This window comes from Pseudomonas salomonii (assembly GCF_900107155.1).
Classification (GTDB): domain Bacteria; phylum Pseudomonadota; class Gammaproteobacteria; order Pseudomonadales; family Pseudomonadaceae; genus Aquipseudomonas; species Aquipseudomonas salomonii.
The window spans coordinates 168,132-283,474 of sequence record NZ_FNOX01000010.1; the positions used below are offsets into that span (position 1 = coordinate 168,132).

91 protein-coding genes, 2 tRNA genes and 2 pseudogenes (2 of these 95 cut by a window edge) are annotated in these 115,343 nt (G+C 60.7%); 48 read left to right on the forward strand and 47 right to left on the reverse strand.

The genetic code is table 11. From position 1 onward, the window contains the following. The 4 genes from BLV67_RS22695 to edd all read right to left on the reverse strand — a co-directional run. A protein-coding gene (locus BLV67_RS22695; RefSeq protein ID WP_201024761.1) for an ATP-binding protein crosses the window boundary here: on the reverse strand, positions 1-290 show its beginning. Its footprint begins 1,138 nt before the window's first position; the window shows 290 of its 1,428 coding nt (coding positions 1-290); the start codon lies at positions 288-290; its stop codon lies off the left edge, out of view. Positions 291-321: 31 nt separating this feature from the next. Then, positions 322-1,056: a response regulator gene (locus BLV67_RS22700; RefSeq protein WP_017139770.1), complete on the reverse strand. Its 735-nt coding sequence runs from the start codon at positions 1,054-1,056 to the stop codon at positions 322-324. A gap of 153 nt (positions 1,057-1,209) precedes the next feature. Then, on the reverse strand, positions 1,210-2,166 hold the full coding sequence (locus tag BLV67_RS22705) for a glucokinase (RefSeq protein WP_065930417.1): 957 nt from the start codon (positions 2,164-2,166) through the stop codon (positions 1,210-1,212). Further along, complete coding sequence (gene edd / locus BLV67_RS22710; RefSeq protein ID WP_069788164.1) at positions 2,163-3,989, reverse strand: phosphogluconate dehydratase; 1,827 nt, start codon at positions 3,987-3,989, stop codon at positions 2,163-2,165. The genes BLV67_RS22705 and edd overlap by 4 nt, the downstream gene beginning before the upstream one ends. Positions 3,990-4,210: 221 nt before the next feature. On the opposite strand from edd, the gene gap reads away from it, so the two are divergent. The 8 genes and pseudogenes from gap to BLV67_RS33750 all read left to right on the forward strand — a co-directional run bounded on the left by gap (position 4,211) and on the right by BLV67_RS33750 (position 13,186). Further along, the gene (gene gap, locus BLV67_RS22715; RefSeq protein WP_065930415.1) at positions 4,211-5,212 is read left to right on the forward strand and encodes a type I glyceraldehyde-3-phosphate dehydrogenase; all 1,002 of its coding nucleotides are present in this window, start codon (positions 4,211-4,213) and stop codon (positions 5,210-5,212) included. Between the two features lie 160 nt (positions 5,213-5,372). After that, complete coding sequence (locus tag BLV67_RS22720) at positions 5,373-5,891, forward strand: RNA polymerase sigma factor (protein ID WP_065930414.1); 519 nt, start codon at positions 5,373-5,375, stop codon at positions 5,889-5,891. Positions 5,892-5,965: 74 nt separating this feature from the next. After that, positions 5,966-6,934, forward strand: coding sequence for a FecR family protein (locus BLV67_RS22725; RefSeq protein ID WP_065930413.1), 969 nt, complete (start codon positions 5,966-5,968; stop codon positions 6,932-6,934). A 116-nt stretch (positions 6,935-7,050) separates the two neighbouring features. Beyond that, a complete protein-coding gene (locus tag BLV67_RS22730) occupies positions 7,051-9,606 on the forward strand; it encodes a TonB-dependent receptor (protein WP_069788165.1) in 2,556 nt (851 codons plus the stop codon). A gap of 135 nt (positions 9,607-9,741) precedes the next feature. Further along, positions 9,742-10,350, forward strand: a complete 609-nt coding sequence (locus BLV67_RS22735) for a biliverdin-producing heme oxygenase (protein WP_069788166.1) — start codon at positions 9,742-9,744, stop codon at positions 10,348-10,350. Between the two features lie 156 nt (positions 10,351-10,506). Continuing rightward, on the forward strand, positions 10,507-10,908 hold the full coding sequence (locus BLV67_RS22740) for a YbaN family protein (RefSeq protein ID WP_017139762.1): 402 nt from the start codon (positions 10,507-10,509) through the stop codon (positions 10,906-10,908). Positions 10,909-11,188: 280 nt separating this feature from the next. After that, positions 11,189-12,328 (forward strand): annotated as a pseudogene (locus BLV67_RS33745) (methyl-accepting chemotaxis protein); the annotation flags it as partial. A gap of 102 nt (positions 12,329-12,430) precedes the next feature. Next, positions 12,431-13,186 carry a methyl-accepting chemotaxis protein gene (locus BLV67_RS33750; protein ID WP_371919053.1) on the forward strand — a complete coding sequence of 252 codons (756 nt, stop codon included), beginning with the start codon at positions 12,431-12,433 and terminating at the stop codon, positions 13,184-13,186. A 119-nt stretch (positions 13,187-13,305) separates the two neighbouring features. Here the strand turns inward: BLV67_RS33750 and BLV67_RS22750 are convergent, their stop codons facing one another. After that, complete coding sequence (locus BLV67_RS22750; protein WP_065930409.1) at positions 13,306-13,869, reverse strand: NAD(P)H nitroreductase; 564 nt, start codon at positions 13,867-13,869, stop codon at positions 13,306-13,308. A gap of 139 nt (positions 13,870-14,008) precedes the next feature. Here BLV67_RS22750 and BLV67_RS22755 point away from each other — a divergent pair, with 139 nt between their 5' ends. Genes BLV67_RS22755 through BLV67_RS22765 form a run of 3 tightly spaced genes read left to right on the forward strand, consistent with a single transcriptional unit; the run spans position 14,009 to position 17,635 of the window. Beyond that, complete coding sequence (locus tag BLV67_RS22755; protein ID WP_069788168.1) at positions 14,009-15,436, forward strand: di-heme oxidoreductase family protein; 1,428 nt, start codon at positions 14,009-14,011, stop codon at positions 15,434-15,436. A gap of 31 nt (positions 15,437-15,467) precedes the next feature. Next, positions 15,468-16,532: an imelysin family protein gene (locus BLV67_RS22760; protein WP_068931446.1), complete on the forward strand. Its 1,065-nt coding sequence runs from the start codon at positions 15,468-15,470 to the stop codon at positions 16,530-16,532. A gap of 2 nt (positions 16,533-16,534) precedes the next feature. Then, a complete protein-coding gene (locus BLV67_RS22765) occupies positions 16,535-17,635 on the forward strand; it encodes a DUF1513 domain-containing protein (protein ID WP_069788169.1) in 1,101 nt (366 codons plus the stop codon). A 53-nt stretch (positions 17,636-17,688) separates the two neighbouring features. On the opposite strand, the gene BLV67_RS22770 is transcribed toward BLV67_RS22765, so the two are convergent. From BLV67_RS22770 to colR, 5 genes are all read right to left on the reverse strand, one after another. Next, a complete protein-coding gene (locus BLV67_RS22770; protein WP_065930405.1) occupies positions 17,689-17,916 on the reverse strand; it encodes a hypothetical protein in 228 nt (75 codons plus the stop codon). Beyond that, positions 17,913-18,632, reverse strand: coding sequence for a lipopolysaccharide kinase InaA family protein (locus BLV67_RS22775; RefSeq protein ID WP_058422710.1), 720 nt, complete (start codon positions 18,630-18,632; stop codon positions 17,913-17,915). The genes BLV67_RS22770 and BLV67_RS22775 overlap by 4 nt, the downstream gene beginning before the upstream one ends. Before the next feature lie 4 nt (positions 18,633-18,636). Then, a complete protein-coding gene (locus BLV67_RS22780; protein ID WP_056858673.1) occupies positions 18,637-19,317 on the reverse strand; it encodes a class I SAM-dependent methyltransferase in 681 nt (226 codons plus the stop codon). Between the two features lie 188 nt (positions 19,318-19,505). After that, complete coding sequence (locus BLV67_RS22785; RefSeq protein ID WP_065930404.1) at positions 19,506-20,786, reverse strand: sensor histidine kinase; 1,281 nt, start codon at positions 20,784-20,786, stop codon at positions 19,506-19,508. Next, positions 20,776-21,459, reverse strand: a complete 684-nt coding sequence (gene colR, locus BLV67_RS22790; protein ID WP_003175870.1) for a two-component system response regulator ColR — start codon at positions 21,457-21,459, stop codon at positions 20,776-20,778. Before colR ends, BLV67_RS22785 begins: the two co-directional genes overlap by 11 nt. A 200-nt stretch (positions 21,460-21,659) precedes the next feature. On the opposite strand from colR, the gene BLV67_RS22795 reads away from it, so the two are divergent. The 4 genes from BLV67_RS22795 to BLV67_RS32665 all read left to right on the forward strand — a co-directional run bounded on the left by BLV67_RS22795 (position 21,660) and on the right by BLV67_RS32665 (position 26,130). Further along, entirely contained in the window at positions 21,660-23,609 is a 1,950-nt protein-coding gene (locus BLV67_RS22795; RefSeq protein WP_069788170.1) for an LTA synthase family protein, read from the forward strand. Positions 23,610-23,686: 77 nt separating this feature from the next. Further along, on the forward strand, positions 23,687-24,382 hold the full coding sequence (locus tag BLV67_RS22800; protein ID WP_056858676.1) for a response regulator: 696 nt from the start codon (positions 23,687-23,689) through the stop codon (positions 24,380-24,382). Beyond that, positions 24,375-25,670 (forward strand): sensor histidine kinase, encoded by a 1,296-nt coding sequence (locus BLV67_RS22805; RefSeq protein ID WP_069788171.1) that lies wholly within the window; start codon positions 24,375-24,377, stop codon positions 25,668-25,670. The genes BLV67_RS22800 and BLV67_RS22805 overlap by 8 nt, the downstream gene beginning before the upstream one ends. Positions 25,671-25,752: 82 nt before the next feature. Then, positions 25,753-26,130 carry a hypothetical protein gene (locus tag BLV67_RS32665; RefSeq protein WP_139114081.1) on the forward strand — a complete coding sequence of 126 codons (378 nt, stop codon included), beginning with the start codon at positions 25,753-25,755 and terminating at the stop codon, positions 26,128-26,130. Positions 26,131-26,237: 107 nt separating this feature from the next. Here the strand turns inward: BLV67_RS32665 and groL are convergent, their stop codons facing one another. The 5 genes from groL to BLV67_RS22830 form a co-directional block, all read right to left on the reverse strand. Further along, on the reverse strand, positions 26,238-27,884 hold the full coding sequence (gene groL, locus BLV67_RS22810) for a chaperonin GroEL (protein WP_056858678.1): 1,647 nt from the start codon (positions 27,882-27,884) through the stop codon (positions 26,238-26,240). A 49-nt stretch (positions 27,885-27,933) separates the two neighbouring features. Beyond that, positions 27,934-28,230, reverse strand: a complete 297-nt coding sequence (locus BLV67_RS22815; RefSeq protein ID WP_017139748.1) for a co-chaperone GroES — start codon at positions 28,228-28,230, stop codon at positions 27,934-27,936. A 247-nt stretch (positions 28,231-28,477) separates the two neighbouring features. Further along, complete coding sequence (locus tag BLV67_RS22820; protein WP_016975517.1) at positions 28,478-28,954, reverse strand: FxsA family protein; 477 nt, start codon at positions 28,952-28,954, stop codon at positions 28,478-28,480. A gap of 66 nt (positions 28,955-29,020) precedes the next feature. Continuing rightward, complete coding sequence (locus BLV67_RS22825) at positions 29,021-29,752, reverse strand: HugZ family pyridoxamine 5'-phosphate oxidase (protein WP_065930401.1); 732 nt, start codon at positions 29,750-29,752, stop codon at positions 29,021-29,023. A 125-nt stretch (positions 29,753-29,877) separates the two neighbouring features. Next, a complete protein-coding gene (locus BLV67_RS22830) occupies positions 29,878-30,885 on the reverse strand; it encodes a DUF481 domain-containing protein (RefSeq protein ID WP_058422706.1) in 1,008 nt (335 codons plus the stop codon). Positions 30,886-31,033: 148 nt separating this feature from the next. Between BLV67_RS22830 and BLV67_RS22835 the strand changes: the two genes are divergently transcribed. From BLV67_RS22835 to BLV67_RS22850, 4 genes are all read left to right on the forward strand, one after another. Next, a complete protein-coding gene (locus BLV67_RS22835) occupies positions 31,034-31,396 on the forward strand; it encodes an MGMT family protein (RefSeq protein WP_065930400.1) in 363 nt (120 codons plus the stop codon). A gap of 43 nt (positions 31,397-31,439) precedes the next feature. Continuing rightward, complete coding sequence (locus tag BLV67_RS22840) at positions 31,440-32,972, forward strand: AmpG family muropeptide MFS transporter (protein ID WP_017139744.1); 1,533 nt, start codon at positions 31,440-31,442, stop codon at positions 32,970-32,972. Between the two features lie 197 nt (positions 32,973-33,169). Then, positions 33,170-34,885: a proline--tRNA ligase gene (locus tag BLV67_RS22845; RefSeq protein ID WP_065930399.1), complete on the forward strand. Its 1,716-nt coding sequence runs from the start codon at positions 33,170-33,172 to the stop codon at positions 34,883-34,885. Between the two features lie 20 nt (positions 34,886-34,905). Continuing rightward, entirely contained in the window at positions 34,906-35,859 is a 954-nt protein-coding gene (locus tag BLV67_RS22850) for a hypothetical protein (RefSeq protein ID WP_065930398.1), read from the forward strand. A gap of 127 nt (positions 35,860-35,986) precedes the next feature. Here the strand turns inward: BLV67_RS22850 and dinB are convergent, their stop codons facing one another. Continuing rightward, the gene (gene dinB, locus BLV67_RS22855; RefSeq protein ID WP_065930397.1) at positions 35,987-37,045 is read right to left on the reverse strand and encodes a DNA polymerase IV; all 1,059 of its coding nucleotides are present in this window, start codon (positions 37,043-37,045) and stop codon (positions 35,987-35,989) included. A gap of 280 nt (positions 37,046-37,325) precedes the next feature. On the opposite strand from dinB, the gene BLV67_RS22860 reads away from it, so the two are divergent. From BLV67_RS22860 to BLV67_RS22875, 4 genes are all read left to right on the forward strand, one after another. Beyond that, positions 37,326-37,402, forward strand: a tRNA-Met gene (locus BLV67_RS22860). A 207-nt stretch (positions 37,403-37,609) separates the two neighbouring features. After that, positions 37,610-37,686 (forward strand) — tRNA-Met (locus tag BLV67_RS22865). Positions 37,687-37,965: 279 nt separating this feature from the next. Next, the gene (gene mprF / locus BLV67_RS22870; RefSeq protein ID WP_069788172.1) at positions 37,966-40,608 is read left to right on the forward strand and encodes a bifunctional lysylphosphatidylglycerol flippase/synthetase MprF; all 2,643 of its coding nucleotides are present in this window, start codon (positions 37,966-37,968) and stop codon (positions 40,606-40,608) included. Beyond that, positions 40,608-41,894, forward strand: a complete 1,287-nt coding sequence (locus tag BLV67_RS22875) for a virulence factor family protein (RefSeq protein ID WP_065930395.1) — start codon at positions 40,608-40,610, stop codon at positions 41,892-41,894. Before mprF ends, BLV67_RS22875 begins: the two co-directional genes overlap by 1 nt. 68 nt (positions 41,895-41,962) lie before the next feature. On the opposite strand, the gene recJ is transcribed toward BLV67_RS22875, so the two are convergent. Together recJ and BLV67_RS22885 are read right to left on the reverse strand one after the other, a co-directional pair. Beyond that, complete coding sequence (gene recJ / locus BLV67_RS22880; protein ID WP_065930394.1) at positions 41,963-43,672, reverse strand: single-stranded-DNA-specific exonuclease RecJ; 1,710 nt, start codon at positions 43,670-43,672, stop codon at positions 41,963-41,965. A gap of 79 nt (positions 43,673-43,751) precedes the next feature. Continuing rightward, on the reverse strand, positions 43,752-44,294 hold the full coding sequence (locus BLV67_RS22885; protein WP_003193952.1) for a YaeQ family protein: 543 nt from the start codon (positions 44,292-44,294) through the stop codon (positions 43,752-43,754). 148 nt (positions 44,295-44,442) lie between these two features. On the opposite strand from BLV67_RS22885, the gene BLV67_RS22890 reads away from it, so the two are divergent. Further along, positions 44,443-45,642: a CaiB/BaiF CoA transferase family protein gene (locus tag BLV67_RS22890; protein WP_069788173.1), complete on the forward strand. Its 1,200-nt coding sequence runs from the start codon at positions 44,443-44,445 to the stop codon at positions 45,640-45,642. After that, positions 45,642-46,514, forward strand: a complete 873-nt coding sequence (locus BLV67_RS22895; protein WP_069788174.1) for a TIGR02285 family protein — start codon at positions 45,642-45,644, stop codon at positions 46,512-46,514. Before BLV67_RS22890 ends, BLV67_RS22895 begins: the two co-directional genes overlap by 1 nt. 182 nt (positions 46,515-46,696) lie before the next feature. Here the strand turns inward: BLV67_RS22895 and BLV67_RS22900 are convergent, their stop codons facing one another. Continuing rightward, complete coding sequence (locus tag BLV67_RS22900; RefSeq protein ID WP_065930486.1) at positions 46,697-46,981, reverse strand: DUF3509 domain-containing protein; 285 nt, start codon at positions 46,979-46,981, stop codon at positions 46,697-46,699. Positions 46,982-47,169: 188 nt separating this feature from the next. Here BLV67_RS22900 and BLV67_RS22905 point away from each other — a divergent pair, with 188 nt between their 5' ends. Next, on the forward strand, positions 47,170-47,367 hold the full coding sequence (locus BLV67_RS22905) for a hypothetical protein (protein ID WP_069788175.1): 198 nt from the start codon (positions 47,170-47,172) through the stop codon (positions 47,365-47,367). Here the strand turns inward: BLV67_RS22905 and thrC are convergent. From thrC to ffh, 10 genes are all read right to left on the reverse strand, one after another. Beyond that, positions 47,333-48,742, reverse strand: coding sequence for a threonine synthase (gene thrC / locus BLV67_RS22910; protein ID WP_056858690.1), 1,410 nt, complete (start codon positions 48,740-48,742; stop codon positions 47,333-47,335). The two genes, BLV67_RS22905 and thrC, sit on opposite strands and share 35 nt — an antisense overlap. Before the next feature lie 66 nt (positions 48,743-48,808). Beyond that, the gene (locus BLV67_RS22915) at positions 48,809-50,113 is read right to left on the reverse strand and encodes a homoserine dehydrogenase (protein WP_056858691.1); all 1,305 of its coding nucleotides are present in this window, start codon (positions 50,111-50,113) and stop codon (positions 48,809-48,811) included. Between the two features lie 130 nt (positions 50,114-50,243). Then, entirely contained in the window at positions 50,244-50,975 is a 732-nt protein-coding gene (locus BLV67_RS22920) for a thioredoxin fold domain-containing protein (RefSeq protein WP_058422696.1), read from the reverse strand. 151 nt (positions 50,976-51,126) lie between these two features. After that, complete coding sequence (gene xerD, locus BLV67_RS22925) at positions 51,127-52,023, reverse strand: site-specific tyrosine recombinase XerD (RefSeq protein WP_069788176.1); 897 nt, start codon at positions 52,021-52,023, stop codon at positions 51,127-51,129. 139 nt (positions 52,024-52,162) lie between these two features. Beyond that, complete coding sequence (locus BLV67_RS22930; protein WP_069788177.1) at positions 52,163-52,576, reverse strand: acyl-CoA thioesterase; 414 nt, start codon at positions 52,574-52,576, stop codon at positions 52,163-52,165. Positions 52,577-52,658: 82 nt separating this feature from the next. Continuing rightward, the gene (rplS, locus tag BLV67_RS22935) at positions 52,659-53,009 is read right to left on the reverse strand and encodes a 50S ribosomal protein L19 (protein ID WP_003175895.1); all 351 of its coding nucleotides are present in this window, start codon (positions 53,007-53,009) and stop codon (positions 52,659-52,661) included. Between the two features lie 45 nt (positions 53,010-53,054). Continuing rightward, a complete protein-coding gene (gene trmD / locus BLV67_RS22940) occupies positions 53,055-53,828 on the reverse strand; it encodes a tRNA (guanosine(37)-N1)-methyltransferase TrmD (RefSeq protein ID WP_170875847.1) in 774 nt (257 codons plus the stop codon). Continuing rightward, complete coding sequence (gene rimM / locus BLV67_RS22945; RefSeq protein ID WP_056858695.1) at positions 53,810-54,346, reverse strand: ribosome maturation factor RimM; 537 nt, start codon at positions 54,344-54,346, stop codon at positions 53,810-53,812. The genes trmD and rimM overlap by 19 nt, the downstream gene beginning before the upstream one ends. 5 nt (positions 54,347-54,351) lie before the next feature. Continuing rightward, complete coding sequence (gene rpsP, locus BLV67_RS22950; protein WP_003175899.1) at positions 54,352-54,603, reverse strand: 30S ribosomal protein S16; 252 nt, start codon at positions 54,601-54,603, stop codon at positions 54,352-54,354. Positions 54,604-54,853: 250 nt separating this feature from the next. Further along, entirely contained in the window at positions 54,854-56,230 is a 1,377-nt protein-coding gene (gene ffh, locus BLV67_RS22955) for a signal recognition particle protein (protein ID WP_003193965.1), read from the reverse strand. Positions 56,231-56,463: 233 nt separating this feature from the next. On the opposite strand from ffh, the gene BLV67_RS22960 reads away from it, so the two are divergent. From BLV67_RS22960 to BLV67_RS22970, 3 genes are all read left to right on the forward strand, one after another. After that, positions 56,464-57,276, forward strand: a complete 813-nt coding sequence (locus BLV67_RS22960; protein ID WP_065930391.1) for a cytochrome C assembly family protein — start codon at positions 56,464-56,466, stop codon at positions 57,274-57,276. Positions 57,277-57,288: 12 nt separating this feature from the next. Further along, complete coding sequence (locus BLV67_RS22965) at positions 57,289-58,527, forward strand: transporter associated domain-containing protein (protein WP_056858697.1); 1,239 nt, start codon at positions 57,289-57,291, stop codon at positions 58,525-58,527. Between the two features lie 356 nt (positions 58,528-58,883). Continuing rightward, on the forward strand, positions 58,884-60,194 hold the full coding sequence (locus BLV67_RS22970) for an MFS transporter (RefSeq protein WP_065930390.1): 1,311 nt from the start codon (positions 58,884-58,886) through the stop codon (positions 60,192-60,194). A 120-nt stretch (positions 60,195-60,314) separates the two neighbouring features. Here the strand turns inward: BLV67_RS22970 and purT are convergent, their stop codons facing one another. The 5 genes from purT to BLV67_RS22995 all read right to left on the reverse strand — a co-directional run bounded on the left by purT (position 60,315) and on the right by BLV67_RS22995 (position 63,586). After that, positions 60,315-61,496, reverse strand: coding sequence for a formate-dependent phosphoribosylglycinamide formyltransferase (gene purT, locus BLV67_RS22975; protein WP_069788178.1), 1,182 nt, complete (start codon positions 61,494-61,496; stop codon positions 60,315-60,317). A 69-nt stretch (positions 61,497-61,565) separates the two neighbouring features. Beyond that, the gene (locus BLV67_RS22980) at positions 61,566-62,033 is read right to left on the reverse strand and encodes a VUT family protein (protein ID WP_065930388.1); all 468 of its coding nucleotides are present in this window, start codon (positions 62,031-62,033) and stop codon (positions 61,566-61,568) included. 178 nt (positions 62,034-62,211) lie between these two features. Beyond that, positions 62,212-62,427, reverse strand: coding sequence for a DUF1289 domain-containing protein (locus BLV67_RS22985; protein WP_058422692.1), 216 nt, complete (start codon positions 62,425-62,427; stop codon positions 62,212-62,214). After that, the gene (locus BLV67_RS22990) at positions 62,424-62,948 is read right to left on the reverse strand and encodes a gamma carbonic anhydrase family protein (protein ID WP_065930387.1); all 525 of its coding nucleotides are present in this window, start codon (positions 62,946-62,948) and stop codon (positions 62,424-62,426) included. Before BLV67_RS22990 ends, BLV67_RS22985 begins: the two co-directional genes overlap by 4 nt. Positions 62,949-62,983: 35 nt before the next feature. Further along, entirely contained in the window at positions 62,984-63,586 is a 603-nt protein-coding gene (locus BLV67_RS22995) for a CoA pyrophosphatase (protein ID WP_056858702.1), read from the reverse strand. Between the two features lie 146 nt (positions 63,587-63,732). On the opposite strand from BLV67_RS22995, the gene BLV67_RS23000 reads away from it, so the two are divergent. The 8 genes and pseudogenes from BLV67_RS23000 to BLV67_RS23035 all read left to right on the forward strand — a co-directional run bounded on the left by BLV67_RS23000 (position 63,733) and on the right by BLV67_RS23035 (position 73,036). Continuing rightward, complete coding sequence (locus tag BLV67_RS23000; RefSeq protein WP_065930386.1) at positions 63,733-64,281, forward strand: NUDIX hydrolase; 549 nt, start codon at positions 63,733-63,735, stop codon at positions 64,279-64,281. Between the two features lie 36 nt (positions 64,282-64,317). Beyond that, positions 64,318-64,821: a L,D-transpeptidase family protein gene (locus tag BLV67_RS23005; protein WP_069788179.1), complete on the forward strand. Its 504-nt coding sequence runs from the start codon at positions 64,318-64,320 to the stop codon at positions 64,819-64,821. A 271-nt stretch (positions 64,822-65,092) separates the two neighbouring features. Continuing rightward, positions 65,093-65,851, forward strand: coding sequence for a GntR family transcriptional regulator (locus BLV67_RS23010; RefSeq protein ID WP_069788180.1), 759 nt, complete (start codon positions 65,093-65,095; stop codon positions 65,849-65,851). A 10-nt stretch (positions 65,852-65,861) separates the two neighbouring features. Then, positions 65,862-66,968: an N-acetylglucosamine-6-phosphate deacetylase gene (gene nagA / locus BLV67_RS23015; RefSeq protein ID WP_069788181.1), complete on the forward strand. Its 1,107-nt coding sequence runs from the start codon at positions 65,862-65,864 to the stop codon at positions 66,966-66,968. Continuing rightward, entirely contained in the window at positions 66,961-67,971 is a 1,011-nt protein-coding gene (locus BLV67_RS23020; protein WP_069788182.1) for an SIS domain-containing protein, read from the forward strand. Before nagA ends, BLV67_RS23020 begins: the two co-directional genes overlap by 8 nt. Before the next feature lie 29 nt (positions 67,972-68,000). Further along, positions 68,001-70,510, forward strand: a pseudogene (gene ptsP, locus BLV67_RS23025) (phosphoenolpyruvate--protein phosphotransferase). Positions 70,511-70,536: 26 nt separating this feature from the next. Continuing rightward, entirely contained in the window at positions 70,537-72,234 is a 1,698-nt protein-coding gene (gene nagE, locus BLV67_RS23030; RefSeq protein ID WP_069788183.1) for an N-acetylglucosamine-specific PTS transporter subunit IIBC, read from the forward strand. 334 nt (positions 72,235-72,568) lie between these two features. Further along, positions 72,569-73,036: an EF-hand domain-containing protein gene (locus BLV67_RS23035; protein ID WP_068931500.1), complete on the forward strand. Its 468-nt coding sequence runs from the start codon at positions 72,569-72,571 to the stop codon at positions 73,034-73,036. Between the two features lie 119 nt (positions 73,037-73,155). On the opposite strand, the gene BLV67_RS23040 is transcribed toward BLV67_RS23035, so the two are convergent. From BLV67_RS23040 to purL, 3 genes are all read right to left on the reverse strand, one after another. Then, on the reverse strand, positions 73,156-73,419 hold the full coding sequence (locus BLV67_RS23040; RefSeq protein WP_068931499.1) for a DUF6124 family protein: 264 nt from the start codon (positions 73,417-73,419) through the stop codon (positions 73,156-73,158). Positions 73,420-73,894: 475 nt separating this feature from the next. Beyond that, positions 73,895-74,206, reverse strand: a complete 312-nt coding sequence (locus BLV67_RS23045; RefSeq protein WP_069788184.1) for a YqfO family protein — start codon at positions 74,204-74,206, stop codon at positions 73,895-73,897. Positions 74,207-74,210: 4 nt separating this feature from the next. Next, complete coding sequence (purL, locus tag BLV67_RS23050) at positions 74,211-78,107, reverse strand: phosphoribosylformylglycinamidine synthase (RefSeq protein WP_069788185.1); 3,897 nt, start codon at positions 78,105-78,107, stop codon at positions 74,211-74,213. Positions 78,108-78,394: 287 nt separating this feature from the next. Between purL and mltF the strand changes: the two genes are divergently transcribed. Then, positions 78,395-79,855 (forward strand): membrane-bound lytic murein transglycosylase MltF, encoded by a 1,461-nt coding sequence (gene mltF / locus BLV67_RS23055; protein ID WP_058422684.1) that lies wholly within the window; start codon positions 78,395-78,397, stop codon positions 79,853-79,855. 138 nt (positions 79,856-79,993) lie between these two features. On the opposite strand, the gene BLV67_RS23060 is transcribed toward mltF, so the two are convergent. The 5 genes from BLV67_RS23060 to treP all read right to left on the reverse strand — a co-directional run bounded on the left by BLV67_RS23060 (position 79,994) and on the right by treP (position 87,512). After that, positions 79,994-80,272 (reverse strand): PTS sugar transporter subunit IIB, encoded by a 279-nt coding sequence (locus tag BLV67_RS23060; RefSeq protein WP_065930377.1) that lies wholly within the window; start codon positions 80,270-80,272, stop codon positions 79,994-79,996. A gap of 2 nt (positions 80,273-80,274) precedes the next feature. Further along, positions 80,275-82,806 carry a phosphoenolpyruvate--protein phosphotransferase gene (gene ptsP / locus BLV67_RS23065; RefSeq protein WP_069788186.1) on the reverse strand — a complete coding sequence of 844 codons (2,532 nt, stop codon included), beginning with the start codon at positions 82,804-82,806 and terminating at the stop codon, positions 80,275-80,277. 200 nt (positions 82,807-83,006) lie between these two features. Further along, entirely contained in the window at positions 83,007-84,227 is a 1,221-nt protein-coding gene (locus BLV67_RS23070; protein ID WP_065930375.1) for a maltoporin, read from the reverse strand. 74 nt (positions 84,228-84,301) lie between these two features. Further along, entirely contained in the window at positions 84,302-85,948 is a 1,647-nt protein-coding gene (gene treC / locus BLV67_RS23075) for an alpha,alpha-phosphotrehalase (protein ID WP_065930374.1), read from the reverse strand. Positions 85,949-86,069: 121 nt separating this feature from the next. After that, a complete protein-coding gene (gene treP, locus BLV67_RS23080) occupies positions 86,070-87,512 on the reverse strand; it encodes a PTS system trehalose-specific EIIBC component (protein WP_065930373.1) in 1,443 nt (480 codons plus the stop codon). A gap of 251 nt (positions 87,513-87,763) precedes the next feature. On the opposite strand from treP, the gene treR reads away from it, so the two are divergent. Together treR and BLV67_RS23090 are read left to right on the forward strand one after the other, a co-directional pair. Next, a complete protein-coding gene (gene treR / locus BLV67_RS23085; RefSeq protein ID WP_069788187.1) occupies positions 87,764-88,468 on the forward strand; it encodes a trehalose operon repressor in 705 nt (234 codons plus the stop codon). Positions 88,469-88,546: 78 nt separating this feature from the next. After that, positions 88,547-91,999: a membrane-targeted effector domain-containing toxin gene (locus BLV67_RS23090; protein WP_083269431.1), complete on the forward strand. Its 3,453-nt coding sequence runs from the start codon at positions 88,547-88,549 to the stop codon at positions 91,997-91,999. Positions 92,000-92,461: 462 nt separating this feature from the next. Here the strand turns inward: BLV67_RS23090 and BLV67_RS33020 are convergent, their stop codons facing one another. Continuing rightward, a complete protein-coding gene (locus BLV67_RS33020) occupies positions 92,462-92,605 on the reverse strand; it encodes a hypothetical protein (protein ID WP_158235218.1) in 144 nt (47 codons plus the stop codon). A 588-nt stretch (positions 92,606-93,193) separates the two neighbouring features. Here BLV67_RS33020 and BLV67_RS23100 point away from each other — a divergent pair. The 4 genes from BLV67_RS23100 to BLV67_RS23115 are packed head-to-tail and all read left to right on the forward strand — an operon-like array spanning position 93,194 to position 105,472. Further along, positions 93,194-94,897 carry a ShlB/FhaC/HecB family hemolysin secretion/activation protein gene (locus tag BLV67_RS23100; protein WP_141722760.1) on the forward strand — a complete coding sequence of 568 codons (1,704 nt, stop codon included), beginning with the start codon at positions 93,194-93,196 and terminating at the stop codon, positions 94,895-94,897. Positions 94,898-94,908: 11 nt separating this feature from the next. Then, positions 94,909-95,427, forward strand: a complete 519-nt coding sequence (locus BLV67_RS23105; protein ID WP_017139694.1) for a toxin-activating lysine-acyltransferase — start codon at positions 94,909-94,911, stop codon at positions 95,425-95,427. Positions 95,428-95,471: 44 nt separating this feature from the next. Then, positions 95,472-104,570 (forward strand): hemagglutinin repeat-containing protein, encoded by a 9,099-nt coding sequence (locus BLV67_RS23110; protein ID WP_074854530.1) that lies wholly within the window; start codon positions 95,472-95,474, stop codon positions 104,568-104,570. Further along, the gene (locus BLV67_RS23115; protein ID WP_065930367.1) at positions 104,567-105,472 is read left to right on the forward strand and encodes a PoNe immunity protein domain-containing protein; all 906 of its coding nucleotides are present in this window, start codon (positions 104,567-104,569) and stop codon (positions 105,470-105,472) included. The genes BLV67_RS23110 and BLV67_RS23115 overlap by 4 nt, the downstream gene beginning before the upstream one ends. Positions 105,473-105,692: 220 nt before the next feature. On the opposite strand, the gene guaA is transcribed toward BLV67_RS23115, so the two are convergent. From guaA to BLV67_RS23135, 4 genes are all read right to left on the reverse strand, one after another. Beyond that, on the reverse strand, positions 105,693-107,270 hold the full coding sequence (gene guaA, locus BLV67_RS23120; protein WP_017134673.1) for a glutamine-hydrolyzing GMP synthase: 1,578 nt from the start codon (positions 107,268-107,270) through the stop codon (positions 105,693-105,695). Between the two features lie 81 nt (positions 107,271-107,351). Continuing rightward, entirely contained in the window at positions 107,352-108,821 is a 1,470-nt protein-coding gene (gene guaB, locus BLV67_RS23125; RefSeq protein WP_016977684.1) for an IMP dehydrogenase, read from the reverse strand. Positions 108,822-109,080: 259 nt separating this feature from the next. Beyond that, on the reverse strand, positions 109,081-109,629 hold the full coding sequence (locus BLV67_RS23130) for a hypothetical protein (protein ID WP_015885727.1): 549 nt from the start codon (positions 109,627-109,629) through the stop codon (positions 109,081-109,083). A 143-nt stretch (positions 109,630-109,772) separates the two neighbouring features. Then, positions 109,773-110,540, reverse strand: coding sequence for a sulfite exporter TauE/SafE family protein (locus BLV67_RS23135; RefSeq protein ID WP_069787157.1), 768 nt, complete (start codon positions 110,538-110,540; stop codon positions 109,773-109,775). A gap of 99 nt (positions 110,541-110,639) precedes the next feature. Here BLV67_RS23135 and BLV67_RS23140 point away from each other — a divergent pair, with 99 nt between their 5' ends. The 4 genes from BLV67_RS23140 to leuA all read left to right on the forward strand — a co-directional run. After that, on the forward strand, positions 110,640-111,530 hold the full coding sequence (locus BLV67_RS23140; protein WP_065930363.1) for a LysR family transcriptional regulator: 891 nt from the start codon (positions 110,640-110,642) through the stop codon (positions 111,528-111,530). Positions 111,531-111,560: 30 nt separating this feature from the next. Continuing rightward, the gene (xseA, locus tag BLV67_RS23145; RefSeq protein ID WP_058422672.1) at positions 111,561-112,940 is read left to right on the forward strand and encodes an exodeoxyribonuclease VII large subunit; all 1,380 of its coding nucleotides are present in this window, start codon (positions 111,561-111,563) and stop codon (positions 112,938-112,940) included. A 3-nt stretch (positions 112,941-112,943) separates the two neighbouring features. Then, on the forward strand, positions 112,944-113,765 hold the full coding sequence (locus BLV67_RS23150; RefSeq protein ID WP_065930361.1) for a peptidoglycan DD-metalloendopeptidase family protein: 822 nt from the start codon (positions 112,944-112,946) through the stop codon (positions 113,763-113,765). 427 nt (positions 113,766-114,192) lie between these two features. After that, positions 114,193-115,343 carry the 5' portion of a 2-isopropylmalate synthase gene (leuA, locus tag BLV67_RS23160; RefSeq protein ID WP_065930360.1) on the forward strand. The gene runs 529 nt beyond the window's last position, so the window shows 1,151 of its 1,680 coding nt (coding positions 1-1,151); its start codon is at positions 114,193-114,195; its stop codon lies beyond the right edge, outside the window.

Here is a 115,343-nt window from a genome sequence, read left to right on the forward strand (position 1 = left end):
TGCGGCAGAATCTGCATGTCCAGTGGGCGGTCGTTGAGGGTCACCACAAAACGCGTGCCACCCATGCTGCGCAGCTGGTCGAGCACCAACGGGCGATAGGCCACCGGCAGCGAGCGAAAGTAACTCACACTGGCCGTCATCGAATGCGCCAGGCTGCGCGCGCTGGTCACCAGGCCTTCGAGCTGGGTGGCGCGCAATTGCGACACCCAGATCACGCTGGACAGCGCCTGGGCGAACAGCACCACGAGCAAGGTCAGCAGTAACATGCGCCCCAGCAGCGAACGCGGCACCGGAAAGCGCCGGCGGCGCTCGGTCAGTGGCTCAGTGGGCATTGCCGGCAACCACGCTGGCTGCCAGTTGATAACCGCTGCCACGCACCGTGCGGATCAGCCTTGGAGGTTTTTCGGTATCGCGCAGGCGTTGGCGCAGGCGGCTGACGGCCATGTCGACGATACGGTCCAACGGCATCAGGTCGCGGCCACGGGTGGCATTGCCGATGGTGTCGCGGTCGAGAATCTGTTGCGGGTGATCGAGAAACAGTTTGAGCAAGGCAAAGTCGGCGCCGGAGAGGATCACCTCTTCGCCGTCCACGTGAAACAGGCGATGGCTGATCATGTCCAGGCGCCATTCATCGAACACCAGCACATCGCCGCCGCCCGTGCGTTCCTGGCCAAACTGGGCGCGGCGCAACAGGGCTTTGATCCGCGCCTGCAGCTCGCGGGGGCTGAAAGGTTTGCCGATGTAATCGTCGGCGCCCAGCTCCAGGCCGATCACGCGGTCAGCTTCGTCGGAACTGGCGGTCAGCATGATGATCGGCACCTGCGCCTGGCGCGGGTGCTGGCGAATCCAGCGGCAAAGGCTGAAACCGTCTTCGTCCGGCAACATTACATCGAGGATGACCAGGTCGCACGGCGCCTCGTTCATCGCCTGGCGAAACCCCGCGCCATCCGGCACGCCACGCACCTGGAAGCCGGCGCGACTGAGGTAGGTCTGCAGCAATTCGCGGATTTCCTGATCGTCGTCGACCAGGAGAATCGATTTACTGATTACGCTCACGGGGTCCTCCTTGTTGTTATGGCCAAGCTTAAATCATTTGTTGCCCTTGAGGCCGCTTTCGCGAGCAAGCCCGCTCCCACATTTGACCGGGTTCCAACTTTGGAATGCAGTCGAATGTGGGAGCGGGCTTGCTCGCGAAGGGGCCTTCAGTCCCTACGCAAAAGCCTGCTCAAGTGCCACACCGGCCCCGGTCAACCCGGAATACGGCGCCGTCACCAACCACACCGGAATACCTTTGAAGTAGTCGCTCATGCAGCCCTTGTCGCTGAAGCTCTTGGCAAAACCGCTGTTGATAAAGAAGTCGGCAAACCTCGGAATCACCCCGCCCACGATGTACACACCACCACGCCCACCGGTGGTGAGCACGTTGTTACCGGCCACACGGCCCAGCCAGATGCTGAACTGGTTCAACACTTCCATGGCCACCGGGTCGCCGGCCAGGCCCGCTGCCGTGATGGCTTCCGGCGTGTCCAGCACCGGCGTGTGCCCGTCGACCGCACAAATGGCGCGGTACACACGAGGCAGGCCGCCACCGCTCAGCGCGGTCTCGGCGCTCACATGCCCAATCTCGCTGTGAATGTGCTGCCACAACTGGGTTTCACGCGGGCTGCTCAGCGGCAGGTCGACATGGCCGCCCTCCCCCGGCAATGCCGCGTAACGGCCTTCGCCCAAGTCCAGCAAGGTGCCCACACCCAGGCCCGTGCCTGGGCCGATCACCACGGCTGGGCGCAAGGGCTCCGGCGTTCCGTGGCAGACCACGCGAAACTCATCGGGTTTGAGCCGCGTCATGCCCAGGGCCATGGCCGTGAAGTCATTGACCAGCAGCAATTCATCAACCTGCAAGGTTTTGCAAAACGCAGTTTTGCTCAGCCGCCAGTGGTTGTTGGTGAATTTAAATTCATCGCCACTCACCGGCCCGGCGACCGACAGGCACACCGCGCCGATGTCCCCGATTTCCAGGCCTTCTTCCTTGAGGTACACCTTGATGGCTTCCTCAGGGCTATGGTGATCCGCCGTGGCATGCACGCGGATCGAATGCAGTTCCTGATCCCGCCACAACGCAAAACGGGCGTTGGTACCACCAATGTCACCGACCAGCGCAAGCTTCACTTAAGCGTCTCCAAGGCAGAGGTAAAGGCGCTGGCGCCCTGCTCTGCGGAGCTTGCGGCCAAGCGCATAAATGCAAACAGCTCGCGACCAGCCCCCACGTTGTTGCCCAACAGGCCCGTGGCAGGCGTGCGCGCTGCAAGTTCTTCGGCGTCCACCTTAAGCTCCAAGGTGCCTTTTACGCCATCGACGCGAATGATATCGCCATCCTTGACCCGCGCCAGCGGCCCGCCGCTCTGGGCTTCGGGGTTGACGTGAATCGCGGCGGGGATCTTACCCGAGGCGCCGGACATACGCCCGTCTGTTACCAACGCGACTTTGAAGCCACGGTCCTGCAACACGCCGAGGAACGGCGTCATCTTGTGCAATTCCGGCATACCGTTGGAGCGCGGCCCCTGGAAGCGCATCACCGCAACGAAGTCTTTTTCCAGTTGGCCGGCCTTGAACGCATCGGCCAAATCCTGCTGATCCTGGAACACCACCGCCGGTGCTTCAACGATCTGATGCTCCGGCGCCACCGCCGAAACCTTCATCACGCCACGGCCAAGGTTGCCTTCCATCACGCGCAAGCCGCCTTCGGGCGAGAACGCACGGGCTACGGGGCGCAGGATGGTTTCGTCGAGGCTTTCGATCGGGCCGTCGCGCCAGATCAGTTCGCCGTCGACCAGGAACGGTTCCTGGGTGTAACGGCTCAGGCCCTTGCCGGCTACGGTGTTGACGTCTTCATGGAGCAAGCCGGCTTCAAGCAGTTCGCGGATCAGGAACGACATGCCGCCCGCTGCCTGGAAGTGGTTGATGTCGGCCTTGCCGTTCGGATACACGTGGGACAGGGTCGGCACCACCTCGGACAGGTCGGCCATGTCCTGCCAGGTGAGGATGATGCCCGCCGACATGGCGATGGCCGGCATGTGCAGGGTGTGGTTGGTGGAACCACCGGTCGCATTGAGGGCGACGATGGAATTGACGATGGATTTTTCGTCGACGATCTCGCCAATCGGCGTGAAGTCACCGCTGGCCTTGGTCAGGCGCGTGACCTGGTGCGCGGCTTCGCGGGTCAGCGCATCACGCAGCGGCGTGTACGGGTTGACGAACGAAGCGCCCGGCAGGTGCAGGCCCATCACTTCCATCAGCAACTGGTTGGTGTTGGCGGTGCCGTAGAAGGTGCAGGTGCCGGGGCTGTGGTAGGACTTCATCTCCGATTCCAGCAGCTCTTCGCGGCTGGCCTTGCCTTCGGCGTAACGCTGGCGCACGTCGGCTTTCTGCTTGTTGGAGATGCCCGACGGCATAGGGCCGCCCGGTACGAAGATCATCGGCAGATGGCCGTAGCGCAGCGCGCCCATCATCAGGCCAGGGACGATCTTGTCGCAGATGCCCAGCATCAGCGCGGCATCGAACATGTTGTGGGACAGCGCTACCGCCGTCGACATGGCAATCACTTCGCGGCTCAGCAGGCTCAGCTCCATGCCGGGCTCGCCTTGGGTCACGCCGTCGCACATGGCGGGCGTGCCACCGGCGAACTGGCCGACCGAGCCGACTTCGCGCAGGGCTTTCTTGATCTGTTCAGGGAAATGTTCGTACGGCTGGTGCGCCGAGAGCATGTCGTTATATGACGAAACAATTGCCACGTTGGCGGCATTCATCATGCGCAGGCTATTTTTATCTTCAGTGCCGCAACCGGCCACGCCGTGGGCAAAGTTGGCGCATTGCAGCTTGCCGCGCATCGGGCCGTCGCTGGCCGCGCCGCGAATGAGCGCAAGGTAAGCCTCGCGGGTTGCACGACTGCGGGCGATAAGCCGTTCGGTGACCTCAATAACGCGGGGATGCATGTGTAGAACTCCAGGCTAACGGATGTGGCGACCTGAGTGTCTATGCTGATCAAACGCCCGCAGCGCATGGGATGGCAGGGTGTCGTTTGAATCATCGGACCAGTTGATTCAGGTCACTCGTTGTAGATTGAACAAAATATTGCCACTAAAAAGGCTTGTTTTCTATTTTTATGCGAATAATCTTGTAATTCTTACAACAAATCGACGACAGGCACTTTCCAATGACTCTTCGTATCGCAATCAATGGTTTTGGCCGTATCGGCCGTAATGTCCTGCGCGCACTGTATACCCAAGGCTACCGCCAGGATTTGCAGATCGTCGCCATCAATGATCTGGGCGACAGCTCGATCAACGCCCACCTGCTCAAATACGACACCGTACACGGCACTTTCGAAGCAGAGGTCGCCCACGATCAGGAAAGCCTGACCGTCAATGGTGACCGGATTGCCGTCAGTGCCATTCGCAACCCGGCCGACCTGCCGTGGGCTGCACACAAGATCGACGTGGTGTTCGAATGCACCGGTCTGTTCACCGACCGTGACAAGGCTGCCGCCCATATTACCGCCGGCGCGCGCAAGGTGATCATCTCGGCCCCGGCCAAAGGCGCGGACGCCACCGTGGTTTACGGGGTAAACCATGACATTTTGCGTCAGTCGCACCAGATCATCTCCAACGCGTCGTGCACCACCAACTGCCTGGCGCCTGTGGCTCAGGTGCTGCATCGCGAGCTGGGCATCGAAAGCGGCCTGATGACCACCATTCACGCCTACACCAACGACCAGAACCTCACCGACGTGTACCACACCGACCCGTACCGCGCGCGTTCGGCCACCCAGAACATGATCCCGAGCAAGACCGGCGCCGCCGAAGCAGTCGGCCTGGTACTGCCGGAACTGGCGGGCAAGCTGACCGGCATGGCCGTGCGGGTGCCGGTGATCAACGTGTCGTTGGTGGACCTCACCGTGACGCTGAAGAAAGAAGCCACGGCCGAGCAAGTCAATGCACTGCTGAAAGAAGCCAGCCAGCACTCGAAAATCCTCGGCTATAACACCCTGCCGCTGGTTTCGAGCGACTTTAACCATAACCCGCTGTCGTCGATTTTCGATGCCAACCACACCAAGGTCAGCGGCAAGTTGCTCAAAGTGCTGGCGTGGTATGACAACGAGTGGGGCTTCTCCAATCGTATGCTGGATAACTGCCTGGCGCTCTGCAACGCCGAGTAAACCGACCAGGTTGTTGATCGTTCCCACGCTCTGCGTGGGAATGCCGCCTCGGACGCTCCGCGTCCCGCTGCTAAGTGGCGACGCAGCCTCTCAAAGTGCCACTTGCCATTTGAGTTGATGATAAGCATTATCATTAACTGCAAACCGGTCTGGTATCACTGTGAGCCAATCTCGCTTCAACCAAGTCTTTCTCACCCAGCGGGTGATTCTGCTTCGCACCTTGCAGCGGATGGTGAATAACCACAGCACCGCCGAGGACCTGTTGCAGGAAACTTACCTGCGCGTTACGCGGGCGCTCAGCGAGCGGCCGATCGATCACCTCGAACCCTTCGTCTATCAAACCGCGCGCAACCTGGCGCTGGACCATCTACGCTCGCGCCGCATCCAGGCCCGCACACTGCAAGAAGATGTGCCGCTGGACGTGCTGCAGAGTGTCGCCGCGCCGATGAGCACGCCCGAAGACGCCACCCAGGCCGAGCAATTGCTCGAACACCTGAGCGTCAGCCTGGGCCAGTTGAGCGCGCGCCAGCAGCAGATCTTCATCCTCAGCCGCCTGCACGGTTGCAGCTACCAGGAGATTGCCGATCAGTTGCAAGTGTCCTTGAGCACGGTGCAGAAGGAACTGAAATTGATCATGGCCATCTGTGTAGGAGTGGCCGAACGGCTGGATCAGCCTTAAGCTTCACCCGACAGAAGTGTCGAACCAGGCTGTAGGAAAAATGAATAGAACGTGGCGAAGACCCGAGGAACACCGTGACGGACCCGAATAAACTGCGCCCCCATGAGCTGGCTCATGAGGTGTTGCAAGACGCGGCCATGGACCAAGCTCTCGACTGGCTGATCGCCTTGCAATGCCCGCAACCGGGGCAGCAAGCCGAGTTCGATGCCTGGCTGGCCAGCGACCCGGCGCACCTGCTCGCCTTCAGCAAGGCCCAGGCCGCCTGGGGCGGCGCGCCGGTTCACAGCGCCGCCGTGGCCCTGGCAGTGCCGCGCAAACCCAGCGCGTGGCGGCGTATCAAGCCGCATTGGAAACCCCTGGCCACCGCCGCTGTGCTGCTGATCGGTCTGTTCAGCTTCAGCAGCCTGCCCGTGCGCTTGCAAGCCGACCACCTCACCGTCGTCGGTGAACGCCAGCGCCTGCAATTGGATGACGGCTCCAAAGTGTTACTGAACACCAACTCGGCGTTTTCCAGCAGCATCAAGGACCACCAGCGCGTCGCCCGACTGTTCCAGGGCGAAGCTTTTTTTGAGGTGGCGCCCAGCCGTGGCCTGCCGCTGGAGATTGACGCCGGCCCCGTGCGCGCCAGCGTGCGCGACACCGACTTCGCCGTGCGCTACCTCAATGGCGAAGCCCAGGTGCAGGTGCAGCGCGGCGACGTGGACTTGAGCAATACCTTTGACGATGCCCGCGTGCGCCTGAGCGCCGGTGAGAGTATCCGCATCGGCCCCAAAGGCTTCGGCCAACCGGCCAAACTGGATGCCGGTAAAGACTTGGCGTGGGTCCAGGGCCGCCTGGTATTCGAAAACTGCCCGATGAGCGAAGTGCTCGCCGAGTTGCGTCGCTATTACCCCGGCTGGATCGTCAACACCAACGACAAGCTCGCAAGCGTGGCCGTCACCGGCAATTACCGCCTCGATCAACCGCTGGATGTGGTGCGCTCCCTGGCGCACATCACCTCGGCCAAGCTCTCGGAATACCCGGCGCTGGTCATCTTGAACTAAATGAGAATTATTTTTACTCGATAATCACCGGTGGTTCGTCTCGTTATAGCCAATGCAACTGATTCCTATTTGATTCAGCTCGCAACTATAAGATTCGTATCCCCGGAGCGCTCTCGATGTCCTCTCGTTTCAACCGCCGGTCCTCTTCGCCCGTCCTGTCGCTGCTAACCGCCGCCATCCTGCTGGCCAGTGCACCGGTGATGGCCGCCGAACCTGCCGCGCGCAGCCACGGCAATTACAGTTTCAGCATCGAACAGCAGCCCTTGGTATCGGCGTTGAATGCCTTTACCAGCGTGACCGGCTGGCAAGTCGGCTTGCCGGCAGAGCTCGGCCAGGGTGTGTCGTCCCCCGGCGTACGCGGCGCACTCTCGCCGGAAAAGGCCCTGGACCGGCTGTTGCTGGGCACCAACCTGAGCTACCGCAAACTGGGCAATAACAACATCGTGCTGGAAAAGCGCCCGGCCGGCAGCACGCTCAACCTGCAACAGGTGACCATCAGCGCCACCCGCAGTGAGCAGGACGTCAACAGCGTGCCAAGCACTGTCACCGTGCATGCGCGTGAGGAGCTGGACCGCCAGAACGTGAATACCATCCGTGAGCTGGTGCGTTACGAGCCCAACGTGTCGGTCGGCGGCGCAGGCACCCGCGCCAGCAACGCCGGCTACAACATCCGTGGCATCGACGGCGACCGCATCCTCACCCAGGTAGACGGTGTGGAAGTGCCGGACAACTTCTTCAACGGCCCGTACGCCAAGACCCGTCGCAACTACGTCGACCCGGAAATCGTCAAGCGCGTGGAGATCCTGCGCGGCCCGGCGTCAGCCCTGTACGGCAGCAGCACCATCGGCGGCGCAGTGAGCTACTTCACCCTGGACCCGGACGACATCATCAAGCCCGGCCAGGACGTCGGCGCCCGCCTCAAAACCGGCTACAGCTCCGCCGACGACAGCTGGCTGACCTCCGGCACCGTTGCCGGCCGCGTGCAGGACTTCGACGGCTTGCTGCACCTGAGCCAGCGCAATGGCCATGAAATGGAGTCCTACGACGGCAACAACGCCACCGGCCTGGCCCGCACCGGCGCCAACCCGGAAGATGCGCGCACCACCAATATCCTGGCGAAAATGGGCTGGAATTATGGCGAGGACAACCGTCTTGGCCTGACCTACGAGAAATTCAAGGATGATCGCGACGTCAACTTGAAGAACGCAGTGGGCGGACCGTTCATCGGCGGTCGCGGAATGAACCTGTACCGCGCCCGCTCGGGTAACGACACCATCACCCGCGAGCGCTTCGGCCTGGAAAACACCTTCGGCCTCAACTCGCCGATGGCTGACCGTATCAAGACCAGCCTCAATTACCAGATCGCCAAGACCGACCAGAGCACCGCCGAAATCTACCAGCCGGGCCGTCGCGTCATGCGCACCCGTGACACCCTGTACGAAGAAAAACAGTGGGTTTTCGACGTTCAGTTGGACAAGGCGTTCAGCCTCGGTGAAACCGATCACCAGGTCACCTACGGCACCACCCTCAAGCAGCAGAAAGTCAGCGGTTCGCGCGAGGGCTCGGCCTACTGCCTCGCCGTCGGCTCAGGCTGCACGGCCATCGGCGCGCCCAGCCCGTCTGCCGGCGACAGCGTGAAAAAGTCCAGCGACTTCCCGGACCCGACCATTAACACCTACTCGCTGTTCGCCCAGGACCAGATCACCTGGGACAAATGGACCTTCCTGCCCGCCGTGCGTTACGACTACACCCGGCTCAAGCCCAAGCTGACCCAGGAATTCCTCAACACCGTCAACCCGACCGGCGCCTACCCGGTCAGCGACAAAGAAAAAACCTGGCACCGCGTCACGCCAAAATTCGGCCTGACCTATGCGCTGACCGATCAGTACACCTGGTTCGGCCAATATGCCGAGGGCTTCCGCACCCCGTCGGCCAAGGCGCTTTATGGCCGCTTTGAAAACCTCAACCTGGGCTACACCGTCGAGCCGAATCCGAACCTCAAGCCGGAAACCAGCAAGGGCATCGAAACCGGAATTCGCGGCCAGTTCGACGAGGGCTCCTTCGACATCGCGGTGTTCTACAACAAGTACCGCGACTTTATCGACGAAGACGCCTCGGTCGCCGGCGGCGACATCCAAACCTTCGAAGCCAACAACATCAAGCACGCCACTATCAAGGGCGTTGAAGCCAAAGGCCGCCTGAACCTGGACGCGTTCGGCGCACCACAAGGCCTCTACACCCAGGGTTCGGTGGGCTACACCTACGGCCGTAACGACGACAACGGCGAGCCGCTCAACAGCGTCAACCCGCTTAAAGGCGTGTTCGGCCTGGGCTACGAGCAGGAGCAATACGGCGCGCTGGTCAGTTGGACGCTGGTGAAGAAACAGAACCGTGTCGACAGCACCACCTTCCACGCGCCGGATGGCAGCACCAGCGCGCCGTTCAAGACCCCGGGTTTTGGCATGGTCGACCTGACCGGCTTCTACAAAGTCACCAACGACGTGACCATCAACGGCGGTATCTACAACCTCACCGACAAGAAGTACTGGAACTGGGATGACGTGCGCAGCTACGACGGCGTCGGCGAAGCCGGCGTGACCGCGCCCGCCAACCTCGACCGCCTGACCCAGCCGGGTCGCAACTTCGCGATCAACCTGATCTGGGACATCTGACCGCCGCTCTCACCTCGCCGCCCTATATCAGCGGCGAGGTGAGGTTTTTTTACTGTGCCGCGTCTTCTTGTTCGTCTAGTTGATAACAGCTCTCTTTAGAGCCCCCAGGCGCTCCCCTTCTCAAGGATTTTTTCGATGACCGCTTCTCCTACCGCAGAACGCCCAAGCCTGCGCTCCCAGCGCCTGAACCAGATCACCCACGCGCCACACACCAGGCTCGACGCCCTGGTCAAAGCCCACGCGCCGTTTGAAACCCCAGCCAACTTCGCCCGTTTTGTGGTGGCGCAGTACCTGTTCCAGTCGGAACTGGTGGCGCTGTACAACGACCCCGAGTTGATCAAGATCGTCCCGGACCTGGCTGAGCGCTGCCGCGCCGAGGCCGCCAAACTCGACCTGGCCGACCTGGAAACCGAAGTACCGGCACCGGTTGCCGGCGCGGTAAAAAACCCGAGCAAAGCCGAAGCCATGGGCTGGCTGTTCGTGTCCGAAGGCTCCAAGCTGGGCGCTGCATTCCTGATCAAGCGCGCCGTGGGCCTGGGCCTGAGCGAAACCTTCGGTGCCCGTCACCTGGGCGAGCCGGCCGGTGGCCGCGCTGAAGGCTGGAAGCGCTTCACCCGCACCCTCGACGGCCTGGAGTTCAGCGCCGAAGAAGAAGCCGCGGCAGAAAAAGGTGCCATCGACGCGTTTGTGCGCTTCACCGTGCTGCTGGAACAGGCGTACGCTAGCGCCCCTGAACTGGCGTAACACTTGAATTGAAATGCAATCAAATGTGGGAGCGGGCTTGCTCGCGAAAGCGGTCGTTCAGCTAATAAATTTATTGACTGACACACCGTATTCGCGAGCAAGCCCGCTCCCACATTTGAAACTTATTTCGAATTGATTTTTGTGATCACCCGACCCATGACCGGCAAAACCCAATCCACCTCAAAAATCGCCCAGTTGCTCTTCGGCCTGCTGGCCTACGTCAGCCTGGGCATTGGGTTGGTGGCTATTGTCATACCGGGTTTGCCCACCACTGAATTCATCCTGCTGGCCGCCTGGGCCGCGACTAAAAGCTCGCCGCGCCTCAGCGCCTGGCTGGAAAACCACCGGCTGTTCGGACCGATTCTGTTCAACTGGCGCAATGGCAAGATCATCGCGCGCCGGGCCAAAGTCAGCGCCACCGTGAGCATGCTGCTGTGCGCCGTGCTGATGCTGGTGATGCTCGATCACGGCTGGCCGATCTACCTGGCGATTGCCGGGATGAGCCTGGGCAACCTGTGGATCTGGTCGCGCCCCGAACGGCTTGCAGCCCCCGTATAACGCGGCGTGTAGTCTTTTTCCGACCGCTCATCGCCTTTCCCTCATGAAACATCCATTTACGCCGATGTTCCGGACATAGCGCCGAATGGACTTGGCTCGCCCTGCTTGCATTTCAACGAGTCCAATCGCGAGTGAACCTATGTTCGACACCCTCTCCATCCGCTTGAAAATCGTGCTGCTGTCGGGCCTTTGTCTGCTGGGGGTGATAGCGCTGATCATCAGTATCAACCTGTACGAGACCGATCAGAATGACCATTTGATCAGCGATTCAAGCTCGCGAATGCTCACCCAAAACGTTCAACACCTGCTGCAAGCCAAGGCCGCCGAACAGGCGGTGCAGTTACAGAAAACCTTTGGCGAAAACCTCGTGGTGGTCACCGCGCTGGCCGATCACGTCAAAGACCTGCGCGCCCTCGCCAACAAACGAGCGCTGGAACCCGGCGCCTTGCGAGAAGAGCTCAACCAGAGTGTCAAAACCGCCTTTGAGCGCAACAGCAAGGTACTGGGCATCTGGCTGTCATTCGAACCCAATGGCCTGGATGGCAAAGACAGCGACTTCGTCAACGACAAAACCCGCGTTTCCAATGAAAAAGGCCGTTTCGCCAGCTACTGGAGCCGCGCTGGCGGCGAAGGACTGAACACGGTGATGGTCGAGGCTGACCTGACCAAAACCTCCCTCAACCTCAGCGGCACGCCCTACAACATTTGGTACACCTGCCCACGGGACACACGCACGGTGTGCCTGCTCGACCCGTATTCCGATGAAGTGGCCGGCAAGCAGGTGCTGATGACCACTATTTCGCTGCCGCTGATCGTCGACGGCAAAGTCATCGGCGTGGTCGGTATCGATCTGGCGCTCAATACGCTGCAGGCGATGACGGACGCGGCGCAAAAAGAACTGTTCGACGGCGCGGCGCACCTGGAGATTCTGTCCAGCACCGGTTTGATTGCGGCGTACAGCGGCCAGCCGGACAAAGTCGGCAAGAATCTGATCGACACCCTCGGCAGTGAAGGCAAGGAAATCGTGCAACTGATGGCCAACGATACCCGCACGATCCGTGAGCAAGATGACACGATCCGCGCCGTGTACCCGGTCAAGCCGATTGCCGACGCCAAGGCCTGGGGCGTTGTGATCAAACTGCCCAAGAACGTGATGCTGGCCGACACCTTGAAACTGCAAGACGTGCTCGACAAAGCCCAGGCCTCGGGCACGCTCAAAGCCTTGCTGGTCGGCGCCGCTGCTGCCTTGCTCGGCCTGCTGCTGATCTGGCTGACCGCCACCGGCGTGACCCGGCCGATCAACACCGTTGCGGCGATGCTTAAAAACATCGCCAGCGGCGAAGGCGACCTCACCCAGCGCCTGACCTACGCCAAGAAGGACGAACTGGGCGAGTTGGCAAACTGGTTCAACCGCTTCCTCGACAAGCTGCAACCGACCATTGCGCAAATCAAACAGAGCATTACAGAAGCACGTGGCACGGCGGACCAGTCCTCAGCCATTGCCCGCCAGACCAGCGAAGGCATGCAGGTGCAGTTCCGCGAAATAGACCAGGTGGCCACTGCCTCCAATGAAATGAGCGCCACCGCCCATGATGTGGCCAACAGCGCCTCCAACGCTGCCAGCGCCGCCCGTGGCGCAGACCAGTCGGCGCGTGACGGCATGTCGATCATTGAACAGAGCACCCGCGACATCACCACGTTGGCCGAAGAGGTCAGCAAGGCCGTGACCGAAGTGGAAGCGCTGGCGGTCAACAGCGAACAGATCGGCTCGGTGCTCGAAGTGATCCGCAGCATTGCCGAGCAAACCAACCTGCTGGCCCTGAACGCCGCCATCGAAGCGGCACGCGCCGGAGAAAGCGGGCGCGGGTTTGCGGTGGTGGCCGACGAGGTGCGCAACCTGGCCAAACGGACTCAGGACTCGGTGGAGGAAATTCGCCTGGTGATCGAGCGCATCCAGAGCGGCACCCGTGGTGTGGTGGCGACCATGCATTCCAGCCAGCAGCAGGCCCAGAGCAATGCCGGGCAGATCCATCAAGCCGTGCAGGCACTGGGCAAGATCAGTGACGCGGTCACGGTGATCAGCGACATGAACCTGCAGATCGCCAGCGCCGCCGAACAACAGAGCGCCGTGGCCGAAGAGGTCAACCGCAACGTCTCGGCGATCCGCACCGTGACCGAAACCCTCACCGGCCAGGCCACCGAGTCGGCGGCGATCAGCAGCCAACTGAATGCGTTGGCGACCCAGCAAATGAAGTTGATGGATCAGTTCAAGGTATAAACCCGATCCTCAAAACAATGAAGATCCCTGTGGGAGCTGGCTTGCCCGCGATGGCGGTGGGTCAGTCAGTACATCCATGACTGACAGGCCGTTATCGCGGGCAAGCCAGCCTCCCACAATCAGACGCCAGTCCAGGCCTGAACGAACGCCGCTACATCTTCCTTGGCCGCCGTGCGCGGAGGATTCTGCGGCGTACCGAGATAGAGGAAGCCAATCACTTCCTCATCCGCCGTCAGCCCCAAGCCTTTAGCCACATGGGCCGAGTAGGACAACTCACCGGTGCGCCACACCGCCCCGATCCCCTGCGCATACGCCGCCAGCAAAATACCGTGGGCCGCACAGGCAGCCGCCAGCAGTTGCTCGGATTTAGGTACTTTAAAGTGCTCTTGCAACCGCGCTATCACCACCACCACCAACGGCGCACGCAGCGGCCCATTCTGAGCCTTGTCGATAGCGGCTTGCGGTGCGTCGGCGTCCTGCAGGCGTGCAGCTTCGGCCAGCAGCGTGCCCATCTGCTCACGGGCGGCGCCTTCTACGGTGAGGAAGCGCCATGGGCGCAGTTGGCCGTGGTCGGGCGCGCGCATGGCGGCGGCGAACAGCACGTCGCGCTGCGCCTGGGTCGGCGCCGGTTCCAGCAGACGCGGCACGGAAACACGGTTGAGCAAAGCGTCGAGAGCCTGCATTGGCCACCTCCAGAAAAAATGTGCGGTCATTCTAGCGGGAATGAATCGGATTCCACCAAACGATAATTGCTCTTATTCAATCCGCCCTGCCCTGTTAGACTTTGCGGCCTTATTTTTCGCCTTAGCCGCAGGAAACCCGATGGTCCGTTCGCCTCTTCGTCTGTGTGCAGCATTGCTGGCCTTGAGCCTGACTGCCTGCGATGACGCGCCCAGATTCACCAAGGCAGAACCGGGGGAATCACGGGCGGGCGGCGCGACGACGGTGAACAAGCGCGATCAGAACGCGTTTTCCCTGCCTTCGGCCAACCTGGCACCCACCCGTCGCCTGGATTTCAGCGTCGGCAACAGCTTCTTTCGCAGCCCCTGGGTGATTGCGCCGTCCACCACCACCGCGCGTGATGGCCTGGGCCCGCTGTTCAACACCAATGCTTGCCAAAACTGCCATATCAAGGACGGCCGTGGCCATCCGCCGCTGCCCGACGCGCCGAATGCGGTGTCGATGCTGGTGCGCCTGTCGATTCCGGCTGCGCCTGTGGATGCCAGGCTCATCGAGCAGATAGGTGTGGTGCCTGAGCCGGTTTACGGTGGCCAATTGCAGGACATGGCCGTGCCGGGCGTAGCGCCTGAAGGCAAAGTGCGGGTCGACTACACGCCCGTCAACGTGACTTTCAAGGACGGCAGCGTGGTCGAGTTACGCAAGCCAAACCTGCAAATCACCCAGCTGGGCTACGGCCCGATGCACCCCGAAACACTTTTCTCGGCGCGGATTGCACCACCGATGATCGGCCTGGGCCTGCTCGAAGCCATCAGCGATGCCGACATTCTGCGCAACACCGACGCGAAAACCGCCGACAAGGAAGCCCTCGTCGGTCGCGCCAATTGGGTCTGGGATGACGCGCAGCACCAAACCGTACTCGGGCGTTTTGGCTGGAAAGCCGGGCAACCCAACCTCAATCAACAAAATGTTCACGCGTTTTCTGGTGATATGGGCCTCACCACGTCCCTGAGACCCTTTGATGACTGCACCGAAGCCCAAGTCGCCTGCAAACAGGCGCCCAATGGCAATGGCCCCGAGGGCGAGCCGGAAGTCAGCGATAACATCCTGCGCCTGGTGCTGTTCTACACCCGCAACCTTGCCGTGCCGGCACGCCGTGGCGTCAACACGCCGCAGGTGCTCGCCGGTAAAAACCTGTTCTACCAGGCCGGTTGCCAGGGTTGCCATAAGCCGACGTTCACCACGGCGGCCACGGCCGCCGAACCTGAATTGGCCAACCAGGTGATTCGCCCATACAGCGACCTGCTGTTGCACGACATGGGCGAAGGCCTGGCCGACCACCGCAGCGAGTTCAAGGCCGGCGGCCGCGACTGGCGCACGCCGCCGTTGTGGGGCATTGGCCTGACGCAGGCCGTAAGTGGTCACACCCAGTTTTTGCATGATGGCCGCGCCCGTAACCTGCTCGAAGCCGTGCTCTGGCATGGCGGTGAAGCACAAGCGGCGCAGCAGCATGTGTTGTCCTTTAATGCCGAGCAGCGTGCTGCGTTGCTGGCGTTCCTGAATTCCTTATAAGCATTGCCACACTGACAGAAGGGAGCTCGACATGTTCCGTCCCAAGTTGCTGTTCACCAGCCTTGCCGCCCTCGCCCTCGGCGCCTGCTCGCCCCAGGACCCGCAAGCGGTGACCTCGGCGGCCATCGCCAAGCAAGTGATCCTGCCCACCTACAGCCGCTGGGTTGAAGCTGACCGCCAGCTGGCAGTCAGCGCCCTCGCCTACTGCCAGGGCAAGGAAAGCCTGGAGACGGCCCGCGCCGACTTCCTGCACGCGCAAAAAGCCTGGGCTGAGTTGCAACCGCTGCTGATCGGCCCGCTGGCCGAGGGCAACCGTTCGTGGCAAGTGCAGTTCTGGCCGGACAAGAAAAACCTGGTGGGTCGCCAGGTCGAACAGCTGGTCAGCGCCCAGCCGCAGATCGACGGTGCCGCCCTGGCCAAGTCCAGCGTAGTGGTGCAAGGCCTGTCGGCTTACGAATACATCCTCTACGACGCCAAGACCGACGTCGCCGACGAAGCCCAGAAAGCCCGTTACTGCCCACTGCTGGTGGCCATTGGTGAGCGTCAGAAAACCCTGGCCGAAGAGATCCTGGCCAGCTGGAACAGCACCGACGGCATGCTCGCGCAGATGACCAAGTTCCCGAACCAGCGCTACGCCGATTCCCACGAAGCCATCGCTGATCTGCTGCGTGTGCAGGTCACCGCACTGGATACCTTGAAGAAAAAACTCGGCACACCGATGGGCCGCCAGACCAAGGGCATCCCGCAACCGTTCCAGGCCGATGCCTGGCGCAGCCAGTCGTCCCTGCAAAGCCTGCAAGCCAGCCTCGCGGCGGCCCAGACCGTGTGGGTGGGTGTCGACAACAAAGGCCTGCGCGGCCTGTTGGGGTCCGAGCAGAAGCCGCTGGCCGACAAGATCGACGCCGCTTACGCCGCCTCGCTCAAGCTGTTCGCCAGCAACCAGCGCACGCTCAACGAATTGTTGGCCGATGATGCCGGGCGCCAGCAACTTAACGACATTTACGACAGCCTCAACGTGGTCCACCGCCTGCACGAAGGTGATCTGGCCAAGGCGTTGGGCATCCAACTGGGCTTTAACGCCAACGACGGTGACTGATGATGCTCAGGCGACAGGCTTTGGCGGTTGGCAGTGTGCTGCTCAGCGCACTGACGTTGGGTGGCTGGACGCTGTTCAAACAAAAGAAGCAGGCACCGCTGCTGCTGTCGGCCCGCGATGACGCGGACGGCAAGCACTACGCCGTGGGTTTTCGCCTGGACGGCACGCAAGTGTTTGCCACCCAGGTCGGCCAGCGCTGCCATGACATCATCAACCACCCGACACTGCCGATTGCACTGTTCGTCGCCCGTCGCCCAGGCACCGAGAGTTACCTGATCGACCTGCGTACTGGCACGCTGCTGCAAACCATCACGTCCAATGCCAATCGCCACTTCTATGGCCACGCAGTCATCCATAAGAGCGGCGACTGGCTGTACGCCACCGAGAACGACACCTCCGACCCCGGCCGTGGCCTGCTCGGAGTGTACAAATTCGAGGGCGAGCGCCTGGTGCACAGCGGCGAAATCTCCACCCATGGCATCGGCCCGCACCAGGTGTCATGGATGCCCGACGGCGAAACCCTGGTGGTGGCCAACGGCGGCATTCGCACCGAAGCCGAAAGCCGTGTGGAGATGAACCTCAACGCCATGGAACCGAGCCTGGTGTTGATGCACCGCGACGGCAGCCTGATCAGCAAGGAAACCCTGGGCCAACAGATGAACAGCGTGCGGCATATGGGGATTGCCAGCGATGGCACGATCCTCACCGGGCAGCAGTTCATGGGGCCGTCCCAGGAGCGCTCCGAGTTGCTCGCGATCAAGCACCCGGGGCAGCCATTCGTGGCGTTCCCGGTAGCCGATGAGCAACTGCAAGCCATGGGGCATTACACCGCCAGCGTCGCCGTGCACAGCGAACTGCGTCTGGTCGCACTGACGGCGCCGCGGGGTAACCGGTTTTTTATCTGGGACATGGACAGCGGTGCGCTGCGTCTGGACGGGCCGTTGCCCGACTGCGCGGGCGTAGGCGCGGTGGCGGATGGCTTTGTCGTCACCTCAGGCCAGGGCCGTTGCCGCTTCTACGATTGCCGCCAGCCGCAGTTGGTGGCCAAGCCGCTGCAATTGCCGGCCGGGCTTTGGGATAACCATCTGCACCTGATCATTTGAGATAAAAAAAGGGCCTCGCGTCGCAAGGCCCTTTGTCGGGGGGTAAAATCTTTTCAACTCTGCGGCCTCATCCCTTGGGACATGCCGAACATGAACAACAGCAACTCATGATCCGGTTTGGCCGCCACACTGGCCTTGGCAACACGTGGCAGCAGGCATTGCCCGCTACCCTGCGCCGCACTGAGCACTTGTGTGCGAGGTTGTTCCCACGCAGCCAGCGCCAGGGCTGCAATGCCCAACGCGCCGACCAGGAACACACCTCGTGCTATTTCTAGCTTCATCTACTTAAACCCTTGATAGCGCTGCCAAACGCCGTCTCGTAAAAGTAGCTGAGTTTTTCCCAGTCGGTACTGTTCCACGACGAATGGCGGCGCAATTGCAGCATGTCATGGGAGGCGGCCCGATAAGCGGTCAGGCGCTGACGGCACTTCTCGAAATCCAGCAGCGCCACTTCCACCTTGGCCGAGTCGCCTTCGCCGGTCACGCGTACAAAAATGTGCTTGATATACAGGCAACCATGTTGCCAGCGCCCCTTGTGCATGCGTGCCAGGGTGCCCGCCAATTCCTTGAGCATGCGCTCGTGAACCAACTCGCCGTACTGCTCACGGCCACCGGCGGCGTACCAGTTTTCGATCTCGTCGAAACCGTCGAGGGACGCCGTCACCAACAAGGCTTTCCATTGGTGCTCGGGGTCACGGCGCGCGCCGCAGAACACCAGTTCCGGAACGCGTACATCCAGCGAACGCAGACCTTTGAGGGCGTCACGTTCGCGCAACACGGTCGGGCGTCCGAACGGGTGAAGCCAACTGCGGTAAATATGCCCGGTCTGGCGTTTGCTGTAGAGCAAGCGGCCATTCGGGCTCACGACTCGCTGCACACCGCTTTCACCACCGCGTCGGCGGTTGGGTTCCTCGACCCATTCGCCCTGCTGGCGCCAGAAAAAATCAAATCGTTCTTCGGGAGCTACGTGACTGCCTGATACGCACTCAACTGCCATCCTGTTACCTCTTACGCAATACATAGACTCGCCACATGGCGTAGAGCGGCATGAAGTCCAGGGATTCCTGGACCCGGAAACCGGCTTGCTCAAATTCTGCCTCGACAGTAGCAGCCGGTAACACAAACCGGTTTTGGTAACCTTCCTGCTCACCTTTCTTGCGACGCCTGGCTTCGGCGCGCTTGCGTTTCCAAGCCTTGAAATTGCCATCCACCCACAACGAAATAATCACGCTGTCGCGGGTAACCCGCTGAAATTCTTTCAGTATTGCCAGCCTGTGCGCCGGATCACCAATGTGGTGCATCAAACGCATGCAAAAAATACTGTCGACCGCGTTATCGGGCAAATCGATATCAAAGGCAGACGTGTGCAAAGGCCGTACCCGCTTCACCACCTCCGCCGGCTGGGCAACGGTGGCGACCTTCAACATCGACTCCGAATTGTCAGCGCCGATAATCACACGGTTGGGCTTCTCCGCCAACAATGGCCAGAACCGCCCGGCACCGCAAGGCAGGTCCAGCACCAGGCCCGGCTCGCCGGCCATGGCCAGCGCACCGCGCGCCAATTGCTCGTCGCGTTTGTGGGACAGCCGGCGAGCCAGATTGTCCTGATGCTTGAGCAAATAATTCTGCGCGTGCTGATCGTCGTACTTTTCGGAAAAATCGAGCTTGATCGGGGTAGACATCAACGGATCTCCAGTAGCTGATGCCTACAACCTTAAGCAGCAAACTGTGATCAACAGGTCAACCCGTTGTGAAAAACTTGTCCTGTCCAATCCCATACATTTCAAGACTTTACAGACACAAGCAATAGCATGGGGCCATCTTCGCCGATTTAGCGGGTTCTCTGGCAGGATAGCGGCCAGGTCTACTTTCAGGGTTTGACCTGGCTCAACTCCACATGAAAACGGCAGCCATTGGGCTCCATGGTGCTCAGGCTGACGCTCCAGCCCTGGCTCTCGCAAATGCGCTGCACCAGCGACAAACCCAGGCCAAGGCCTTCGCCACGCTTCTCGCTGCCGCGCACAAAGGGCTCGAACATCGCTTCACGCTTGTCTTCGGGAATGCCGACCCCGGTGTCCTCCACCACAAAGCCGCTGGGTTCGAGTGTCAGGCGGATAAAGCCCTGCTCGGTGTAGTGCAACGCATTGCGCAGCAAGTTGCCCATCACCGCATGCAAGAAGGTGGTGTTGTAGCGAGTGTCCAACGGGTTTCCCGGGCTGAAGATCAACTCAAGGCCTTTTTGCTCGATGGGCCCGCGCCAGATGCCGAGCAGATCTTCGGCCACCTGGGTCAGGTTGACTTGGGCCGACATGCCGGAATCATCGTGCTGGGCACGCGCCAGCATCAGGAAGGTCTGCACCAGCTCGCGCATCTCTTCACACGCACGGGCGATTCGCAGCACCTGGTTGCGACCACGCTGGTCAATGGCCGGGTTTTCCAGCAGCAGTTCGCAGGAGCTGGCCAATACCATCAAGGGCGTGCGCAGTTCGTGGCTGACGTCGCTGGTAAACAATTGCTCACGGGACAAGGCCGCACGCAGGCGGCCCAGGGTGGCGTCGAACGCCACGGCCAGCTCGCCGACTTCATCGGCGGCGTAGTCCGGCGCCAGCGGCGGCGCCAAGCCCAGCAATTGGTCACGATGGCGCACCTGGCGGGCCAGACGCACCACCGGCGCCATCACCTTGCGGGCCAGCACCCAACCGAGGAACACCGCCAGCGCCAGGCTGAGCACAAAGCCCACCAGCACCACGGCAAACAGCACGCGCTCACGTTCTTCGAAATCGCTTTGGTCTTGCAGCAACACATACCGTCGGCCATCCACCACTTCAACCATGGCGTGGTACGACAGCGCTTCGCGGAATACTTCGTGAAACCCCGGTTCCAGGTGCCGCAGGTCTTTGGGCAGCTCGAAATCTCCAGGCCCGCCGCTGAAGTAAAACAGCTGGTCGGGCTCGGGCCGGTGGCTCCAGTCCTCAACGCTGTCCATCAACAACAGGCGCTGCAGGTCGCCGCCCAGGCCGGCCGAAATCAGTTTTTCTTCCACCAGGTGCACAGTCGCAACGATGCCCATGGCGAAGGCCCCCGCCACCAGCGCACTCATCAGCGCAAAAGCGATGATGATCCGCTGGGCAAGGCTTTGCTTAAACTCCATCACGGCCCTCGGCCAGGCGATAACCCACACCGTGCACCGTTTGCAGCAACGGCTTGGCGAAGGGTTTATCGATTACCTGGCGCAATTGGTGAACGTGGCTGCGCAGGCTGTCGCTGTCCGGGCAGTCGTCGCCCCACAGGGCCTCTTCGAGGATTTCGCGGCGCAGTACGTGCGGGCTTTTTTGCATCAGCACCGCGAGCAGCTTCAAGCCCACCGGGTTGAGCTTGAGCAAGCGCCCTTCGCGGGTGACTTCCAGGGTATCCAGGTCGTAGCTCAAATCACCGACTTGCAGGGCACGGCGCCCGCCACCCTGGGCACGGCGCAGCACGGCTTCGATGCGCGCGGCCAGCTCGGACAAGGCAAAGGGTTTGAGCAGGTAGTCATCGGCGCCGGACTTGAAGCCCTGCAGCCGGTCATCCAATTGGTCGCGGGCGGTGAGCATGATCACCGGCGTGTCGCGGCGGGCGTCTTCGCGCAGGCGTTTGCACAGCGTGTAGCCATCGATACCGGGCAGCATGATGTCGAGCACGATCAGGTCGTAATGCTCGGTGGCGGCCAGGTGCAGGCCCGACAAACCGTCCTGCGCACAGTCCACGGTGTAGCCCTTTAGCCCCAGGTAATCGGCCAGGTTGGCCAGAATATCGCGGTTGTCTTCAACCAATAAAATTCGCATGGGCAGTGTCTCCGTACGCGGTAACGGCCTTGTTGGCTCGCGCAGCTTAAGGCCAAGTGTGGCTCAGGGATAGACCTTGGAGCCATGCCGATAAAGGTTTTCAACCAATTACATATTCCAACAAGTTTTTCACTATAGCTTCACACACTAACTACAGTGCCAGGTTGAACATCTCGCCCATCGATATAAGGAATATGGACATGGGGTTTCTCAAAAACGCGCCTATGCGTTTTCTGCTGCTCGTCACCACAACCTGGCTGGTGATTTTCCTGTTGACCCGCAGCGTGCTGCTGATCACTCATCTGGATGAAGTCGGCGGCAATTTGCTGCCGGTGTTTGGCGTGGGTTTGCTCTATGACCTGAGCTTCCTGGTGTATGCCGCCTTGCCGCTGGGCCTGTACCTGCTGCTGTGCCCGCCCGCGCTGTGGCGCCGTCGCGGCCATCGCTGGTTCCTGCAAGCGGTGCTCACCGTTAGCGTCTTCGCCATGCTGTTCACTGCGGTCGCTGAATGGTTGTTCTGGGATGAATTCGGTGTGCGCTTCAACTTCATCGCCGTCGACTACCTGGTGTATTCCAAGGAGGTGTTGAACAACCTGCTGGAGTCCTACCCGATCGGCAAACTGCTCAGTTTGTTAGCGATGCTGGCGATAGTATTGAGCCTGGCCCTGCGCAAGCCGTTCAATACGACGATGAACGCCCCGCTCCCGCCAATGCGCGGCCGCTTGCTGAATGCCCTGTGCCTGTTGGTAGCCGCCGGTTTGAGTGTGCAATTGATCAGCCAGAACAGCCCGCGTGCCCAAGGCGGCAATGCCTATATGAACGAATTGGCGAGCAACGGCCCCTACCAATTTTTTGCCGCCTTTCGCAATAACGAACTCGATTACACGCAGTTCTACAAAAGCCTGCCAACCGAGGTTGTCGCCAAACAACTGCGCGCAGAACTCAGTGAACCCAATGCGCGCTTTATCGGCACAGACCCGCTGGATATCCGCCGCACTATCGACAACCCAGGCACATTGCGTAAACCCAACATCGTGCTGGTGACCATCGAAAGCTTCAGCGCCAAATACATGGGCAGCAATGGCGATGAGAACAACCTGACGCCCAACCTTGATGCGCTGCGTAAACAAAGCCTGTACTTCAATAACTTCTATGCCACCGGCACCCGCACTGACCGTGGGCTGGAAGCGATCACATTGGCGATTCCACCCACGCCCGGCCGCTCGATCGTCAAGCGCATCGGCCGTGAAAGCGGTTTCGCAAGCCTTGGCCAGCAACTCGGTGCCGTCGGTTACGACAGCGTGTTCGTCTACGGCGGGCGCGGTTACTTCGACAATATGAACGCGTTTTTCAGCGGCAACGGTTATCGGGTCGTCGACCAGAGCAGTGTGCCTGAAGCGGAAATTTCGTTTAAGAACGCCTGGGGCATGGCTGATGAAGACCTCTACCGGCAAACCCTGAAACTTGCCGACGCCGACTACGCCAAGCAGCAGCCCTTCCTGCTGCAACTGATGACCACGTCCAACCACCGCCCCTACACCTACCCGGACGGGCGCATTGATATCAAGTCCGGTAAAGGCCGTGACGGCGCCGTCAAATACACCGACCACGCTATTGGCGAGTTCCTCGCAGCGGCACGCCAGAAGCCCTGGTTCGATAACACGATTTTCGTGTTCGTCGCCGACCACACCGCCGGCAGTGCAGGCAAGGAAGACTTGCCGATCACCAACTACCAGATCCCGCTGTTCATCTATGCACCCAAGCTGATCGAAGCGCGGGAAACCGCACAACTGTCCAGCCAGATCGACCTTGCGCCGACCTTGCTGGGCCTGATCAACCTGAGCTACGAGTCGACCTTCTTTGGCCGCAACCTGTTGCAGGACAACCCGTTGCCACCGCGCGTGGTGGTCGGCAACTACCAGTATCTGGGGCTGTTTGACGGCAAGGACCTGGCCATTTTAAGCCCACGCCAGGGCCTGCGTCGCCACGATCAAGCCCTGGGTGAAAGCCAGGAGTTACGCGTGGGCAGTGATGATCCGTTGATACAACGCGCCATCACCTACTACCAAGCGGCCAGCTATGGCTACACACAACAATTGCTGAGCTGGAAGGCGCCGAAGGAAGTGCCCCCTGCGATCAGCGTACGCTGACAGCTGCGCTCTGGCCCTTGCCTACCACAGGGCAAGGGCGTGACACTTGCGCCATCCTCCGGCGATGGCGCCCTTGCATGTCCGACTCCCTGTTGCTGATCGAAGATGACCGCCCATTGGCCGCGCTGACGGCCGAGTTCTTGCGCGCCGAAGGTTTTACCGTCGCCGTGGAGCACCGTGGAGATCGCGCCGCACAGCGCATTCTTGAGGAAAAACCGGCGCTGTTGATCCTCGATGTCATGTTGCCGGGCATCGACGGGTTTACCCTGTGCCGCCAGATTCGCGACAGCTACCCCGGGCTGATCCTGATGATGACCGCGCTGGATGAAAACGCCGAGCAATTGACCGGTTTCCACGTGGGCGCCGACGATTACGTGGTCAAGCCGGTCGACCCGCTGCTGTTGCTGGCCAGGGTGCGTTCATTACTGCGCCGTCACCGCCAGGCGCCCAACGCGTCTTATCAGTGGGGCGCGTTTCGATTGGACCTCAACAGTCATTTCGCCTGGCTCGACGGCACGCCGTTGCAGTTCTCGGTGGCCGAGTTCGAATTGCTGGCGATTTTCGCCCGCCACAGTGGCGTGTTGCTGACCCGCGAGAAACTTCTGCAAAGCTTGCGCGGCCTGGAATACGACGGGCTTAACCGCTCGATTGATATGCGTGTGTCGCGCCTGCGCAAAAAGCTGATGAGCCTGGCCTGCCCGGTGACCATCCAGACCATCACGGCCCAAGGCTACCTGTTTGTCGAAATCCCCCAGGCGGCCCAGCATGTTTAAACTGCGCCCCTGGATGGTGGCCGTGGCGGGCGCGGGCTGGACGAGCCTGACCCTTTATCTGCTGTGGCTGTGCACCAACGCCTCGGTGTTTGTCGGCGAAGACAGCTTTTTGCGCTTGATGGCCGGTCCGGGCTACCTGGTGGCCGAACAGCTTAAAGGCGTGCCTGCCGAGAAGCGTGAAGCGCGCATGGACATCCTGCGCGCGCACTTCCAGTACCCGGTAGAGCTGATTCCGTATGACGACGTCGAATTGCCGCCCGAAGCCATGGTCATGCTCGAACACCAGCAGCCGGCGCTGAACAGCGACGAAGACATCAGTTACTTCCCGCTGGACGACGATACCGTGATCCGATTCGGCCCTATGTGGGGAAGCGCCGAGGTCAAGGACCTGCTGAAATTCCCGATTTTCTGGATCACCGCCTGTGTCGCAGGCTTGCCGGTGTTGCTGCTGCTGGCCTTCGGTTTGCGCGCGTACCGGCGGCATAACAAGGACCTGGCCACGCTCAACAACTGCCTGGGCACCCTGGCACGCACCCCAAACGTCATGCTGCCGGCTCTGGGCAAAGAATGGACGCCGTTGCTGCTGACCTTGCAACAGCATGCGCGGGACATCAGCGCCATGAGCGAACGCCACCGCGAAGTTTCTCAGGCTGTTTCCCACGAACTGCGCACGCCGCTGGCGCGTATGCGTTTCGCCCTTACGTTGCTGAGCAAAAGTGAAGACCCGCCGATCCGCGCGCGCCTGCAAGAGCGCTTGCAAACCGATGTCGAAGAACTCGAAGCCCTGGTTCGCGCCAGCCTCGCCTTTGCGCGGATGGCCGGCGCGCCCACTGATTTGCAGCATGAGCCCATCAACCTGCGTGACTGGCTGCACCAGGAGTTCGCGTTGCTGGACGGGCACCATCGCCAATTGAGCCTGGAAACCGAGCCTGCACAGCTTGAACTGATCGGCGACCGCGCCCTGCTGCACCTGATCGTGCGCAACCTCTTGAGCAACGCCATCACCTATGCCCGTGATCGAGTGTGCGTGAGCGCCACTTATCAGGGTGAGCAGCACTTGGTGCTGCATGTCGACGATGACGGCCCCGGCATATTGGCGGAGAACCGTGAAAAGATTTTCGAGCCCTTCGTGCGGCTGGCCATGGGCGGCGACGAGCCCAGTGGCTTCGGCCTCGGCCTGGCGCTGGCCAAGCGCGCAACCCAGTGGCATCACGGTGAGTTGTCGGTAACCCGCAGCCCGCTGGGCGGCGCACGCATGAGCCTGGTACTGCCGTTGCGCCCTCTTTAGAGCGCTGTTACAGCCTGTGACAGCCAAGCCATCCCATCGCCCGTAACCTCGCCAACTGAATCCCCGGTTGGAGAGCCCTTTCATGCATCCCCGTAAGAAGCATTTGCCCACCTTGATGCTGTCGCTGTGCATCGTTGCCGGCGCATTCGTGCCCGGTAATGCGTCAGCCTCGCGCCTGGCGGTTACGGACAAGCCATCACCACGGATGGAAGACAAACACGCTGGCGATCACACCGCCAATACGGCACGTCGGCCAACGGCGCAGGATGCGCTCCTTACCCCACCACCCCGGAGGTGGCCCCGAGCCGCCGGCGTTGAGAAACTCGCGCACCTGCCTGGCCCTGGCTCACTCAACCAAGCTGCTGCACCGCAACCCGTGGCACTTGTGCCGGCTGCCCAAGTAACCCTGGCGCGGGGCATGACCTTCAGGAAGCTGTTGCGGCGCCGTACATTGGGTTGAGACAGATATAGCCCGCTCCCACATTGGTTCTCCTACATTTTTGAATACAAAAAAGCCCCGCCTGCATCACTGCAGGCGGGGCTTTTTAATAGCCGGGTAAGGCTGGGTTACATCATGCCGCCCATGCCACCCATGCCGCCCATGTCAGGCATACCGCCACCGCCTGCGCCTTCAGCCTTTGGCTTGTCGGCGATTGCAGCTTCGGTAGTCAGGATCAGGCTACCGATGGAGGCTGCTGCTTGCAGCGCGGAACGAGTCACCTTGGTAGGGTCCAGGATGCCCATTTCGATCATGTCGCCGTATTCGCCAGTCGCAGCGTTGTAACCGTAGTTACCTTTGCCGTTCTTGACTTCGTTGACCACAACGCTTGGCTCGTCGCCGGAGTTGGCAGCGATCTGACGCAGCGGTGCTTCAACGGCACGACGCAGAACAGCGATACCGACGTTCTGGTCAGCGTTGTCGCCGGTCAGGTCAGCCAGGGCTTCCAGAGCACGGATCAGTGCAACGCCACCGCCAGGTACCACGCCTTCTTCAACGGCTGCACGGGTTGCGTGCAGGGCGTCTTCAACGCGGGCTTTCTTCTCTTTCATTTCAACTTCGGAACCGGCGCCAACCTTGATCACTGCAACGCCGCCAGACAGCTTGGCCAGACGCTCTTGCAGTTTTTCACGGTCGTAGTCGGACGAGGTTTCGGCAACCTGGGCACGGATCTGAGTGATGCGAGCCTGGATGTCCTGCTCAACGCCAGCACCGTCAACGATGATGGTGTTTTCTTTGGAGATGGTCACGCGCTTGGCGCTACCCAGGTTTTCCAGGGTGGCGCTTTCCAGGCTCAGGCCGATCTCTTCGGAGATAACGGTACCGCCGGTCAGAACAGCGATGTCCTGCAGCATGGCCTTGCGACGGTCGCCGAAGCCTGGGGCCTTGACGGCGGCGACTTTAACGATGCCACGCATGTTGTTCACAACCAGAGTCGCCAGGGCTTCGCCTTCAACGTCTTCGGAAACGATCAGCAGTGGGCGGCCGGCTTTGGCAACGGCTTCCAGCACTGGCAGCATTTCGCGGATGTTCGAGATCTTTTTGTCGACCAGCAGGATCAGCGGGCTGTCCAGCTCGGCAACCATGGTCTCAGGCTTGTTGACGAAGTACGGGGACAGGTAGCCACGGTCGAACTGCATGCCTTCTACAACCGACAGTTCGTTTTCCAGGCCAGTGCCTTCTTCAACGGTGATCACGCCTTCTTTACCGACTTTTTCCATGGCTTCGGCAATGATGTCGCCGATGGAGTTGTCGGAGTTGGCGGAGATGGTGCCTACCTGAGCGATAGCCTTGGTGTCGGCGCATGGCTTGGAGAGCTTTTTCAGCTCAGCAACGATGGCGATGGTCGCCTTGTCGATGCCGCGCTTGAGGTCCATCGGGTTCATGCCGGCAGCGACGGCCTTGTAGCCTTCGTTGACGATGGCTTGAGCCAGTACGGTAGCGGTGGTGGTGCCGTCGCCTGCGTCATCGTTGGCACGGGAGGCAACGTCTTTGACCAGCTGCGCGCCCATGTTTTCGAAACGGTCTTCCAGTTCGATTTCTTTGGCTACGGAAACGCCGTCCTTGGTGATGGTCGGAGCGCCGAAGCTCTTCTCGATAACCACGTTACGGCCTTTAGGGCCCAGGGTCGCTTTTACCGCGTCAGCCAGGATGTTGATGCCGGTGAGCATTTTTTTGCGGGCGGAATCGCCGAATTTAACTTCTTTAGCAGCCATGATCGATATTCCTTAAATACTTTGTAGTAACGGGAAAATGAGCGGGGAATCAGTCTTCCAGAACGGCGAGAATTTCGTTCTCAGCCATGACCAGCAGGTCTTCGCCGTCGACTTTCACAGTGTTGCTGCCGGAGTAAGGGCCGAAAACAACCTTGTCACCCACTTTTACGGCCAGCTCACGTACTTGACCGTTTTCCAGCGTCTTGCCCGGGCCTGCAGCGAGAATCACACCGTGGTTGGCTTTTTCAGCAGCCGAACCTGGCAGAACAATACCGCCAGCGGTTTTCTTTTCTTCTTCGCTGCGACGGATTACGACGCGGTCGTGCAGAGGACGAAGCTTGCTCATTGTCGATCTCTCCTAATTGTGTTTTTCATCGGCCGGTATCGATACCGGCAAGTTGTATTCCGGCGGTGCCGGTCGCGCCTCGCCAAGCAAGACGCGGAAGTCTGTCTGATGTCGCCACCAGAAACCTTGCGGTGACCGTTACATAAGGGCGCATAAGCTTATTACAAGAGGCCGCGACGGAAATTTTTTATGAATGCCGGGCGGCAAAAGCAACACGGCACCCAAAGGCGCCGTGCAGGTCATGCGGTTATTTGCTGTCGCGGTGTTCGAACTCGCCTTCGATCACATCCCCTTCACGCCCCAACGGCTGGCGCGGAGCCGGGCCGCCACGGGGTTGCAGGTCGTCGGCAAACGCACGCTGGCGGATCGCCGCTTCTTCGGCACGCTGGCGCATCTTGCCGGCCAACAGCTTGCGGGTGAACGGCAGCAGCATGACCAGGCCGACCACATCGCTGATAAAACCCGGCAGGATCAACAGACCACCGGCCAAGGCCATCATCAGGCCTTCAAGCATGGTCTGTGCAGGCAGTTCGCCGCGGTTCAGGCTTTCACGGGCACGCAGCGCCGTGGCCAGGCCGGCGACGCGCAGCACCAGCACGCCGAGCATCGAGCCGAGAATGATCAACAGCAACGCCGGGAAAAACCCGATGGCACTGCTGACTTGAACGAATACGAACAGCTCCAACACCGGGAACAGCAGAAAGAGCAATAAAAAAGGGCGCATCAAATGGTTCCTCAACGCAAGAATGCCTTGCCAGTCCACCTTAGATGACGTCGCCGTTTCGTGAATTCAAGCGCTGACGGCTTCTTTTTTCGGCCAGACGTCGGCGTGAGCCAATGAAACCAAGGCTTCGCGCACTTGTGTCGGCGTGTTGCAAGGCTCGGCAAACGGCAGCCAATACAAGGACTGGCCGATACGCAGGTGCATGCCCTCGCTGTCGATACCGGCCAATTGCGCAGGTTCAGTGGTCGGCAGGCCGGTCAGCTCCACATAGTGGGCGATGGCCTTGGTGTGGTCGCTGTTCATGTGCTCGATCATGCTGCGCTCGGCTTGGCCCGCAAACGGGTTGGCCAGGGTGAGCTGGTCAACCCAGTGAATCGCACCAAAGCCGCCGATGTAACGGTGACGCACCGGCTTGAGCACCCAGAAGTCGAAATCGTGGGCCTTGTGGTAGTTGGCCGAATCCGGGAAGTAGCGGTAATAGCGCTCGGCGGCGGCTTCAATCGCCGCCTCATCCTCAAGCTTTTCGGCTTCGGCCAGGTAGGTCAGGCGCCCTACCGCTTGCACGTCATCCGCCTCGCGCTCACCCACCAGCAGCGAGCACTTGGGGTCTTTTTGCAGGTTGTGGGTGTGCTGGGCGATGCGGCTGATCAGGATGATCGGCTGGCCCTGCGCGTCGAGGCAGTACGGCACCACTGAGCCGAAGGGAAAACCCGGCATGGCTTTGGACAATGTGGAGAGCGCTCCACGGTATTCCTTGAGCAACAGCTCTCGGGCGTTCTTGGCAACCTGCGTGCTCACGGTATGACTCCTCGGGTGTTCAGCCGCCCACAGCCTATGGCGTCTATGGGAATGAATCTCAACACAAGGTAATCAATATCGGCGCGGGTTGCCAGAGTGCCCGTTGCTGGTTTTACCGGGCTGTTTTACCAGGCGACGCCGAAGCCTGCGGTGTAACGGGTCTTGTCCAGGCTGCTTTGCGATTCGCCATTAATGAGGTCACGCTCGGCCTTGAGGTTGAGCGACGCCCACTCGGTGACTTTGTAGCGCAGGCCCATTTCCGCATCCAGGGAGTAATCGGACGGCCCGGCCAGCGGTTTGCCCACTTCACCGTTGGTGAAGAACTCCACGGTCTTGCCCACCAGGTAGCGGTTGTAGCTCCACTTCATGGCCAGGGAATAGAAGTTGCTCTTGCGATCGTCCGAATACTGGTAATCGGTGCGGTTGACCAGCGAGCCGAGGGAGAACGCGCCCAGCTCATCGTCCCAGAACTGGTAGCCAGGGCCGGTACCGACGGTGCGCTGGCGGGACAGGTCTTCAACCTTGTCACGCTTGTAGGTCAAGCGGCCCTGCCAGTACCAATGCTCGGTGATGAAGCGGTCCAGGTCATATTCCAGCGACCAGTTGTCGGTGGTGGTCACGTCATCCTGGAACTCGCGGTTGTATTCGCCCTGGGCGGTATGCCGCCACTGGCCGTGACGGGCGGTGGTCTTGAAGTCGATGTCGTAGTCGTTGGTGTCCTTGTCGGCGCGTTTGTAGTCCAGTGCCAGGTCGACATTGCCCTTCCACACCAGGTCTTCGATCACAGGCTTTGGCTTGATGATCTGCTGGATGCTGGCCAAGTCCACGGTTTTCGGCGCTTCGCCATTGGTCAGGGTGACCTTGCCATCCTCCGCCGCTTTCAGGGATTTGGCTTTTTCACCGGTGTAAGCGTCCTGCTTGACCAGCAGTTCCTGGTCGCTTTCCAGGGTCTTGACCTGTTTCCAGTCCACCGGGATGGCCCCTGCGTAATTGGTCTGAATCAGCAATTTGCCACCGTCGAAGACTTTGATCTTGCCGGTCAGGCGGTCACCGTTCTTCAACCATATGGTGTCGGCGAGCAGGGGCGTGGAGGCGCTGAGAACAGCAAGGCAGAGCAGGGTTCTGGACAACATAAGCGAATTCGAGGCTCGAAAATGGCGAAAAAGGGGCGTTATCGTGTTAGATAGCTTGGACTGACTCAAGGATTTATATTGAGTTCAATTCTCAACGGAATGATTACAGACGTTTCTTACAAAAACACCTCTTTATAAAGACGCGGCGATGCCCACACCCCACACACCCGAAGACGCCCCCCAAAGCCCCGCAGACATGCGCCGCACGGCCTTGTACCTGACCCTGGCGCAAGTGCCCGAAGGTTGCGTGGTGAGTTACGGCGAATTGGCGCACCTGGCCGGACTGGGCCGGGCCGCCCGCTGGGTCGGGCGTACATTGAGCCAGCTTCCCGAGGGCACCCGCCTGCCCTGGCATCGGGTATTGGGTGCCGGTGGTCGGATAAGTCTGCCGGTGGGCAGTGCTTCAGGCGACGAACAACGTGCGCGTTTGCGCAGCGAAGGCGTCAGTATCCTGAATAATCGCGTTGATATTCAGCGTCATGGCTGGCGCCCGGTAGAGCACAGCGGTTAGAGTGCGCGCTTTGTTTCCGCAAATCTGAGGCAGACTCCAGCCCATGCCCCGTAAAACCTGGCGCGCCGCGCTCGCCGCCTATGCCAGCCCTTCGACGTTAGTCCTGTTGTTGCTCGGCTTCGCCGCCGGCTTGCCTTACATGTTGGTGTTTTCGACGCTTTCCGTGTGGTTGCGCGAGGCCGGTGTGGCCCGCGAGACCATCGGCTATGCGAGCCTGATCGGCCTGGCCTACGCATTTAAATGGGTCTGGTCGCCGCTGCTCGATCAATGGCGCCTGCCGCTGCTCGGCAAACTGGGACGACGTCGCTCCTGGCTGGTACTTGCCCAGACGCTGGTGATCCTCGGGTTGATCGGCATGGGCTTCTGCGACCCGCAAAAGCACTTGTCCTGGCTGATCGCCATTGCCGTCATCGTAGCCTTCGCCTCGGCCACCCAGGACATCGCGGTAGACGCCTATCGCCTGGAAATCGCCGACGACAGCCGCCAGGCCGCACTGGCTGCCAGCTATATGTCCGGCTACCGCATCGCCGCCCTGCTGGCCACCGCCGGCGCGCTGTTCTTTGCCGAAGGCTTCGGTTCCACCGGCTTCAACTATAAGCACTCGGCCTGGACCGGCACTTACGTGCTGTTCGGCGTGCTGATGATCCCGGCGCTGCTGACCACCTTCTTCATGCGTGAACCCGACGTACCACTGCGCACCCAACTGCAGGCCGGGCGCTACAGCTTTGCACATCAGCTTGTTTCCGTATTTGTGCTGATCGTGCTGCTGGTGTCGGTCCCGGCGATGTTCACCCAGCTGTACAACACCGATTTCGCCAGCGTGCTGTTCCACGGCGTGAGCCTGTGGGAGCTGCTGATGGAAGACCGCGCGTTCCTGCGCGCCATCCTGTACATCATCCTCACCACCCTGTGCCTCTCGGCCATGGGCCGCCGAGGTTTGGCGCCGGTGCTGACGCCGGTCAACGACTTTATCCTGCGTTATCGCTGGCAGGCGCTGCTGCTGCTCGGGCTGATTGCGACCTATCGCATGTCCGACACGGTGATGGGCGTGATGGCCAACGTGTTCTACATCGACCAGGGCTTTACCAAGGACCAGATCGCCGGGGTCAGCAAGATCTTCGGCCTGATCATGACCCTGCTCGGCGCCGGTATGGGCGGCCTGTTGATCGTGCGCTTCGGCATCCTGCCGATCCTGTTTATCGGCGGCATTGCCTCGGCGGCCACCAACCTGCTGTTCGTGATGCTCGCCGACATGGGCCCCGACCTGCAGATGCTGATCTTCACCATCTCCCTGGATAACTTCAGTTCGGGCCTGGCTACTTCGGCGTTTGTCGCCTACCTGTCGAGCCTGACCAACCTCAAGTTCTCCGCCACCCAATACGCGCTGCTCAGCTCGATCATGCTGTTGCTGCCGCGCCTGATTGGTGGCTACTCGGGCGTGATGGTGGAGAAGTTCGGCTATCACAACTTCTTCATCATCACCTGCCTGCTGGGTGTGCCGACGCTGTTCCTGATTGCGCTGCACTGGTTTCAGGAAAGCCGACGGGCGCGATTGAATCCTCCCGCAGAAGACTGACCTGACTCAGTCAATGTGGGAGCTGGCTTGCCTGCGATAGCGATGGTGAATCCAACACCGCTATCGCAGGCAAGCCAGCTCCCACACAGGCTCTACTTCAACAGAAACACCGCCACGACCTCACGCCTGTACTCCAGCGACAACCGCCCGTACAATCCCAAGTCATTTCAAGTCCAAGCAACCGACAACGGCCTACCATGCGTACCAGTCAATATTTGCTCGCCACACAGAAAGAAACGCCTTCCGACGCGGTTGTGATCAGCCATCAGCTGATGCTGCGCGCCGGTATGATCCGCAAACTGGCCTCCGGCCTGTACACCTGGCTGCCCATGGGCTTGAAGGTGATGCGCAAGGTCGAAGCCATCGTTCGCGAAGAAATGAACGCCGCCGGCTCTCTGGAAGTGTTGATGCCGAGCACCCAACCGGCTGAGCTGTGGCAGGAATCCGGGCGCTGGGAAGAGTACGGCCCTGAGTTGCTGCGCTTCAAGGACCGTCATGGCCGCGACTTCTGCGCCGGCCCGACCCATGAAGAAGTGATCACCGACCTGATGCGCAACGAGCTCAGCAGCTACAAGCAGCTGCCGTTGAACCTGTATCAGATCCAGACCAAGTTCCGTGATGAAATCCGCCCACGCTTCGGCTTGATGCGCGGCCGCGAATTCATCATGAAGGACGCGTATTCGTTCCACGCAGACCAGGCGTCCTTGCAGGCCACCTACGACCGCATGCACACCGCCTACTGCAACGTGTTCACGCGCCTGGGCCTGAAATTCCGCCCGGTTGAAGCGGACAACGGTTCCATCGGCGGCGCCGGCTCCCACGAGTTCCACGTGCTGGCCGAATCCGGCGAAGACGATATCGTGTTCAGCAACGGTTCCGATTACGCGGCGAATATCGAGAAAGCCGAAGCCGTGCCACGGGAAACGTCCCGCGCCGCACCGGCTGAAGAACTGCGCCTGGTAGACACGCCAGAGACCAAGACCATCGCGGCCCTGGTGGAAAAATTCAATCTGCCGATTGAAAAGACCATCAAGACCCTGATCGTGCGCGCCGAAGAAGAAGGCAAGCTGATCGCCCTGGTGATCCGTGGCGACCACGAACTCAACGAAATCAAGGCGGCCCAGCAACCTGGCGTGGCCAGCCCGCTGGTCATGGCCACCGATGCCGAACTGCGCGACGCCATTGGCGCCGGTGCCGGTTCCCTCGGCCCGCTGAACCTGCCGCTGCCGATCATCATCGACCGTTCGGTCGAGCTGATGAGTGACTTCGGTATCGGCGCCAACATCGATGACAAGCACTACTTCGGCGTGAACTGGGAGCGTGACCTGCCGGTTCCGACCGTGGCCGACCTGCGTAACGTGGTGGCCGGTGACCCAAGCCCGGACGGCAAAGGTACCCTGGAAATCAAGCGCGGCATCGAAGTCGGGCACATCTTCCAGCTGGGCAACAAGTACAGCAAGGCGATGAAGTGCGAAGTGCTGGGCGAGAACGGCAAGCCGATCACCCTGGACATGGGTTGCTACGGCATTGGCGTATCGCGCGTGGTTGCCGCTGCCATCGAGCAGAACAACGACGAAAAAGGCATCATCTGGAGCGACGCCCTGGCACCGTTCCAGATCGCCCTGGTACCGCTGCGCTATGACAACGAGCAAGTACGCGAAGCCACCGACAAACTGTATGCCGAACTGACGGCTGCCGGTTTTGAAGTGCTGCTCGATGACCGGGACAAGAAAACCAGCCCGGGCATCAAGTTTGCTGACATGGAACTGATTGGCATCCCGCACCGTATCGTGGTCAGTGACCGCGGCCTGGCCGATGGCAATCTGGAATACAAGAGCCGGACCGAAGCCTGCGCCCAACCGTTGCCGGTGGCTGACGTGCTGTCTTTCCTTCAGGCGCGTATTCGTCGCTGAAAACCAGATCAAGAGAAGTCATGTTCAAGCGAAACACCAGAGCCCTGGGGGGCGCCGCCTTGTGCGGCGCCCTGCTGGTCAGCGGCTGCGCCAATCAAATGTCGCAACGCAGTGAGCACGAGGAGCGGGTCGAGCGCAAGTTGCTCGATCACAGCCTGCAAATCGATGTAGGCGAACCCAAAGTGCTGGAACTGCCGCAACGCCGGGTTCGCATTCACGAGCAAAAGACCTTTGAGGTCACCGAGTTCGAAGTCACCCGCCGTTACGATCGCTACACCCCCTACCAAGCCTGGCGCAAACTCTATGAGATGCCGTTGGGTGCCGTTGCACTGGTAGCGGGCGCGGGCGCCAACGTGGTGAATATCTTCGCCCTCGGTAACCTGCCCACCAGCATGACGCACGACTGGCTGAGCTACGGCGTGGACGGCATCAACCCGTTCATGAACGTGCAATCCCACGGCCGTGCGCAACAGAACCTGGCCGGTATTGATGAAGTGCAGCGCGACAAGCGCACGGAGTATTCGAGCCTGCCCTGGAGCGAACGCCCGGTACAGGTCACCGCCGGCAAGCAGACCCATGAGCTGACCACCGACCGCGACGGCGTACTGCGCCTGAACCTGTTGGACAGCCCGTTTGCCGAGCAGGACCTGAACCGCGTCAGCACCTTGAAGATCAGCGTGGAAGATGGCCAGGACGATGTGCATTCCGACTCGTCGCTGGCGATCAGCAGCACACTGCGCAACAAGTTGCTCGAAGCCCATGGCCTGATCTACGACGACCTGGAAGATGACGAAGTGAGCCAATGGGTGCACCGGGTCAAACGCCTGTCGGAACTGGGCCTGGAAGAAGAGGCCAGCGAGCTGGAACAAAGCCTGATCGAATTGACGCGCAATGATCCGGAATTGCAGCAGGAGTTTCTGCAGGCACTGACCAAGGATGCGGGGCGGCTCGTCGCAGATCCTGGGGCACGCTGAGATCCTGAAAACGCTATAGATCTAAATGTGGGAGCGGGCTTGCTCGCGAAGGCGGTGTATCAGTGATGAATGTATCGACTGACACTGCGCATTCGCGAGCAAGCCCGCTCCCACATTTTTCCGGTTTCTACCAGGAGAGCTCGAGCTGTTCATTGCCATTGCTCAGGTCCAGCAACCGCACCCCAATCCCCAACAACCGCACCGGCTTCCCGCCCCGGTTAAACGCTTGCGTCAACAGCTGTTGATAACTCTCCAGATCCCGCCCTGCCCCGGCCTGCTCCAGCGTCGTCTGGGTAAAGTCATGAAACTTCACCTTAACGAACGGCTTGCCCGCGCGGTAGCTGCTGTCGATACGCGCCATGCGCCCCGCCAGCGTTTCCATCAGCTCAGGCAGTTTCGCCAGACAGCTTGAAAGATCCGGCAGGTCCACGTCGTAGGTATTTTCCACACTGATGGATTGCCGACGGCTATCGTTCTGCACCACGCGGTCATCAATCCCCCGGGCCAGGCCCCAGAGCCGCTCGCCAAAACTGCCGAATTCACGCACCAGCGCCAGCTTGTTCCACTCGCGCAGCTGCAGGCAGTCTTCGATGCCCAGGCGCGCCAGCTTGTCGGCAGTGACCTTGCCGACCCCGTGCAGCTTTTTCACCGGCAACTGCGACACAAAGTCTTCGACCTGATCCGGGGTGATCACAAACAGGCCGTTGGGCTTTTTCCAGTCGCTGGCGATCTTGGCCAGAAACTTGTTCGGCGCCACGCCGGCCGACACGGTGATGTGCAACTGGTTGGAGACGCGCCGGCGTATGTCCTGGGCGATACGCGTGGCACTGCCGCCAAAATGCGGGCTGTCGGACACATCCAGGTAGGCTTCGTCCAGCGACAACGGCTCGATCAGGTCGGTGTAGTCGCGAAAGATCGTCTGGATTTCCTTCGAGGCTTCTTTATAGGCATCCATGCGCGGCTTGACGATGGTCAGGTCCGGGCACAGCTTCAAGGCGTGACGCGATGACATGGCCGAGCGCACGCCATAGGCCCGCGCCTCATAGTTGCAGGTGGCAATCACTCCGCGCCTGTCTGCCGAACCGCCGACCGCCAAGGGCTTTTGCGCCAGGCTCGGGTCGTCGCGCATCTCGATGGCGGCGTAGAAGCAATCACAGTCGACGTGGATGATTTTGCGCTGCGTCATATAAACAGAGGGTGTAATCCAACGGGCGGCCAGTATCGCACTCACTCCTGTATATAGCACCAGTAGTTTGAATCTGCCGTTTGAGCGGTAGGAAATTTCCCAGGTGAATTTATTTTCTCAATCGAAAACCAGCCGCCAATAGAGCTGAAACCCTTGGCCAGACTGGCCCCGAGGCCGTTCGAAGCCCACCCTGGAGAGCTAACCGATTGAACCACAAGCGCTTTTCTTCAATTCACAGGTTGACACACCTGCGTTCCTCTGTAGAATGCCGACACACAGACGCGGGATGGAGCAGTCTGGTAGCTCGTCGGGCTCATAACCCGAAGGTCGTCGGTTCAAATCCGGCTCCCGCAACCAAACATCAAAAAAGGCTACTCGAAAGAGTGGCCTTTTTTGTGCGCGCCTGTTTTAGCCCTGTATGAAAATTGTAAGACAGAAAAAACGTTGCCCACCCTGCACTTACCGCACAAGGTGGCTGTGGAGTGACTAATTTCCACTTATTTGACCCATCAGACTATTAACGGTTGACACCTCGCCGCTGGGCTGTAGAATGCCGCCCACAGACGCGGGATGGAGCAGTCTGGTAGCTCGTCGGGCTCATAACCCGAAGGTCGTCGGTTCAAATCCGGCTCCCGCAACCAAACATCAAAAAAGGCTACTCGAAAGAGTGGCCTTTTTTGTATCCGGTGAAAAAGTTCTTCTGAAACAATGGCATGGCATCTTTCATGAAACCGTATACGGTTTGCAGAGTCCATGTCATTGCAAGCTATGCTCAGTACTCAAGCACGACCCTCTACGACCAATGGCCGCTGTCGCCGCCCCCGGCGATAAGCGTTAATATTTGTAATTATTTTGTCCATAGGGATTGGTAACTTGGCTGGATACCTCCATCCTGTCGCGCACAATCCACGAGGTGATTGATGCGCGCCAACTCGTCTGAACCACAAGACACCGTCACAGCGGAACAACCGATTACTCCCACCCGTTTGCGTTGGCTGGATCTGTTGAGCAAATACCGTCAACCCATTGGGCTGGCCGTCACTCTGCTGTTGTTCGCTATCGCCCTGATCGCCTGCCGACACCTGCTGCTGGAGCTCGATCTTTACGCGCTCCACGACTCGATCCTGGAAGTGCCCAAGCCTGCCTTGCTCGGCGCATTTGCCGCGGCGGTCGCCGGTTTCGTCATTCTATTGGGCTATGAATTCTCCGGCGCGCGTTATGCCGGCGTAAAGCTGCCGGCCAAAACCCTGGCCATGGGCGGCTTCACCGCCTTTGCCATCGGCAATGCCATTGGCCTGTCGATGCTTTCCGGCGGCTCGGTGCGCTACCGTTTATATGCACGCCACGGCATCGGCGCCTCGGAAGTGGCGCACATGACCGTATTTGCCAGCCTGGCCCTGGGCACCGCCCTGCCGCCGCTGGCTGCACTGGCCACCTTGAGTAACTTGCCGGCGGCCTCGACCTACCTGCACGTGTCCCAAGGCCTGCTCGGCGGCATTGCCGGCGCGGTGCTGCTGCTGTCAGTTGCGCTGTGCATCGGCATTTATCGCCGCCGCCTGCCGGAGCAGCCTTACCCGGACAACCTGCTGGTCAAGGCCGGGCGTCGCACGCTGCGCCTGCCCGGCCGCCGCCTGACCTTCCTGCAACTGATCATTACCGCGCTGGATGTGGCCGCTGCCGCCACCGTCCTTTATATGTTGCTGCCCGAAGCGCCGCCATTCGGCCCGTTCCTGCTGGTGTACCTGCTGGCCCTGGCGGCCGGTGTACTCAGCCATGTGCCGGGCGGCGTGGGTGTGTTCGAGGCGATTCTGCTGGCCGCGTTTGCCGACAAACTCGGCGCCGCGCCATTGGCCGCGGCCCTGCTGCTGTACCGGATGATCTACGTGGTGCTGCCGCTGCTGATCGCCTGTATCTTCCTGCTGGTCAACGAAGCCCAGCGCCTGTTCCAGACCCAGCAAAGCCTGCGGGTTGCATCGGGCCTGGCGGCGCCGGTGCTGGCCGTACTGGTTTTTTTGTCCGGCGTGGTCCTGCTTTTTTCCGGCGCCACGCCGGAAATCGACTCACGCCTGGAAAACATCGGGTTCCTGATTCCCCACCGCCTGATTGATGCCTCGCACTTCGGTGCCAGCCTGATCGGCGTGTTGTGCCTGCTGCTCGCCCAAGGCCTGCGTCGACGTTTGTCGGCGGCCTGGATGCTGACCATGGTGCTGCTGCTGACCGGCGCCCTGCTCTCGCTGCTCAAGGGTTTTGACTGGGAAGAAGCCAGCCTGATGACCATGACCGCCGTGCTGCTGGCGATCTTCCGTCGCTCGTTTTACCGCGCCAGCCGCCTGACTGAACTGCCGTTCTCGCCGCTGTACCTGGTGGCCAGCGTCTGCGTGCTGGGCGCCTCGATCTGGCTGCTGCTGTTTGCCTATCAAGATGTGCCGTACAGCCATCAACTGTGGTGGCAGTTCACCCTGGACGCCAACGCCCCACGGGGCCTGCGTTCGTTGCTGGGTGCGGCGGTGTTGCTGGTCATCGTGTCGTTGACCTGGCTGTTGCGCACCGCCCGCCCGGTGATCCACCTGCCGACCCCGGATGAGCTGGAGCGCGCCACCAAGATCCTGATGGCCTCCTCGCAACCTGACGGCGGCCTGGCGCTGACCGGCGACAAGGCGTTGCTGTTTCACCCCAACGATGAAGCCTTCCTGATGTACGCCCGTCGCGGGCGCAGCCTGGTGGCCTTGTACGACCCGATCGGCCCGACTCAGCCCCGCGCGGAGATGATCTGGCAGTTCCGTGACCTGTGCGACATCCATCACGCACGCCCCGTGTTCTACCAGGTACGCGCCGAAAACCTGCCGTACTACATGGACATCGGCCTCACCGCGATCAAGCTGGGCGAAGAAGCCCGCGTCGACCTCAAACGCTTTGACCTGGAAGCCAAGGGCAAAGAGATGAAGGATCTACGCTACACCTGGAACCGTGGCACCCGGGACGGCTTGTCCCTGGAGATCTGCGACCCGGGCCAGGCGCCGATGGATGAGCTCAAAGTCATCTCCGATGCCTGGCTGACCGGCAAGAACGTGCGGGAAAAAGGCTTCTCCCTGGGACGTTTCAGCGACGACTACCTCAAGCACTTTCGCATCGCGATCATTCGCTTCGAAGGTCGCCCGGTAGCCTTCGCCAACCTGCTCGAGACCTACAACCATGACCTGGCCAGTCTCGACCTGATGCGTGCGCACCCGGACGCGCCGAAGCTGACCATGGAATTCATGATGGTTGGCCTGATTCAACATTATAAGAACCACGACTACGCCCGCTTCAGCCTCGGCATGGTGCCGTTGTCGGGCCTGCAACCGCGCCGTGGTGCGCCGCTGACCCAACGCTTGGGCTCGATGGTGTTCCGCCGTGGCGAGCAGCTGTATAACTTCCAAGGTTTGCGCCGCTTCAAAGACAAGTTCCAGCCTGACTGGGAACCTCGTTATATGGCCGTGCCCGCAGGACTTGATCCGCTGGTGGCACTGGCCGATACCGCCGCCCTGATTGCGGGCGGCTTGACTGGATTGGTGAAACGCTGATGATTCGACGCTCCTGGCGGTATGTATTGGCCTTAGTAGTGCTGCTCGCGCTGATCGCGGCGGGTGGCTTTTGGTACTGGAACCGCCCTGCCCCGCAACCGACCCTGGAACAACTGCCCCAGGCCGACGGTTCGGTGATGACCCGTGTGACGCCTAACGGCTCGGCCAAGGCCCGCGTGGCCGTGGCCGTAATGGCCGACGAAACCTTGAGCGACAGCCAGCTGATTGCCCTGAGCCAGGGCGGCTCGGCGCAGATCGTGCAAGTGATCCTGCCAAAAGATGACTGCAAGCTGCAGGAACAAGCCCTGCAAAGCGCCCTGGCCCAGCTTAAAGGCCCGGCGACGCTGGTGAGCGGTATCGGCCCTGGCGCCGCGCTCGCCTGGCGCTGGCTGGCGTCACAGAACGACGACAAGGCCAACGCCATCTCCGTCGGCTTCGCCCTGGTGCAGGAAGGCTGCAAGGACCCACTGCCGAAAACCTCCGCCCACGGCAACTGGCTGGTGGCGTGGAACGATAACCCTGACGATGAAAGCGCCAGTTTCGTCCGCGATACACCGCGCGCGACGACCAGCATCAGCGACTACGACATTCACTACCCGCAAGTGTTGAACAACGAACTGCGCAAGCAATTGGTCGGTTCGGACAACGGCGGCCTGGCGATTCCGGTGGTCGAAGTACCGGCCGGCCAAGCCAAGGACACCGTTACCCTGTTCCTCTCCGGTGATGGCGGCTGGCGTGACCTGGACCGCGATGTAGCCGGTGAAATGGCCAAGATCGGCTACCCGGTGGTCGGCATCGACACCCTGCGCTACTACTGGCAGCACAAGACCCCGGAACAAAGCGCCAAAGACCTCACCGAGCTGATGCAGCACTACCGCCAGAAGTGGGGCACCAAACGCTTCGTACTGACCGGCTATTCGTTCGGCGCAGACGTATTGCCGGCGATCTACAACCGCATGCCGGAAAGCGAACAGCAACGTGTCGACGCCATCATCCTGCTCGCCTTTGCACGCACCGGCAGCTTTGAAATCGAAGTGGAAGGCTGGCTGGGCAACGCCGGCAAAGAAGCCGCCACCGGCCCGGAAATGGCCAAGCTGCCGGCGGACAAAGTGGTGTGCATCTACGGTGCTGAAGAAGTCAACGAGAGTGGCTGCACCGATACCACGGCTGTGGGCGAGGCGGTGAAGCTGCCGGGCGGGCATCACTTTGATGAGAACTACCCGGCGCTGGCTCAGCGTTTGGTGGATATCATTGTGAAGCACCAGGCGAAGGACAAGGCCGAGTAATCCTACCTGTACGCGGATTAAAACTGTGGGAGCCAGCTCCCACAGTTGTTTTGCGGTGTTAATAAGCGCTAGCGCGGTTCGATATGCGCAATCATCAGCTGCACAGTTTCATTGCCACGAAACTCGTTCACATCCAGCTTGTAGGCCAACTCCACCCAACGCACCGTCGGGTTCGGCCAGACTTCACGGTCCACACCAAACGCAATGCCATCGAGCTTCACTGACCCGCATTCGCTCTTGAGCACCACTTTAAGGTGCCGCTCGCCAACCACACGCTGTTCCACCAACTGAAACACACCGTGAAACAACGGCTCGGGAAAGTGCTGGCCCCATGGCCCTGCATGTCGCAGGGCACGCGCCAGTTCCAGGTGAAACTCTTCCACCGCCAACGTACCGTCGGTCAACAGGCGACCGGTGAGGTCTTCTTCACACAGTTGCCGGCGCACTTCGGCATCAAAGGCTTCGGCAAACAGTGGGAAGTTTTCCTCGGGCAAGGTCAGGCCGGCGGCCATGGCGTGGCCGCCGTATTTGGCGATCAGGTTGGGATGCTGGCTGGCGACCACCGCCAGGGCATCACGGATGTGAAAACCCTGTACAGAGCGCCCTGAGCCCTTGAGCAGGCCATCACCGGCGTCGGCGAAGGCGATGGTCGGGCGGAAATACCGCTCTTTCATGCGTGACGCCAGAATACCGATCACACCTTGGTGCCATTCCGGGTCGAACAGGCACAAGCCGTAAGGCATCGACTCCACCGGCAAGTCCTTGAGCTGGGCCAGGGCCTCGCGCTGCATGCCTTGCTCGATGGATTTGCGGTCCTGGTTCATGCCGTCCAGTTGCGCGGCCATTTCCCGTGCCGCCGCCACGTCACTGGTGAGCAGGCATTCGATGCCCAGGCTCATATCATCCAGGCGCCCTGCGGCATTGAGGCGTGGCCCGAGGATAAAACCGAGGTCGGTGGAGGTGATACGCGCGTGGTCACGCTTGGCCACTTCGAGGATCGCCTTGATCCCCGGCCGCGCACGCCCGGCACGAATACGCTCCAGGCCTTGGTGCACCAGGATGCGGTTGTTGGCATCCAGCGGCACCACGTCAGCGACGCTGCCCAGGGCGACCAGGTCGAGCAGCTCGCCGATGTTCGGCTGCGGTTTGTTGTCGTACCAGCCCAGGCTGCGCAACCGCGCGCGCAGGGCCATGAGCACGTAGAAGATCACACCGACGCCGGCCAGCGCCTTGCTGGGGAACTCGCAGCCAGGCTGGTTCGGGTTGACGATGGCATCCGCCGCCGGCAATTCATCGCCGGGCAAGTGGTGGTCGGTGACCAAAACCTGCAACCCGGCGGCCTTCGCTGCCGCCACGCCTTCAACGCTGGAGATGCCGTTATCCACAGTGATCAGCAGCTGCGGCTCGCGTTGCAGCGCCACCGCGACGATTTCCGGGGTCAGGCCGTAGCCGTATTCGAAGCGGTTGGGCACCAGGTAATCGACATGGGCCGCACCCAGCAAACGCAGGCCCAAGGTGCCCACGGTACTGGCCGTGGCACCATCGGCGTCGAAGTCACCGACGATAAGGATGCGCTGGCGCTGCTCCAGGGCCGTCACCAGCAGGTCTACCGCCGCGTCGATGCCCTTGAGTTGCTGGTAGGGAATCAACCGCGCCAGGCTCTTGTCCAGCTCAGCCTCAGACTGCACCCCGCGTGCGGCGTAGAGACGGGTCAACAGCGGTGGCAATTCACCGAGAAACGGCAGGACAGCGGGCAACGGGCGAGGATCGATACGCATGGGACGAAGGGGAATTCTCTGTAGTGGATATTAGTAATGAGCTGCAAGATTCAAGCTTGCCGCTTGAAGCTGTACCTCTTCAGCCGCGTTCGCCAACCAGCCATTGCAATTGCACTTCATGCTGGCCACGGTCGTCAGTCACAAAAATGGTGCCTTCGCTGATCATCACGTCCCACTTGATCACGCGCGGCATGTCCTTGGCCAGGGTCTCGAGGACTTCCTGCGGCACGGCGGCAATGTGGACGTTCTTGAGGTTATTGGCCACCGGCACCACCTTGCCTTCCCATACACGCAGGCTGCCATAGGCCAGCAGGCTGGTGCGCTCGGTGCGGCGTGAGCACCAGGTCAGGCGGTCGGCGTCGGGCTGGCCGACTTCAATCCAGTGCAGCACCCGATCATCCAGGCTTTTTTCCCACAGGGCCGGCTCGTCTACATCTGACAGGCCACGCCCGAACGCCAACTGCTCGTTGTACCAAAGGGCGTAGGCCAGCAGCCGCACGGTCATGCGTTCTTCGGTTTCCGAAGGGTGGCGGGCGATGGTCTGTTTGACGCTCTCGTACACCGAGCGATCGAGGTCGGTGAGGTTGAGTTCGAATTTGTAGGTCGTGGACGGCTGGGCCATGAACGGGCTTCTAAAGACAGGGAAAGGTCGCCAGTCTAACCGATGGGGCAGCCATTGAACGAATACTGCGCTGCATCATGCTTATCCCTGGGCCGCTCGCCTATGTTAAAAGGCATGACACCACCGCCCCTGCTTGCTAAGGATCCTCATGTCGTTTAATGCCAAACCGCTCGCCGGCCTGAAAGTCATCGAACTGGGCACCCTGATCGCCGGCCCGTTCGCCTCACGCATCTGCGCCGAATTCGGTGCCGAAGTGGTCAAGGTCGAATCCCCCGATGGCGGCGACCCGCTGCGCAAGTGGCGCAAGCTGTACGAAGGCACCTCGCTGTGGTGGTTTGTGCAGGCGCGCAATAAAAAGTCGCTGACCCTGAATCTCAAACACCCGGATGGCCTGGCGATTCTTAAACAGCTGCTGGCGGACGCCGACATCCTGATCGAAAACTTCCGCCCCGGTGTACTGGAAAAACTCGGTTTGAGCTGGGAAACCCTGCACGCGCTGAACCCCAGGCTGGTGATGGTCCGCCTCTCCGGTTTCGGCCAGACCGGACCGATGAAAGACCAGCCGGGCTTTGGTGCGGTGGGCGAGTCCATGGGCGGTTTGCGCTATATCACCGGCTTCGAAGACCGCCCGCCGGTGCGCACCGGAATTTCAATCGGCGATTCCATTGCGGCCCTGTGGGCGGTAATCGGCGCGCTGATGGCGCTGCGGCACCGGGAAGTCAACGGCGGGCTCGGCCAAGTGGTGGATGTGGCGCTGTACGAAGCCATCTTCGCGATGATGGAAAGCATGATCCCGGAGTTCGACGTGTTCGGGTTTATCCGCGAGCGCACCGGCAACATCATGCCCGGCATCACGCCTTCCTCGATTCATACCAGTGCCGACGGAAAGCATGTGCAGATCGGCGCCAATGGCGATGCGATCTTCAAGCGCTTCATGAGCGCCATCGGCCGCGACGACCTGGCCAACGACCCGACACTGGCCAGCAATGACGGGCGTGACAGCCGCCGTGACGAGCTTTACGGGGTGATTGATCGCTGGGTCAACTCGCTGCCGCTGGAACAAGTGGTCGAACAACTGAACAAGGCCGAAGTGCCCGCCAGCCGTATCTACAGTGCCGAAGACATGCTCGGCGACCCGCAGTTTCTGGCCCGGGAAATGTTCCTCAAGGCGCAATTGCCAGGTGGCAAGGACTTCAAAATGCCCGGCATCGTGCCCAAGCTCTCCGAGACGCCAGGCAGTTGCGAATGGGTTGGGCCGCAGTTGGGTGAGCACAACAGCACGGTGCTCAATGAGCTGGGTTACGACGCCGCCGCCATTACCCGTTTGCGTGAGGATGGCGCGATCTGATGGTTCGCCCGTACATCCGCTTGCTGCTTGTAAGCATATTGCTCGGCAGTTGGTCGCTCTCGGCACGGGCCGAGAACACAATGACCTGGCTGCTGCGCGACCTGCCGCCAATGACCATCTTCGAAGGCCCGCAAAAAAACCAGGGCGCACTCGACCAACTGTTGCCGCTGCTCATGGAGCACCTGCCGGAGTATCGGCATCAAGTGATGCACGTCAACCGCGCGCGCGGCATTCAAATGTTGCGTGCTCAACCCCTGATCTGTGATCCATCGCTGCTGTGGACGCCAGAGCGCGCCCAGTACGTGGTGTTTTCCGCCCAGGCATTCGTGGCGGTCAGCAATGGGGTGACGATCCCGCGCAGCCAACAGGCGGCCATGGCGCCCTATATCGTCGAGGGTCAGTTTGACCTGCAAGCCTTTCTCAAAGCCCATAAGGCGCGCATCGGCGCCACTGCCGAACGCAGCTACGGCCCCACCGTCGATGAACAGCTCAAGCACGCTGACCCGCACACCCTGGCCCTGCATTATGGCAATGACGCCCTGGGCAGCCTGTTGCAGATGCAACGTCTGGGGCGACTTGAGGCCGTGCTGGGCTACCCGCCGGAAATCCGCTATCACGCCCAGCAACAGGGGATTGCGGCCCAGGACCTGCTGTTCTTTCCCATCAAGGGTTCAGCGCCTTACCAGCGCACGCATATCGGCTGCTCCAACACGCCTCAAGGTCGCCAGGCCATACAGCGAATCGATCAGGCGTTGGGTGAGATCCCACTGGAGCAAGTGCAACAGTCCTACGCTTCGTGGTTAGACCCAGCAATGCGTGAACAGTATTTGTTGGATAACCCGAGCTTTTTCCTGAACTCCCCCGAGCCTTGAGCCTGTGCCGGATAAATCCCAAGCAAAAAGAAACCCCGAAGAGTGGGGAGACACTTCGGGGTTAAACGTGGCCTACAAAGACCAGTACAACAAGCCACAAACACCGGAGCACAATGTTTGCTCTTGTTGTTAAAAAATCTGACCGGGCATGGCGTAGGAAGTTTCGCCAATTAAACAATTCTTCATGCGAGCGCGCTGCCGCGAGTCTGTGCGGCGTTGCGCAAGGCGGCAATCACCGAGGGTTCCAGGCGCCCTTCGGCTATTTTAAGGTCGCGCAGCAGGCAATCGACCACATCCACCAGCACGCGCTTATCCGTCAATTGCGCCCGATCGACTTCCCGCTCGACGACAATAGCGCCAGCCGGATTCTTCACGGTCACCAGGCACTCATCCTGCACACCCGAGGTGGTCAACGTAACCTGATAAGGGCTCAGTGCTTCTTCGAGCAATAGGCTGATACTTTCCATCTCGATCACCACTCAATCATTCGAATAAAGTTCGAAAAACAAAAATGTCACTAAGATGCTGACATTCAAGTGACCCGTGCCCGCAGCAGAAAGTTCGACCTTTTGTGTCGTCACCTGCCCGAGTCAATCGAGCATGCACGGCAAAGATGACAGAGAGAAAACAACCACCCACAAGCTGGAACCCCAGGATGCCCCTCGGCGCCCGCCTTGAAAGCCGCGCCTGGCGCTGTGCCGACGACCGCCCGATGTTCCTGATGGGCTGGCGCGTGACGAACGGGCACATCCTCTATTGCCAGAATGAAAAAGCCCGTCACGAAGACGGGCTTGATCTGCTGCGCAATAACCGGCGGGTCAGAGTGGCTTGCCGCGATTGCCATGCTGGCTGACAAACGCCTGCACGGCTTTCAGGTCATTGGCCAGCACGGTGCAGCGCTCTTCGCGCTCAAACAGGTCAGCCAGGTGCTGAGGCAGTTCCAGCGCCTTGCCAACACCGGCCTTCTCCACCGCTTCCGGGAATTTGACCGGGTGGGCGGTGCCCAGAATCACCATCGGGATGTCCAGGCTGCGACGGCATTCGCGTGCGGCCTTCACACCGATGGCAGTGTGCGGGTCGAGCAGCTCGCCGGTCTGCGCGTAGACCTCGGCGATGGTTTCGCAGGTTTGCGCATCGTCCACGGCCAGGGAGTCGAAGAGCTTGCGGGTTTCGGTCCAGCGCTCTTCATCAACGCTGAAACCGCCACCGCTCTTGAAGGTGTCCATCAAGCCGGCAATCGCCGAACCGTTGCGACCGTGCATGTCGAACAGCAGGCGTTCGAAGTTCGACGAAACCATGATGTCCATCGACGGCGACAGCGTGGCGTGCAGGGTTTCCTTGACGTACTGGTTGCCGCTCATGAAGCGGTGCAGGATGTCGTTGCGGTTGGTGGCGACGATCAACTGATTGATCGGCAAGCCCATGTTGCGCGCCAGGTAACCGGCGAAGATGTCGCCAAAGTTGCCGGTCGGCACCGAGAACGACACCGAACGCGCCGGGCCGCCCAACTGCAGGGAGGCGTGGAAGTAGTAGACGATCTGGGCCATGATCCGCGCCCAGTTGATCGAGTTCACCGCCACCAGACGCGTACCTTTGAGGAAGCTCTGGTCAGCGAAGCTGTTCTTGACCATTTCCTGGCAGTCATCGAAGTTGCCTTCGATGGCGATGTTGTGGATGTTCTCGCCGAAGATGGTGGTCATCTGGCGGCGCTGCACTTCCGACACGCGCTTGTGCGGGTGCAGGATGAAGATGTCGACGTTCTCGCAGTGCTTGCAACCTTCGATGGCCGCCGAGCCGGTATCACCGGAGGTGGCACCGATGATCACCACACGCTCGCCGCGTTTTTCCAGCACGTAGTCGAGCAAGCGACCCAGCAGTTGCAGGGCGAAGTCCTTGAAGGCCAGGGTCGGACCGTGGAACAGCTCCAATACCCATTCGTTGCCATTCAGCTGGCGCAGTGGCGCGATGGCGTTGTGGGAAAACACGCCATAGGTTTCTTCCAGAATCTTTTTAAAATCGGCATCCGGAATGCTGCCGGTAACGAACGGGCGCATCACCCGGAACGCCAGTTCGTGGTACGGCAGGCCGGCCCACGAAGCGATTTCTTCCTGAGTGAAACGAGGCAGGTTTTCCGGCACGTACAGGCCGCCGTCAGTGGCAAGGCCGGCGAGCAAAACGTCTTCGAAGTTCAGGGCCGGTGCCTGGCCGCGGGTGCTGATATAACGCATGACTGGCTCCTCTAGAGCATTCTGAACAAGGGCCGCCGAACCTGTGGGGCCCCTGCCGCTAAACGATTAGTTCAGGTGTTCAACACGGATGCGCACCACCGGCCCAACCACGCCCTGCAACGCTTCAAGCGCGGCGATGGCATCGTTGATGTGCTGCTCGAGCACGCGGTGGGTCAGCAGGATCATCGGCACCAGGCCGTCTTGTTCCTCGACTTCCTTCTGCATGATCGACTCGATGTTGATGCCGCGCTCCGAGAGGATGCTGGCCACCTGGGCCAACACGCCTGGATGGTCCTTGGCCTGAATGCGCAGGTAGTAGGCGCTTTCGCAGGCTTCGATCGGCAGGATCGGGTGGGCCGACAGCGAATCCGGCTGGAAGGCCAGGTGCGGCACGCGGTTTTCCGGGTCGCTGGTCATGGCGCGAACCACGTCCACCAGGTCGGCAATCACCGACGAAGCGGTCGGCTCCATGCCGGCGCCGGCGCCGTAGAACAAGGTGGAACCTGCGGCGTCACCGTTGACCATCACGGCGTTCATCACGCCATTGACGTTGGCGATCAGGCGGTCGGCCGGGATCAGCGTCGGGTGTACACGCAACTCGATACCGGCCGGGGTGCTGCGCGCCACACCGAGGTGCTTGATGCGGTAGCCCAGGGCTTCGGCGTAGTTCACGTCGGCGGTGGTCAGCTTGGTGATGCCTTCGGTGTAGGCCTTGTCGAACTGCAGCGGAATACCAAAGGCGATGGACGCCAAAATGGTCAGCTTGTGCGCTGCGTCGATACCTTCCACGTCGAAGGTCGGGTCGGCTTCGGCGTAACCCAGGGCTTGGGCTTCGGCCAGCACGTCTTCGAAGGTGCGGCCCTTCTCGCGCATTTCGGTGAGGATGAAGTTGCCGGTGCCGTTGATGATGCCGGCCACCCAGTTGATACGGTTGGCGGACAGGCCTTCACGGATCGCCTTGATCACCGGGATGCCACCGGCCACGGCGGCTTCGAATGCGACGATCACGCCCTTCTCGCGCGCCTTGGCAAAAATCTCGTTGCCGTGCACGGCGATCAACGCCTTGTTGGCGGTGACCACGTGCTTGCCATTCTCGATGGCCAGCAGTACCAGGTCACGGGCCACGGTATAGCCGCCGACCAACTCGATGACGATATCGATTTCAGGGTTGGTGGCCACGGCGAAGACATCGTTGGTAATCGCAATACCGGTCGTTTGGAACTGAGGCTTTGGCGTACGCGTGGCAATTTGCGCCACTTCAATCCCACGCCCTGCACGGCGGGAAATTTCTTCAGCATTACGCTGAAGTACGTTGAAGGTGCCGCCACCGACGGTCCCTAACCCACAGATGCCTACTTTGACCGGTTTCACTGAAGAACTCCCCATGAAACGGCCGACGCTAGGTCGGCCGTGGAAAACAGCCGCACAACTGCGGCTTTCAATTTGATGGCCCGTCGAACGGTCGGCGGGCCATGATCGTCAAAGGTTCGACGATGCTGGTTTACTTGGCACTGAGCGCCAGTTTGGCAACTTGTGGTGCCGGCTGGTAGCCCGGAATCACCTGACCGTCAGCCAAAACGATGGCCGGTGTACCGTTCACGCCAATCGACTGGCCGAGGGCGAACTGCTTGGAAACCGGGTTGGCACATTTGGCTGCCTTGATTTCCTTGCCATCGACCATTTTGTCCATGGCCGATTTCTTGTCGGCCGAACACCATACGGCTTGCAGCTGCTCGTCACCCGGCGAACCCAGGCCCTGGCGCGGGAATGCGACGTAGCGCACTTCGATACCGGCCTTGTTCAGCGCAGGCACTTCGGCGTGCAGCTTGTGGCAGTACGGGCACGTGGTGTCGGTGAACACGGTAATGTGGGTCTTGGTCTCGCCAATGGCCGGGTACACAACGGTTTCAGCCACCGGAATGCCGTTGATCAGCTTGGACACGCCCAGGCGCTCGGCTTTCTCGGTCAGGTTGACCGGCTTGCCGTCTTTAAGCTGGAACAGGTAGCCCTGAACGATGTACTGGCCATCGGCGCTGGCGTACAGCACACGGCTGCCCTTGAGCTTGACTTCATACAGGCCGGCCATGGGGCTGGCGCTGATGCTTTCGATCGGGGTGTCGAGCTGCAGGTTGGCCAGGCTCTTGCGAATGGTTTGCTCGGCGGCGTCATCGGCGACAACAAAGGTGGAAACCAACGCAATCGCTGCGGCGGCAATAATCTGGGTCAAGCGCATGGGAACTCCTGAAGGCAGATGCAGGGACGGCTGTGGAACACCGCTTGGAAACGCGGGCAGTGGCCGTCCCCTTTGCTAACCGGCAAAGCCTACCACAGTTGGGCCCAAGGGCAGGCTTCAACGGGCAAATTGGGTTTTTTCCGAGGTGATTTTATCCGCGCGGGTGGTGCTTGGCGTGCATTTCCTGCAAGCGTGCGCGTGCCACGTGGGTGTAGATCTGGGTTGTGGATAAGTCGCTGTGCCCCAGCAGCATTTGCACCACGCGCAAATCCGCGCCGTGGTTGAGCAAATGCGTGGCGAATGCATGACGCAAGGTATGCGGCGACAGCGCCTTGCCGATCCCGGCAACTTTGGCCTGGTGCTTGATACGGTGCCAGAAGGTCTGGCGGGTCATCTGCTCGCCGCGCAGGCTGGGGAACAACACATCACTGGGCCGCCCGCCGAGCAGCTCATTGCGGGCGTCACGCATATAGCGCTCCACCCACACAATCGCCTCCTCGCCCATCGGCACCAGTCGTTCCTTGCTGCCCTTACCCATCACGCGCAGCACGCCCTGGCGCAGGTTGACTTGCTCCAGGGTCAGGCTGATCAGCTCGGTCACGCGCAGGCCGCAGGCATACAAGACTTCCAGCATGGCGCGGTCGCGCTGGCCGATGGCTTCGCTCAGATCGGGCGCGGCGAGCAAGGCGTCCACGTCAGCTTCCGATAAGGATTTAGGCAAGGGCCTACCGAGCTGAGGCATATCGATTTGCAGGGTCGGGTCGACGGAAATCTGCTTTTCGCGCAGCAAATAGCGATAAAACCCACGCACACCCGAAAGAAATCGCGCCGTGGAACGCGGCTTGTAGTTCTGTTCCAAACGCCAGGCCAGGTGATCGAGGATCAACTCACGGCCGGCATTGATCAGCTCGAGGTTTTTCTCCTGCAACCAGCCATTGAACAAAGCCAGGTCGCTGCGATAGGCCTGCCGGGTGTTGTCCGACAGGCCTTTTTCCAGCCACAGGGCGTCGAGGAAGCGGTCAATCAGAGGGTGGTCGATGGCGGGCATAGAGGCTCAGGTTGATGACTGGAGTGTTTGGTAGATCCTATCGCAGGCAAGCCAGCTCCCACATGGGTTTTGTGTTTTTGCCTGATAGCATGATCAACACCGATTAAATGTGGGAACTGCCTGCGATAGCAGTCTCGGATCAGTCCACATACCCAGGCAGCACCGGCACAGGGCGTTTGTCGGCATCAATCGCGACAAAACTGAACACGCCCTGGATCGCCTTTTCACGGCCATCGGCACTCATGCTCTCGACGAACACTTCAACCTCGACCTTAAGGCTGGTGTTGCCCACTTTGATTACGCGGCCGATCAGCTCGACGATGGAGCCGGCGGGGATCGCGTGATTGAAGTCGATACGGTCGGTGGACACCGTCACCAGCGGCAAGCGGCAAAAGCGCGTGGCGGTGATGAAAGACACTTCATCCATCCACGCCAGCGCAGTGCCGCCGAACAGCGTGTTGTGGTGGTTGGTGGTCGGCGGGAACACGGCTTTGGTCACGTGGGTCACGGACAGGTCAGTGCGTCGCTGGATTTCTTCGAGGCGGGTGGTCATGGCCAAATACCGGCAAATAGACAAATTTCAGGCACAAAAAAGCAGCCCGCAGGCTGCTTTTTTCTGCATCGGGAAGCTGGACTTAAGCCAGTTTTTCCTTGATGCGAGCTGCTTTACCGGACAGGTCACGCAGGTAGTACAGCTTGGCTTTACGTACGTCACCGCGACGCTTAACGGCCATGCTGTCGATTTGCGGGCTGTAGGTCTGGAAAGTACGCTCTACGCCAACACCGTTGGAGATTTTACGAACAGTGAAAGCACTGTTCACACCACGGTTACGCTTGGCGATTACCACGCCTTCGAACGCTTGCAGACGCGAACGGTCGCCTTCCTTCACTTTCACCTGAACGACAATAGTGTCGCCCGGGGCAAAGGTAGGGATCTCTTTGGTCATCTGCTCTGCTTCGAGTGCAAGGATGATTTTGTTAGTCATGCTGTGCTCCTAAGGTAAGTCAATGGACCTACCATCGATACGTTGTTAACTATCGTCCCGCGCGAGGATGTATTCCTCGAGCAGCTTCTTCTCTTCTCCAGAAAGCGAGCGGCTTTCCAGAAGATCGGCGCGTCGTTCATAGGTCCGACCAAGGGACTGCTGTAAACGCCAACGCCGGATGTGTGCGTGATTGCCACTTAGCAATACGTCGGGAACACGCTGATCCGCATACACCTCCGGTCGGGTGTAGTGCGGGCAATCCAGCAAACCATCCGTGAAGGAATCTTCCTCCGCAGAGTCCGCATGCCCTAAAGCTCCAGGCAGCAGTCGTGTAACCGCATCTATCAGGACCATCGCCGGCAGCTCGCCGCCAGACAGGACATAGTCCCCAATCGACCACTCTTCATCGACATGCGCTTCAATAAAACGCTCGTCAATGCCTTCATAGCGACCGGCAATCAGGATTAAGGCCTCCTCATTCGCCAGTTCGCGCACGCCAGCCTGTTTCAGCTGACGGCCTTGAGGGGACAGGTAAATTACCTTCGCCTTCTCCCCGGCGGCTGCCTTGGCCTCGACCAACGCATCTTCCAGGGGCTTGATCTTCATCACCATGCCCGGGCCACCGCCAAATGGGCGATCGTCCACAGTGTGATGTCGATCCGTCGTGTAGTCTCGCGGGTTCCAACAGGTCAGCTGCAACAGCCCCTGTTTCACCGCCCGACTGGTGATGCCGTACTCGCTGATGGCGGAGAACATCTCGGGAAACAAACTGATCACTTCAATGCGCAAATTAGCCACGCTTAGAAGTCCGCGTCCCATTCCACCTTCATCTCGCCCGCGGCCAGGTCGACGGCCAACACGCATTGCCCGGTATAAGGCAACAGGCGTTCGCGATCATCCAGGCTGCCAGCGCAAGGCTTGACCACCATTACATCATTGGCGCCGGTTTCCAGAAGATGATCGATTTTCCCGAGCAATTGCCCCAGTTGATCAATAACCTTCAGACCTTCCAGCTGGTACCAGTAGTACTCGCCGTCGGTCAATTCAGGGAACAGGTTGCGCGGCACGCAGATCTCATAACCGGCCAGAAGACGAGCTTCTTCACGGTCATCAAGACCCTTGAGCTTTGCGACCAGGAACTTATCGCTCCCGCGTCCACTGACCAGCTCGACCTGTTTCACACTACCTTCGCGCTTGAGCGTCCAGGTTTTGTACTGCAACAGGTTTTCAGTCGGATCAGTAAAGGAATACACCTTCACTTCGCCGCGAACGCCATGAACAGAGTAAATCTTGCCGATAACGATCAAATCATCAGCAACAGCTGGCGTCGCGTTCATATTGCTCAGGCTGCGGCCTTAGCCGAGTCCTTCAACAGTTTTGCAACGCGCTCGGATGGCTGTGCGCCAACGCTCAGCCAGTAGGCTACGCGCTCTTGGTTCACGGACAGACGAACTTCTTGACCACGAGCAACAGGGTTGAAGAAACCAACCTGTTCCTTGTGCGAACCGTCGCGCGGGTTGCGGCTGTCGGTTACGGTCAAGTGGTAAAACGGGCGCTTTTTGGAGCCGCCAAGGGCAAGACGGATTGTTAGCATGTGAACATCGTTCCTGTAGTCGGTGCTGCAAATCTAAATGCACAGCGGGCATAGGTGCCCGAAAGGCCGCATATTCTAAGGAATATCCGGACTTTTGCAAATGTCTTTTTCTGGCGCCTATCAGCGTGCCACTCAGATCTGCTATAGAGCCGTCGGTTAAAACGGCGAGTCAGCTCCCGCTAACCGCGGGTTTGCTGGAGATCCCACGTCCTTGTGGGGCGGAGCGCAAGCAGACTTGCGCTCGAATTCTTTACATTTTCGGCATGCCGCCGCCGGGCAACATACCGCCCATGCCGCGCATCATCTTGGCCATTCCGCCTTTGGCGGAGAATTTCTTCATCATCTTCTGCATCTGCTTGTGCTGCTTGATCAAGCGACCGATGTCCTGCACCTGGGTGCCGGAACCCATGGCGATCCGGCGTTTGCGCGAACCGCTGATCAGCTCAGGGTCGCGGCGCTCGGCCGGGGTCATGGAGTTGATGATGGCTTCCATCTGCTTGAACTGCTTCTCTGCCGCGCCCTGGGCGTTGCCCATTTGCGCCAGGTTCACACCGCCGATGTTCGGCAGCTTGTCCATCAGGCCGCCGAGGCCGCCCATGTTCTTCATCTGTTGCAGCTGGTCACGGAAGTCTTCGAGGTCGAAGCCCTTGCCCTTCTTCAGCTTCTTGGCCAGCTTGTCGGCCTTGTCCTTGTCGAGCGTGGCTTCGGCCTGCTCGATCAGGCTGAGCACGTCGCCCATGCCGAGAATGCGTGAGGCGATACGCTCCGGGTGGAACGGTTCGAGCGCTTCGCTCTTCTCGCCCATACCGATGAACTTGATCGGCTTGCCGGTGATGGCGCGTACCGACAGCGCAGCACCGCCACGGGCGTCACCGTCGACCTTGGTCAGGATCACGCCGGTCAGCGGCAGTGCGTCGCCGAAAGCCTTGGCGGTGTTGGCCGCATCCTGGCCGGTCATGGCGTCGACCACGAACAGCGTCTCGACCGGGTTGATCGCGGCATGCAGCGCCTTGATCTCGCCCATCATCTCTTCATCGATGTGCAGGCGACCGGCGGTATCGACGATAACCACGTCGATGAATTTGAGCTTGGCTTCTTTAATAGCCGCGTTGGCGATGTCGACCGGCTTCTGGCTCAGGTCGGACGGGAAGAAGGTCACCCCCACTTCGCCCGCGAGCATTTCCAGCTGTTTGATCGCAGCCGGACGGTACACGTCCGCCGACACAACCATTACCGACTTTTTCTTGCGCTCTTTAAGGAAGCGCGCCAGCTTGCCGGCGGTGGTGGTTTTACCCGCACCCTGCAGACCGGCCATCAGCACGACGGCCGGTGGCACGGCGCTGAGGTTCAGATCTTCGTTGGCTGCGCCCATCAGGCTTTCGAGTTCGGCCTGGACGATCTTCACAAAAGCCTGGCCCGGCGTCAGGCTGCGGGACACTTCGGTGCCCACAGCGCGCTCTTTGACCGAGTTGACGAAGTCCTTGACCACAGGCAAGGCCACGTCGGCTTCCAGCAACGCCATGCGCACTTCACGCAGGGTGTCTTTAATATTGTCCTCGGTCAGCTTGGCCTTGCCGGTGACATGGCGCAGCGTCTGCGAGAGACGGTCAGTCAAGTTTTCAAACATGCGCGATCCTTTCAGGCCCTATTCATCGAAATGCAGTGGTGACCGAGGTAATGGCGGCCCAGGCTGTGGTAAACCGCTGTTAAAAACAGCGCTCAGCACGCCTGTGACGTGGGCAGGTCGCGGATTATAGCGAAGACTGCGCCGCTGCACACGCGCTGTCTGGCCCGGGAGTCTTTCGTGCAGCGCAGGTGTGTGCCAAACTCAGCGCCTTTCGGGCTTGTCTATCAGGATTTATGGTCCCCTTGTCACCCAGTTTGCTACCCAGCCTCGCCGCCGCCCTTTTATATGCCGCTGCGACTCTCTATCAGGGCACTCGTCTGGCCCAAGGCACTAAAGCGGACAAACGTCTGCTGGCAGGCCTGGGCGTCGTCGCCCTGCTGGCCCACGCCGCGAGCCTGTTCAACCACCTGATGACGCCGGTCGGCCTGGGCCTGGACTTTTTCAGTGCCGCCAGCCTGATCGCCGCTGCCGTCATCGCGCTGACGCTGCTGGCCTGCTACCGCATCCCGGTCGAAAACCTGCTGGTGCTGCTATTCCCGCTGGGAATACTCACCGTGCTGCTGGCGCAATTCACGCCCACCGGCACCGTGCAGGTCATCGACGAAGAGCCGGGCATCCTTGCGCACATCCTGTTGTCGATCCTGGCCTACGGCATGTTCACCATCGCGGTGTTCCAGGCCTTGCTCGTGCTGCTGCAGGATCACCAGCTTAAAAACAAGCACCCTTCCGGGCTGATCAAGAACTTCCCGCCGCTGCAAACCATGGAAAGCCTGCTGTTTGGTTTCCTCTGGGCCGGCTGGACGCTGCTGTCGCTGTCGCTGATCTCCGGCTGGCTGTTCGTCGAGAACCTGTTCGCCCAGCACCTGGTGCACAAAACCCTGCTGGCGTGCCTGGCGTGGGTGGTGTTCAGCGTGCTGTTGTGGGGGCGTAACCGTCTCGGCTGGCGCGGGCACAAGGCAATCCGCTGGACCCTGGCCGGTTTCTGCCTGCTGATGCTGGCCTACTTCGGCAGCAAGCTGGTTCGCGAATACATCCTGCATATCTGACGGGCAGTAATAATGGACAACTTGCCCCTTGGGCCGATGCTCGCGGTAATCGCCCTGCTGATCTTATGGGCGGCGCTGTTTACCGCCATCGAAGCCGCACAACAACACCTGCTGGCCATACGCCCCGGCACACGCCAAGGGGACAAGGCTGCCGCCCGTCTGAACTTCCCACGTAACAGCCTGATCCTGTGCAACAGCCTGTGCCGCGCGGCCGTGGTGATTCTGTGCACGCTGCTCGCGATCTATGCCTGGGCGCAAAACGGCCCGTGGCTCGGCTGGCTGATCTCCTGCGCCATCCTGCTGATACTTGCCGACTACCTGCCCCGCGCCTTGGCCGTTCGTCACCCCCAGGCCGTGCTGGGTTTCGGTAACACGCTGCTGGGCGTCCCGCTGAAAATCCTTTATCCACTGGCCTGGCTGCTCAATGGCATCAGCCTGTTGCTGTTGCGCCCCTTCGCGCGCAAATCCGGCGTGGTGAAAAAGAGCGACGAGCCGTTGCCTGAGCATGACGACGAACCGGAGCCCGAGGCCAACGACAATCGCACGCCCGGCCTGCCCGGCATCCACGCCCTGGACAACATCACGGTCAACGACATCCTGGTGCCGCGCAGTGAAGTGGATGGCATCAACCTGGATGACTCGGTCGAAGAAATCATCGAGCAACTGCGCACGTCCCAGCGCACGCGCCTGCCGGTGTTTCACAGTGACATCAACCAGGTGCAAGCGGTGCTCAACACTCGCCAGATCCAGCACCTGCTGCCCGATGCCAGCCTGACCAAAGAGGCCTTGCTCGCCGCCTGCCACGAACCCTACTTCGTGCCGGAGAGCACGCCGCTGCAATTGCAGTTGCTGAACTTCCATAAACAGCAACGGCGCCTGGGCATGGTGGTGGACGAATACGGCGAAGTGCTGGGCATCGTTACCCTGGAAGATATCCTCGAAGAAATCGTCGGCGAATTTGAAAGCGACCAGGCTGTGGATAACCCGCACATCGAAGCCCAGCCTGATGGCCGCTACATCATCGACGGCGCCGCCTCGATCCGCGAACTGAACAAAAGCCTGGGCTGGCACTTGCCCAGCGACGGCCCCAAGACCCTCAACGGCCTGGTCACCGAGGCGCTGGAGACTATTCCGGACTGCGCGGTGTGCCTGAAAATCGGCCGCTATCGCCTGGAAATCCTCGAGACCGAGGACAACCGCGTGAGCAAGGTGCTGATCTGGCATACCAGCCGCGTGCCGGTGGCTGCCTGACCTACTGGCGTCATATATATCCAATGTGGGAGCGGGCTTGCTCGCGAAAGCGGTATATCAGTTAAAGATCAGCTGACTGACCCACTCTTTTCGCGAGCAAGCCCGCTCCCACATTTCGATTCGCAGCGTGTCAGCCCCCTTGTTGTATGTTCAAACCCCTTCCTATAATCGGCTCGGCTTACCCAAGCCCCGCCCGACCGCGTGCTACCCGCACTCAGCGCGTCCAGGCACCGCCTTACCGTGTCTGACCGGTGTTTGCTCCCATCCCGAGCCGCCCCGCTTACAACCCTGATCCATGGGTGTTCGACCAATAAAAATCCGCGTAAAAACGCGCAATGACCGTCAGGGATACCTCAATGAGCACCACCTATAACGAGGCCGCCACCGCCGCCCCGCTCAACTCGACCGCACGGGTCGCCACGGCGAGCATCGTCGGCACCGCCATCGAGTTCTACGACTTCTATATCTACGCCACCGCGGCCGCACTGGTGATTGGCCCGGTGTTCTTTCCGCAGACTTCCGGCACCGCGCAGATGCTGGCGTCGTTTCTGACCTTCGGTATCGCCTTTATCGCCCGCCCGCTGGGTTCGGCGCTGTTCGGCCACTTTGGCGACCGCATCGGGCGCAAATCCACGCTGGTGGCCTCGCTGCTGTTGATGGGCGTGTGCACCACGCTGATCGGTTTGCTGCCGGGTTATGACAGCATCGGGGCCTGGGCGCCGATCCTGCTGTGTGTGCTGCGCTTCGGCCAGGGCCTGGGCCTGGGCGGCGAATGGGGCGGCGCGGCGTTGCTGGCCACCGAGAATGCGCCCAAAGGCAAGCGCGCCTGGTTTGGCATGTTCCCGCAACTGGGCCCATCGATCGGCTTTTTGGCGGCCAACGGCCTGTTCCTGATCCTGGCCATGAGCCTCAACGACGAACAGTTTCGCAGTTGGGGCTGGCGCATTCCATTTATCCTCAGCGCAGCGTTGGTGATGGTCGGCCTCTATGCGCGGCTCAAGCTGCATGAAACCCCGGTATTCGCCAATGCCGTGGCCAAAGAGGCGCCGGTGAAAGTGCCGCTGGTAGAGCTGTTCAGCCAGCATTGGCTGCCGGTATTGCTGGGCGCCGCGTCGATGGTGGTGTGCTATGCGCTGTTTTACATCACCACCGCGTTTTCCCTGAGCTACGGGGTTTCGACCCTGGGCTACAGCCGTGAGATGTTCCTCGGTTTGCTGTGCTTTGCGGTGCTGTTCATGGGCTTGGCCACGCCGTTGGCGGCCTTGGCCAGCGATCGTTACGGGCGCAAGCCGGTGCTGATCGTCGGCGCGGTGCTGGCGATTTTGTCGGGTTTCACCATGGAGCCCTTGCTGACCCACGGTTCAACCTGGGCCGTGGCGTTGTTCCTGGCGCTGGAGCTGTTCCTGATGGGCATCACGTTTGCCCCGATGGGCGCCATGCTGCCGGAGCTGTTTCCGACCCGCGTGCGTTATACCGGCGCTTCGGCCGCGTATAACCTCGGTGGGATTGTCGGCGCGTCGGCTGCACCGTTTTTCGCAACCAAGCTGGTGGCGATGGGTGGGCTGAGTTATGTCGGCGGGTATGTGTCGGCGGCAGCGTTGCTCAGCTTGATTGCTGTGCTGTGCCTGAAAGAGACGCGGGATAATGATTTGAACAAGGTCGCCTGAAGCCGATCGTTCCCACGCTCCGCGTGGGAATGCCTCTTGTGACGCTCCGCGTCACGCTTTGGGACGCAGAGCGTCCCGGGCTGCATTCCCACGCAGAGCGTGTGAACGATCGGGTTGGGGTTACAGCTCTACAACAACAGCCTTGGAAGCTCGGGTCGCTTTAGCCCGAGCAGCCTCAATCGACTCATCCCGCGCCAACGCCACGCCCATGCGGCGCTGACCATTCACTTCCGGCTTGCCAAACAGACGCAATGCCGTGTCCGGCTCGCTCAAGGCAGCGCCAAGATTGGCGAACGCCGTCTGAGTCGACTGCCCTTCCACCAGAATCACCGCCGAAGCCGAAGGCCCGAACTGGCGAATCAACGGAATCGGCAGGCCCAGGATGGCGCGCGCGTGCAGCGCAAACTGCGACAGGTCCTGAGAAATCAGGGTCACCAAACCGGTGTCATGGGGGCGCGGCGACACTTCGCTGAACCACACCTGATCGCCCTTGATGAACAACTCCACGCCAAACAGGCCGCGACCACCCAACGCCTCGGTCACGGCTTTGGCAACGCGCTCGGATTCAGCCAGGGCAATCGGGCTCATGGCTTGCGGCTGCCAGGATTCCTGGTAGTCGCCCTTCTCCTGACGGTGGCCCACTGGCGCGCAGAAGGTGGTGCCGCCGATGTGGCGCACGGTCAGCAGGGTGATTTCGTAGTCGAAGTCGATAAAGCCTTCGATGATCACGCGACCTTTGCCGGCACGCCCGCCTTCCTGGGCGTAATCCCAAGCCTTCTGTACGTCGTCAGTGCTGCGCAGCAGGCTCTGGCCCTTGCCCGACGAACTCATCACCGGCTTGACCACACACGGGAAGCCCAGGTCTTGCACGGCCTTGTTGTAGTCTTCGAAGGTGTCGGCGAAGTGGTACGGCGAGGTCGGCAGGTCCAGCTCTTCGGCGGCCAGGCGACGAATGCCTTCGCGGTTCATGGTCAGCGAGGTAGCGCGCGCGGTCGGGATCACGGTGAAGCCTTCGGCTTCCAGTTCCACCAGCGTTGCAGTGGCGATGGCTTCGATTTCCGGCACGATGAAATGCGGCTTTTCGGCCTCGATCACCGCACGCAGGGCGGCGCCGTCGAGCATGTTGATCACGTGGCTGCGGTGCGCCACCTGCATGGCCGGCGCGTTGGCGTAGCGATCCACGGCAATCACTTCAACGCCCAGGCGTTGCAGTTCGATTACCACTTCCTTGCCCAGCTCACCGCAGCCACACAGCAAAACGCGGGTCGCGGTTGGCGACAATGGAGTTCCGATTCGGGTCATCTCAGGTCCTCAGGGGAGCGGATCATGGGGAGAAAGGCCGGCATTTTACATGAACTGTAAAAATTGGCCTCAGTTGGCGACAGCCCGTTTGCGCATGCGCCAGGCCATGATCAGCCACACCGCCGTGACCCCGGCAAATTTCGACACCAGCGCGGTGCCGGCCACTGCCGGTGTGAGCGCGCCGATCAGGCCGAAGAAGATAAAGGTATCCAGGGGAATACTCAGCGCCGAACTTATCCACAGGCGGTCGTGCAGCGGGCGCTTGGTGATGCTGAACACCAGCCAGTCGATGCACTCGGACACCGCAAACGCCGTGGCGCTGGCCAGGGCGATGGACGGGTCGGAGGTGATGTACGACAGCACCAGCGCCGCCAGCATGGCGATGATCGCGCCATGGCCGAAGCGGGTTTGCACCATGTCGCGCAGGATAAACACCAGGCCACCCCAGGCGGACCAGATGACATCCAGGTGCGGGGCGGTGGAGAAAGCGAAGTTGATCAGCACGACGCTGCTGATGTAGGCGATCAGGAAGAGCATGGGGCGAGGACCTGTGGGCAAGGGGCACAGGGTACTTCACATTTGGAAATATGTCGTCTGGGCGGGCCTCATCGCAGCGATGCGGCGGCCCGACAAGCCAGCTCCCACATTTTGACCACATTCCTACAGGTTATACGCGGTCAAATGTGGGAGCGGGCTTGCTCGCGAAAGCGGTCTGTCAGGCGCCAGATTTGCCCGGAACCATCCACACCAACCCACTCGCCATCGCCCGCTCATGGCACAACCCCAACACCACCCGGCGCTCGGCATTGTCCATGCGGCTCCAGCGCGTAATCTCATCCACCGTACGCTGGCAGCCGGTACAAATATCGTCATCGTCCAGCGCACAAATGCTCACGCACGGCGAGGCGACGGGGCGTTCAACCGGGTTCATTCTTGCTGCTCAACCAGGTCACGCGCATAGCGCTGCGCGTTATGCACATAGTGCGCGGCGCTGGCTTCGAGCATGCGCTTCTGCGCCTCGGTCAGCTCACGTACCACCTTGCCCGGCGAGCCCATCACCAGCGAGCCATCGGGGATTTCCTTGCCTTCGCCAATCAGCGAATTGGCGCCGATGATGCAATGTTTGCCGATCCTGGCGCCATTGAGGATCACCGCGTTGATGCCGATCAGGCTGTAGTCGTCGACGGTGCAGCCGTGCAGCATGGCGTTATGGCCGATGGTCACGCCGGTGCCCAGGGTCAACGGGTAGCCCATGTCGGTGTGCATCACGCTGCCATCCTGCACATTGCTGTTCTTGCCGATCAGGATCAGCTCGTTATCGCCACGCAATACAGCGTTGAACCAGACGTTGGCGCCCTCTTCCAGCTTGACCTTGCCGACCAGCGTGGCATTCGGCGCCACCCAGCTGTGCGGGTGCGTCTCAACGCGGGCGTCGCCCAGGCGGTATTTCATGGTGTGTCCTCACGGCTGGCCATTCAAGCGATGGCTTAGATATTGATAAAGCTTTTAGGCGGCTGGTGCAGGCTGATCTGGGCGTCGTCATAGAGCAGGTTGATCAGCTCCACGATCATGATCGCCGTCAGCCCCCAGATCTTGTATTCACCAAACCGATAACTGGGCACATACCAGCTGCGGCCCTGGTAGTCGATGCGGTGGGTGTGTTCGCGCGGGTCCTGGCGGAAAAACTCCAGCGGCACGCTGAACACGGCGGCGATCTCGGCATCGTTGGCCAGGTATTCGACGTAATCGGGGATCACACCGACGTAGGGCGTAACCCGAATACCGTGCAGGGAAATCAACGGACTTAAGGGGCCGATCACTTCCACCAGACCGGGCGGCAGGCCGATTTCTTCTTCGGCTTCGCGCAGTGCGGTAAAAATCAGGTCCGGGTCTTCGGGGTCACGCCGCCCGCCGGGAAACGCCACTTCGCCACCGTGGGTCGACAGGCCGCTGGCGCGCAGGGTCAGGATCAGTTCGGGTTCGTCGCTGCGGGTAATCGGCACCAACACCGCGGCCTCGGGGAAACGCCCATCGGTTTCCAACGTGTGGGGGGTGTGATTGCTTACCCGGCGAAGTAGCTCGTCCAGCATGAGTCATCTCGATCTGTTGGCTACCATGCATCATGCACCAAAGCAGGCGGGCGCCCAACCCCAAAACCACTGGCGTGTCGCTAAACGACAACTTGCAGGGCCCTGCCCGCCACGCCAAGATAGACGCACTTTCCAGGAACCCCAGCATGAATTTCTGCAGCCAGTGCGGTAAACCGGTTACCCAACGCATTCCCGAAGGCGACGGCCGCCTGCGCTACGTGTGTGATCACTGCTCGACCATTCACTACCAGAACCCCAATATCGTCGCCGGCACCGTGCCGGTGTGGGGCGACAAAGTGCTGCTGTGCCGCCGCGCCATCGAGCCGCGCCTGGGTTACTGGACCCTGCCCGCAGGCTTTATGGAGAACGGCGAAACCGTCGAACAGGCTGCCATGCGCGAAACCCTGGAAGAAGCCTGCGCCCGCGTGCGCAACCTGAGCCTCTACACCCTGATCGATGTGCCGCACATCAGCCAGGTGCATATCTTCTACCGCGCCGAGCTGGTTGACCTGGACTTCGCCGCAGGCCCCGAGAGCCTTGAAGTGAAGCTGTTCGATGAAGCCGACATCCCTTGGTCCGAGCTGGCTTTCCGCACGGTCGGGCGTACCTTAGAATGCTTCTTCGCTGACCGCAGGCAACAGCTGTTCCCGGTGCGCAGCGAGTCGGTGCCGCCGATGACGCGGCCCGCCAAATAACTCCAGGCAGCACCTTCTACAAGGGAAACCGTTTTAATGCGTTGGTTGCTCGCTCTGATCTGCCTGTGGTTCGCCAGCCTGTCTTGGGCCTCCACAGTGGAAACCCTCGGCGGCAAACCGGTCGAGAAAATCCTGGTGCTCAAGTCCGCCCATCAGTTGCAACTGATCAATGACGGCAAACCGCTCAAAACCTACCGTATTTCCCTAGGCAAAAACCCCAAGGGCACCAAACTGATGGAAGGCGACCGTCGCACGCCAGAGGGCTTCTACTGGATCGACTGGCGCAAGACCAGCGACCGCTTCAACCTGGCCATGCACATCTCCTACCCCAATATCAGCGACTCGGCCCGCGCACGCCGCGAAGGCGTGAAACCGGGCAGCATGATCATGATCCACGGCACCCCCGACACCGAGGAATACCCGGAACAGTGGTTTCACACCCTGGATTGGACCGACGGTTGCATCGGCATGCGCAACGTGGACATGCGCGAAGTGTGGAACCTGGTCAAAGACGGCACCCTGATCGAGATTCGGCCGTAATCGCCTACCGCTCGTAAAATAAGTCAAAAAAAATTCAAAAAAAATCCTGCCCATGGCAGCGCCTGCCGGTGAATACCAGTTCACTGCGCGGGCTGCGCAATTCTGCGCGCACTCAAGACCTCTCTAATACCACTTGATACCAGGCACCCTTAATGTGCGCTGAAACAGGCTGCTGCACTGTTTTCGCTGCATTGACATGGTATTTAAGTGGTATTAATTTCCGGCCAATACCGGGCGACAACACTCCAATAACGCATCGGAAACCTGACAGATGAATCCCATACTGGCGCTGCGCCCCGACGACAAACAGCCCACGCCGCTGTACCTGCAATTGGCCCGCAAGCTCGAAGCGGCGATCCATGCCGGCGAGTGGAAATCCGAGCAGGCCTTGCCGTCGGAACGGGTCCTTAGTGAGCAACTGAATATTTCCCGCGTCACCGCGCGCAAAGCCCTGGAAGTGCTGTTTGCCCAAGGCTTGATTCGCCGCAGCCAGGGTTCCGGGACCTTTATCACCCCGCGTCTGGAACAGCCGCTGTCGCGCCTGTCGGGGTTCAGCGAGATGTTGCGGCTCAAGGGCTTTGTGCCCACGTCCCAGTGGCTGGAGCGCGACATCACCCCGCCGACCCACGAAGAACTGATCCGCCTGGGCCTGTCGCCGACCGACAAAGTGGCGCGGCTCAAACGCCTGCGTAAGGCTGACGACACCGTAATGGCAATTGAAATGACCGCCATGCCCGCCTCCGTGCTGCCAAACCCGCAAGCCATCGGCAATTCGCTGTACGAATACCTGGAAAGCATCGGCCAACCGGTGGTGCGCGCACTGCAACATATCCAGGCGATCAATGCCTCCGATGAGTTCGCCAAGCTGGTCGGCATCGCCCCCGGCACCGCCATGCTGCTGATGACCCGGGTCGGCTACACCGCCGACAACACGCCGATTGAAATCACCGACACCTACTGCCGCAACGACTACTACGACTTCGTCGCAGAGCTGCGCCGTAATGACTACTCCGCTGAACTGCGAGTTTAGAGAACTGCCCATGTCCGAAGACAACATCCTCACGCCCGGCGGCTGGATTCGCGGCCGCCTGGTGCACGAACACGGCAAGGTGGTCGCCATCGACGGCACACCGTGCGACCCGAACGACAATGACCTGCCCTACCTGCTGCCAGGCTTTATCGACCTGCACGTTCACGGCGGTGGCGGCAAAGACATCATGGAAGGCACCGACGCTTTCGAAACCATCACCCGCACCCACGTGCGCTTTGGTACGACCTCGATGCTGGCTACCACCATGACCGCACCGGTGGATGAAATCTCCCGTGTGCTCGGCGAACTCGGCACGTTCTGCGAGCAGCGTGCTACAGGCAGCGCTCGGGTTCTCGGCGTACACCTGGAAGGCCCCTACATCAATCCGGGAAAACTCGGCGCGCAGCCCAACTTTGCCCACACCGCGTTAATGGCCGAAGTGGAAGCCTACCTGCGCCTGGCGCCGATCCGGGTGATCACCATTGCTCCGGAAATCGCCGGCCACGATGCCCTGATCCGCGCCCTCAGCGAACGCGGCGTGCGCATGCAAATCGGCCACACCCTGGGCAGCTACGAAGAAGGCGTCGCTGCCCTCGCCGCCGGCGCCACCAGCTTCACGCATTTGTATAACGCCATGAGCCCGCTGCATCACCGCGAGCCTGGCATCGTCGGCGCCGCGTTGGCCCACGCCAAGTACGCAGAATTGATCCCGGATTTGCTGCACGTGCACCCCGGCGCCATACGCGTGGCGCTGCGCTCGATCCCGTGCCTGTACTGCGTCACCGATTCCACCGCCGCCGCCGGCATGCCCGACGGCGAATACAAGCTGGGCAGCCACACTGTGACCAAATGCCTGGGCGGCGTGCGCCTGGCCGACGGCACTCTGGCCGGCAGCACCCTGACCATGGACCAGGCGCTGCGCAACCTGGTGAAAATCGGCCTGCCCATCAGCGAAGCCTCACAACGCCTGTCGCAATTTCCTGCGGACTATTTGGGCCTGGAAGAACGCGGGCGCCTGCAACCCGGCAGCTTTGCCGACTGCGTGCGTTTGGACCGCTCCCTGACACTCACCGACGTAATGGTCGAAGGAGAAACCATTGACTTCAAAAATGCTTGAAGAGGCCCTGGCCTCCTGTCACGCCGTTGAGGCCCAACTGCAGCGCCTCAACCCGATGCTGGAGGAAGTGGCCGGGCGCCTGCGCCGTCAGCCGCCGCAAGTGGCGATGACCATCGCCCGTGGCAGTTCGGACCATGCCGCCAGCTACTTTGCCTATCTGGCCATGCAGCATGTGGGCATTCCGGTGGCGTCGTTGCCGATGTCGGTGGTGACCCTGCTGCAAGCGCCGTTAAAGGTCAGCGGCCAGGTGGCGTTCGGTTTCTCCCAGTCGGGGCAAAGCCCGGACCTGGTCAACAGCCTGCGCCTGCTGCGTAAACGCGGGGCCTTGAGCATTTCGATGGTCAACGCCGAAAATTCACCGCTGGAAGCCGCGTGCGAATTCCATGTGCCACTGTGCGCCGGGCCGGAGCAGAGTGTCGCCGCGACCAAAAGCTTTATCGCCACTTTAAGCGCCAGCGCGCAGTTGATCGGCCACTGGAACCAGGACCTGTTGCTGCTGCAAGCCTGCCAGGCCCTGCCCGACGGCTTGCGCGAAGCCGCCACCCAGGACTGGACGCCCGCCATCGAAGCCCTGCGCGCCAGCCAACGACTGATAGTGATCGGCCGTGGCGCCGGTTTTGCCATCGCCCAGGAAGCCGCGCTCAAGCTCAAGGAAACCTCGGCAATCCAGGCCGAGGCCTTCAGCAGCGCCGAAGTGCGCCACGGGCCGATGGCCTTGATCGATGAAAACTACCCACTGCTGGTGTTCGCCCCACGCGGCGCCGAGCAAGCCGGTTTGCTGAGCCTGGCCGCCGATATGCGTCAACGCGGCGCCCGCGTCTTGCTGGCGGCGCCGGACGATATCGCGGAACGCGACCTGACCCTGAGCCGCGCCGAACACCCAAGCCTGGACCCGATCCTGGCGATCCAAAGCTTCTACGTGATGGCCGCCGGCCTGGCGGAGGCCCGGGGCATGGACCCGGACCAGCCGCGCCACCTGAGCAAAGTTACCCGCACTCACTGAGTCGCGTTTTCCTGATGAGTACCGTGCCCATGTCCTACAACAATAATGAATTGACCCTAAGCGCCCCACTCAGTGGCCCGGTGCTGAGCCTGGGCAACGTTCCCGATGAAGTGTTCGCCAGTGGCGCCATGGGCGACGGTATTGCCATCGACCCGCTGAACGACTGCCTGCACGCGCCCTGTGACGGCGTGATCATCCACGTCGCGCGCACCGGGCACGCGCTGACCATTCGCGCCGACAACGGCGCCGAAATGTTGATGCATGTGGGCATCGACACCGTGGAATTGAACGGCGAAGGCTTTGCCCTGCTGGTGAAGGAAGGCGCACGGGTGAGCCAGGGCCAGGCGCTGGTGCAGTTTGATCTGGACCGCATTGCGCGCCAGTGCAAAAGCCTGGTCAGCCTGATCATCCTGACCAATGGCGAGCGCTTTGAGCTGCGGCCCGTGGCAGGAAAATTCGTTAAGGTGGGTGAGCCGTTGCTGCACATTGCCGCGCGTTCGGCAGCGCCGTTGCAGGCGGCTGTGGATAACGCGGTCACCGAAGTGCGCGCCAGCGTGCGCATTACCCACCGTGGCGGCTTGCATGCCGCCCCGCCGCGCTGGTCCGCAAGGCCGCGCAAGAGTTCAATTGCCATGCAGAGCTGCACTTCGCCGGCAAGTCGGCGCCCTGCGACAGCCTGATTGGCTTGATGGGGTTGGGCATTGGTGAAGGTGATGAAGTACGCATCACCTGTCGCGGCACCGATTGCGAGGCGGCGTTGCAGGCGTTGGTGGCCGCACTCTCGGTTGCTGTGAGTGAAGAGCACCACGCGCCGGTAGCCGTGGCTCCGCGTCGGGCGAACACCGAAGCCGGTGTGTTGCAAGGCGTGTGCGCCGCGCCCGGCCTGGTCTGTGGGCCGCTGTTTCGCCTCACCGGTATCGAACTGCCGCAAGACACGGGCACGCATGTCGCCGACGAACAACTGCAACGCCTGTACACCGCGCTGGAGCAAGTGCGCGGAGAAATCCGCAGCACCCTGGCGCAGGCACGCCAACGCAAGAACGTCGAAGAAGAAGACATCTTCGCCGCCCACCTTGCGCTGTTGGAAGACCCTACCCTGCTGGACGCCGCCACCGGTGCCATTGAGCAAGGCAGCGCCGCCACCCACGCCTGGCGCGACGCGATCCAGGCGCAATGCGCGGTGTTGCTGGCGTTGGGCAAACCGCTGTTTGCCGAGCGCGCCAACGACCTGCGCGACCTGCAACAACGGGTGCTGCGCGCGCTGTTGGGGGAAGCCTGGCACTTCGAATTGCCGGCCGGTTCGATTGTCAGCGCCCATGAACTGACCCCCTCCGACCTGCTGCAACTGAGCGCACAAAATGCCGTGGGCATTTGCATGGCCGAAGGCGGCGCTACGTCTCACGTCGCGATTTTGGCCCGAGGCAAAGGCTTGCCCTGTGTGGTCGCGCTGGGCGCCGAAGTGCTCGACGTGCCCCAAGGCCAACGCGTGGTGCTGGACGCGGCCAACGGTCGCCTGGAACTGGCACCCAGCGAGGCGCGCCACGCCGAAGTGCACCAGATTCGTGATGCGCAAAAGTTGCGCCGTCAGCAACAACAGGCCCAAGCCCGGCAAGCGGCGCACACCCGCGATGGCGTGCGCATTGAAGTGGCGGCGAATGTCGCCTCCAGTGCCGAGGCTAAAGTGGCGTTTGAGAACGGCGCCGATGGTGTGGGCTTGCTGCGCACCGAATTCCTGTTTGTCGACCGTCGCACCGCGCCGGATGAACAAGAGCAACGCCAGGCCTACCAGGCCGTGCTGGATGCCATGGGCGACAAGTCGGTGATCATCCGCACCATCGACGTGGGCGGCGACAAACAGCTCGACTACCTGCCGTTGCCGGTTGAGGCCAACCCGGTGCTGGGCTTGCGCGGCATTCGCCTGGCGCAAGTACGCCCGGACGTGCTCGACCAGCAACTGCGCGCCCTGCTGCAAGTGTCCCCATTGGAGCGTTGCCGCATCCTGCTGCCGATGGTCAGCGAGGTGGATGAATTGCTTCAGATCCGCCAGCGCCTGGATGAATTGTGCGCGGAGCTGGAACTGACCCAGCGCCCGGAACTGGGCGTGATGATCGAAGTGCCCGCCGCTGCGCTGATGGCCGAGCAATTCGCCGAACACGCAGACTTTTTATCCATCGGCACCAATGACCTGTCCCAGTACACCCTGGCCATGGACCGCGACCACGCGGGCCTGGCCGCACGGGTGGATGCCTTGCACCCGGCGCTGCTGCGCTTGATCGCGCAAACCTGCGCCGACGCCGCCAAGCATGGGCGTTGGGTGGGTGTATGCGGCGCCCTGGCGTCCGACCTGCTGGCCACGCCGGTGCTGGTTGGCCTGGGTGTGAGTGAACTGTCGGTCAGCCCGCCGCAGATCGGAGAAATCAAGGACCGCGTCCGCCAGCTGGACGCGGCGCAATGCCGGCAATTGAGCCAAGGCCTGCTCGACCTGAGCAGCGCCAAGGCCGTTCGCCAAGCCTGTCAACACCACTGGCCGCTGAGCTGAAAACAACAAGAATAGGGAGACACGCCATGTACCAACATTTCATCGAAGGCCTGCAACGCCTCGGCCGCGCACTGATGCTGCCGATCGCGATTCTGCCGATCGCCGGGCTCTTGCTGCGCCTGGGCGACACCGACCTTTTGAACATCGCGGTGATGCACGATGCCGGGCAAGCAATCTTCGCCAACCTGGCGCTGATCTTCGCCATCGGTATTGCCGTGGGTTTTGCCCGCGACAATAACGGCACGGCGGGTTTGGCCGGGGCGATTGGTTACCTGGTGATGATTTCCACACTCAAGGTGATGGACACCACCATCAACATGGGCATGCTCGCCGGTATTGCCAGCGGCTTGATGGCCGGTGGGCTGTATAACCGCTTCAAGGACATCAAGCTGCCGGAGTACCTGGCCTTCTTTGGTGGGCGACGGTTTGTGCCGATTGTCACCGGCTTTTCGGCGGTCGCGCTGGGCGTGATCTTCGGCCTGATCTGGCCGCCGATCCAGCACGGCATCAATAGCTTCGGCGTGTTGCTGATGGAAAGCGGCAGCTTTGGCGCATTCGTGTTTGGCGTGTTCAACCGCCTGCTGATCGTCACCGGGCTGCACCATATCCTCAACAACATGGCGTGGTTTGTGTTCGGCAGCTTTACCGACCCGACCACCGGAGCCATCGTCACCGGCGACCTGACCCGGTATTTTGCCGGCGACCCGAAAGGCGGCCAGTTCATGACCGGCATGTTCCCGGTCATGCTGTTCGGCCTGCCCGCTGCGTGTTTGGCGATGTACCGCAATGCACTGCCGGAACGGCGCAAGGTCATGGGCGGGATTTTTCTGTCGATGGCGCTGACCTCGTTTTTGACCGGCGTGACCGAGCCGATCGAGTTCGCGTTCATGTTCCTTGCGCCGTTCTTGTACCTGATCCACGCGGTGCTCACCGGCCTGTCGATGGCCGTGACCAATATGCTCAATATCCACCTGGGCTTTACCTTCTCCGGTGGCTTTATCGACATGGTGCTCGGTTGGGGCAAGTCCACTAACGGCTGGCTGGTGTTCCCGGTGGGGTTGGCTTATGCGGTGATCTACTACAGCGTGTTCAACTACTGCATTCGCCGGTTCAACCTGAAAACGCCGGGGCGCGAAGATATTCAAGTGGTGCAGGCTGAGGTGATGACCGATAACCAGCGGGCCAGCGCCTACATTCGTGCGTTGGGTGGGGCGGCGAACCTGTTGAGTGTCGGCGCATGCACGACTCGCCTGCGCCTGGACATGGTTGATCGCAATAAGGCGGTGGATGCTGAGCTCAAAGCACTGGGCGCCATGGCCGTGGTGCGGCCGGGTAACGGCGGGAGTTTGCAGGTGGTGGTTGGGCCGATGGCTGATAGCATTGCCGATGAGATTCGCCTGGCGATGCCGTCATTTGTTGCCAGTGCGCCAGCGGCGGTTGCACCTGTGGATAAGCCGGTTGCAGTGAATGTGCAGGAAGCCGAGAAGTGGCTGAGTGCCTTGGGTGGCCGCGCGAATGTGCGCCAACTGGAAGCGGTGGCGGTGACCCGGTTGCGGGTGGAACTGGGGGATGATTCGGTGGTGTCTGAAGCGGACCTGACTGCACTGGGTTGCCAGGGTGTGAGCCAGCTGGACAGCGGGGTTTGGCATTTGTTGATTGGTGACAAGGCCACTGGATTGGGCGAGGCACTGGAGCGGTTGGTTACCCGACCAATCAACGCCTGAACGATCGTTCCCATGCTGTGCGTGGGAATGCCGCCCCGGACGCTCCGCGTCCAAGCCGTCGCGCATGACTCAAGCCCTGCACAAGGGTGACGCGGAGCGTCACAGGATGCATTCCCACGCGGAGCGTGGGAACGATCAACAAGGCCACTGGATTGGGCGAGGCACTGGAGCGGTTGGTTACCCGACCAATCAACGCCTGACCGATCGGTCACGTGTCAACTGTGAGATCTCACAGTAGATATTCGAGAAAGCGAGCACTAGTCTTGGCTGACAGGACAGTACTCCCGTGTAGCCGTCGCCCTGATTCTTATTGACTGAGTCTGGAGCTGCGGCAATGGCTATTACTGTCGAAAAATTAGAGATCGCTCGTCGTGACTTTAAAAGAAATGACGCGAACCATGATGGCCTGTTAACAGCAGATGAATACCGACAGGCGCTGAAAGGCTATGGAGTTTCAGACGACACCATTGATCAGGCGCTGAATGAACTGGACCCCGATCAAAATGGTGAAATTACGTGGTTCGAGTTCCTCGTCGATTATGTCAACGATGTCCTGGGCCGTAAGGTCGCTTATCTCCAGATGCTGGAAAACCTGGATAAAACCTTCAAAGAATACGACACCAATAAAGATGGCAAAGCGTCAGCCATTGAAATCACCGAGGCGCTGAAAAATCAGAACTACAGTGGCTACGATATTGAGAGCGCCATCACTCACCTGACCCAGCACTACGATGTTGATCAGGATCGGGAAATCACCTGGAACGAACTGTTCATCAGCCTTATCCGCCAGTTTGAACACTGACGGTCCATCACTGCCTGAACTGGCCTCATCGCAGGCAAGCCAGCCCACACATTTTGATCTGTGAATACATTCAAATGTGGGAGCTGGCTTGCCTGCGATTGACCCTTACAGGCGCCTGATTACTTCTGTTCAGACACCTCAAATAGATCCAACACCCGGTCTACCATCAACTGGATACCTTCCAGCATCCGATGAATCCCCAGCACCGCATCACGCTGTGGGCCGTCGATGTCAAAAGCCAGATTGCCTGCCAGTGCTTGCACGGAGGCCAGGTCTTGGGAGGCATTGGCGAGCAGGGTTTCGCTGTTCAGGTTGGGGAGTACGGAGAAGATTTGGTCGGTGGGCTGAGAATCAGATGGGGGATTTGGACTGTCTTTGATCATGGTAAAACTCCTAACAAAAAATGGGAGCTACCGACATCACTTGCAGATGATGGGTGGCAGCTGTGTACGGGTCTGCAAGACCGAGTTGTTAGGAAACCCGGCAGACCCAGAGATCTCCCGCACACAGCCACCATAAATCAATGATCGCTTCATCAAAGCGGCACGATTATAGGTGCACTGTTGGCCACTAACAAACTATCGGCGGGCTTGCAGTCCCGGTCGCCACATTGGCAGCGACCCGAGAAGACTAGTGCCGCCAGTTCCGAGGGACAACCTGAAAAGCCTGTGGGAAAGATCTGAGGTGCCTGTGCCGGCGTCTTCGCGAGCAAGCCCGCTCCCACATTCGATCGCGTTTACCCTGGAGGAATGCAGTCGAATGTGGGAGCGGGCTTGCTCGCGAATAGGCCCTTGCAGCCAACAAAAAACCCGCTGACCAAACTGGCCCAGCGGGTTTCTTGTTTAAGCAACCAACGAATCAAAAATCCGCCAACTGCCACACTTCATAAGCCGGTGTTTCGTACGGATGGCTCAGTTTCAAAGCAGCCACAACAGCCACAATCAACTCATCCGCCACCACCAGCTCAACCTTCCATTCTTCAACCACTTCAACCTGGCCCATCTGCCCGAGAAACGGCTGGCTGCCGTCCAACGCGCGGAATTGGCCCTGGCCCAGCACTTGCCAGGCGCAGCTGTCGTAGTTGCCGATGCGCCCGCCGCCGGCGGCGAAGACGGCGGTTTTCACCGTCTCCACATGGCTGGCAGGTACAAAGAAGGCAAGTTTGTACACCGCCTTAGTTCACCCACACACGGGCGTTGCGGAACATGCGCATCCAGGCGCCGTCTTCGTTCCACTCTTCAGGGCGCCACGAGTTTTGCACGGCGCGGAATACACGCTCCGGGTGCGGCATCATGATGGTCACGCGGCCGTCGCGGCTGGTAAGGCCGGTGATCCCGCGCGGCGAGCCGTTCGGGTTGGCCGGGTAGCTTTCGGTGACTTTGCCGTGGTTGTCGACGAAACGCATGGCCACGCAACCGGACAGGTCAGCTTCGAGCAAGGCTTCTTCGCTGGAGAATTCCGCGTGGCCTTCACCGTGGGCGATGGCGATTGGCATGCGCGAACCGGCCATGCCTTGCAGGAAGATCGAGTTGGATTCCTGCACCTGCACCATGGCGACACGGGCTTCGAACTGCTCGGAACGGTTACGCACAAAGTGCGGCCAGAACTCGCTGCCCGGGATCAGCTCGCTGAGGTTGGACATCATCTGGCAACCGTTGCACACACCCAGGGTGAAGCTGTCGTTGCGCTCGAAGAAGCCCTGGAACGCATCGCGGGCACGGCTGTTGAACAAGGCCGATTTGGCCCAGCCTTCACCGGCACCCAGCACGTCGCCGTAGGAGAAACCGCCGCAGGCCACCAGGCCTTTGAACTCATTGAGGTCCACGCGACCGGCGAGGATGTCGCTCATGTGCACGTCGATCGCATTAAAGCCGGCGCGGTCGAACGCGGCCGCCATTTCCACCTGGCCGTTGACGCCCTGCTCACGCAGTACGGCAACTTGTGGGCGAATGCCTTTTTTGATGTAAGGCGCGGCGATGTCCTGGTTGACGTCGAAGCTGAGCTTGGTGCTCAGGCCCGGGTTGTCTTCTTCCAGGATCACGTCGAATTCCTGCTCGGCGCAGTCGGCGTTATCACGCAGGCGTTGGATCTGGTAGCTGGTCTCGGCCCACTGGCGTTGCAGCAAGCGGCGCTGGCCGGCAAACACGGTATCGCCATTGAAGGAGATATTGATTTCACCGTTGTTGATCGGCTGGCCGATTACGGCTACGCAGTCGTCCAGGCCGGCGGCGCTGAATTGTGCGAGCACGTCCGGGGTGGCGTCCTGGCGAACCTGGATCACCGCGCCCAACTCTTCGTTGAACAGGATGCCGTTGATTTCGGCGGCATCCTCGGCAACGCTGTCGAGCACGATGTTCAGGCCGCAGTGACCGGCAAACGCCATTTCGACAACGCTGGTCAGCAAACCGCCGTCGGAACGGTCGTGATAAGCCAGCAGGTGGCCGTCGGCGTTCAAGCCCTGGATCACGGCGAAGAAGGCTTTGAGGTCTTCGGCGTCATCCACGTCCGGCGCGTGCTTGCCGAGTTTGCCGTGGGTTTGCGCGAGGATCGAGGCGCCCATGCGGTTCTGGCCACGGCCCAGGTCGATCAGGATCAGATCGGTGGTGCCCTTGTCCATGCGCAGTTGCGGGGTCAGGGTTTGGCGGATGTCGGTGACCGGTGCAAAACCGGTAACGATCAGCGACAGCGGCGAGGTGACGCTCTTGTCGGTGCCGTCTTCGTTCCAACGGGTGGCCATGGACATGGAGTCCTTACCCACCGGAATGGTGATGCCCAGCTCCGGGCACAGCTCCATGCCGACAGCTTTGACGGTGTCGTACAGCCGCGCATCTTCACCTGGGTGACCGGCAGCGGACATCCAGTTGGCCGACAGTTTGACGTCGGACAGCTTGCCAATGCGCGAAGCGGCGATGTTGGTGAGGGTTTCACCAATGGCCATGCGGCCCGACGCCGGGGCGTCCAGCAGGGCCAGCGGCGTGCGCTCGCCCATGGCCATGGCTTCACCGGTGTACACATCGAAGCTGGTGGCGGTGACGGCAACGTCGGCCACCGGCACTTGCCATGGGCCAACCATTTGGTCACGGGCAACCAGGCCGGTGATGGTGCGGTCGCCAATGGTGATCAGGAAGCTTTTGCTCGCCACGGCCGGGTGGTGCAGCACGCGTTCGATGCTGTCGGCCAGGTCCAGCGTGCTTGGGTCGAAGTCATCGCCCAGCTCGGTTTCACGCACCGCCGACCGGTGCATGCGCGGGGCTTTGCCCAGCAGCACTTCCAGTGGCATGTCGACCGGGCTGTTGCCGAAGTGGCTGTCGGTGACCGTCAGCTGTGGTTCGGCAGTGGCTTCGCCGACCACGGCAAACGGGCAACGCTCACGTTCGCAGATGGCCTGGAAGCGCGCGAAGTCTTCAGGGCCAACGGCCAGTACGTAGCGTTCCTGGGATTCGTTACTCCAGATTTCGTGCGGGGCCATGCCCGGCTCGTCGTTTGGAATGTTGCGCAGTTCAAAACGGCCACCACGGTCGCCATCGTTGACCAGCTCGGGGAAGGCGTTGGACAAACCACCGGCGCCGACGTCGTGGATGAAGCTGATCGGGTTCTTGTCACCCAACTGCCAGCAACGGTCGATGACTTCCTGGCAGCGGCGTTCCATTTCCGGGTTTTCGCGCTGTACGGAAGCAAAGTCCAAGTCTGCCGAGCTGGTGCCGGTGGCCATGGAGGAAGCTGCGCCGCCGCCCAGGCCGATCAACATCGCCGGGCCGCCGAGGACGATCAGCTTGGAGCCGACCAGAATCTCGCCTTTCTTGACGTGCTCTTCGCGGATGTTGCCCATGCCGCCGGCCAACATGATTGGCTTGTGGTAGCCGCGCACTTCATCGCCACGCGGGGTGGTGATGGATTGTTCAAATGTACGGAAGTAGCCGGTGAGTGCCGGGCGCCCGAATTCGTTGTTGAACGCGGCGCCGCCCAGCGGGCCTTCGATCATGATGTCGAGTGCGGTAACGATGCGCTCAGGCTTGCCGTACGGCACTTCCCACGGTTGTTCAAACCCTGGGATCTGCAGGTTGGACACAGTGAAACCGGTGAGGCCGGCCTTGGGCTTGGCGCCACGGCCGGTGGCTCCTTCGTCACGGATTTCGCCGCCGGAACCTGTGGCTGCGCCCGGGAACGGGGCAATCGCGGTCGGGTGGTTGTGGGTCTCAACCTTCATGAGGATGTGTACCGGCTCCTGCACCGCGCCGTACTGGCGGGTTTCAGGGTCCGGGAAGAAACGCCCGGCAACGGAGCCGACGATGACCGAGGCGTTGTCCTTATAAGCCGACAGAACGCCTTCGCTTTGCATCACGTAGGTGTTCTTGATCATGCCGAACAGGCTTTTTTCCTGGCTTTCGCCGTCGATGTCCCAACTGGCGTTGAAGATCTTGTGACGGCAATGCTCGGAGTTGGCCTGGGCAAACATCATCAGTTCGATGTCGTGCGGGTTGCGCTTCAAGCCATTGAAGGCGTCGACCAGGTAGTCGATCTCGTCTTCGGCCAGCGCCAGGCCCAGTTCGGTGTTGGCCTTCTCGAGGGCGGCGCGGCCACCGCCGAGCACGTCAATCGCGGTGAGCGGCTTGGGCTCGGCGTGGCTGAACAGGCCGGCAGCCTGTTCCAGCTGGCTGACGATGATCTGGGTCATGCGGTCGTGCAGGCTGCTGGCGATCAGCTCGGCTTCGGCGTCGCTGAACTGGCCAGCCACGTAGAAGGCGATACCACGCTCAAGGCGCTGGATGCTCGACAGGCCGCAGTTACGGGCGATGTCGCTGGCCTTGCTCGACCAGGGCGAGATGGTGCCGAACCGCGGCAGAACCAGGAACAAGCGGCCGGTGGGCTCTTGAACGGGAACGCTGGGGCCGTACTTCAGAAGGCGTGCGAGCACTTGCTGTTCGTCGGCGGTCAAGACGCCGGTAACGTCGGCGAAGTGAGCAAATTCAGCATACAAGCCTGTAACCGCTGGAACCTTTTGGCTCAGTTGCTCAAGGAGTTTGCTGTGGCGAAAGGCAGAAAGGGCAGGAGCGCCGCGCAGGATCAACATCTTCGGGACAGCCTCGGGAAGGGGGTGTGCTTTGAGGCCGTGCATTCTAGCGTAAACCTGCGCCAACGGCACCCGAAACGGCACGGCTGGCCGCTGCCGAACGTCAGTTGGCAGGGATTGCACGCTTTCGGGGCGAAATCCTAGGGTTGGCGCGCAGTTATTTTAACCGTCACAAACCCTCGCGAACCCACGTTTCTGCGGGCTGCAGCACGGTTTTTCGGGCGCTAGCAGACAAGTCCGCTGCTGTCGAGATATGGCGCCGAGGGCCGTTTGCGTATACTGCGCAGATGTTCTCCCCTACTGCTTTACGCCCGCGATGCGCCAAATGGCTGATCGCAACCGGACTCTTCCTGATGCTCAGCGCCTGTGTTGACAAGCCCAGCACGCTCGAGCGAATCAAGGAGGATGGCGTATTGCGGGTGATTACCCGGAACAGCCCCGCCACGTATTTCCAGGACCGCAACGGTGAAACCGGTTTCGAGTACGAGCTGGTCAAGCGCTTTGCCGATGACCTGGGCGTGAAGCTGGAAATCGAGACCGCCGACAACCTTGATGACCTGTTCGGCCAGCTGGGCAAACCCAACGGCCCGGTTCTGGCGGCCGCAGGTCTAGTCAGCAGCGAGCAGCGCGCCCAGCAGGTGCGTTTCTCCCATCCATACCTGGAAGTCACGCCGCAGATCATCTACCGCAACGGCCAGTCGCGCCCGACCGGCCCGGCAGACCTGGTGGGCAAGAAGATCATGGTGCTCAAGGGCAGCACCCACGCCGAGCAGTTGGCGGCGCTTAAAAAGCAGAACCCTGCCATTGAATACGAAGAGTCCGACGCCGTTGAGGTCGTGGACCTGCTGCGCATGGTGGACGAGGGCCAGATCGACCTGACCCTGGTGGACTCCAACGAAGTGGCCATGAACCAGGTGTATTTCCCCAACGTGCGCGTGGCCTTCGACCTCGGCAATGCCAGCAACCAGAGCTGGGCCGTGGCGCCGGGGGAAGACAACAGCCTGCTCAACGAGATCAACAGCTACCTGGACAAGGTCGAGAAAAACGGCACGTTGCAGCGGCTTAAAGACCGCTACTACGGGCATGTCGATGTACTCGGCTATGTGGGCGCCTACACCTTCGCCCAGCATTTGCAGCAACGCCTGCCCAAGTACGAGAAACACTTTCGCACCTACGCCAAGGAAGAAAAGGTCGACTGGCGCCTATTGGCGGCCATCGGCTATCAGGAATCGCTGTGGCAACCGGCCGTCACCTCCAAGACCGGCGTGCGCGGCCTGATGATGTTGACCCAGAACACCGCCCAGGCAATGGGTGTGTCCAACCGCCTGGATGCCAAGCAAAGCATCATGGGCGGCGCCAAGTACCTGGCCAAGATCAAGGATGAGCTGGACGACAGCATTGCCGAGCCGGACCGCACCTGGTTCGCCCTCGCCGCCTATAACGTCGGCACCGGCCACCTGGAAGATGCGCGCACGCTGGCCAAGAAAGACGGCCTGAACCCGAACAAGTGGCTGGACGTGAAGAAGATGCTGCCGCGCCTGTCGCAGAAGCAGTGGTACAGCAAGACCCGCTACGGTTATGCGCGCGGTGGTGAGCCGGTGCATTTTGTCGCGAACATCCGCCGGTATTACGACATTCTCACCTGGGTGACCCAGCCGCAGCTGGAAGGCAACCAGGTGGTCGAAGGCAATCTGCATGTGCCGGGTATCGACAAGACCAAGCCGCCGGAAGATAACCCGCAGTTGTAAACCCAGTCTCCCAAACACCCTAAGACTCATGCGGGAGCGGGCTTGCTCGCGAAGGCGGTGTATCAGCAACAGATATATAGCCTGACACACCGCCTTCGCGAGCAATCCCGCTCCCACATTTTTGATCTGCGCCTGGCTTCAGAGGCCAGTGAGCAAATGCACCACGCCGCCGCCCAACACCATCACCCCTGCAACACCCGCCGCCTTCAGCGCCTGCGCATCCAGCCGCCCCGCATCCTGCAACTGCACCCGCACCCGCGTCAGTGCCACGCGCTGTTGCGACTTGAGGTTATCCACACCGCCCAATGCGTTCAGCACCTCGGTCGACAACAGGCCCTGCGCCGGCGGCACCACCGCTTCGGCAATCAGATCCGGGGTCAGGGCCTTCCAGAACGCCCTTTGCAATTTCTCGAACATGCTCAGTGCTCCACGACAGGTGAGGTTTCAACGGTGGCCGCGTGGTACAGGCGCAGGGCCTCGCGGACTTGGGCGGCTTCTTCGAGGCCGAGCACCTGGCGGGCGATGATCTGGCAGTCGGCCAGGTCCAGCTCGCGCACGGTGGCCTTGATGGTCGGGATCAACGGCACGCTGACCGACAGCTCATCCACGCCCAGCCCGATCAACACCGGCACCGCCAGTGCTTCAGACGCCAACGCGCCGCACACGCCGACCCACTTGCCATGGGCGTGGGCGGCCTTGACCGTGGTGGCAATCAGGCGCAGCACCGACGGGTGAAAGCTGTCGGCCTGGCTGGCCAGACGCGGGTGGTCGCGGTCCATGGCCAGGGTGTATTGGGTAAGGTCATTGGTGCCGATGGAGAAGAAATCCACATGCGGCGCAAACACATCCGCCATCAGCGCCGCAGACGGTACTTCGATCATGATGCCCAGCTTTGGCAGCTCGGTAAGGCCCAGCGCCGTGGCTTCCTCTTCAAGGATCTTGCGCGCCAGGTGCAGCTCCGACAGCAGGCTGACCATCGGCAGCATGATATGCAGCCGTGCGAAGCCGGCACTCGCCAGGATCGCGCGGAACTGCTCACGCAGCAATTGAGGGCGCTCAAGGCACAGGCGAATACCGCGCAAGCCGAGGAACGGGTTGGTCTCGCGCTCCATCGGCACATAGGCCAAGGGTTTGTCGCCGCCCACATCCAGGGTACGCACCACCAGATTGCGCTGGGTGCCCAGGGCTCGGGCGATGGCGCTGTAGGTGCCGGCCTGTTCCTCGGGGCTGGGCGCGCGGTTGCGGTCCAGGTAGAGGAACTCCGAGCGTAGCAGGCCGACGCCTTCACCGCCCAGGGCCAGGGCTTGTTCCACCTCCTGCAACGAGGCGACGTTGGCGGTGACCTCGACGTGATGACCATCGCGTGTGATGCCGGGCAAGGCGGCCTGCTCCACTTCACGCTCACGTCGCAGTATGTGTTGCTTGCGCGTAGCCGCCAGTTGTTCGACAGCGGCCAGGTCAGGCTCCAGGTGCAGCTCGCCTTTGTCGGCATCGAGCAGCACCTGCTTGCCGTTGACCAGCGCCAGCGCCTGTGCCGGGACGCCGCACAACGACGGCAAACCAAGGGCACGCGCCAGGATCGCCACATGGCTGGTAGCGCCGCCGCCGACGGTGACGAACCCCAACACTTTGCCCGTATCGAGGCCGGCGGTTTGGGAGGGGGTCAGTTGCTCGGCAATCACGATCGCACGATCCGGCAATTCCCAGGCGCTGTCCTCAATACCAAGGATCAACTTCAGCACACGCTGGCCAACATCGGCCAAATCCGCTGCGCGCTCAGCCAGCAACGCACTGCCCAGGCCGAGAAACAGCTTGGCGGTCGCGGCCGTGGCGCTGTTCCAGGCAAAGGCGGCGCTCTTGCCTTCGGTGAGCAGGCGATGGGCTTGCTCCAACAGGGTCGGGTCTTCAAGCAGTTCCTGATGGGCACGGAAGATCTCCGCCTGGGCGCTGCCAACCGCTTTGTCTTGCAACACTTGCAGCGCTTCGGTGGCTGCCAGTAAGGCGCGGGTCAGTGCGGCGTGTTCAACCGATTCACCCGCGCCCTGTTCCTCGATGTGCAGCTCGGGCTCCGCCACTTGAAACACCTGGCCAAACGCGGAGCCGGGCGAGGCACATACGCCGCGCAACAAGGTCGCCGATGACTCGGGCGGCTGTGTTTCAACCGGCGCAACAGACTCCTCGACCGTCTCGCCGCAACCTTGCGCCAGCAGGGTTACCAACGCCTTGATGGCGGCGTCGGCGTCCTCTCCCGCCGCACTCACTTGCAAGGTATCGCCCTGCACGGTTTGCAGCGCCATGATCGCCACCAATGACTTGGCGTTGGCGCTCTGGGTTTGCTTGTGCAGGTAAATGCTGGCGTTGAAACCTTTGGCCGTTTGCGCCAGTACGGCGGCCGGGCGTGCGTGCAAACCGTTGGCATTGGGCAACGTCAGCGGTTTGGAGAACAGTGCGTCGCCCGCCTCCTCGCCCGTGGTTCCAGAGGCCTCACCGGGTGAGACGTGCAACAGCGGCTGGCCCACGCCCACCGCGCCACTGCCCGGCATCAGCCACACAAAGGGCTCGCCGCTGACCACCAGCATCAAGGTCAGCAAACTGCGCGCATTAAGCGCCACGTAGTCGGCGTCGAACTCGATCAGGGGCTGCCCGACCTCGACCCGCTGGCCTTCCTCGACCAGGCGGGTGAAGCCCTTGCCGGCCAGGTGCACCGTGTCCAGGCCGATATGCATCAGCACCTGTACGCCATTGTCGCCGGTGACGCTGACCGCATGCCCGGTGTCCTGGATATTACTGATCACCCCGGCCAACGGCGCGCACAGGGTCTGGGAGGTGGGATCGATGCACAGGCCATCGCCGATCATGCGGCTGGCAAACACCGGGTCAGGCACCTGGTCCAGGGCCAGCAGTACCCCGGACAAGGGCGCCAGCAGTTCCAGGGGTTGAGTTGTGGTCATGACTTCACCTGCTGTTTTGTTCTGTAAAAATCATAGGGCGAATGCAGAACCCAAAGCTGACGACGATCCAATGTGGGAGCGGCGGTGCGACGATTCGACTTGCTCGCGAAAGCGCTGTATCAGGCAGCACATGTATTGAATGACCCACCGTATTCGCGAGCAAGCCCGCTCCCACATTTGGTTCGTGTACACCCAAAGGTTTACTTCCACCAGTATTCGACTTGCACACCCACATTCGAGCCATGCCGCGCCGTGCCGTAGGCGCCGGTGTCGGACAACGCCGAGCCCGCCGCCAGTTCATTCGCCGCACGCTTGGCCGCTTCGTTCCAGCTTGCATAGGTGTAGTACAACCGCACTTCCGGCCGTGCCCAGAAATCCGGGCCATTGGGCGACCAGGTCGGGGCGAAGGTGAATTTGCTCAGCTTGCGCGTGCCGCCGGCAGCCTCGACTTGATCATGCCCAAGCTCGGTGACCAGTTTGAACTGTTCGCTGATGGCGTAGGCCGGGCGCACGCCGATGGACATCCAGGTCTGGTCCTGGCTGCCGGGGCGAATATCCTTCTGATACACCGCCTCGACCTGCCCGCCGAAACGCGGCGTTACCTGCCAGTCGAAAAACTCCACGGCGCGGTAGCTTTTGCTGCTCTTGTCCAAGGCGGTATCGCCGGTATAGCCCAAGCCCGTGCCGGGGCCTTCGCCGTACTGCAAGGCGAATTTGTTCTTGCCGCCGAGAAACGCTTTTTGCACATGCTGCGCAGTGATCGCCCAACCGCTGTTGGCCTCACGCCCACCGGCTTTTTCTATATAGCTCAAGCCAAATTCCAGCTCACCGCCGGGGTTGGTCTTGAAGCCCGCCACGTTGAAGTCGTGACGGGTGGCGTATTCCTTCTGGTACAGGTTGTCCTTGCGCGACAGGGCGTAGCTGTATTTGAGGTCGCCGATTTTGACGTCCTCGACACCGCCGCCCGTGGCGCTCTGGTTCCAGTAGTAGAAGTCGGAGATATGGATGTCGTTACGCTTGTAGTAACGGCGCCCCGCCCACACCGAGCCGCCATTAAGGCTGGGCAGGTTGGACCACTGCGCATACATCTGCGGCATGCGCGCCGAGCCGTTGTCTTCTCCCTGAAACTTCAGGGCTCGGTCGTATTTGTTGTACAACGAGGCCATGGCATCGACGCTCAGCACCGAGCCGTCGTCGAGGGTCAGCAGGTCCTGGCGCAATTCGAATTCGGCGTACTGCTCGCATTCGTTGCCCAGACGGTATTTGGATTGCGCCCCCGGCAGTTGGAAACATTGCTGTTTGCCACTGCCCGTTGAAGTCCCCGCGCCGCTGCGCAAATAGCCGGCAAACTCCAGGGCTTGAACGGCAAAAGGTGCAGTAAGGCATGACGTAATGAGGCCCAGCTTTATTGTTGTTTTCATGAAGCACTCCGGTATTTTTATTATGTTTTTGGGTGAAGCGCCCCCGCACTCCCATACGGGGGTTGCAGCGGGTCTCAGTCCTTGAGGTGCAACACAAACGATTCATACGGGCGCAACAGCACCGTGCTCGCACGCACAGGGCAGTCGGGGTAGTTGCTGATCAGCAGGCGTTGCTCGCTGGCCGCGCTGATGACGCCTTCGGGCAGTTGGATTTCGCAGGGCTTGCCATAAAAGTTGTTCAGCACCAGCAAGCGCTCGCCCTGGCCTTCGCGCAGGTAAGCCCAGACTTGCAGGTGGTCCTGCAGCAACTGGCGATAAACTCCGTTCTGGATCAGCGGTTCGTTGCGGCGCATGGCGATGAGTGCGCGGTAGTGATGCAGCACCGAATCGGGGTCATCCAACTGGCTTTCGACGTTGATCTGCGCCGCGTTGGCCGGGATGCCGATCCACGGTTCGCCACGGGTGAAACCGGCATTGGCCTGGGTGTTCCACTGCATCGGCGTGCGGCTGTTGTCGCGTGACTTCTGCATGATCGCCGCCATGCTCGACGCCTCGGACTCACCGGCATCACGCTTGAGGCGGAAGATGTTCAGAGTCTCGACATCGCGGTACTGCTCGATCTTGTCGAAACCCGGGTTGGTCATGCCCAGCTCTTCGCCCTGGTACACATACGGCGTGCCCTGGAGGAAGTGCAGCGCGGTAGCAAGCATCTTGGCCGAGACCACACGGTACTCGCCGTCGTTGCCAAAACGCGAGACCACCCGCGGCTGGTCGTGGTTACACCAGAACAGTGCGTTCCAGCCGCCACCGGCCTGCATGCCCAGTTGCCAGTCAGAGAAAATCCGCTTGAGTTGCAGGAAGTCGAAGTCGGCCTTCACCCACTTTTGCAGGTTCGGGTAATCGACTTTCAGGTGATGAAAATTGAAGGTCATCGACAGCTCTTTGGACGCCGGATTCGAATAACGAATGCAGTGCTCAAGGCTGGTGGACGACATCTCGCCGACATTGATCAGGTCGTGCCCTTCGAAGACTTCGCGGTGCATTTGCTGCAGGTATTCATGCACGTTCGGACCGTCGGTGTAGAAGCGCCGGCCATCGCTGTGGTCTTCGGGGAAATCGGCGGGTTTGGAGATCAGGTTGATCACGTCCAGGCGGAAGCCGCCCACGCCCTTGTCACGCCAGAAGCGCATCAACTTGAACACCTCGGCGCGCACCTTGGGGTTGTCCCAATTGAGGTCAGCCTGGGTGTGGTCGAACAGGTGCAGGAAGTACTGGCCGGTTTGCGCTTCATACTCCCAGGCCGAGCCGCCGAACTTGGATTCCCAGTTGTTCGGCTGGTCGCGCCAGATATAGAAGTCACGGTACGGGTTGTCGAGGCTGCTGCGCGCCTGCTGGAACCACTCATGCTCGATGGAGGTGTGGTTGACCACGATGTCGAGCATCAGCTTGATGCCACGCTTGGCCGCTTCGCTGATCAGCAGGTCGCAGTCGGCCATGGTCCCGTAGCTGGGGTCGATGGCGTAGTAGTCGCTGATGTCATAGCCGTTGTCGCGTTGCGGCGAGCGCAGGAACGGGGTGATCCACAGGCAATCCACACCCAGCCACTTGAGGTAGTCGAGTTTGTCCACGATGCCCAGCAGGTCACCGGTGGCGTTACCCGCGTGGCTGTGGAAGCTTTTGGGGTAGATCTGGTAGATCACCGAGTGTTGCCAGGCTTGCATGGTGGGTTCCTTCAATTGAGTTGTGGGCTGGCTTTGAGGGCCTCATCGCGGGCAAGCCCGGCTCCCACAGTTGCAATGCATTCCAACCTGTGGGAGCTGGCTTGTCCGCGAAAGCGGTCGATCAGGCGACCCGATATCCCGGCCGAACGATCTTCATGCTCAACGCACAGGTCAGAACAAACGGCACGACCATGGCGATGACCATCCCGATCACAAAACTGGGGATGAACTGCGGAATGATCGAGATAAACCCAGGCAAGCCACCCACGCCGATGGCCGAGGCCGTCACCTTGTTCAGCGACAGGAAAATGCTGCCCAGCGCCGAGCCGAGCAGCGCGGCATAGAACGGAAACTTGAAGCGCAGGTTCACGCCAAACATCGCCGGTTCCGTAATGCCGAAGTAAGCGGAAATCGCCGAGGTCGAGGCCATGCTTTTGTCCCGCGCGTTGCGGGTCATGTAGAACACGCCCAGTGCGGCGCTGCCCTGGGCCAGGTTGGACATCACGATCATCGGCCAGATAAAGGTGCCGCCCTGGGTGGAGATAAGTTGCAGGTCCACGGCGAGGAACATGTGGTGCATGCCGGTGATCACCAGCGGCGCGTACAACAGGCCGAAAATCGCCCCACCGACCATCGGCGCCAGGTCAAACAGGGTGACCACGCCTTCGGTGATGAGGATGCCGAGGTGACGGGTCACCGGGCCAATGATGGCCAGCGCCAGCACGCCGGTGACCACGATGGTGGTGATCGGCACCACGAGCAGTTGGATGGCATTAGGCACGCGAGCCCGCAGCCATTTCTCGATCACGCTCATCACATAGGCCGCCATCAGGATCGGCAGGATCTGCCCCTGATAACCCACCTTCTCAATCTTGAACCAACCGAAAATATCGAAGTACGGCAGGCTCTGGCCATCGAGCCCGGCCACGGCCTTGCCGTAGTTCCAGGCGTTGAGCAGGTCCGGGTGCACCAGCATCAGGCCGAGCACGATGCCGAGGATTTCACTGCCGCCAAAACGCTTGGCCGCCGACCAGCCCACCAGCGCCGGCAGGAACACGAATGAGGTATTGGCCATCAGGTTGATCAGGCTCCACAGGCCATCCAGGTTCGGATACGCCTCCAGCAGCGTCTGGCCCTCGATGAACATGCCCTTGGCGCCCATCAGGTTGTTCACGCCCATCAACAGGCCGGCGATGATCAGCGCGGGCAGGATCGGCATGAACACGTCGGAAAATACCCGCACCAGACGCTGCATGGCGTTGGTCTTGTCGGCGCCCTTCTGCTTGACGTCGGCAATGGTCGAAGCCGCAAGCCCCGTCTGCTCACGCAGGGCGGCATAGACCTTTTCCACTTCGCCGGGGCCGATCACCACCTGGAACAGGCCACCGGTGAAGAACGAGCCCTTGACCAGATCGACCTGGTTCAACGCGCTGCCGTTGACCAGGCTCGGGTCCTTGAGCGCCAGGCGCAGGCGGGTCACGCAGTGGGCGGCTTGCTCAACGTTGTCACTGCCCCCGAGGTTCTCGAGAATCTCGCGGGCAATATTGGAATAGTCGTGGCTCATGCTTGGTTTCCACTTTGGTTTTTTTATTTGAGGGCAGTCATTGGCAGCACGCCGTGGCCAAAAGTACTCGTATGTACGAGTTAAATCAACAACTCGTCTGTACGAGTTACATTAAGTTTAATTTTCCGAATTGGAAGTCAGACATTTCCCTGATTCCACGCAGGTCCAATGGACAAAGCCCACCTCTGCCACTAAGGTTCCTGCCTTGAACGCGCCGTTCACCTTCATCAAGCCGGCACAGAGCCATCCCCATGAGCAAATACAACCAGATCTATACGGATCTGCTTGCCAGCATCACCACTGAACGCCTGCAACGCGGTACGCGCCTTCCCTCTGAAACCGAACTGATGGACGCCTACCAGGCCAGCCGTGGCACGGTGCGCCGCGCCATCGAGCAGTTGCAGGAGCGTGGGTTTGCGCAAAAAATCCACGGCAAGGGCACCTTTGTGTTGTCGCCCAACCCCATCGAGTTCCAACTGGGCGGCATCGTCAGCTTCCACGAAACCCACGCTGACTTGGGCGATGACGTACGCACCGAGGTGGTCGAATTCAGCCAGTTCCCGCTCGAAGGCGCGCTGCTGCAACACATCGAAGCCGCCCCCGGCACCTTGATTACCCGCATCAAACGGGTACGGCGCATCGGCGGCAAACGGGTGATCCTGGACATCAACCACTTTGTGGCTGACGTGATTCCAGGCCTGGACCGCGACATCGCCGAGCAGTCGATCTATGCGTTTATCGAACAGACGCTGGAGCTGCAGATCAGCTACGCACAACGCACCATCGAAGCCCTGCCGCGCAGCAAGGACGACCAGGCGCATTTGGATCTGGATGGGCAAAGCCATGTGATTGTGGTGAGCAACCAGACGTTTTTGCAGGATGGAAGGCAGTTCGAGTACACCGAGTCGCGGCATACGCTGGATAAGTTTTACTTTTCGGATATTGCCCGGCGGTGACGGCTGATCTAACTATGTAGCACCTGACACCCTTGCACCTTTGGGACCCTCGCCGTTCTTTATCGACGGATGAGCCCCATGAGTACCGCTAACTCCCTGCCCAACGCTGCCGACAAGGCGGCCCTCAAGGCCTTGGCCACCCAAGTGGTACAGGCATGCCCCAGCCTGCACGACAGCGCCCATGAAACCGCCTGCGGCATCCTGAAAAAGCACGGCGTGACAGACCTGGATCCGGACGATGTTTACTACCATCGATTCAAGTCCGCCCAGAGCAGCACCAAGACCTTTACCGGCTGGGAGCACATTCTGGAAAAACCCTACGAATCGACCACCCTGACACAGTTGGTGATTCGGCGCTTTCGCGCCACCGACGTCGACAATGCCGACTTGCTCGACCTCTATGGAGGCTTTTACACCCAAGGCCCGGTGTATGGCGATTTTAACGAAACCAACGAAGTGCACCTGCATGGCAATGAGGTGCTGAAAGACTTCTGGAACCTGCAATTCGACAGCCTGTATACCCATACACTGGATGATTTCTGGCACACCCATGCCGACGACTTTCGCGTCCTGGCCAAGTGCAACTTCCTCAGCAAGGCCATCCAGGCTCTCGACGTTAAGCAACTGACGGCCGACGACTTCCAGACCTGCATCAGCGCAGTCGCCTCCAATGTAACGTGGCCGATTACCCGCCAGATGCTGCAGACCGAAGAGACGCCCACCCAAGGCCTGCAGGTCTATGCCCTGGACGTGGACGGCCATGTGGCGTTCAACCTGCTGCGCATCGTCGACCCGAAGGGCCGACAGATTCTCTATACCCCCGGTGACACCCCAGCGTTCCAAGTACTCGAAACCCCGGCAGACATGCACTGGTGGGTCCTGGGCAAACTGAACAATGAGCAAAGCCGCAGTGCCTTCCTCTGTCACTTTCCGCTGTCTGACCGCCAGGCCATGCAGGACAACCTCACCGACTTGATGAATCGCCTGGTCGGCACCTGGGGCCAGTCCGACCATCATCTGATCAATCGCAAAAACCAGGCGATCACCGCCGATGCCTTCACCTGGCTGAGGGATCGTACCCGCTGGTCAATGTACGACGAGGCGCAGCAACTGCTGACCACTCAGACGCAGCTGCAAAAGAAACTCTGGATAGGCTACCTGAGTGCCGGTTTGAAAGTGTTCGGCCCAATGGCGGCAATCGGCTGGGTGGTGGCATTGCCGGTATTGGGTGCCAGCATTGCGCTTACGGGGCTGAATATCGATCAGGCCGTCAATGGCCGTACTCGCGCAGAGCGCAAGGCCGGCGTGACGGCGGCCGTGCTTAACGGCATCGCCATGCTGTTCAACGTGGTGGCCCTGGCCGGGCCTGGCCCGATCACCGAAGTGGGCGCAGAGGTCGATGCCACAGAGGCGGCCGAAATGGCCACGTATAAAGAGGCGTTGCAACCTGATCCTGTCGACGCGCCGAGCGTGGCAGCGACGAGCGGAGAAACAGCTCCGTTGCCAGGCCCCGTGGAACCCGCTGCGCCAGAACCTCAAATACCCACAGCCTGGAAACGCCAGCAAGGCTTGGAAGGGGCTACGCCGATGAGTGAAGGAGGACGCTATCGCAATATCTACAGCGTCAAATCCAACCCTTCGACCGTGATCAAATTCAAGGATGCCGTCTATTACGTGCGCTACGAAGCCGACGTCAATGGCGATGGAAGCTGGGCGATCATTGATCCGCAAAACCCTCACGCTTTTTACGGCTCACGCCCCGTACGACTGAACGCCGCAGGTGAGTGGGAACTCGCCCCGCGCCCCTCCGACACCGTCAGGGGAGGCACCCCTGTCGACACGATCACGGCAAGCGAGGACTCAGCCGTGGCCAAAGAAACCATGCCAACCGCCTATGGATCACCCACCTACAGGCACTCACACTCCAGCCTGAGCACACCCTACGACCTCAACAACCTCAAAAACTACGAGGTTGAGATCGCAATGGGCGGCAGGGATGATCGCTTCAAGCGCATCCCCAAGCCTGACGGCGGCTTTACTGAGTTCTATATGTCAGATTACTCAATCAACCCGGCGCGCACTGGAATACTCACCGCGGCGCGTAACTTTTTTTCCCGGCCTTTTTTCATCCATACCTTGCCTGAACGTCCTGCTCTTCCCACGCTCACGCCAGAAATGTCCTCCGTCGAGCTGATCGAAAAGGTCTTCAAAACCACGTCAGGCCTGGTGGTCGCTGAAAGCCCCGGCCGCGTCGCCAGCTTGTACCTCCTGATCAAGGACATGCCCGCCCTGGCGCGACAAGGGGTCAAGACGCTGTATCTGAACCGGCTGTTCAACGACCTGCATCAACTGGACCTCGATACGTTTGCCAACACCGGGGAGCTGTCCGACAACCTGCAAGTCTATCTGCGGGAGATGGACGGTCAGTTGCCTGTACGCTTCAACACCCAGACGCTGCTCACCGCTGCCAGGGATTACGGGATACGCGTCCAGGCCACTGGCTGCCTGGCCAACTACAAGTCCTTCCCTGTCGTGGTGGATGAGCAAATGGCCAAGAACTTTTTGACCAGCGAAATCATCCGCCTGGACCAACTTAAAAACGGCGTCGGCAAATGGGTGGCGCTGACTGAAGCACAAAATACCAACACATTCCGGGGGGTAGCCGGTATCAGTGAAATAAACGGTGGTATCAGCCTGCGCACCGTTGAGGAACTTAATGCCGCCAGCCCCGCGATCAAAATGCGCCTGGGTCCCAAAGTGGTAAATAACGCCGGGGCTATACCTCCACGGCATCCGAAGCCGGGCGTTCTGGACACGGACTTCGCCCTGCAGGTGCCAGTGACGGAAGTGGCGCTGCCACACCGTTACGCATTCAATGCGCAGGAGATTGAGCGTGTACTCAAAACTCCCGGCGATTACCTTCTGGAGCAAACCCAGTCGGTACTGACACTGATCCACCGCAACCGGCTCAACGCGTTGGTGCGCAGTACCCTCCAGAGTACCGCCGACAATGGTTACTTTATTGATGCGACCCAGTTTCCCCGGCTCAAGGGCACCGTCTACGGCTCGTTGACCGAACTGCTCCAGGCCCTGGACAACCAGGGAATGAAGCTCAAGGGGATGCCGTTGATCAAACTGCAGGTTCCGGCGGCGGAGGTGGGCACCAACGCTTTAGCGGCGTCCGCCGAACTCTCGGTTTCAGGAACGAGCATGGCTGCAACGGGCAATTCCCAGGCGATGCTGCCGGCGACCAACGCCCCTGAAATCCCGGCAGCGTGGGAAGCCAATGAGATTCTGGAAAGCCAGACCCCTCTCAACAGTCCTGGAAAATATCAAGGCATCTACCGTCTGAAATCCGACCCCTCAGAGGCGATACTGCACGATGGCAAGCCGTACTACGTGCGCTATGAAACCTATCGCAACGGCACCAGCGGCTGGGCGATCATCAACCCTCACGCGCCCAACGATGCCGCTGACTCAATTGCGGTTCGGCTCAACGCCTATGGGCTGTGGGAAACGTTTTCACGATAGTCATTGACCAGCGCCCTGAAACAACAAAGCCCCGGCAATGCCGGGGCTTTGTTTATTTACGATTCCAGGGGCGGGCCAGGAATCATTCCCACTCGAACATAAACCACCATAAACAGTCTTTACAAATCATATTCTTATTTTAATTTTTTCAGCTGATACCACGAGAAATGCCAGTAACGAAAAGCTGTTTTCGCACGCACTGCATGACTCATGTGGTGCGGTCATCGGTCAGGAGCAAAAACTTGCGTTCCATATTTTTCCGTAATTGGAGTTGATTGGTGACCATCTCTACGCCTCCGTCCCATTCAGCCAGGACTTCGGCACCGCATGCGGAGCAGGCCTTAGTCACCTTGGGTGATGATTAAGGCAGATGCAAGTTACCAGCATGGCCATACACGGTGCAGCTATACACGCATAGCACAAGCGGATTTGTGCTGGACGACATGGCTGACTTTTCCCGAATTACTGCGCGGCCAGCCGCACGTCCAGCCCCGACTCGTCATTGAGGTCGAGTTTGCGCAATGCTTCAAGCACTGCCTCGGAATGGTCGCGGGCCTGAACACCTTCAAACCGTTTGCCTTCCTGGTACACCTCCCAACGTTTCATCGTATTGCCTCTTCTTTCCTCTTTCAGTTCAAATAGCCCTTGCTGGAGCGCAAGCCTGACGGCATGTAGGAAAACCTCCTGCAACACCGTCGACAGCGGCGTCAGATCTACCGGGGCATTTCACTGGCGAGACCATAAGACCGTGCGCCGCATCAACAGGGCAAATGCCTCGTGCGCTACGAGGCCCCTAAGATCAGCACAACCCCGCTAAGGAGGCGCGAGCATTCTTGGATATGCTCGATCTAGGTATTAAGATCTAGCAAACTATCTGATTCGCTTGCCTCGGCACTCGCAATACGCGTGAAGATCGTCACATTCCTGAGCGTTGTTATCGTCGCCTTGCCCATCACGGAACTTTCGGACTAAGCCTCCATCAGAGCGTATGACTGAATGTAGGAAATTTCATTTTCTGCTCGTCGAAACCCTTACATTTTTCTATTTTCTTCAGTGCCACTGCCGTTCCAGGCCGTGCACTTATTGCGCCTCTGATTCTGATCACAAGGATGTGAAATGCCCGCGGACTCACGCTGCCCACTGCACAAGCCAGGCCCCTCTCGATATGTCGTGGGGCTGGCCCGCTTGTCGTCGATGAATGCAAGACACCTCGCGCTGACGGCGCTGGCAGTGTGGACACTCTGTACGACCGCCACCGCTCAGGCTGCCGGGCCTGAAGAGGAATTACTGCGTCAGCAGGAGCGTGAGCGCGCGCTGCGTGATCAATTGGAATCGCGGCCCGATGTGCGTCTTCAGGCACCTGCGCTCGACGAAGGCGGCTCTCGTCTTCCTGTAAAAGAAGCGCCCTGCTTCGCCATTAAAGACATCCGCCTGATTGGCGACGCATCCGAGAAGTTTCAATGGGCGCTGAAGGCCGCCAACCCCGAGGAAGACCCCGCCGTGGGGCGTTGCCTGGGTGGCGCGGGCATCAACATGACGATGAAGCGCATGCAGAATGCGATCATCCAGGCGGGATTTGTCACCACCCGCGTGCTTGCCGAAGCGCAGGACCTCAACAGCGGGATTCTGGTGCTGACAATCGTGCCGGGGCGCATCCGCGAAATCCGCTTTGCCGAAGGCACCAGCCGTCGCGCCACCCTGTGGAATGCGATGCCTGCCAACCCCGGCGACCTGCTTAACCTGCGCGATATCGAACAGGCGCTGGAAAACTTCAAGCGCGTGCCCACTGCCGAAGCCGACATTCAAATCACCCCCACCCTGGCGGCTGATGCCAAGCCCGGCGAAAGCGATGTGGTGATCAAATGGAGCCAGCAGTTTCCGGCCCGCGTGAGCCTGTCCGTCGACAACTCGGGCAGCAAATCCACAGGCAAGTATCAGGGCAATGTGTCGCTGTCGCTGGACAACCTGCTGTCGCTCAACGACTTGTTCTACGCCAGCTTCAACCACGACCTGGGCGGCGGCGAGTCCGGCCGACACGGCTCCAATGGCAATACGCTCCACTACTCGCTGCCGATGGGTTACTGGCAACTGGCGTTCACCACCAGCGAGTATAACTACGAGCAGTCGGTCGCCGGCGCCACCCAGACGTACCAGTATCGAGGCGAAAGCCGTACCAACGATCTGCGCCTGTCTCGCCTGCTTTACCGCGATGCCGTGCGCAAGACCACGGCGTGGGGTGGCCTGTGGACACGGTCTTCTGAAAACTTCATCGACGACACCGAGATCGGCAACCAGGATCGGCGCATGGCGGGCTGGCAGCTCGGCCTGGATCACCGGGAATTTATCGGCACCTCTATTCTGGACCTTGGCGTCGCCTACCGTCGCGGCACCGGCGCACATGACTCGCTGCCGGCCCCCGAAGAAGCCTCTGGTGCCGGCACATCCCGCTCGCAGATCATCACCGCCGACGCCCAGCTGCAAGTGCCATTCGCCCTCAGCGACCAGCGCCTGCGCTATATCGGCAGTTGGCGGTCGCAATGGAACCGCACACCGTTGGTGCCGCAGGACCGCTTCTCGATTGGCGGACGCTACAGCGTGCGCGGGTTTGACGGCGAAAACATTCTTTCTGCCGATCGCGGCTGGACACTGCGCAACGAAGTCGGCCTGGCGCTGGGGCAAACCGGCCAGGAGCTTTACACCGGTGTCGACTACGGCGAAGTCAGCGGTCAGGCCAGTAAGTTCCTGATTGGTAAAAGACTGGCGGGGGCTGTGGTGGGTGTGCGTGGTGGTTACAAGGGCCTGTCTTATGACTGGTCGGTAGGCACGCCGCTCAAGAAGCCCGATGGCTTCAAGACCGCCAACGTGACCAGCGACTTTACCGTCATCTGGTCGTTCTGAGGGGTAATGCCATGCGTTTTGAAACCCTGGACATCACGGCACCCGGCCTGATCGACGAGCCTTGGAACGAGGCGGCGGTGCTGGGCTCGGTCACTTGGTTGTGGATGCATTCCAGCGCTCACCGTGATGCGCCACTGCACAGCTTACCGACACTTCTGCTGCCGGCGCTCAAGCATCGCCAATTCGTGCTGGGCAGCGAGCACGGCAAGCCGGTGTGCTACCTCTCTTGGCTTAACGTCGATGAGGCAGCGGAACAGCGCTATTTGCAGCAATCACCGTTGACATTGAGCGACGCGGACTGGAATTGCGGCGAGCGCCTCTGGCTCAACGACTGGGTCGCGCCGTTTGGCCATACAGCCACCTTTACCCGAATCCTCCAGCGCCACCTGTTCGCCAACCGATGCGGTCGCGCGCTGTATCACCGGGGCGACGAGCGAGGCCTGCAAATCAAGACATTCCAGGGCATCGGTGTGATCCCTGAACAGGCCAGAGCCTGGTTTGCAGCTCACCCGGTTGCCACAGCACCGTAACTTCAACTTTTGTATCGCGGGCCGGCTCCGCAAATGGAATTGCTATGAACAAGCACCTGTACCGAATTGTTTTCAACAAGGCACGCGGGCTGTTGATGGTGGTGGCGGAGAACGTCACCAGCCAGGTCAAGGCGCCGGGCACTCGCGTCAGCCTCACCACCGCCTCCGCGGGCTGCACGGCAACGCTCGGGCCGATGCGTTTTGCATTGATGATCGCGCTCGGGCTGGTGTCCTGGAGCGCTGTACCGGCGTGGGCGACGGGCACGATTGTGGCCGATCCGGCCGCCGCAGCCAGCCAGCGTCCGACGGTGATTCAAAGCGCCAACGGCACGCCGCAGGTGAATATTCAAGCGCCCAGCGCGGCCGGGGTTTCGCGTAACACCTACAATCAGTTCGATGTCGACCCGCGCGGCGTCATCCTCAACAACAGCGGCGCCAACACCCAAACGCAACTGGGTGGCTGGATCGAAGGCAACGCAGCGATGGCCAAAGGCAGCGCGCGGGTCATCCTCAATGAGGTCAACGCCAGCAACCCCAGCCAGTTACGCGGCTATGTCGAAGTCGCCGGGCAACGCGCCCAGGTGGTCATCGCCAACCCGGCCGGCATCACCTGCGACGGTTGCGGCTTCATCAACGCCAACCGTGCGACCCTGAGCACCGGCCAGGTGCAGCTGGAAAACGGCAGCATCAGCGGCTACACCGTGAACGGCGGCACCCTGAACATTCAGGGCAAGGGCCTTGATAGCCGCGACGCCGATTACACCGATCTGATTGCCCGAACCGTGCAGGTCAATGCGGGTATCTGGGCCAATGACCTTAAGGTCACTGCCGGACGCAATCAGGTCAACGCCGACAACACCCAGGCCAAGCCTCAGGCCGGCGCCGACGGCGACAAGCCAGCCGTCGGCATCGACGTGGCGCAACTGGGCGGAATGTACGCCGGGAAGATCGTGCTGGTGGGGACCGAATCGGGTGTCGGCATGCGCAATGCCGGGCAAATTGGCGCCATGGCGGGTGAAGTGGTCGTCAGCGCAGACGGCAAACTGCACAACATGGGCACAATCAGCGGCACCACGGCCACGCGTATCACTGCCACAAGCGTTGACAATAGCGGCTCACTTTACGCCAAGGGCGATTTGAACCTCACCAGCTCCGGGGATATCGACAACAGCGGCACCATTGCCAGCCAGAATCAAACAACCCTCAGCGCCAATTCGATTCGTAGCACCCAGGGCTCAAGCCTGGCGGCGGGCGCAGGCGTGGACGGCAAACTAGGCAGCAGCGGCAACCTTGCGGTGCGCGCCACCCACGTCAAAGCGCAGGGTCAAAACCTGGCGGCAGGCGATGTCAGCATCCAGGCCGATGATCTGGACCTCAGCGGCAGCCAGACGCAAGGCCGCAATGTCACCCTGACCGCCAACAACGGCGATAGCAATCTCAGTGGCAGCCGCGTGGATGCCAGCCAGACCCTCGCGGCCAACGCGACAAAAACCCTGCGCACAGACAGCGCCAGCGTCAACGCCGACAACCTGCAACTGAACGCCAGTGATCTGTCCAACGTCGGCGGCGAGCTGGTGCAGACCGGCGTCGCCGACACCTCGATAAACGCCACCGCGACCCTCGACAACCGTAGCGGACGAATTGCCTCAAACGCGACCAGTACCCTTATCAGCGCCGGGCGCATCGACAACGGCAGCGGCAGCATCGAACACGCGGGCAAGGGTTCGCTGGGCATTCAGGCCAACCACCTCGGCAGTACCAAAGGCAGCATTGCCAGTAATGGCAGCGTGTCGATCAAGGCTGACGACGTGGTACTGGATGAAGGTCTGGCCCAGGGCCAACAGCTCACGCTTCAGGCCCGCACTCTGTCCAATCAATACGGGCGCATTCTGCAAACGGGGCTGGAGCCTTTACAGATCAATGTCAGCGAGCAATTCAACAATCAGAACGGCCAGGTCAGCAGCCCTGGCGCTGTGGCGATCAACGTTGGCACGCTGAATAATCAGCACGGCAAAGTTGTTGCAACCGACGGCGGCCTGCTGACGGTGACCGCCAGTGATTTGATCGACAACAGCGGCGGAACGCTGGCTGCCAGCGGCGGCGCTGAACTGAGCGGCGCGCGCCTGGAAAATGCTCAGGGCACCCTCAGCGCCGGCAGCACGCTGCAAGCCCGGTTCGGTCAACTGAACAATATCGGCGGCACGCTCGCCTCGACCCAGCGCATGGCGATCATCGCCGGGCAATTCAACAACACCCATGGCGTGCTGGGTTCGGTGCAGTCCGGGCTGTCGGTGAACGTGACCGATGGCGCACTGAACAACGACGCAGGGCGTCTCGAAGCCCAGGGCGACATCGCCGTGGCGGCGCAAGGTGTGAACAACCACAGCGGTGTGATCAGTGGTCTGGCACTGGACCTAAACAGCAACGGCAATCTGTTTGACAACAGCGATGGCACGCTCGACGCACGCGCCACGCTCGACTTGCGCAGCGGCGAATTGCGTAACGCGGCGGGCTTGATTCAGTCTGCAGGCAAACTGTTTATCGACACCGCAAATCAGGCCCTCAATAACCTCGACTCCGGCACCACCAAAGGCATCAGCGGTCAGGATGCCGTGGAAATCCGCAGCGCCAGCGTCAATAACAGCACCGGTTTTTTGAGTACCAAGGGCAATCTGTTGCTCACCGCCAGCGACGTGGTCAACACCAACGGCGGCCAAATCATTGGCGAGAAAACCGTACACGTCGACGGCGCACGCCTGGATAACCGTGGCGGCCAGTTGCAAAGCCTCGGCGACGTCGAGCTGGCACTGGGTCAGGCTCTCATCAATCAGGGTGGCCTGGTCCGCAGTGCAGGCGCGTTGAACCTGAGCACCGATGTGCTCGACAACAGCGCCACCCAGGGCACCAACCTGGGCCTTGAAGGCCGCAGCATGAACCTGGCGGTCAACACCCTCAACAACCAGACCGGTGCCGTGCGCACCGATGAAGGCCTGCTGCTGGGCGTGAGCCAGACGCTGAATAACCAGAGCGGGCTGATCTCTTCGACCGGTGACCTGACCATCCGCGACCGCGACACAGCGCAGCGTCGCCAGTCGGTGAACAACCTCGACGGTACGCTGATTGCCGGCAAGCTGCTGTCGCTCAACGCGGCCTATTACAGCGGCACGGGCCGGGCCCTGAGCTTGGGCGACATCAAGTTCAGGGTGCAGAGCGGCCTTGATCTGAGCGGGCAGATTCAAGCCAACAACGGCGTTGATCTGAGCACCGCCGGAGCGCTCAACAACACCGGGCGTTTGCTGGCGGGCAAGTCCCTGCTGGTCAGCGCGCAGACGCTCGACAACAGCGCCAACGCCGAAATCAGCGCGGGCCAGGTTCGTCTGAACGTCGCTGACACCCTGACCAACCGCGGGCTGATCGACGGCCAGCAAGTCCGCGTGCAGGCAGCGACGCTCAATAACCTCGGCACCGCGCGCCTGTATGGCGACCAACTGGCGATAGCCACCTCGACGTTGAACAACCTCGATGAAAATGGCACCGCAGCGACGATAGCAGCCCGTGAATCACTGAATATCGGCACCGCAACCCTGAATAACCGCGAGCAATCGCTGGTCTTCAGTGCTGGCGATCTCGCCATTGGCGGGACCTTGAGCACGCTCGACACCGCCGAGGGTCGCGCCCAATTGCTGACCAATGCCAGCGCGACCCTCGAAGCGCTTGGCGATCTGTCATTGAACGTACAAAGCGTGCGCAACACCAACGAACATTTCAGCACGCGCGATGTTGAGGTCAGTCGAACGCCTGAGCAGGAATTTCAACTCACCGGCTCGACCAACCGCTACCAAGCCAACGAGATTTCCCTGCGCCACGATGAGGTGAATTACCTGGTCACCCCCGAGGGCCAGCGTGACAACTGGAACCGCTACGACTACACCCGCGTCGTCAACGAAACCCAGATCGCCACCTCGGCCCCGGCGCAGATCCTGTCTGGCGGGACAATGCAGATCAGCGCCGGCGACGTGCTCAACGACAAGAGCCGCATCATCGCCGGAGGACTATTGCAGGCAGACGTCACCAGCCTGACCAACACCGAAGTGTCGGGCCAGCGCACCACCGTCGACAGCGGCAGCGTCACCAATTTCTACCGTATCCAGCGCAAGGGCCGCGACCGGCAAGGCGCGAACACCGCAGCCTATACCCCTGCCCCGCTGATTCAGGATATTTCCCTGCAGCCTACCGTCTTCGCGCAGAACACAGCGGTCAGCGGCACGGGCACCCAGATCAGCGCACGCGGGACTCAGGCCGTCGGCCAGCAGATCGCTTCCACCGGTACGGTCAGCGCTCCGGCCGCCCGTACCTTTCAAGTAGCTCCGATCGTTCAGGTTGCAGCGCAGACCACCCAGAACGCACAAGGCGTGGCCGAGCAAATTCGCACCGGGGGGCCGTCCCTGGAATTGCCGAATAACAGCCTGTTCACCACCCATCCGCAGACCACCAGCAATTACCTGGTCGAAACAGATCCGCGTTTCGCCAGCTATCGCACCTGGCTGTCTTCGGATTACATGCTGGAGCGCTTGCAAGTCGACCCTGCGCTCACCCAGCAGCGTCTCGGCGATGGCTTCTATGAGCAAAAACTGATTCGCGAACAGGTTGCACAACTGACGGGGCGACGCTTTCTCGACGGCTACGCCAACGACGAAGCGCAGTACCGGGCGCTGATCGACAATGCCGTCACCCTTGCCAATCAATGGCAACTGGTGCCGGGCATCGAGTTGTCCCCCGAGCAGATGGCGCAACTGACCAGCGATATCGTCTGGCTGGTACAGAAAAAAGTCACCCTCGCCAGCGGCGAAACCCGCAACGTGCTGGTGCCGCAGGTCTACGTGCGCGTGCAGGAAAGCGACCTTAACGGCTCTGGCTCGCTGATTGCCGGGCAACGCCTGAACCTGAACATTGCCGGTGATCTGGTCAACAGCGGCAGCCTGGCCGGGCGCAGCGTGATGGCGATTACCGCGCAGAACATCGAAAACCTCGGCGGCCGCATCCAGGCCGACAAGGTCTCGCTGACGGCACGGGAAAACCTCGACAACCTCGGCGGCCTGATCGGCGCGACAGACAGCCTCGCCATCAACGCCGGGCGAAACGTCAACGTCGTGTCCAGCAGTCGTGACAGCAGCAGTGCCCAAGGCACCCGCACCAACCTGTCACGGGTGGCCGGGCTGTTCGTCAGCGGCGCTGGCGGCACCCTCGACGTCAGCGCAGGCAAGGACCTCAACCTGACCGGCGCCCAAGTGGTCAACGCCGGCACAGGTGGTAGCACATCGCTCAAGGCAGGCAACACCATCAACCTGGCGACGGTCGGCGAGGCCCATCAGCAATCGGTGAGCTGGAACAGCAGCAACTGGCGCAAGGACGCAAGCCAGACAGAAGTCGGCTCAACCGTTCAGGGCCAGGGCGATGTTCGCTTGAGCGCCGGGCAGGACCTCAATGCGCGGGGCGCGAGCGTCACCAGTCAGCAAGGCGCGGTCATTGCCAACGCCGGGCGCGACGTTAACCTGACGGCTGCGCAAAACAACCAATTCGCTGATGAAGCACACAAGTTCAAAGGCAGCAACGGCTTGTTCTCAAGCAAGACCACCACCACACGCGACACCGTCAACCAAATCCAGGCGCAAGGCTCAACACTCAGTGGCGAACAGACCTACGTTCAGGCTGGCCGCGACATCAACGTGAACGGCAGCAACGTGGTGTCCACCACCCAGACCATTCTGGCGGCAGACAACAACATCAACATCGAAGCGGCGACCGAGAGCAGCAGCGAACGTCACGACAAGTCGGTGAAGACAAGCGGCCTGTTCAGCGGCGGCGGTATCGCGGTCACCCTCGGCACACAGCAGCAGAGCGTCAAAGACCTCACCCTCCGTCAGACGGCGGCGGCCAGTACCGTGGGCTCGACCAGTGGCAATGTGCTGATCGATGCGGGTAAAGGCTATCGCCAAGTGGGCAGCCACGTCTCTGCGCCCGAGGGCAACGTCGACATCACCGGGCAGACCGTCGACATCGTCGAGGCACGCAACACCAGCAAGCGCGAACGTGAAACCCTGTTCAAACAGACCGGGTTCACGCTGACGGTGACAAACCCTGTCATCAGTGCAATCCAGACCACCCAGCAGATGAAGCAGGCATCGGAGAAAACCGATGACGGGCGCATGAAGGCGCTGGCAGCGGCCACGGTCCTGCTGGCCGGTAACAACGCCGCTACGGCGGTGGCAATGGACCCTGGCGCGGCAGGCGGTATCAACATCAGCCTGTCGCTGGGCACCAAGAAGAACGAAAGCAAAACCACCCAGACCAGCGACAGCGCCGCCGGTTCGACCATCACCGCCGGTCAAGATGTGCGCCTGCGCGCGACCGGCGCAGGTGCAGACAGCAACATCACGGTCCAAGGCAGCCAGATCAAGGCTGGGCGTGACGCCAGCCTGATGGCCGACGGCGACATCAACCTGCTCGCCGCCAACAACACCAGCCAGCAAAACACCGACAGCAAGGGCAGCAGCGCCAGCATCGGTATCGGCCTTTCGCTGGGCGGTAGCAGAAACGGCTTTACCCTGGACCTGGGTGCCACCGGAAACCGGGGCCAGGCCGACGGCGACGAGCTGACCCATACCAATACCAAAGTGGAGGCTGGCAACCAGTTGCTGCTGTCATCCGGCGGCGACACGCAGCTTAAGGGGGCGGTGGCCAGTGGCAAAAAAGTCATCGCCGACGTCGGCGGCGATCTTAATATCGAAAGCCTGCAAGACACCAACACGTACAAAGTCGATGAAAAGAGCCTGGGCATCGGCATCAGTCTTTGTATTCCACCGTTCTGCTACGGCATGAGCTCGATAAGCGGTGCCAGCGCAAACTTTGGCGCAACCAACATCGACTCCAACTATGCCAGCGTCACCGAACAATCGGGCATCAAGGCCGGTGATGACGGTTTCGACATCAACGTGCGGGGCAACACCGATTTGGTCGGCGGCGTGATCGCCAGCAGTGACAAGGCCGTGCAGGACGGCAAAAACAGCCTGGTCACATCCAGCCTCACCAGCCGCGACATCAAGAACAAGGCGGATTACGACGCCAATACCGTCAGCCTGGGCGGCGGCTACAACGAAGTCGGCAAGGACCAGAAGGGCAACGCGCAGACTGGCGGCAAGGTTAACCCGGGCACCGACCTGGCCAAAAACGAGAACAAGATCGGCGCCAATATGCCGATCGCCATCAGCGCCAGCGACAAGGCAAGCAGCGTGACACGCAGCGGCATCAGTGGCGGTGCCGTCGTCATTACCGACGACGCCGAGCAGCAGAAACGCACCGGCCAGACCGCTGAACAAACCGTCGCCAGCCTCAACCGTGATGTGTCCAGTGATCGCGATGGCAGCAACTCGCTCAAACCGATCTTCGACGAAGATGAAATCCGCGCCGGTTTTGAGATCGTCAGCGCATTCTCCAACGAAGCCAGTACCTTCCTTGCGAACAAAGCCAGGGAAGCGGACCTCAAACGCCAACAGGCAAAAGAGCTGCAGTCAAAAGCAGACAATCGTGACACGCCAATGAGTGACGCTGCGCGCCTGCAACTGCAGCTCCAGGCGCGGGAGTACTCGGCACAGGCCAACGCGATCTCCGAAAACTGGGGCGCAGGCGGCACCTATCGCCAGATCACCACCGCCCTGATCGGTGCTGCAGGCGGCAATATCAGCGCGGGCAACGCTGCCTTCGTGCAAGGCCTGGTGGTCAATTATGTGCAGCAACGGGGTGCCGGCTACATCGGCGACCTGGTGGCCAAAGGCGAGCTCACCGAAGGCTCGCCACTGCACGCGGCACTGCACGGCATCGTCGCCTGCGCCGGTGCCGCCGCCAGCAGTCAAAGTTGCGGCAGCGGCGCGGCAGGCGCGGCGGCATCAAGCCTGCTCACCGGCCTGTTCTCACAAACCAGCCCCGACGAAAGCGAAGAACAACGCGAAGCCAAACGCAACCTGATCGTCAGCCTGGTGACCGGCCTGGCAGCGACCAGCGCCTCCATCGACCCGACCACCGCCAATACCGCGGCGGGTGCGGCGGTGGATAACAACTGGCTGGCGACACAGCAGATCGTGCAGTTCAAGAAGGAATACGACGAAGCAAAAGGCCTGATTGCCGCTGGCAAAGTCGTTGCCAAATGGTCTTACATCAGCGGCCGGCAGGATGTTCTGACCCAGTTCGGCATCGGCAAGGGGTTGGCCCAGTCAGGCTGGAATGACGTCACGGGCCTCGCCGAATTTGTTGCGCACCCCATCGAAGGGCTTACCGGCCTTGGCCAACTGATTAATAACCCGGAGGCCAGAAAGCAGTTTGGCGACAGCGTCGTCAACGAACTCAACGTCAAGATAGAAACGATCAAGACCGCGCTGGAAGTCGGCGGCGACGAAAACGCCGAAGCCTTGGGCAAGGCCATCGGCGAAATCGCCTGGCAGGTCGGCAGCATTGCAACGGGGGTGGGCGGGGCTGCGAAAGGTGGCGTGGCCCTGGCCAAGGCAGGGATCAAGGTTGGAGCGCAGCAGCTTGAAAAGATGGCTGAGGTGGCGAGCCTCGCCAAATTCGACAAGCTTGTAGCACGCGGCGGGCAGTTCAACCCTAACGGCACCCCGCTGATGGACTTCCGCGCCATGACCAACGCGCAGAAGAGCATCGTCGGGGACATCATGGGTGGAGAGCAAATCAAGACGTTGGTGCCCGGCGCTGAAAAAATTGGCCGGGCTCCCGATATTGGCCAGACAGGCATTGACGATTTGTACAAGGTAGATAAGCCTGGTGTCGACTACCTGATTGTTGAGTACAAATTTGGCTCGTCCAAGCTGAAGCCCACCCGAGATGGGCTGCAGATGAGTGATGATTGGTTACAAGGTAGCTCTACTAACTACAATCGGATTCTGGAGTCTGTCAACGGTAATGAAAAAGCTGCTGATAGCATCAACAAAGCACTACAGGCAGGCCGTGTCGAAAAATGGCTAGTCCATACAGACCCGTTTGGAAATGTCACTGTCGGCGTCCTGGAAAAAAATGGAAAATTTGTAGCTGATCCAGTTGCCACATCAAAACTATTAGGAAGGGCCGCTAAATGATTCGCGCACCATTAGGGGAAATAAGCTACTGGTCTGAGTGGATTGAGTACAACGACGATTACATAAAAAAAGAATCTGTAGCCGCTGATAACAACTCAGGTGATCAGAATTACGCGCCCCAATTCCAATTTACACTTGCTCAGAAACACTGGCACCAAATTCTGCGCAAATACTCAGCCGGATGCCCAATTACTGACTTGGCGCATTATTTCCCCGGTCTGTTAGATGCTTGGGAAGAAGCTGAGCGGCTCGGAGCAGCAGTGTGGACTGCAGAGCAGCAATTCACCCGGCACCACTGGCGCGTCAACTACGACCACTACATCGTTTGCTTCTGGTTGGTCGGCTTGGCACTCGCACTCGACATTCCAGACGAGCAATGGCATCGCTTGCTGGCCTTGATCGGCAATGATGGCGAAGACGTACTTCTTGATCGGATCATTGCCAGCCGCAGCCCAGACCGCAAGATAGGAGCCGTGCTTCTATATCCCAAACCCTATGGTCGTTTGTTGAAGGCAGTAAATGCGCCCTCAGATTCTCAGGCACCGTTGCTCAAAGCCTTTGTCGAGCACTGGTATCTGGAAGTGCGCACTGGCGCGAAATCCGGATCAGACCCGCAAGCGGTCAGCTATCGGCATCCTTATTGGTATACCTATGGCGACCAGAACTTTGAAGGCGGGGCTTATTTTGGTCGTTGGTGTGTAGAAGCCGTAGCTGCCGTGAAGGCGTTTGGAATGGATGACTCGCCATGTCTAGGTCAAGAGCATTATCCGGGAGACCTTTTGAGACCTGATGGCCCTGGCACTCACCCGGCAAGAGAGACAACAGAGCCACATCCACCGTTGGCTTCAGCAAAGAAAGCCGGCTTTTGGGCCCGAATTTTCACCCGGTCCAGTGATAGATAAGCGCCAGTGTGATCAAGCAAGACACGGCTATCGCAAGGCACGCACCCGCCGAGAAGTGCCAACGTCGATGCCGTAGATGGGAGGAATAAAGTGCTTTGAACCTGGTTTGATTCACCGACAGATGAATGCCTTCAAAGCTTTCACGTCAGCAAGAATAAGCCCTTATCGCGGGCATGAAAAAACCGGCAAAAGCCGGTTTTTTTCATGCCTCGCTGTGGGCTCACTCCCACTCAATCGTCGCCGGCGGCTTGCTCGACACGTCATAAGTAACGCGCGAAATGCCTTCGATTTCATTGATGATACGGCCGCTGACCGTCTCCAGCAGCTCGTACGGCAGGTGTGCCCAACGCGCGGTCATGAAGTCGATGGTCTCTACGGCACGCAGCGCAACAACCCACGCATAACGACGGCCATCACCGACAACGCCAACCGATTTCACCGGCTGGAACACCACGAACGCCTGGCTAACTTTGTGGTACCAGTCGGCCTTGCGCAGTTCTTCGATGAAGATGTGGTCGGCGCGACGCAGCAGGTCGGCGTATTCCTTCTTCACTTCACCGAGGATGCGCACGCCCAGGCCCGGGCCCGGGAATGGGTGACGGTAGACCATGTCGTACGGCAGGCCGAGTTCCAGGCCCAGACGTCGGACTTCGTCCTTGAACAGTTCGCGCAGTGGTTCTACCAGTTTGAGGTTCATCTCCTCCGGCAGGCCACCCACGTTGTGGTGGGACTTGATCACGTGGGCCTTGCCGCTCTTGGCGCCAGCCGACTCGATCACGTCAGGGTAGATGGTGCCCTGGGCGAGGTACTTGATGTTGTCCAGTTTGTTGGACTGGGCATCGAACACGTCGATGAAGGTGCGGCCGATGATCTTGCGCTTTTTCTCTGGGTCGCTTTCGCCCGCCAGGTTGTTGAGGAACTGGTCCTCGGCGTTGGCGCGGATCACTTTGACGCCCATGTTCTCGGCGAACATGGCCATCACTTGCTCGCCTTCGTGCAGACGCAGCAGGCCGTTGTCGACGAACACGCACGTCAGCTGGTCGCCGATGGCTTTGTGCAGCAGCGCGGCAACCACGGAGGAGTCAACGCCGCCGGACAGGCCGAGCAATACGTTGTCAGTACCCACCTGGGCACGCACGTTGGCGATGGCGTCTTCAGCAATTTTCGACGGGGTCCACAGGGCTTCGCACTGGCAGATGTCGAGGATGAAGCGCGACAGGATGCGGCCACCTTGCTTGGTGTGGGTCACTTCCGGGTGGAACTGCACGCCGTAGTAGCCGCGCTCGTCGTTGAACATGCCGGCGATCGGGCAGCTCGGGGTGCTGGCCAGGATGTGGAAGTCTTCCGGCATCTTGGTGACCTTGTCACCGTGGCTCATCCACACGTCGAGGCCGAACAGGCCGTCGGCGTCGATGTGGTCTTCGATGCCGTCCAGCAGGCGGCTCTTGCCGACCACGTCGACACGGGCATAACCGAATTCACGCAGTTCGGAACCTTCAACCTTGCCGCCCAGTTGCTCGGCCATGGTCTGCATGCCGTAGCAGATACCGAAGACGGGCACGCCCAGGTCGAATACGGCTTGCGGGCAACGCGGGCTGTTGGCTTCGTGCACGGACTCGGGGCCACCGGCAAGGATGACGCCTTTAGGGGCGAATTCGCGGATCGCTTCGTCATCCATGTCGAACGGGTGCAGTTCGCAGTACACGCCGATTTCACGCACGCGGCGGGCGATCAGCTGGGTGTACTGGGAACCGAAGTCGAGGATCAGGATGCGGTGGGCGTGAATGTCGAGGGCCATGAAGTCAGTCTCGTCTAATGAATCAGAAACAACTCGGGGCTGAAAGAACAGCCCCGGTTACTTAACGTTTTGCTGGAAGCCTCAACCTACGCGGTAGTTCGGCGCTTCCTTGGTGATCTGCACGTCGTGGACATGGGATTCAGCCATGCCGGCGCCGGTGATCCGTACGAACTCTGGCTTGGTGCGCATTTCTTCGATGTCGGCGCTGCCGGTGTAGCCCATCGAGGAACGCAGGCCACCCATCAGTTGATGGATGATCGCGCTCAGGGTGCCTTTGTACGGCACACGGCCTTCGATGCCTTCCGGTACGAGCTTCTCGGCGCCTGCCGAAGAGTCCTGGAAGTAGCGGTCGGAAGAACCTTGCGCCTGGGACATGGCGCCCAGCGAACCCATGCCGCGGTAAGCCTTGTACGAACGGCCCTGGAACAGTTCGATCTCGCCCGGTGCTTCTTCGGTACCGGCGAACATCGAGCCCATCATCACGCAGGAAGCACCGGCGACGATGGCCTTGGACAGGTCACCGGAGAAACGGATGCCGCCGTCGGCGATCAACGGTACGCCAGTGCCTTCAAGGGCAGCAGCCACGTTGGCGATGGCGCTGATTTGCGGCACGCCCACACCGGCGACGATACGCGTGGTGCAGATGGAGCCAGGGCCGATACCGACCTTGACCGCATCGGCGCCGGCTTCGGCCAGGGCCTTGGCAGCTGCGCCGGTGGCGATGTTGCCGCCGATCACTTGTACGTCAGGGAAATTCTGTTTGACCCAGCGCACGCGGTCGATCACGCCTTTGGAGTGACCGTGGGCCGTGTCGACCACCACCACGTCAACACCGGCAGCCACCAGGGCCGAAACGCGGTCACCGGTGTCTTTACCGGTGCCGACCGCAGCGCCGACGCGCAGACGACCTTGATCGTCCTTGCTGGCCAGCGGGTAAGCCTTGGCTTTTTCGATGTCGTTGACGGTCATCATGCCTTTGAGGGCGAATTTGTCGTCGACGATCAGCACGCGCTCTATGCGGTGCTTGTGCAGCAGTTCGCGCACATCGTTCTTGTCGGCGCCTTCCTTGACCGTGACGAGGCGCTCTTTAGGCGTCATCACTTCACGGACGGTGACTTCAAGACGGTTCTCGAAACGCACGTCACGGGAAGTGACGATGCCGACCAGGTCGCCATCGTGCAGTACCGGAACGCCGGAGATGTTGTGCAGGCGGGTCAGGTCGAACAGGTCACGCACGGTGGCGTCGGCTTCGATGGTAATAGGATCTTTCACCACACCGGCTTCGTAACGCTTGACCTTGCGCACTTCGGCAGCTTGCTGCTCGATGGTCATGTTCTTGTGGATGATGCCAATGCCGCCTTCCTGAGCCATGGCGATTGCCAAACGGGCTTCAGTGACGGTGTCCATGGCAGCGGAAACCAGAGGAATATTCAGCTCGATGCCACGGGTTAGGCGGGTCTTGAGACTGACTTCGTTAGGAAGCACCTCGGAATAACCGGGCACTAGGAGAATGTCGTCGAATGTCAGAGCTTCTTGGCTGATACGCAGCATCGCGGGGGCTCCCGAGCGGGAAAATGGAAGCGCGCCATTATATACATGCACCCTGTCGGGCTCAATGTAAAACTCTGACAAACTTGGTAATACTGATAGATGGATAAAACCTGCAGCGCTGGATCGTTCCCACGCTCCGCGTGGGAATGCCGCCAGGGACGCTCCGCGTCCGGGGTCTGCGCAAGGTTGAAGCCCTGCGCTATGGTGACGCGGAGCGTCACGGGATGCATTCCCACGCAGGAGCGTGGGAACGATCGGATTAAAGCTCGACTTTGACCCAACTCATCTTCTGGTCCAGCCAATCGGCAAATTCGTCGATAAAGCTCTGCTTGAACCCCGCCTCCGCCCAGTTGTTGAAGATAAAACCCAGGTTGGAAAACCCGCATTCCTGCAGGAACAGAAACCCATTGATGTCATCTTCATGCCCACACAACGGGCAGGTGAAGTTGTCGGTGTGGCCGGGCATCCAGTCTTCGAGGCTTTCGAACAGTGCCTCGCCGACCTCTTTAAGGCATTCGGGGCAGCCGGCTTCTTCGAGAAAGCCCTTGGCCGGCGTGTAGATGCAGCGCTTGTAGATGATCTCCAGGCCATTGATCGGCTCGTTGAATGGCAGCGCTTCGGGGTGCAGCACCACGGCGCGGGCGCCGTCGGCCAGGGCGTAGGCCATGCGGTTGCCGGTGCGTCCGCAGGTGGTCAGCTCTTCCTTGATGATGTTCTTGCGCACCAGCCAACGCACGATGGCCCGGGCGCGGGGTTCGTGGACGGGCAAGGTGGAGATTTTGGGGACAAGGATGCTTTGGGAGTTCATGGGAGTCCTGCGGTGTGGCGTCTGCCGCCATCGCGGGCAAGCCCGGCTCCCACATTATGCGATGTGAACACAGTCGATGTGGGAGCTGGCTTGCCTGCGATGAGGCCCTGAAGCCTGGCAGCTTAATCCCTGCCCCACACAGGTCAAGTACTCAAGTAGCGCCCAATCAACGCAATGCCACTGGCCAACACCAACCACGTCACCAAACGCACAAAGGCTTCGCGGGACATGCGCATCGTCAACCTGCGCCCACACCACAGCCCCAGAGCCATCGCCGGCAACAGGCACAACGCCAACAACAGCAGTGGCAAGTCCGCATACACCCCGGCGACCAGAAACAGGCTCAGGCGCACCACTGTGCTGCAACTGATCAACGCACTTTGCGTGGCCCGCGCCGCGTCCTTGGGCAAACGGCTGTTGAGGTAGATCGCATACAAAAAGCCGCCGCTGCCGAACAACGCACCAAACATCCCGCCGACGGTGCCCATGGGAATCGACCAACCTTTGGAAAGCTGAGCGGGCCGCGCCTTCACCGACAAGCTGTAGATTGCATAGGCGCTGATAAACAGCCCCATCAGCAGCAGCAACAGATCCGAATGCAGGTTGAGCAGAAAGATCACCCCCAGCGTGCAACCGATGGCCATGCACGGCAGCAACCGCAGCAGCTCGGGCGTGTTCACGTCTCGCCGCGATTGCAGCAGATTGCCGAAGGCGGCGACAAAATCCAGCAGTACCAGCAGCGGGATGATCTTCGACAGCGGCATAAACACAATCAGGATCGGCCCCGCCACCAGTGCCGTGCCAAAGCCGGCAATGCCGAACACGATGTAGGCCAGCACCACACCCAGGCCGATGACCAGCCAATCGACACCACTGAACGGCCACTGGCTCATCAGCTCAACCGGACCCATGACGTATTCCTTGAAAGAGACAGTCATCACTTTAGCCATCGCCGAGCGTTGCGACTAATATCTTCAAAGCCCTCCACTCATCTCGAAAAGGCATGACGCGTGATATCTACTCGCCAACTGCGCTACTTCGTCGAAATCGCCGACAGCGGCAGCTTCAGCGCCGCCGCCGAGCGTTTGTTCGTGGCGCAATCAGCGCTGAGCCGCCAGATCAAGGAGTTGGAAACCCAACTGCAAACCCCACTGTTCGAACGCACCGCGCGCCAGCCCCGGCTGACGGCGGCGGGCGAAGCCTTTTACCCGAGGGCACGCAACCTGCTGAGCGAGCTGCTCAAGGCCAGCGAGATGGCCACCCAGGTTGGCAATGGTCAGCTTGGCACCCTGCGCCTGAGCCATTCGAGCACTGTGCCGATGAGCGGACCATTGCTGCACGGCATCAGCACCTGGCTGCAGCGTTGCCCCGGCGTATCGATGGATATCGTCAAACTGTCTTCCGAGGCGCAGCTTGAAGAAATTGCCGACGGGCGCCTGGACGTCGGCCTGTTACGTTTACCGGTTCTGCGCCAGCGCGAAGGCGTGCGCGTGGTGCCTTTATATAGCGAACAACTGGTGTTGGCGGTGCCGCCCAACCACCCTCTGGCACGCAGCGATACGCCTGTCGAACTGGCACAGCTCAAGGACGAAGCGTTTATTTCAGTTCCACACCCCCAACGGGGCGGCTTGAGTTATCTGTCAGCCGAACTGTGCATGCGCGCAGGATTTTTCCCCAGGGCCGCGCGAGTGATGTCGCGCAAGACCACGCAATTGCAGCTGATCCAGGCCGGCTTCGGAATTGCCTTGTTACCAAAATCCATGCAGGACATTGCCCCCGCCAACCTGCACTTTTTGCCTCTGGCCGACCCGGACTGCATCAGCACCGTGGCCTTGGCGTGCGCGCAGACGCCGAGTGCGCTGGTGGAGCAATTCTGCCAAACCTTGCGCGAATGCCTATAAACTGCCGCCCATGATTAAAGATCGCTCCTCATGATTAAAGATCCGTTTGCCCGCTTGGGCCTGGACCGCGAAGTCCTGACTGTCAGCCAGCTCAACGGCCGCGCGCGGGTGTTGCTGGAAGACGTGTTCACCAATATCTGGGTCGAAGGCGAGATCTCCAACCTCGCCCGCCCGGCTTCCGGCCATGTGTATTTCACCCTCAAGGACAGCGGCGCCCAAGTGCGTTGCGCGCTGTTTCGCAACAATGCCGCGCGAGTGCGCCAGGCGTTGAAAGACGGTTTGGCGGTGAAAGTGCGCGGCAAGGTCTCGCTGTTTGAGGGCCGTGGCGACTACCAGTTGATCCTTGATACCGTGGAACCTGCCGGCGATGGCGCGCTGCGCTTGGCCTTTGATGCGCTGAAGGAAAAGCTCAGCGCCGAAGGCCTGTTCAGTGCCGAACGGAAAGTGCCGCTGCCGGCGCACCCTCGGCGCATTGGCATCATCAGTTCGCCAACCGGCGCGGTGATTCGCGACATCATCAGCGTGTTCCGCCGTCGTGCGCCGAACGTTGAACTGACACTGATTCCCACCGCCGTGCAGGGTCGCGAAGCGATCCCGCAGATTGTGCGCGCGCTGAAACTGGCTGACGCCCGTGGCTTTGACGCATTGATCCTGGCCCGTGGCGGCGGTTCGCTGGAAGACCTCTGGTGCTTCAACGAAGAAGCCGTAGCCCGTGCGGTAGATGCCTGCGTGACGCCCATCGTCAGTGCGGTCGGCCATGAAACCGATGTGTCGATCTGCGACTTTGTGGCCGACGTACGCGCCCCCACGCCCTCCGCCGCCGCTGAATTGCTCGCGCCAGACGCCAGCCATCTGGTGCGCCAGGTTGAAAACCTGCATCGCCGCCTGGTGATGCTGATGCGCAACCGGCTGAGCCATGATCGCCTGCGTCTGGAAGGCATGGCCCGCCGCCTGCGCCACCCTGGCGAACGTCTGCGCCAGCAGGCCCAGCGTTTGGACGATTTGGACATGCGCCTGCGCCGCGCCTTCGAGCGCAGCCTCAACACACGCCGCGAACGCCTGATCCGCCTGGAAACCCGCCTCGCCGGCCAACATCCCGGCCGTCAACTGGCGTTGCTGCGCCAGCGCCTCGACAGCCTCGCAGAACGCCTGCCCCGCGCCATGCGCGAAGGCCTCAAGGCACGCCGCCTGCAGTTGCAAAGCCAGGTGCAGACCCTGCAGGTGGTCAGCCCGCTGGCCACCCTGGGCCGTGGCTACAGCATCCTGCTGGACGAGCGCGGCCAGGCGATCCGCAACGCCGCGCAAACCCACACCGGCCAGCGCCTCACTGCGCGACTCGGTGAAGGCCAATTGCAGGTGCGGGTGGAAGATAACCACCTGACGCCCGTCACCCTTTCGTTACTGGATTGATTGATGCCACGTTTATTTAGCCTGCTGATGCTGTTATGCCTGACCTTTAACGCCCACGCCGACAGCTACATCACGCGGTTGCTGAACAAGCCGGTGCCGGGTGGCGTGGCGGTGGTCGACCTCGGCACTTCGGTCAGCGCGCCCAAAGCCACCTACCTGAACCGGCCGGTGCTGGTGGTCAAGGAACAAAACAACTGGCTGGCGATTGTCGGGATCCCGTTGACCGTCAAACCCGGCACCGAGCGCATCACCAGCGGCGGGAAGAACTTGCCGTTTGTGGTGGGCTTCAAGAAATACCCCGAACAGCACATCACCTTGAAGAACAAAAGCCAGGTGAACCCGGCCCCGGCGCAACTCAAGCGCATCGAGGGCGAACTGGCCGTTCAGCTCAAGGCTTACCGCAGTTTCAGTCCGAACACACCGAGCAACCTGCTGCTGGACAAACCGGTCAACGGGCCACTGTCGAGCAAGTTCGGCGTGCGCCGTTTCTTTAATGGCGAGGAGCGCAACCCGCATTCGGGCCTGGACTTTGCCGTAGGTGCGGGCACGCCGATCAAGACACCGGCGGCAGGCAAGGTGATCCTCACCGGGAATTACTTCTTCAACGGCAACACTGTGTTCGTCGACCATGGCCAGGGCTTTATCAGCATGTTTTGCCATATGTCGAAGATCGACGTGAAAGTCGGCGACCAACTGGCACGCGGTGCGGTGGTGGGCAAGGTCGGTTCCACAGGCCGTGCGACCGGGCCGCACATGCATTGGAATATCAGCCTTAACGATGCGCGGGTTGACCCGGCGATCTTTATTGGCGCGTTCCAGCCCTGATAAAAATATTCAACCTACCGGCCTCATCGCGGGCAAGCCCGGCTCCCACAGGTGAACGCTATTCCCTGTGGGAGTCGGGCTTGCCCGCGATAGCGCCAGGTCTTCCAGCCCAATTGCGCGCCCGATAACTACTGCGCAATAAAAACAAACCCCCAAATCAATAACCGCCACAAAATATCGAATACCAGCCAAATAGCAGAACTTATCTCAATTTTTTTCGACTGCTTGCCATCTTTCACCCCGGCGGTTAGGGTTGAGCTTATGAAAACCTCTCACACCCTCATTCAGCTCCGCCAGCACCGCAGCCTGTGCCTCGTCAGCGCACGACTGCCAGGCTGAATCGATCTGCCTCGTCCCACGCTTCGTCCCCAATAACAGTTTTACGGCAGGCCGCCTTTTCTCGGCCCCTACTACAAAGGATTTCCCGATGAGCATGCTCAAAGACCCGTCTTCGAAGTACCGCGCGTTCCCGACCATCGACATCCCGGACCGCACCTGGCCGTCGAAGACCATCACCGAAGCGCCGATCTGGTGCAGCTCCGACCTGCGTGATGGCAACCAGTCGCTGATCGAGCCAATGGACGCGGCGAAAAAGCTGCGTTTCTGGAAGACCCTGGTGTCTGTCGGCGTGAAGGAAATCGAAGCCTCGTTCCCGGCCGCGTCGCAAACCGACTTCGACTTCGTGCGCACCCTGATCGAAGACAACCACATCCCCGCGGACACCACCATCCAGGTGTTGACCCAGGGCCGTGAAGACTTGATCGCACGTACGTTCGAATCCCTGCGCGGCGCCAAAAAGGCCATCGTGCACTTGTACAACGCCACGTCGCCGTCATTCCGCCGCATCGTGTTCAACCAGGACAAAGACGGCATCAAGGCCATCGCGGTCAACGCGGCCAAGCTGTTCGTCAAGTATGCCGCCCAGCAGCCGGAAACCCAGTGGACTTTCGAGTACTCCCCGGAGACCTTCAGCGCCACGGAGCTGGAGTTCGCCAAGGAAGTCTGTGACGCAGTGATCGAGGTGTGGAACCCGACGCCAGAGCACAAGATGATCCTTAACCTGCCGGCCACCGTTGAGTGCGCGACACCCAACATCTATGCCGACCAGATCGAGTGGTTCGGCCGCCATATCAACCGTCGTGACAGCGTGATCATCAGCCTGCACACCCACAACGACCGCGGCACCGGCGTGGCCGCCACCGAGCTGGGCCTGATGGCCGGCGCCGACCGTGTCGAAGGTTGCCTGTTCGGCAACGGCGAGCGTACCGGTAACGTCGATCTCGTGACCGTAGCCTTGAACATGTACACCCAGGGCCTCGACCCACAGCTGGACTTTTCCGATATCGACGGCGTGCGCAAAGTCGTCGAGGAGTGCAACCAGATCCAGGTGCACCCACGTCACCCGTACGTCGGCGACCTGGTGCACACCGCGTTCTCCGGCTCCCACCAGGACGCAATCCGCAAAGGCTTTACCCAGCAGAAAGCCGACGCGCTGTGGGAAGTGCCGTACTTGCCGATCGACCCGGCGGACATCGGCCGCAGCTACGAGGCGGTGATCCGCGTAAACAGCCAGTCGGG

Excerpts from the sequence above, each read along its gene's own strand:
- rpsP (WP_003175899.1), bottom strand. The coding sequence starts at position 54,603 with ATGCTAACAATCCGTCTTGCCCTTGGCGGCTCCAAAAAGCGCCCGTTT.
- treC (WP_065930374.1), bottom strand. The coding sequence starts at position 85,948 with ATGCAAGCCTGGCAACACTCGGTGATCTACCAGATCTACCCCAAAAGC.
- colR (WP_003175870.1), bottom strand. The coding sequence starts at position 21,459 with ATGCGAATTTTATTGGTTGAAGACAACCGCGATATTCTGGCCAACCTG.
- BLV67_RS22965 (WP_056858697.1), top strand. The coding sequence starts at position 57,289 with ATGGACAACTTGCCCCTTGGGCCGATGCTCGCGGTAATCGCCCTGCTG.
- BLV67_RS22885 (WP_003193952.1), bottom strand. The coding sequence starts at position 44,294 with ATGGCCCAGCCGTCCACGACCTACAAATTCGAACTCAACCTCACCGAC.
- edd (WP_069788164.1), bottom strand. The coding sequence starts at position 3,989 with ATGCATCCCCGCGTTATTGAGGTCACCGAACGGCTTATCGCCCGCAGT.
- guaB (WP_016977684.1), bottom strand. The coding sequence starts at position 108,821 with ATGCTGCGTATCAGCCAAGAAGCTCTGACATTCGACGACATTCTCCTA.
- BLV67_RS32665 (WP_139114081.1), top strand. The coding sequence starts at position 25,753 with ATGCATCCCCGTAAGAAGCATTTGCCCACCTTGATGCTGTCGCTGTGC.
- BLV67_RS22735 (WP_069788166.1), top strand. The coding sequence starts at position 9,742 with ATGACCGCTTCTCCTACCGCAGAACGCCCAAGCCTGCGCTCCCAGCGC.
- rimM (WP_056858695.1), bottom strand. The coding sequence starts at position 54,346 with ATGAACGCGACGCCAGCTGTTGCTGATGATTTGATCGTTATCGGCAAG.
- BLV67_RS22995 (WP_056858702.1), bottom strand. The coding sequence starts at position 63,586 with ATGCTGGACGAGCTACTTCGCCGGGTAAGCAATCACACCCCCCACACG.
- BLV67_RS22970 (WP_065930390.1), top strand. The coding sequence starts at position 58,884 with ATGAGCACCACCTATAACGAGGCCGCCACCGCCGCCCCGCTCAACTCG.
- BLV67_RS22805 (WP_069788171.1), top strand. The coding sequence starts at position 24,375 with ATGTTTAAACTGCGCCCCTGGATGGTGGCCGTGGCGGGCGCGGGCTGG.
- BLV67_RS22780 (WP_056858673.1), bottom strand. The coding sequence starts at position 19,317 with ATGTCTACCCCGATCAAGCTCGATTTTTCCGAAAAGTACGACGATCAG.
- BLV67_RS22770 (WP_065930405.1), bottom strand. The coding sequence starts at position 17,916 with ATGAAGCTAGAAATAGCACGAGGTGTGTTCCTGGTCGGCGCGTTGGGC.
- BLV67_RS22920 (WP_058422696.1), bottom strand. The coding sequence starts at position 50,975 with ATGCGCTTGACCCAGATTATTGCCGCCGCAGCGATTGCGTTGGTTTCC.
- mltF (WP_058422684.1), top strand. The coding sequence starts at position 78,395 with ATGTTCTCCCCTACTGCTTTACGCCCGCGATGCGCCAAATGGCTGATC.
- BLV67_RS23115 (WP_065930367.1), top strand. The coding sequence starts at position 104,567 with ATGATTCGCGCACCATTAGGGGAAATAAGCTACTGGTCTGAGTGGATT.
- BLV67_RS23135 (WP_069787157.1), bottom strand. The coding sequence starts at position 110,540 with ATGGGTCCGGTTGAGCTGATGAGCCAGTGGCCGTTCAGTGGTGTCGAT.
- BLV67_RS22795 (WP_069788170.1), top strand. The coding sequence starts at position 21,660 with ATGGGGTTTCTCAAAAACGCGCCTATGCGTTTTCTGCTGCTCGTCACC.
- BLV67_RS22890 (WP_069788173.1), top strand. The coding sequence starts at position 44,443 with ATGTCGTTTAATGCCAAACCGCTCGCCGGCCTGAAAGTCATCGAACTG.
- BLV67_RS22830 (WP_058422706.1), bottom strand. The coding sequence starts at position 30,885 with ATGTTGTCCAGAACCCTGCTCTGCCTTGCTGTTCTCAGCGCCTCCACG.
- BLV67_RS22785 (WP_065930404.1), bottom strand. The coding sequence starts at position 20,786 with ATGGAGTTTAAGCAAAGCCTTGCCCAGCGGATCATCATCGCTTTTGCG.
- BLV67_RS23010 (WP_069788180.1), top strand. The coding sequence starts at position 65,093 with ATGAATCCCATACTGGCGCTGCGCCCCGACGACAAACAGCCCACGCCG.
- BLV67_RS22990 (WP_065930387.1), bottom strand. The coding sequence starts at position 62,948 with ATGAAATACCGCCTGGGCGACGCCCGCGTTGAGACGCACCCGCACAGC.
- BLV67_RS22835 (WP_065930400.1), top strand. The coding sequence starts at position 31,034 with ATGCCCACACCCCACACACCCGAAGACGCCCCCCAAAGCCCCGCAGAC.
- BLV67_RS22760 (WP_068931446.1), top strand. The coding sequence starts at position 15,468 with ATGTTCCGTCCCAAGTTGCTGTTCACCAGCCTTGCCGCCCTCGCCCTC.
- BLV67_RS23060 (WP_065930377.1), bottom strand. The coding sequence starts at position 80,272 with ATGTTCGAGAAATTGCAAAGGGCGTTCTGGAAGGCCCTGACCCCGGAT.
- BLV67_RS23150 (WP_065930361.1), top strand. The coding sequence starts at position 112,944 with ATGCCACGTTTATTTAGCCTGCTGATGCTGTTATGCCTGACCTTTAAC.
- nagE (WP_069788183.1), top strand. The coding sequence starts at position 70,537 with ATGTACCAACATTTCATCGAAGGCCTGCAACGCCTCGGCCGCGCACTG.
- nagA (WP_069788181.1), top strand. The coding sequence starts at position 65,862 with ATGTCCGAAGACAACATCCTCACGCCCGGCGGCTGGATTCGCGGCCGC.
- BLV67_RS22740 (WP_017139762.1), top strand. The coding sequence starts at position 10,507 with ATGACCGGCAAAACCCAATCCACCTCAAAAATCGCCCAGTTGCTCTTC.
- BLV67_RS23035 (WP_068931500.1), top strand. The coding sequence starts at position 72,569 with ATGGCTATTACTGTCGAAAAATTAGAGATCGCTCGTCGTGACTTTAAA.
- BLV67_RS22750 (WP_065930409.1), bottom strand. The coding sequence starts at position 13,869 with ATGCAGGCTCTCGACGCTTTGCTCAACCGTGTTTCCGTGCCGCGTCTG.
- recJ (WP_065930394.1), bottom strand. The coding sequence starts at position 43,672 with ATGCGTATCGATCCTCGCCCGTTGCCCGCTGTCCTGCCGTTTCTCGGT.
- groL (WP_056858678.1), bottom strand. The coding sequence starts at position 27,884 with ATGGCTGCTAAAGAAGTTAAATTCGGCGATTCCGCCCGCAAAAAAATG.
- BLV67_RS22960 (WP_065930391.1), top strand. The coding sequence starts at position 56,464 with ATGGTCCCCTTGTCACCCAGTTTGCTACCCAGCCTCGCCGCCGCCCTT.
- BLV67_RS22850 (WP_065930398.1), top strand. The coding sequence starts at position 34,906 with ATGTTCAAGCGAAACACCAGAGCCCTGGGGGGCGCCGCCTTGTGCGGC.
- BLV67_RS22765 (WP_069788169.1), top strand. The coding sequence starts at position 16,535 with ATGCTCAGGCGACAGGCTTTGGCGGTTGGCAGTGTGCTGCTCAGCGCA.
- purT (WP_069788178.1), bottom strand. The coding sequence starts at position 61,496 with ATGACCCGAATCGGAACTCCATTGTCGCCAACCGCGACCCGCGTTTTG.
- mprF (WP_069788172.1), top strand. The coding sequence starts at position 37,966 with ATGCGCGCCAACTCGTCTGAACCACAAGACACCGTCACAGCGGAACAA.
- BLV67_RS23100 (WP_141722760.1), top strand. The coding sequence starts at position 93,194 with ATGAATGCAAGACACCTCGCGCTGACGGCGCTGGCAGTGTGGACACTC.
- guaA (WP_017134673.1), bottom strand. The coding sequence starts at position 107,270 with ATGGCCCTCGACATTCACGCCCACCGCATCCTGATCCTCGACTTCGGT.
- BLV67_RS23040 (WP_068931499.1), bottom strand. The coding sequence starts at position 73,419 with ATGATCAAAGACAGTCCAAATCCCCCATCTGATTCTCAGCCCACCGAC.
- treR (WP_069788187.1), top strand. The coding sequence starts at position 87,764 with ATGAGCAAATACAACCAGATCTATACGGATCTGCTTGCCAGCATCACC.
- BLV67_RS22980 (WP_065930388.1), bottom strand. The coding sequence starts at position 62,033 with ATGCTCTTCCTGATCGCCTACATCAGCAGCGTCGTGCTGATCAACTTC.
- BLV67_RS22755 (WP_069788168.1), top strand. The coding sequence starts at position 14,009 with ATGGTCCGTTCGCCTCTTCGTCTGTGTGCAGCATTGCTGGCCTTGAGC.
- BLV67_RS22930 (WP_069788177.1), bottom strand. The coding sequence starts at position 52,576 with ATGACCACCCGCCTCGAAGAAATCCAGCGACGCACTGACCTGTCCGTG.
- BLV67_RS22730 (WP_069788165.1), top strand. The coding sequence starts at position 7,051 with ATGTCCTCTCGTTTCAACCGCCGGTCCTCTTCGCCCGTCCTGTCGCTG.
- trmD (WP_170875847.1), bottom strand. The coding sequence starts at position 53,828 with ATGGGACGCGGACTTCTAAGCGTGGCTAATTTGCGCATTGAAGTGATC.
- BLV67_RS23020 (WP_069788182.1), top strand. The coding sequence starts at position 66,961 with ATGCTTGAAGAGGCCCTGGCCTCCTGTCACGCCGTTGAGGCCCAACTG.
- treP (WP_065930373.1), bottom strand. The coding sequence starts at position 87,512 with ATGAGCCACGACTATTCCAATATTGCCCGCGAGATTCTCGAGAACCTC.
- BLV67_RS22800 (WP_056858676.1), top strand. The coding sequence starts at position 23,687 with ATGTCCGACTCCCTGTTGCTGATCGAAGATGACCGCCCATTGGCCGCG.
- BLV67_RS22815 (WP_017139748.1), bottom strand. The coding sequence starts at position 28,230 with ATGAGCAAGCTTCGTCCTCTGCACGACCGCGTCGTAATCCGTCGCAGC.
- BLV67_RS23070 (WP_065930375.1), bottom strand. The coding sequence starts at position 84,227 with ATGAAAACAACAATAAAGCTGGGCCTCATTACGTCATGCCTTACTGCA.
- xerD (WP_069788176.1), bottom strand. The coding sequence starts at position 52,023 with ATGCCCGCCATCGACCACCCTCTGATTGACCGCTTCCTCGACGCCCTG.
- BLV67_RS22775 (WP_058422710.1), bottom strand. The coding sequence starts at position 18,632 with ATGGCAGTTGAGTGCGTATCAGGCAGTCACGTAGCTCCCGAAGAACGA.
- BLV67_RS23105 (WP_017139694.1), top strand. The coding sequence starts at position 94,909 with ATGCGTTTTGAAACCCTGGACATCACGGCACCCGGCCTGATCGACGAG.
- BLV67_RS22905 (WP_069788175.1), top strand. The coding sequence starts at position 47,170 with ATGCCCCTCGGCGCCCGCCTTGAAAGCCGCGCCTGGCGCTGTGCCGAC.
- BLV67_RS22820 (WP_016975517.1), bottom strand. The coding sequence starts at position 28,954 with ATGCGCCCTTTTTTATTGCTCTTTCTGCTGTTCCCGGTGTTGGAGCTG.
- BLV67_RS23005 (WP_069788179.1), top strand. The coding sequence starts at position 64,318 with ATGCGTTGGTTGCTCGCTCTGATCTGCCTGTGGTTCGCCAGCCTGTCT.
- BLV67_RS23000 (WP_065930386.1), top strand. The coding sequence starts at position 63,733 with ATGAATTTCTGCAGCCAGTGCGGTAAACCGGTTACCCAACGCATTCCC.
- BLV67_RS22900 (WP_065930486.1), bottom strand. The coding sequence starts at position 46,981 with ATGGAAAGTATCAGCCTATTGCTCGAAGAAGCACTGAGCCCTTATCAG.
- BLV67_RS23130 (WP_015885727.1), bottom strand. The coding sequence starts at position 109,629 with ATGAACTCCCAAAGCATCCTTGTCCCCAAAATCTCCACCTTGCCCGTC.
- BLV67_RS22875 (WP_065930395.1), top strand. The coding sequence starts at position 40,608 with ATGATTCGACGCTCCTGGCGGTATGTATTGGCCTTAGTAGTGCTGCTC.
- BLV67_RS33020 (WP_158235218.1), bottom strand. The coding sequence starts at position 92,605 with ATGAAACGTTGGGAGGTGTACCAGGAAGGCAAACGGTTTGAAGGTGTT.
- ffh (WP_003193965.1), bottom strand. The coding sequence starts at position 56,230 with ATGTTTGAAAACTTGACTGACCGTCTCTCGCAGACGCTGCGCCATGTC.
- BLV67_RS22845 (WP_065930399.1), top strand. The coding sequence starts at position 33,170 with ATGCGTACCAGTCAATATTTGCTCGCCACACAGAAAGAAACGCCTTCC.
- rplS (WP_003175895.1), bottom strand. The coding sequence starts at position 53,009 with ATGACTAACAAAATCATCCTTGCACTCGAAGCAGAGCAGATGACCAAA.
- BLV67_RS33750 (WP_371919053.1), top strand. The coding sequence starts at position 12,431 with ATGCAGGTGCAGTTCCGCGAAATAGACCAGGTGGCCACTGCCTCCAAT.
- BLV67_RS23090 (WP_083269431.1), top strand. The coding sequence starts at position 88,547 with ATGAGTACCGCTAACTCCCTGCCCAACGCTGCCGACAAGGCGGCCCTC.
- thrC (WP_056858690.1), bottom strand. The coding sequence starts at position 48,742 with ATGCGTTATATCAGCACCCGCGGCCAGGCACCGGCCCTGAACTTCGAA.
- ptsP (WP_069788186.1), bottom strand. The coding sequence starts at position 82,806 with ATGACCACAACTCAACCCCTGGAACTGCTGGCGCCCTTGTCCGGGGTA.
- gap (WP_065930415.1), top strand. The coding sequence starts at position 4,211 with ATGACTCTTCGTATCGCAATCAATGGTTTTGGCCGTATCGGCCGTAAT.
- BLV67_RS22985 (WP_058422692.1), bottom strand. The coding sequence starts at position 62,427 with ATGAACCCGGTTGAACGCCCCGTCGCCTCGCCGTGCGTGAGCATTTGT.
- BLV67_RS23110 (WP_074854530.1), top strand. The coding sequence starts at position 95,472 with ATGAACAAGCACCTGTACCGAATTGTTTTCAACAAGGCACGCGGGCTG.
- BLV67_RS22840 (WP_017139744.1), top strand. The coding sequence starts at position 31,440 with ATGCCCCGTAAAACCTGGCGCGCCGCGCTCGCCGCCTATGCCAGCCCT.
- dinB (WP_065930397.1), bottom strand. The coding sequence starts at position 37,045 with ATGACGCAGCGCAAAATCATCCACGTCGACTGTGATTGCTTCTACGCC.
- xseA (WP_058422672.1), top strand. The coding sequence starts at position 111,561 with ATGATTAAAGATCCGTTTGCCCGCTTGGGCCTGGACCGCGAAGTCCTG.
- purL (WP_069788185.1), bottom strand. The coding sequence starts at position 78,107 with ATGTTGATCCTGCGCGGCGCTCCTGCCCTTTCTGCCTTTCGCCACAGC.
- BLV67_RS22895 (WP_069788174.1), top strand. The coding sequence starts at position 45,642 with ATGGTTCGCCCGTACATCCGCTTGCTGCTTGTAAGCATATTGCTCGGC.